The organism is Mucilaginibacter sp. P2_A5, from assembly GCF_056404995.1.
On sequence record NZ_JBFUCY010000028.1, the window covers coordinates 1 to 91,521 of the forward strand.

Here is a 91,521-nt window from a genome sequence, read left to right on the forward strand (position 1 = left end):
AAATTGCCTTTTGCCAATTACCTTTGTTGAAGCAAAGAGAGTATTCTAGCTGGGCCTTGGGCAATCATAAAAGGCAGGGACTAATACGGCACTTAGTTCTCAAAAACATAGGAGGTACGAAAGTTCACCCTGCCTTTTATAATAACGTTTTCCACAAAGTTTTTAGTTTTTAACACCCCCCAGACCCCCCATTTCAACAACAACAATATTTACTGATAAATTGTCTTTGTAAGACCAAAGGTAGGTACGCTTCATAAGTTCCGTACCTACGGCACGGAGCATTATTTTTCTATTTTTTCTACAAATGTTATACCCCTACGGGGTTGAATAGCTTAACTTAATAGCATTGGAGAGACCCTGACGGGGTACAGAAATTGTTAATAATTGCGAAGCCTTCAGTTATCATCGCTAAATTAATTTAGATGCGGCTTTGCCTTTGGCGTCCCCGCGGAGTCTCTCACACATTTGTAAACAGGATTTTATTACGCTTGTATGTTGCTATCAGGAATACAAGCTTTGAGAAATAAATTAGCAAATTCGGTTTTCGTGATTCTGATTTGCTTGATATACTCGTTTTTAACTTCGTCTCCCGAAATTAACGTGTTGTTAATTAAATTTAAACTTTCTAAATGTTCGAGGTACATTATAATGTGTTCTGGGAAAGCAAATTCTTGCAAATCAAATTCAATATCAGTTATACGGGGGTTAGAGAGAATGTTTTGATTGCCGTCATAGTCAAGTATACATTGATAGTCAATATTAATGATGTACTTTATTTTATGCAATAGAAATACTTCATCCGGGGAAAGTTGGTCAATTATATGCAAAAAAGCAGGATGTGCTTCGTTAATTCTTTCTTTATCTATTGCCCTCGTCAACAAATTGATATATAAGCTTGTTAAATAATTTTGTTCGTCTAAATATTTTAATCGGTCTATTATTGGCCCGCTTAAAGATGCGGGTGCCTCTATTTGGTTTTCTACTGGAACCGAATTTTTAATATTTTCAAAATATTTACTTAATCTGTCCTGATAGGATGCAAGTAATTGAAAAGGAGCGGTAAAAAGTCTCGCAGCTTTAATAAAATCAGTTAGCATTTTACCAGTCTCTTGGACAGGTTGAGATAGACCGTCATCGTAGATTTTTTTAACCGTTTCAGCACCTAATATGTTTGACATTTTTTCTAAATCCATTTTGAGTTTTTTTGCTCCGTGCCAATAAGGATAAGGTTTTCTTAACCGCAACATTCTCATTTAGGTCTAAAATAAAAATCAACTATTTCACATACAGGAGATACATCCCGCCACTGGTCACGGTACACAATCCCGAATCTGCTGTTCGATTTCCGTCCCCGCGGAGGGTCTCTCGCAGAGGACCGAGCGGTTGCACACAGGTCGTAATCCCGAAGCCGCGTTGATGCGAGATGATCGGTTACCTCAGGGTCCTCTGCCGAGAGACCCTGAGGGGACTGCGTGAGTGAATTTTCCATCCAAAACTGGCACACGCGTGTCCCATGTGCCCCACATGCAAATCACGATTTTGTTGGAAACCCTAACCCGCAATTCCCCATCCCCGTTAGCGATTGAAACGGATACCGGCCCGAGCCTAATGCCATGTGCGCGTATGAGTGTAAAGCGCGGGCCGCAGGCAACGGCAGGAAAAGAATCAAGAGATTAGAGTCAAGAATCAAGATGCACTCGATATTCTAATGAGATGCTTCGTGCCTAAGTATCAACGGGGGAGTCGTACTTTGCCCGTTCTTAGATTTATAGAAAATGTATATTTAGTTTCGTAAGCGGTTGAATTCTTTTAAAATCCTTATAGTTACAGGTGTATAGGTCTGTGCAATGTTTTTCGGCTATGGCGGTGTGCAGGCAGTCATTAAAGTCTTTAAATCCTATCGATAATGCCAATTCCATGGCCCTTTTAAATTCATCAAGACCATATTGAACGGGGGACGATGACATTAATTGGTTTAATTTTGTTGTAATAAACGAAGTTGGCTGATCAAGTTTGGCAAGTACAAATCCAAGTTCCTGGATGCTGAGCCAGGATATGAGAAGAGTTTGAGTTGTAACCATATCTTCTATCATATCATTTACCTTCAAATGTAAATTTGAATTTTGATTGACAAGTGAATGGGTCAATACATCTGTGTCGATATAATTCATCCTACTCGCCCCCAACCGGGTTGTGTGAATTATCAATTAATGTCCTGATATCCACATCCGGAGAAATTACGGGAGCTGCCTTGCGGTTGTCTTTTATCATTTGCAGTAAATTGCTGTTTACAGGGCTGGCCGATTTTTTTTGAGGACTGTCTACAGATTTTACAGTTATCTCGACTTCCTGCCCGGCAAACATTGTTTTCAGGGATTTCAGAAATGCCATGCTGATCTCCTGCGCCTTTAGTCTGTAAGTTGTTTGCATTGTTGCTGATATTACTGTTCAATCAAAAATACAGAATAATTGTGTAAATATAAACCCTGTCGCCTGTCGCCGCCTGTAAATCACGATTTTGTTGGAAGCCCTAACTCATAATTCCCGCATCCTCCCGTTAGCGATTGAAACGGATACCGGCCTGCGCCTAATGCCTTGTGCGCGTATGAGTGTAAAGCGCGGGCCGCAGGCAACGGCAGGAAAAGAGTCAAGATGTAAGAGTCAAGAATTAAGATGCATTCGATATTTTAAATGCTTCGCCCCTCAGTATCAACGGAGGGAGTGATGTAGTGGAAAGTTTTTTCAATATTGGTTGATATATCAACCAATATTTATACATTTGTATCATGAATCGTAAAGTTGAACATCCTGTCCCGCCTTCGCTGGTAGCACAAATAGGCGCCCTTTATCATAGGGTATATAAAGAATGTGACAAAATTTTCAGTGGACACAACTTTCCGCTTCAGATGGACCAGGTACCGGTTTTGATGGTGCTGTATTACTCAGGCGGGGCATCTCAAAAAACGATCAGTACAGACCTGGGGCGCGATAAAGCTTCAGTTAACAGAACGATATCAGTTTTACTCAAAAAAGATTTTGTGGAGGTAATCCCTGATACCGTTGATAAGCGCAAAACCTATGTAAAATTGACGGCAAGCGGCGACAGTGTGGCAAAACAGGCCGACGGTATCCTTGCGAAATTTGACGCGGTGCTATCTGCAGAACTAATAGAAGAGGAAAGAAAAGAATTTGACAAAACAATGCTGAAATTAATTGGTGTAGTTACCCCTTGCTAACGTAACTACCCTTTCATCCAACAAACATATCGACAAAAAATGAAAAGAAGCTTTTTTCTTATGGGCATGCTATTGCCTATACTCAGCTATTGCCAAAGCGCCGATAGCAGCAGTATGCACAAAAAATTAACTACTACAGCACCCCTGCTGGTTGGTGTCACAGTAACCAATAGTATAGCCCCGGTTGATGCCGGCGCAAATACCCTTACCATACAGCAACCTATTGTAGATGTGGGTTTACCTGTGTATAAAGATTTTTCGGCACCTCATCCTATTTTGATAAAAACAGGCGTCCGCTACCAGGGACTTTTTCTTTCGGGCGGGCAAAATATAGGCGGCAACCAATTTCATTCCATCACCATTCCCCTGCTGGTAAATTATTCGCTTTCGCGCAGCACCAGTATCAGTTTTGTGGGTTTGGCAACTGTTGGTTCCGACTTTAAGCAGAGTATCGGTGCCGAGGATATTCTGTACACTGCCGGTATACGGGTAGGCTTTCGCCAGGGCAAGTCTTTCAAATACGGCGTCACGCTTGTTTATACCAGCAACTATTCGGGTAAGTTTCTGTTGCCATTACCTGATATCGACTGGACGATTAGCAACAGGCTAAGCCTTACGGGCATTATACCTGCCAGGGCTTCTTTAAAGTATAAGCTGTCGGCAATGCAATCACTGGGTGTTACAGCGTCGCTCAACGGCAGCATGTACCGCCTGAACGGCGACGCAAAAGATCAATATATACATTTGAGGCAAAATAGTGCAGGACTCATTTACGACCTTAAACTTAGCAGGCGATGGAAATTGAACCTGGTTGCCGGCCATACTTTTTTGCAAAGGCTGGAAACATTTAATATGGATCAAAAAGTACCATTCGACGGATTCGGCAAATTAAACGACCGGGTAGCCAATGTAGCCTATCGTCAGAACTCATTTATATTCCAGGGCGGGCTTAGTTATGAGTTCTGAAAAAACTGATAATATAGGGTTGTTTGATGTAACTTTTTGTTCAGTGTTGTTCGGCAGAGACTTAGAGCAGCGGGGGGAGCAAATTCGTTAAAAGGTATCCCTAAAACTATTCTTTATCGACAATAATTGGCCTGTTGGTGACAACACGCAACATGGGGGAGTAGCGCTAATGAAAGCGGAATACTAAATACAAGCTTTTTTTATGAGTGTTAGAGTTTGAATTGCGATAGTAGCTATCATATCGCTTACGATATAGTTTTTATACCTTGCATTCATGCAGGCATCAAACAGCCACCGGTAATTACTTGAAACGGTTGCGATGTAAACATCTACCAATTCAATTTTTGCTTCGTGCTTACTTAATGAATTGTTGGTATTTACAAAAAAAGCGTGATAATAGGAGTTGAAATTTTTGTACGTTTTTCCATTTACTTCAAGTGGAAATAACTTGTGTTCCACAAGATGTATGCACGAGTAAAAGGCTGTGGTTACAACCCAATCATTATATTTATTACCAGGAAGTGCGTTTATGATTAAACATAACTCTTCGTTATGTTCAGCGTGCTTCAGCCTCATGTACCGGGGTAAATTTTATCTTAAATCCATCGCTCATTAAATCTTCGTCTAAAGCATCCGGGATACCATTCAAAAAAGAAAATTTTAAAGTATAAAAATCTGATTGGATTTCTTTTTCAAATTTTGCCAAAAAAACGTAGTTTTTTAAAAACAACCCGTTAATAAAATCTTCCTCTTTTACTAAAAGGATGGCTTTAAAAGAAAATAACGATCTGAATTTGAGATATGCGCCAAGAGGAATAAAGCCATTTTTTTCAACTTGATTTAGCGCTTCAATTATATTTTTTTGAGCTAATTCAAAATTTTCAGAAAATTGGTGTAAAGATAGCTTATCTTGCTGGGCCAGGCCATCGGCCTTACCTTTAAAATAGGCTTCAATAATGGCATCACAATCATAGTACAATGAAGTGTCGTTAGGTTTAACAACTTCCCATTGGCTTAATGATATACCTGTTACAGCTTCTGCTTTATTCATGTAGGATTTAAAGTACTACGCAAAGGTAATACAATTTGCATACCATATTATACTACAATAGTAATTATTAATCTGTTAACGCTGAATTCCGATGCTTGTATTGACTTTTTGTTTATGCGGATTTAGCTGCGTATCAAGGTAGCTGCAAACTAAAGGCATATGCGTTCGAAGTCGAAGACATTCGAACAACGGAACTCTACGGACAACGGATTCTTTAATTTCTTGTTTTGAAAGCTTTGCCATTTATCTCTTTCAGATAAATAGTTTGCTCTTTTATAGAATACCCAAAAACTGGAAAGTAAATTATTAGTTGGAAATTTTATTAATGTAATTGGATAGGTTATCCATATCAGCACCCATTAAACTCATTTCCCCCAAATTCGTTTTTATGATGTAATTAGACTCAAAACTGAGATGCCATTTGTTTGACTCGGTACTGAATAGTAAGGAAAAATTACCGCCGTTTGTTTCCCACTTGCGGTTGTCAGTTAATGTGAAATTACCAAATTCCTTTTTCGTGAAGTTAAACTTATAAGTGAAATTTCCGTTTATCGTGGTCATAGATTCACCTAATTCATTGACTGATGCTAAGAAGGAATCTTCTTTGCTTCTTAAAGAATACTCCACATCATAAATTGATGATAAGAACTCATACATTTTGGTAGCAGGTTTTGAAATGATGTTATTGATTCTAACATACTCCTTTCCGCTATCACAATAGGTTGTGATAGGATAAATCTTCTTTGTTCCATCAAACAGTTTTGTAATATAAAGTAGTGATGTCTCAAATTCAAATCTGAATTCAAACTGTCCATTATCCGAAGAAAACGGATTTGCCAATAGTTCTTTTGCTGTTAATGTCATAGCTTATTTTTTTGATTACATAAAGATAAGTACTATAACCTTCGCTTTTTGAGGTTTTGAGATTGGCGGGGTAATTGTAGTTTTTCCCAAAATCAAAACCGTTATTTAAACGCATTTAACGTTCGGTTTTGTCAAAAACGTGACCGGAAATAAATCTTTCCACACAACGTCGATTATTAACATCTAAAGGTGAAAAACTTAATAACCTCACTATCGCACATATATCTTGTTACCTAATCAAATCAAACTCACGATTCCCGCGTCTCCCGTTAGCGATTGAAACGGATACCGGCCCGCGCCTAAGGCCATGTGCGCGTATGAGTGTAAAGCGCGGGCCGCAGGCAACGGCAGGAAAAGAATCAAGAGTCAAGAATCAGGAACCAAGACAGGACTGCCTGGCTGTTCGGTGCGTAAGGGTGCAATAATTTCCTTCGCTTTCCGATGGTGAAAAAGTTCATTAATAGATGCTTCCTTCGTCAGCATGACAAGGGATATTAGCCTGCGAACAGCTACGGAATTTTTGGCTGGAACCGGGTAAATCAATTTCTCTGCAAATATCCTCGGATTTGTGCAATTAAAGTCTCCCCTTCCGGGGGAGATTTAGAGGGGGCTACTGCCCCGCCTTTTTCAAACTATCCGCCTTCGCCTTTTTGGCTTTGTCCTTAAAAAAACCTTTCAGGAAAAAGTTGTGTTGGGCGGCTTCCAGGTCGTCGTTTAGTTTGATGGAGCTTTGTTGGAGGTTGTCGAGGGTGGTTTGTACTTTAACGGCGGCTTTGGGGTCGTTTAGGAGTACGCCAAGGGCGTTGTCGGTACGGTTAAGTTTGTCGCTGGCTTTGTTCAGGTTGTTGGTGAGGGTGCTGGCGTTGTTTGCCGCTTGTTGCAGCTGGTTTACGGCCATGCGGATGTGGTTAAAGGTGGCCGTATCGGTCAGCATTTTATCTGCTAAACCGCCTTTGGTGTTTAGCTTATTGCTAAAGGTGTTTAACGACGCGGCCATTACCGCGGCGTTTTGCGTGGCTGTTTGCAGGTTTTTCATGGCGGCGCGCAGCTGCAGGGCCATGGTATTATCGGCCATCAGCGCGCCAATGGTGCCTTTGCCTTGTAAAATCTGGTGGCTAAGGGTTTTAAAGTCGCCGGTTATGGCCAGCAGGTTTTGGTTGTTGTCCTGCAGGGTTTTCAGAATATCATCTGTAGAGAGGAGTTTTTCGGCCTGTAGTACGTCGCCATCCTGTACTTCGGGGGCCTGGGGGCTGCCGCCGTCAATTACAATGATCTTGTTGCCTATTAGTCCATCGCTGCTTATTTTGGCCTGCGCGTTGCGGTGGATGTATTGCTGGGTTGCCTGGTCCACACTCATGGACACCCGCACCTGCGATGGTCCTTCAAAGCGCACGGAGCTGATGGTGCCCACCTTTACGCCCGAAAACCAAACGTTGTTGCCCTTTTTAAGCCCGGCCACATCGCTGAAGACCGAACTGAGCCTGATGTTTTTTACAAAGGCCTTTTGCTGGCCGCCAAGGGTAAAAATGCCAACGATAAACAATATGAGGCCGAGGCCTAGGAACAGGCCTACGGTGATTGCTTTTTTATTTTCTGATGCGTCCATAATAATGGTGTAATGTATCTTTTATTGGATAAAGTTATAGTCGTAAAACGGTTTAACCCGGCTGTCGTTGGTATCAAATACCTCGTCGAAACTGCCGGTGCGCTGAAACCGGCCGTCTAAAAGCATAGCAATGCGGTCGCCGGTTTGTTTGGCGCAGGTTAAATCATGTGTAATAATAATGGATGAAGTGTTGAAACGTTGCTGTACCTCGTTAATCAGGTCGTTAATCTCGATGCAGGTAATAGGGTCCAGGCCGGCGGTTGGCTCATCGTACAGCATAATTTCGGGGTTCAGGATAAGGGTACGGGCAATGCCGATGCGCTTACGCTGCCCGCCCGAAAGCTCGGACGGCATCTGGTTAATGGTTTGCGACAGGCCAACAGCATCCAGCACGGTTTCAACCGCGGTATCAATTTCATGGCGGCTAATGCCCCTGCGGTTGCGCACCAGCGGAAATTCGAGGTTTTTGCGCACCGTCATGCTATCATACAAAGCACTATTCTGGAACGAGAAACCAATGCGGATACGCAGTTCCTGTAGTTCCTTTTCGCTTATCTGGGCATAGTTATGGCCCAATACCGTGATATCGCCTTTATCGGGCGTTAATAGGCCGGATATGATTTTTATTAATACAGATTTGCCGGTACCCGAGCGGCCCAGTACCACCAGGTTTTCGCCCTGGTACAGGTCAAGGTCGATACCGCGGAGTACGTGGTAGTCTTCAAAGGCTTTTTCGAGCCCCCGGATGGTGATAACAGGGTTGTTATGGTCGGCGTTTACAATTTTCTTTTCCATGTTAAATCGATTAACGGAACCAGCTGGTTATCTGTACAATAATTACTTCTTCAATAAACACCAAAAACATGGCGGTAACTACCGCGCCGTTGGCGGCTTTGCCCACGCCCTCGGTACCTTTGCTGCTGTTGTAGCCCTGGTAGCAGCCCACAATGCCTATGGTAAACCCAAATACGACGGATTTGACAAGCGAGGCTACAAAATCGGTATACGTTAAGGGATCAAAAAACTCCTGTATAAAGGTGGTCCAGGTGGTGCCCTCGTTTTGGGCCACATTTAAATAACCGCCAAACATGGCTATAAAGCCGGTATAGGTAGATAGGATGGGGATGGTAAGCGTAGTGGCCAGTACCCGGGTGCACACCAGGTATTTAAAAGGTTTGGTGCCCGATACTTCCATGGCATCAATTTGCTCGGTTACCCGCATAGAGCCCAGTTCGGCCCCAATGCCCGAGCCTACCTTGCCCGATGCGATAAGCGCCGTAACCAATGGCGCCAGCGCCCGCATAATAGCTATAGATACCAGCGAAGGCAGCCATGATGTGGCCCCAAACTGTGATAGCGACGGGCGCGACTGCTTGGTAAATATAAGCCCCACAATAAAGCCGGTTACGGTAATAAGGGTGAAGGAGCGCACGCCAACCTCATAACACTGGCGCATAACCTCTTTAAGCTCGAACGGCGGCATAAAGGCCTCCCTGAAGAAGCGCAGGATAAACTGGTTTATGCGGTACAGGCTTATCAGGAAGTCGGTAATGCTTTGCTTAAACTTGTTTACCCTTTTGCGTATGGTAGGTTTGGTGCTTTGTGCGGTATCCATTATATAGTTATGAGTTCTAAGTCTTAAGTTATGAGTTTAAAGTCTTAGGTTCTGAGTACTAAGTCTTAAGTTCCGAGTCTTAAATTAAAAGTCTGCAAATGTCAGCTTCCGACTTTTCGGTTTTGGGCTTTCGACTTCGGACTTGAAACAGGTCAATTATAATGCCATCAATTACTATGACTATCCTTAATTTAATTTTAGCCTGAACGGGGTATATTTTATGAACTGACTCAAAAGGTTAAAAGTTAAAATTTGCCTGGTGCAAACCTAAAAGTTAAAATTTATATGAATGCAACAGGCGGTTAAAAAAAGCGTTATTTTTTTGTAATTTTTTTGGATATTTTTGTGGTTTTTGTTGAAACTAATTAGGTATTTGTGTGAATTAATTGAACATTTGTTAGAGGGTTTTGATGTATACCGGGCCATTTAATTCAGTTTTTGGACTGTTTTTTAACCGGTAACAATTTTTTGTTGTTGCGTCGGCTGGCGCAAATCCCAGGTAAATAAGGACTGAAAACTTATAAAGAGGTAAATTATTTGATATCCTGATGTTAAATATGTATCATTGGTTGCCTTTTTAAATCGGTTCAAGAATCATGATCACCAATAATGTAATGCGCGAGATTACGCCGCTAACCCCCAGCGACTGTTTTACCATTTTTTCGAGGGTTAAAAAGAAGTTTGATTTTCCGCTGCATTACCATGACGAGTATGAGTTGAATCTGATTATCAACGCCAAAGGCGCCAAGCGCGTTGTGGGGGGCCATATTGAGATGATAGAGGAGCTGGAGCTGGCGCTGATAGGCCCCAACCTGTACCATGCCTGGTTTACCCACCAATGCCAAAGCGAGGAGATTACCGAGGTAACTATCCAGTTTCATAAGGATTTGTTTGACGAAAAACTATTGAAACGCAACCAGTTAAGTTTTGTGAAAAGTATGCTGGAGCGGTCGCAGCGGGGTATCGTATTTTCGCCAGAGACTATCACGGCTTTACGCGACCGCATCCAGGGGTTGGATAAAAAGAGTGGCTTTGATTCGGTGCTGGAGCTGATGTCGATACTGCATGATCTGTCTATCTCGCGCAATATGAAGATGTTATCGGATCCCAGCTTCGCCAACGATAAATTTTATTACAACAGCCGCCGGATTGAAAAGGTGTTTGAGCACATGAATGTAAACTACAACAAGCAGGTAACCCTTGCCGAAGTAGCCAAAATAGCCAATATGCCCGAGGCCTCGTTCAGCAGGTTTATCAAAAAACGCACCGGTAAAACCTTCATTGACAGCCTGAACGAGATTCGCCTGGGCCATGCCTCCCGCATGCTGATAGACTCGACTGCCACCATAGCCGAGATAGCTTATAAATGCGGTTTTAACAATATCTCCAACTTTAACCGCATTTTTAAACGCAAAAAGCTGTGCATCCCAAAGGAGTTCAGGGAAACGTATACGGGGAACAGGGTGTTTATTTAATTTGAAAATTTGAGAATTTGAAGATTTGAAAATGGGGCATTTCCGGGGCTGGCGTACTATTGAAGAACAATGTTTTCGATATGAAAATTGTGACTCTTTTGGTGGTTATTATCGTTTCTGTAGAGGTGCGCATTAGATACTTGTCAACCGTTAAGAGTACCTCCGAACACCCCGCCGAGCACCTTAAGGTTACCGAAGCAACGTCCAACGAACCCCGAAAAGCATCCGAAAATGATTGGTTATTATATGCCGAAAAAAGCGATGATTTTGCAAGTTTTGTTGATAGGATATCGATAAATAAAATAATAGGTTAAAAAAGTATTATAAAAATAGCTTTTATAAACCCACTTTTGAATACGCCAATTAATAATTTGACGAGATTTTGAAAATCTTCAAATTTTCAAATCCTCAAATTTTCAAATTAAGAGAATGAAGCTCCACTTAGTAGATATCGCCATCATCGTTCTGTACCTGCTGAGCACCATTTTTATTGGTTTGTGGTATCGTAAAAAAGCCCGCGAAAACAAGGAAAGCTACATGCTTGGCGGCAAATCGCTGCCCTGGTATAAATTGGGTTTAAGCGATGCATCCGACATGTTTGATATCAGCGGTACCATGTGGATGGTGAGCCTGTGCTTTGTATACGGCATGAAAAGTATCTGGATCCCCTGGTTGTGGCCGGTATTTAACCAGGTGTTTTTGATGATGTACCTGTCGCGCTGGCTGCGCCGCTCCAACGCCGCCACCGGGGCCGAGTGGCTGGCTACCCGTTTTGGTAAAACCGGGCCGGGCGTACATGCTTCGCATTTGGTGGTTATAGCATTCGCGTTGTTAAGTTGCCTGGGTTTTTTGGCTTATGGGTTTATCGGGCTGGGCAAGTTTATCGAGATATTTATCCCCTGGGATTTGGTAAAAGGATATGTGCCGTTTAACGTTGCACCGCAATATGTGCCGCATTTGTATGGTATCGTATTCACGTTGTTTGCCATGTTTTATTCCATTTTGGGAGGCATGCACAGCATCGTTTTGGGCGATATGGTCAAGTACAGTGTGATGACGGTTGCCTGTATCTGGATTGGTTTTATCGCTGCCCATAAATTAGCCGGCCACAGCCTGAATGTACCGGATGGGTGGTTTAGCCCGTTTTTTGGCAAACACCTGGATTTGAATTGGTCGGGCATCGTTAACGAGGTAAATAAAAAGATAAACGACGACGGTTATTCGCTGTTCGCGTTGTTTTTTATGATGATGACCTTCAAGGGTTTTTTCGCCGCGCTGGCCGGGCCTGCACCTAATTATGATATGCAGAAGATACTGTCAACCCGCTCGCCCGAGGATGCCAGTAAAATGAGCGGTTTTGTAAGCATTATTTTGTTGCCCATCCGTTATTCGCTCATTGTAAGTTTAACCATCCTGGGTTTGCTGTATTACCGCGAAATGAACCTGGAGGATGCCACAGGGGGTATTGATTTTGAAAGGATTTTGCCCGCGGTTATCAATAATTTTTTACCCGTTGGCCTGGTAGGCCTGCTGTTGGCGGGCTTGTTAGGTGCCTTCATGAGTACATTCAGCGGTACTATGAACGCGGCACAGGCATATATTGTTAACGATATCTATCTTAAATATTTTAATCCTAAAGCATCCACCAAAAATATAATAACCATGAATTACCTGGTGGGTGTAACTGTGGTGGCAGTAGGGGTTATCCTCGGCTTTTTTGTGCGCGATGTAAACAGTGTGCTGCAATGGATAGTATCGGCCCTGTATGGCGGCTATGTGGCGTCCAACGTATTAAAATGGCATTGGTGGCGCTTCAATGCCAGCGGTTTTTTCTTCGGCATGCTGTCGGGCATTGTTTCGGCCATGGTGTTTTCGCTACTTATCCCGCCTGGCGGGTTATTGTACTGGTTCCCGTTGTTGTTTTTAATATCGCTGGCGGGCTCGGTTATCGGCTCTTACGCAACCGCGCCGACAGATATGGGCGTATTAACAGCCTTTTACAGCAATGTAAGGCCATGGGGGGCCTGGGGCCCGGTAAAAAAACTGGTAATGGCCGGTGATGATAGTTTTGTGCCCAACAAAAACTTTAAGCTCAATATGTTTAACGTGGTGATAGGTACCATAGGGCAATTATGCCTCACCATACTGCCTATGTACCTTATCCTCAACCAAAAGCTATCATTGGCGGTTACAGCGGGGTTGCTGGCCGTTATCATGCTGATACTGAAAAAAACCTGGTGGAATAAACTAAAAGATTATTGACAACATAATAGCTATGACCCCTGAATTTAAACAAAGGCTGGCCCTGCTGCAACAGGAGCAGCAACAACTCATAAACAAGCCAAACCAGGTAGCAGGTGCGGGCAACGGCGTTTTTAACCGGTATAAAAATCCGGTGTTAACCGCGGCGCACACTCCCATCAACTGGCGGTATGATCTTAACCCGGGGACTAATCCGTACCTGATGGAGCGCTTTGGCATCAACGCTGCATTCAATGCAGGCGCTATCAAATTCAACGGCAAATATGTGTTGGTGGTTAGGGTAGAAGGGGTAGACCGTAAGTCGTTTTTCGCCGTAGCCGAAAGTCCCGACGGCATCAGCAATTTTACTTTTTGGGATTATCCCATCAACCTGCCACAAACCGGCGAACCGGATACCAACGTTTACGATATGCGCCTAACCCTGCACCAGGACGGCTACATTTACGGCTTATTTTGCACCGAGCGTCGCGACCCCGAAGCGCCGGCCCATGATCAATCTATGGCCATCGCGGCCTGTGGCATCGCCCGTACTAAGGACCTGGTAAGCTGGGAGCGCCTGCCCGATTTGAAGACTAAATCGCCGCAACAGCGCAACGTGGTTTTGCACCCGGAGTTTGTGGATGACAAATATGCCCTGTATACCCGTCCTCAGGATGGTTTTATCAGCGCGGGTACCGGCGGCGGCATCGGCTTTGGCCTCACAGGCAGCATGGAAAACGCGGTAATCGACCAGGAAACCATCATCCACAATAAAAATTACCATACCGTTTACGAAGCCAAAAACGGCCAGGGCCCAACACCTATTAAAACCGCTAAAGGCTGGCTGCACCTGGCACATGGGGTACGCAATACTGCCGCCGGCCTGCGTTATGTACTGTACATGTTCATGACCGATTTGCATGACCTGACCAAAGTAGTGCACAAACCCGGAGGTTATTTTTTAGCGCCCGAAGGCGAGGAACGTATCGGCGATGTATCAAACGTGGTTTTTTGCAACGGCTGGATTGCCGATGAAGATGGTCCGGTGTATATTTACTATGCATCGTCGGATACCCGGATGCATGTGGCTACCACCACAGTTGATAAGCTGATTGACTACGTGGTGAATACTCCTGCAGATGGCTTTAAGTCGTCAACTTCGGTAGATGCGATTTATGGGATTATTGATAGGAATAAGGAGATCGCCCAATACAACGCATAACATTTGTAGTATTAGTTTAAGATAAAAAAGGCTAAGATACTCCGTAGGAGTTACCTGTTTGTAGCATATAAATAACAAAAAGTATTTTGCGTCGTAGGTGCCACCCCTGAATTTGCATAGCCGACAATTATATCGGCGATGGGTAGCCTTTACGAGGCAAATGATAATTTGGTTGGTATTTCTACAAACAGGTAGCTCCTGTCGGAGCAAGTCGCTGCTAAATAATGACGGATAGTACACCATCGCAACCAAGGCATCCATCGCATCTCCGCTCAAAAGAGGAGCTTGAAAAGATATTGCCTACTCTCCAGGCCGAGCTCGTCGCCCAACTACACAACATCATTGCCTACTGGCAAAAACACACGCCCGACGAAGCTTACGGCGGTTTTTTAGGCCAAATAGATAACGACAATAACGCTAATCCCGATGCACCTAAAGGTTCCGTATTAAACGCAAGGATACTGTGGAGCTTTTCGGCGGCTTATAACCTGCAACCCGAGAATGCAGCGTTGCAAATGGCGCACCGGGCTTATGAATACATCTGCCGGAATTTTATCGATCCGGAATTTGGCGGAGTATACTGGTCTGTTGACTATCGGGGCGAAAAACTGGATACAAAAAAACAGGTTTATGCCAGCGCCTTTACCATTTACGCGCTGAGTGAATACTATAGGGCGTCGGGCTTAAAGGAAGCCAGGGATCGGGCTATCAGCCTATATCATTTACTGGTTAAAAAAAGCTATGATGCTGATAAAACGGGCTACACGGAGGCCTTTGCCCGCGACTGGCAGCCCCTTGGCGACCAACGACTGAGCGCCAAAGATGCCAACGAAAAAAAGACCATGAACACCCATTTGCATGTATTGGAAGCTTACACCAACCTATACCGAATTTGGCCGGATAAGAAGCTGAGGATTCAGATTCAAACCTTGATAGGCAATTTTTTCGATCATTTTATCGACCCGGAAACCAATCACCTGGTATTGTTTTTTGATGAAGACTGGAACCGAAAATCGGATACCATATCGTACGGGCATGATATTGAGGCCACCTGGCTTTTGCTGGAAGCCGCCGAGGTAATAAATGATATTGAATGGGAAGAGGATATTGAAGAAATGTGCATACAGGTAGCCGATGCTACCATTGAGGGCTTGGATACGGATGGAGGGTTATGGTATGAATTTGAACCAACCGAAGATCACCTTGTTAAAGAAAAACATTGGTGGGTACAAGCCGAAGCGATGGTAGGTTTTTTTAACGCGTGGCAAATAAGCCGCGATCAAAAATATCTTGACATCGCCATAAAAACCTGGGCTTTTGTGAAGGATAAGATCCTCGATCATGAAAATGGGGAGTGGTTTTGGGGGATAAAAGCCGATGGCAGTATAATGCGCGGCGAAGATAAAGTTGGCCTGTGGAAATGCCCCTATCACAATAGCCGGGCTTGTATAGAGCTTATTAAACGAATTAACCATAGTACCATCATATGAAAATATATAAACAATTAACGGCCGTTGTACTGCTAAGTATTGGAGCTTACGGAAACTCGATAGCGCAAACCACAGATGCTGCGGCACCTGTCGCGATAGCAAAAGACGCCTCGGCAAATAAGGCTGGTAATTTGGCACCAACACCGCCTATGGGCTGGAATACCTGGAACACTTTCCAGACCAATATTGACGAACCCTTGCTGAAAGGCATGGTTGATGCCTATGTATCAACGGGCATGCGCGATGCAGGTTATAAGTATTTTGTGCTGGATGATGGCTGGATGACCATGGAACGCGACAAAAATGGCGACCTGGTGGCCGACCCTAAAAAGTTTCCGAACGGGATGAAAGCCTTTGCCGACTATGTACACTCTAAGGGGCTTAAGTTTGGTATTTACAACTGTGCAGGTAGCAAAACCTGCGCGGGTTACCCCGGCAGCCGCGGGCATGAATACCAGGATGCCCGTTTATATGCATCCTACGGTGTCGATTTTTTAAAGTACGATTGGTGTAATACCGATAGCCTGAATGCCCGCGAAGCTTACATCACCATGAGCCAGGCGCTAAAAGCATCGGGCCGGGAAATTACCTTCAGCCTTTGCGAATGGGGCAACCACCAGCCATGGCTTTGGGCAGGCGGCGTGGGCGAGCTTTACCGAACCACAGGCGATATCACCGCCAGTTTTGATACAGATAAACACCACGGCAACTGGACGGCACTAAGTGTAATGTCTATTTTAGATAAACAGCCCGCAATTGCCAAATATAACGGCCCCAACCATTGGAATGATCCCGACATGCTGGAAGTAGGCAATGGTATGAGCTTTAACGAGGATAAAGCACATTTCTCGCTTTGGTGTATGCTGGCCGCTCCATTAGCCGCCGGTAACGATTTACGTAAAATGTCGCCCCAAACACAGTCAATCCTGACTAATAAAGCAGCCATAGCTATTGACCAGGATGTATTGGGCATTGCCGCATCGCGCATTTACCAGGCCGATAGTTTAGAGGTTTGGGCAAAGCCACTGACTAATAATGAGGTTGCCATTTGCTTTTTAAACAGATCGACGTCTGTAAAACAGGTAACCTATAACTGGAACGATCACGCTATAAAGAACGAAGCCAATAACATCGATATAGATTTTGCAAAAGCATCGTACAAGCTGCACGATATCTGGGCGAATAAGGATATGGGAACTACTAAAAAAGAATTTAAGCAAACTTTAGCAGGGCATAGTGTGATTGTGGTGAGGCTGGCGAAGTTGTAGATGTGCAGTTTCAGATGTGCAGATTAACTTCGTTGAGGGCTTCGCCGTTTTAGATGATTGTGGGAACCAGGATTGCTATATTGTACACTGGCATTGGCTAATTTTGCTGTAACGGCGAATTAAGAAATTACAGGATTATAGCTTGCTTACACCTGGTGGCCTTGCTGGAAGATTTTACACTGGCAGCAAGGCCTGCACATGAATACCTGCATGATATTTGCCTGTGTAACAGGCATACGGGTGAAATATTTTACGATAAATTAGGCTACACTTATATTGAATTGATTAATCTTGTAAAGACGGAGGCCGAACTGGAAACCGACCTTGACAAATGGCTGTATGTTTTAAAACACCTTAGCCAAATGAATAAGATCCCGGCTTACCTGCGGAAACCCATATTTGAAAAATTATTCAGTATTGCAGAATATACTAATCTGACAAAGGAGGAAAAAGAGATGTACGATAGCAGCTTAAAATACAAGTGGGATAATAAAAATGTGTTGGATTATGCCGTGAACGAAGGTATAGAAAAAGGTAAACTTGAACAAGCTAAAGCAATTGCACGGGAACTTAAAAAAGAAGGCTTAGCAATCGAATTTATTGCAAAAACCACTAAACTTTCTATCGAAGAAATAGAAAAGCTTTAACACATTTATTTAATGGCTGCTTAAATACAAATAAGGGGCGTAGGGGAATTAAGCACCAATCATGCATTAAAATCTACGATCTCTTCAACACAATTACTCCAAGGATCCCGGCCAGCAACGAAGCTAATAAAATGCCATATTTAGCCTGGTCAACCATTTCAATATGACTAAATGCCAGGCCGGATATAAAAAGTGACATGGTAAAACCAACACCGGCCAGCAGGGCGACACCGGTCAATTGTTTCCAATTGGAGTTTGCAGGAAGCTGAGCTCCAAATTTTACCGTAAGCCAGGTGGCCGATAGTACACCAACGAATTTGCCGGCCACTAAACCAATCATCACGCCCATACTTACCGGGTTAAGCAGGGAAGAAAAGAAATTGCCGCCGATAATGATACCTGCATTTGCCAGCGCAAAAAGCGGCATCACCATAAAAGCAACCCAGGGATGTAAGCCATACTCTATTTTTTGCAAGGGTGTTTCGGCGTCGGCGCTTAGTTTTTTTATTTTTTCGATAGTATGGTGCTGTTCTGGTGTGGTAAGTGTGCTGTTATTGGGGATCTGCTGTTCAAAGTTGGCCAAAAGTTTCCGCAGGTTGCCGGCAAAACTTTGTTCGTTAATTCGGGTACGTGCAGGTATGGTAAAGGCAACCAACACACCGGCAATGGTAGCGTGCACGCCCGAAAGTAAAAAGGCCACCCATACCGCGAAGCCGATAACCAGGTAAAATATAATGCTGCGGATGCCCAGCTTATTGCCAGCCAAAAGTATGGTTAACAAGCAAACGCCTACGGTTAATGGCGCAAAATCGATATGCGAACTGTAAAATATAGCTATTACCAACACAGCGCCCAGGTCATCGGCTACGGCCAGGGCAGATAAAAATACCTTTACCGATGAAGGGATATGCTTGCCTGCAACAGATAACAAAGCCAGCGCGAAGGCAATATCCGTAGCCATTGGTATGCCCCAGCCATGTTCGGATGCTGCGCCTTTATTGATGACGAAATAGATGAGGGCAGGTACTATCATTCCACCTAAGGCGGCCACCATGGGCAATGATGCTTTTTTTAAGGTTGATAGTTCGCCGGCCATAAATTCCCGCTTCAGCTCCAGGCCAATTACAAAGAAAAAGATGGCCATCAGGCCGTCGTTTATCCACAGGTGTAGGGAATGATCAAGTACATGCGCGCCAAAACCAAGCGAAAACTTAATATCCCAAAGCTGGTGATAAGCATGCGCGAATGGAGAGTTTACCCAGATTATAGCCACCAGAACGCTGATGAAAAGCACAATACCACTGGTATGTTCCTGGTGTATGAACTTACTTGCCGGTTCGGTAATTTTATCTATGGGTAGTTTTGCTCTCATTAGTTTTACAGTATCAAGTAGTTAGTATCAAGTATCAAGACTTTGATGAAGTGTAATGTTAGAAATAATCGCTCCGAACCTATTTTTCGGCAACCCATATATCAAGGACGACACGTGTTGCTAATCTATCCTGCGGTGTCGAAACAATTTAAAAGTATAATCCCCAGTATCTTATAAAAAAGTCTTGATACTTGATACTAACTACTTGATACTCTCTTTCACGGTTTCCAAATGTTGTTGCTCTTATCCGAATCTACATCGTAAGTGGTACCTAATGTAATTTGCTTAATAGAGCCTTTGGCTACAAAGTTAAGTGTTGTTGTTTTGTTTCCCTTTGCCCAGGCTGCTATACTTGTTCCTACTGCTTGTTTGCTGCCATCAGCATAAAAAATCGTAAGGTGCACGGGTACTGCTTTGTTGCCAATGCTGGTAACGGTAACCGTATATTTTTGCGCCATATGCGTAACCTTGCTAATGGCCAGGTTGGGAATGCCGTTGTCAAAAAACCAGTTTTTCCAAAACCAGTTCATGTTAATACCGGCGCCGGTGTTCATGCAATTAAAAAAATCATAAGGCATGGGATGCTTGCCATGCCACAGGTTAATATAGTTGTGCAAGGCTTTGGTAAAAAGCTTGTCGCCCAGCATTTCTTTTACGTACAGGTAGCCAAAGCCTGGTTTTGGGTAATTGTCGGTAAAGCCCGCAATGCCGGTTAATGCGGGAGTAAGGGTCATGATAGGTACGTCCTGCTCGCTGCCTGCCGAGTTTTCGACGGCAGTGATGCCATACAGGTCGGTTATTTTAGGGTCAATGTCAGGGCTGATGAGCCATTCGCCAATGGTGGCCCAGCCCTCATCCATAAAAGCATACTTGGTTTCGTTAATACCCATGTAAAAAGGGAACATGGTATGGAAGATCTCGTGATCGGTCAGTTCTATCGCGTCTTCGCTTTGTTCCAACGGGTTGTCATTCACCATCATGGGGTATTCCATTTGGGCAAGGCCGTCAAAAACGGTTTCGTGCGGATAGGGGAAAGGCCATTTTGGAAACTTATAGCTCATGGACTCCACCGTTTTGCGGGCATAATCAACTACCGCGAAGTAATCCTTATGTGCCGGGTTAAATACAGCATCTACGCGGGTACGCCTGTTCGTTTTCGGGTCAACCACCAGGCTGCTGGCTTTCCATATATAATGGTTGCTGGTAGCAAAGGCCAGGTCGGTAACGCTGTCGGCTTCAAATTTCCAGGTGTTGGTAGCATTCTTTTTGGTGATATCGCCTGCGGCTACATCGGCTTCGGTAACAATATCTGTAACTTTATCGGCGCTGCCCGCGGTGGTTATCAGCTTTACATATTTAGGATTGTAAACCTCATCTGCATTTTTCAGGTTGCCGGTTGCCCAAACCTGGTAATCGCCCGGAACGGTAATTTCGGCATTGAAATGGCAAAAATCGTTGTAAAACTCCTGCGAACCGGTGTACGGAAAATCGTTCCATCCGTCAATGTCATCATAAACAGCTATCCGCGGAAAAAAGTAGGCAATAAAAAAAGCTCCGGGATCAACCTGCCCGCCGCGAATGTGCGAGGTTTTGTTGAGGGTGAATGCATAAGCAATATCTAAATGTACTTTTTGTTTTGGGCTGATAGGTTTAACACTTAACGACATATTGGTAGCATTAACGCGGCGTTTGGTACTATCAACAGGCTGATTATCCAAAGTGATCGACTTTATTTTAACACCGTCGCTTACATCATTTGGCGATATAGCCGCATCCCTTGGCGCCCCTTTTTGATATAGGTTGGGGTAAAGTTTAAAACCAAGCTTTTTAAGGGTATCGGGACTGTTATTGATATAATCGATACCAACCGTGCCACTAACTTCAAGCGTTTTAGGGGCGAAGTTTACTTTTATGGTATAGTCGGCAGTGTTTTGCCAGTAGTTTTTGCCTGGTGCGCCCCCGGTAGTGCGTGTGCCTTTGGTATATGTTTTTTGCAGGGTGGTATTTATAGGTAAGGTTATTTGTGCCGATGCCATTGTGCCGCCAAGGAGCAAAGCCAACGGGAGTAATTTTTTAAGGTTGATCATGAAGGCAGTTTATATCTATATTTGACGTAAATATAATAAACAGGAATATACCCCGGTTGGCGTAGCAGCTTTAATGCATAAATATTACATAACTTAAAACCATTTGTGCCCGTTTAAGTATTACCAATTATAACAAACATATGACCGCAGAAAAAATGATCATTATAACAGGTAAGCAGTACTTGGAGCTTAAAAAAAGTTTAGAGAGCGGTGAAGGCCTTACCTATAATATTGGCACCGATAAGCATCCCGAAATGGTGAAAATTACCAATATGTACATGGATACCGATCCGGATTTTACCCGTAACTCGGGGCAGTTTGCCAAAATGAGCGAAAGTTTGAATGTGCAGGTAAAGATGGAGTATTTGGCGGAGTAGGTTTTTAACGAATTCCTGCAAGTGGTTAAACTTGTTTCAAAATTTTACAATTCCAATTTCACTCTAATCCTGAGGTACGAAGGATCTATCAGCTGTGCATACCTGACAGAAAAGTTTGTGAGTAAATGCTTGGTACCTATCCATGACATGTTCGATTTTCCTGTCATCCTGAGTAAGTTTTATTTGCGCACAAATAATGGCATTGCAGATGACAAATTTTGGCATTGATAATCAGTTAGTTATAAATGTGTCAATGGCAGGTGCGAAGGATCTATCAGCTATCCATAACCGATAAAAGTTCGCGAATAGATGCTTCGTTCCTCAGCATGACAGTCTTTTATTTTTGTATGTCATTCTCCCTTCAGAATTTCGCGAAATTTTACCACTCAGGATGACAGTCGTTTATTTTTAAATGTCATTTCTCCTTCAGAGTACCCGGATTTTACCACTCAGCATGACATTCGAATAAGATCTTACTTAAGGCCCAATTCACTAAATCACTAATTCACCAATTCAATAATTAAAAATTACCATCCTCCCTTAAAACCCTCTGTCAGCGCGTGTTTATAGCCTTCCAAATCAAACGAATACAAATAAGGTGCTTTATGGGCGCCTCCTTTGCGGGGCTGTTCGGCACGGTTCAGGATGCCAAAGCCTAAAATCCGGCGCTGAAAGTTGCGGCGGTCCAGCTTTTTGTCCAGGATGGTTTCGTATAGTTTTTGCAGTTCGGGCATGGTAAACTCCTTGGGCATCAGGTTGTAACCAATGGGTTGATAGTTTAGCTGAAGGCGCAAGGTATCAAGGGCGGTTTTAAATATCAGTTCGTGATCAAGCTCCAATGACGGCATGTCATCCAGGTCGCGCCAGGTACATAATTCCGAAAATTTATCATGTTGTGGGTTAACTTCAAAAAAATCAACCAGCGCATAATATCCTATAGTCAAAAAACGGCCCGAAAACCAGTTTTGTTCCGGCGGCAGCATACTGCCATACATGTCATTATGAACTTTTGACCTGTCGGGATCGCCAAATACGTGAAATTGTTGCAGGAATATCTGGTCGAGGCCGGTACGCTCTTTTAAGATGCGGTTTGCGGCCATTTCAATGGGTTCTCGCTTAAGCACAAAGCCACCGGGCAGGTACCACTTTTCTTCCCCTATGTTTTTAAGCACGAGTATTTTCATCTGGCCTTCGTGAAAGCCAAAAACAACGCAATCAATAGAAATATGCTCGAGGTAATTTTTACGGGCCTCGTCGCTGTACTCAATAAGTTCTTCTTTGGTCAACATTTTTGCTATTCTACAAAAATACTTTGATTATTTAATTATAATAATTACAATTGTGTACTTTATACACAATCATTTTGTTGTTGTGTTATAGCCAATTATAAGCGATAATTTTTAATTAAATAGTTATGTAAGGGCTTAATCGCGCTTTTACCTATCCAAATTTGGTTAATCAATATCCCTACAACGTAAATTTAAAAAATGAACAAATATTTTTCAACTCAACTTATAGCCAGGGTTATTCCGCTTTGCTTGGTGATACTGCCATTTAATAAGGTATCGGCCCAAAACAAAACTGGGGACGCCAAAATGGATGTTTTTGTTAGTGGTTTAATGAAAAAAATGACCCTCGATGAAAAAATCGGCCAGCTTAACCTGGTTACCATCGGCGCGCCAACTACCGGGTCGGTAGTTAATAAAGGTGTTGAGGATAAAATTAAAAAAGGCGCTATTGGTGGCGTATTCGGCATCTGGGGCGTTACGCATACCAGGGAAGTACAGGAAGCTGCGGTAAAAAATTCCAGGCTACATATTCCGCTGATTTTTGGATTGGATGTTATACACGGGCACCGTACCATTTTCCCAATTCCTTTGGGTATGTCGGCCACATGGGACCTGGGCCTGATCAAACAATCGGCACATATTGCAGCCAAAGAGGCAACTGCCGAGGGCTTAAGCTGGGTGTTTTCGCCCATGGTTGATATAGCGCGCGATGCACGCTGGGGCCGCATTTCGGAAGGTGCGGGTGAAGACCCATGGTACGGCGGGCAGGTGGCCAAAGCAATGGTGCAGGGCTACCAGGGCGCCAGCCTGAAAAATGCCGATGCGGTTATGGCCTGCGTAAAGCACTTTGCCTTATATGGCGGCGCCGAAGCCGGCCGCGAATACAATACCGTTGATATGAGCCGTATCAGAATGTACCAGGATTACCTGCCGCCTTACAAAGCGGCCGTTGATGCAGGTGCCGGTAGCTTCATGAGCTCATTTAATACCGTTGATGGCGTACCCGCAACAGCTAACCAGTGGCTACTGACCGACTTGTTGCGCAAGCAATGGGGCTTTAAGGGCTTTGTAGTATCTGATTATACCGCCGTTAACGAATTAGAAGCACATGGCCTTGGCGATTTGCAAACGGTATCGGCCCTGGCATTAAAAGCCGGGTTGGATATGGATATGGTTGGCGAAGGTTTTTTAACTACGCTGAAAAAATCGCTACAGGAAAAAAAGATAACCCAGTTTGAAATTGACCAGGCTTGCCGCCGGGTGTTGGAGGCCAAATATAAATTGGGCTTGTTTGATAACCCTTATAAATCGATGGATGCCGCGCGCGAAAAAACGGATGTGATGTCTGATGCCAACCGTGCCGCGGCGCGGGAAATTTCCAAACATTCATTTGTATTGTTAAAAAACAATAACCAGACACTGCCGCTTAAAAAAACAGGGAGTATAGCGCTTGTTGGTCCGCTGGCCAATAACCAGCGCGATATGCTGGGCACCTGGATTTTGGCCGGCGAATGGCAAAAATCAATAAGTGTAATGCAGGGAATTAAAAATGTTGTTGGCGATGGTGTTACTATCAATTATGCCAAAGGATCAAACATTACCGAAGATGCTGAATTTATAAAACGCCTTAATTTTGGCCCCGGAATGGTTACTATTGATCCCAAACCTGCTGATGAACTTTTAAAAGAAGCTATTGATGCAGCCAATAAATCAGATGTGATTGTAGCGGTGGTAGGGGAGTCGCAAAGCATGTCGGGCGAATCATCCAGCCGGTCGGATATTGATATCCCGGAGCCACAAAAAAACATGTTGAAAGCTTTATCCAAATTGGGTAAGCCAATGGTTATTGTTTTGTTTAACGGCCGGCCGCTTACCTTAACCTGGGAAAACGAGCACGCCAGCGCTATATTGGATGTTTGGGCGCCCGGCACCGAAGCCGGTAATGCTATTGCTGATGTTTTATTTGGCCAATACAATCCTGCCGGAAAACTCACAGCTACTTTTCCGCGTAGCGTGGGGCAGATACCTATATATTATAACCACAAAAACACGGGCCGTCCGTACAGCAGCGGGCCAACCAAGTTTAAATCAAATTACCTGGATATTTCCAATGACCCGTTGTATCCTTTTGGATATGGGCTAAGCTATACAACTTTTGGATACAGCGATGTTAAATTGAGCAAAACCACGCTTAAGGGCAACGAAACGCTGACCGCTACGGTAACAGTAACCAATACCGGTAAATATGCGGGCGAGGAAGTTGTACAACTGTACATCAGCGACCCTGTTGCCAGTATCAGCCGGTCGGTTAAAGAGTTAAAAAATTTTAAGAAAGTAAACCTGCAGCCGGGCGAGGCTAAAGAGGTTAGTTTTGCCATAACACCCGAGCAACTGAAATTTTACAACAGCCGACTTAAATACGATTGGGAGCCGGGCAAATTTGTGGTTGAGATAGGTACAAACTCAAGCGATACCCACCCGGCATCAGTTTGGTGGAACAAATAAAAAGGCCCCATCTTTCTGAGTGAAATATATTTAAATAATATATAACATATGGCTGATGTTGATTAGTTATATAACTAATTCCATCTCCCTAAAAGCACCACGCATTTTAAAATCGTGGTGCTTTTTTGCTTATAAACAGATTTTTTTGACATTATTTGCCCGGATTTATAAATTAAGAAATGTGGGCGTAACATTTATTATTTTAATTATAAATGTTTGTATTACAGTTAAAATGTAGTAAAATAATAAATGTTGTAGTGACATTATTGCCAAACTATGATGATATTTTAACACTTAGGCATACCGGTTTTTGTAACATTAATATAGTGTCAATCCATAAAAAAAAATAAAGGTTTAAAGACTGTTGCAATGAAGATGAATGGATAGGGCCGGTATCGACAGCAAATTGTTATCAATGCGGTGGTTTTAACTTTGTAAAATTTTTAAAGAAGTTGGATTTTTGTTAATGATTTATTAATAAAATATTCACAATTTGTAATTTTAACGCCTTTTAGGGTTTATAAATAATTAATTTGTAAATCTTTATTTTTCACTTGTGTAAACAATACACTCTCTTTACATTAGATGCATAGCCAATATAAATTTCTGGAACGCCAGGAACCATGCAAATTCTGATAGTATTATAACATAGTTCACGTACACCTTAGTTTTTAAGGAGCGTGAAAATCGGGTAACGGGGATAAGTTAAATTTGTTACAGGAAGTACATATATGATAAGACTTTTACATTCCAACATTTTAAAATCTTCAAATTTTACCGGGTTGCATTTTGCAACCATGCCTCATGATTTTTTTGTTCTCACCAAAAAAACCATAAAAATGCACGTAATAATTCAACTGCAAACTTAAAAACACAAAAACAGTCCAAGATCTTAAATCAAATATATTAATCAACTAAATCTCAATCTCATGTTTAAAAGTTTACTCCTAAAAGGAAGATTCCTGGGCGTGCTACTATGCTGCTTAGTTTCTTCATTGGTAGTTACAGCCCAAACAAAGTACAAGGGTAAAGTTATCGGCAGCGATGACAAATTACCAATCATTGGAGCGTCGGTACGCATCCAGGGATCTACTACAGGCGCAGTAACTGATGTTAATGGTGAATTCACCCTTACATTAAGCCCGGGCCAAACGCTTGTGGTTTCGTACATTGGCTATCAAAGCCAGGAAGTTAAAATTGGTGCAAATACCAGCATCACAGTTACCCTTGTTGCAGGCAGCAATGCACTGAACGAGGTAGTGGTAACAGGTTACGGTTCGCAACGTAAAAAAGACATCACCGGTTCGGTGGCCGTTGTTAACGTTGCCAACTTAAAAACTGTACCAGGCGGCCAGGCAGCAGCATTATTGCAAGGCCAGGCGGCGGGTGTTACCGTTGTTAACAGTGGACAGCCCGGTTCGGGTAGTGCTGTGCGCGTACGCGGTATTACATCAATTGGTAACACAAACCCACTTTATGTAATTGACGGTGTACAAGGAAACTTCAATGACGTTAACGCCAATGACATCGAATCCATCCAGGTGTTAAAGGATGCTGGTTCTGCCGCTATATACGGTGTTCAGGGTTCAAACGGTGTGGTTGTAATTACCACTAAAAAAGGTAAGGCTGGCAAAGCAACTATTACCTACGATGCTTATTACGGTAGCCAAAAACCGCTAAAAGATGGTTTCAAATTAGCTGGTAGCCAGGAATATGCCGATGCACTCCAGAGATCAGTGGGTAGCGTACAATATCCAGGTACCGGCGGCGCAATATTGAAAGATTATATTACCCCAACTGCGGCCAATCAAGGTGATCCTAATACTGCACCTTCAACTTATAACATTAATAGCAACCAGATCACCAAAACCAATAAAGTTGGTACAGATTGGTTTCATGAAGTGTTTAAATCTGCACCAAGGACATTCCATAACATCACTGCAAGCGGTGGTAGCGAAAAATCAAGCTACTTAATGTCAGCAAATTATTTGAACGAGCAAGGTACATTACTTAATACTTATTTAAAACGTTATGCGTTACGTGTAAACACTAATTTCGCCATTGGCGATCATATTCGTATAGGCGAAAATGCTTACATGTTTTATAAGAGCAACCCGACGGTAGGTAACCTAAACGAGGGTAACGCTATATCTTATACTTATCGCCAGCCACCTGTTATCCCGGTTTATGATATTATGGGCAATTTTGCAGGAACAAAATCAGCAGGTTTAAGTAACTCTTCAAACCCCGTTGCTATAAGGACACGTGCAAAATCCAACCTTGGTAATGATTGGCAAATGGCAGGCAACGTGTTTGCAGAAGTTGATTTCCTGAAACACTTTATTGCCCGTACAAGTTTCGGTGGTACCTTTGATAATTATTACTACCATTTCTTTAATCCAACTGCTGTTGAAAATGCTGAAGGTAACACTAACCCCAACACCTATACAGAAGGTTCCGGTTATAACAGCCAATACCTTTGGACTAACACTATAACTTACAACCAAAGGTTTGGTAAGCATGATATCAAATTATTAGGTGGTATCGAGGCTAACAAAACAAACAACCGCGGTTTAGAAGCAGGTAGGGCAAATTACACAGTATCAACATCTCCGGATTATGTTGATTTGGATACAGGTGCCCCTAACACCCAGAGTAATAAAAACATCAATATTTACTATAGGTCACTTTACTCGCAGTTTGGTAAATTAGATTATTCTTACAATGATCGTTACTTGTTAAGCGCTACAATCCGTCGTGATGGTGCATCAGTTTTTTCTGCCGCTCATCGTTTCGGCGTGTTCCCTTCTGTGACCGGTGGTTGGAGGATCTCGCAAGAGTCGTTTATGAAAGATATCAGCTGGTTAAACGATTTGAAAATCCGCGGCGGTTGGGGTAAGTTAGGTTCTATCAGTAATATTGGTATAACAAACGCTACCAACCTATTTGCTGCAGGCCCAACAAATTCATATTATGACATCAGCGGAACTGGCGGCAGTGCGCAATTAGGTATTTATCGTTCTCAAATTGGTAACGCTTTGACTTCATGGGAACAGGATGTTGTTACTAATATAGGTTTTGATGCAACTTTGCTGAACAATAAATTAGAAATAGGGTTTGAGTTATACAAAAAAGATATCAAAGGGTTGCTTTTCAGACCTGATCTTTTAGATGCCCAAGGTGGTGCAAATCCAGCGTTTGTTAATGGTGGTAACATTAGCAACAAAGGTTTTGACTTTAATTTTACCTACCATGGTAATGTTGGTGCCGACTTTAAATTTGATATCACGGGTAACATAACTTCATATAAAAATAAGGTTATCAGCTTGCCAAGTGGTAAAAAATATTACGATGAGCCGAGTGCCGGTTCAACACGTATAGGTTCATTTACCAGGCTACAGCCCGGCCAGGCGCAAGGTGCGTTCTTTGGATATGTAGTAACAGGTTTAATAAAAGACCAGGCTGAAGCAGATGCATTAAAGGCAGCTGGTCAGAGCGGTGCTGAACCTGGCTTTTTCCACTATAAGGACGTTAACGGCGATGGTAAGATCAGTGATGCCGATAGGACTTTCTTTGGTAACCCTAACCCAGATTTCACCTATGGCTTAACAGTTAACGCAAACTTCAAAAACTTTGACTTTAATGCGTTCTTCTACGGTTCAAAAGGTAATGACAATATTAACTATGTAAAATATTGGACAGATTTTCCACAAGTGTTTAAAGGTAACGTTTCAAAAGGAATCCTGGCTAACTCATGGACACCCAGTAATCTTGGTGCTTCCATACCTAAGTTGAGTACAACAGCTAATTTTAGCAACACAGGAGTATTCAACTCTTATTACATGGAGAGCGGCTCGTACTTGAGGTTAAAAACATTAACATTGGGTTACAGCATTCCAAATTCACAAGTTAAACAATTAGGTATCTCCAGATTCCGTATCTATTTACAAGGTGGTAACTTATTCACTATAACAAAATACAAAGGTTTAGATCCTGAAATTCAGCCATCTGACCTGAATAACAACACCAACTTCGGCATTGATTTTGGTAACTATCCAGCCAATCAAAAAACTTATCTATTAGGTGTACAGGCTACGTTTTAACAATATTTTAATAGATTAAAATCATGAAAAAATTTCAATTAAAATTAATTATCCCATTGTGCTTACTGCTCATATGCTCAGTATACGCATGTAAGAAGAGCTTTTTGGACAAGCCGGCCCTGGGGCAGATAGACCCGCTATTACTGTCTAATAAGGCAGGGGTTGAAAGTTTATTAATAGGCGCTTATTCACAGCTTGATGGCTACGGTGGTAAGGGCACTGGCCAGTCAGCAGCTCCGTCAAACTGGATGTTTGGTAGTATTACCGGTGGTGATGCCTATAAAGGTTCAGATCCATCCGATGGCGCCAATGATCAAACACCTGTAGCGACCTTCACTTTAACCGCATCAAATCCTTTTATCATAGGTAAGTTTGCATCCTTGTATGATGGCGTTCAGCGTGCTAATGATGTTTTACGTGGCATCCCGAATGCTAAAGACCTTACTGCTGATGATATCAAAAGGATTTCTGCTGAGGCGAGGTTTTTAAGAGGTTATTTTTACTTCGAATTGCGTCGCAACTTCTTTATGGTTCCATACGTGGATGAGACGGTAGAACTTGTTGATGTACCAAAGGTGAAGAATGATAAGGATATTTATCCAATGATTGAAGCGGATTTTAAATTTGCTGCCGATAATCTTCCAGAAACTCAGCCGCAAAAAGCCCGCGCCAATAAATATGCTGCTATGGCTTACCAGGCAAAAGTATTTATGGCCGAATCTAAATATACCGAAGCGAAAGCGATATTAACTGTTTTGATGACTTCTGGTAAAACTGCCAGTGGGGCAACTTATGGTTTAAATGATAACTATCAATCAAACTTTACTCCAGAGGCTGGATTGAAAAATAGCAAGGAGTCAGTATTTGCTGTTCAGGCTTCAGTTAATGATGGTTCATTGGGTAACAATAGTAACCAGGGTGATAACCTTAATTTCCCGTACAATGGTGGTCCGGGTGGTTGCTGCGGTTTTTTCAACCCATCACAATGGTTGGCAAACTCGTATAAAACAGATGCAGTTACTGGCTTGCCGTTGTTAGATAATTTTAACTCCGGTAGCCCTGTTACCGATGTTACATACACTGGTTCATTAGATCCCCGTATTGATGTATCAATTGGCCGTAAAGGTATTCCTTATCTTGATTGGGGACCGCACCCAGGCGATGCCTGGATTCGTAACCCAGGATCTGACGGACACTTTAGCCCTAAGAAAAACGTTTATGCAAAAAGCGAAGTTGGGACTAATACAAGTACTGAAAACACCTGGACCTCTGCCTTAAGTACATCTAACAATGTTAACCTTATACGTTATGCCGATGTTGTTTTATGGGCTGCGGAGTGTGAAGTAGAAGTAGGATCATTATCCAAAGCTATGGAGTTAGTAAACATGGTGCGTAATCGCGCAGCTAATCCAATTGGTTTTGCTTATTTAAATTCACCTTATAGTGCTGGAACGGCAACGTATACAGTGCAATCTGTTGCTACAAGGGCAGCAAACTACAATGTTAAGCCATATACGTCATTCCCAGATCAAGCGTATGCCCGCAAGGCAGTTCGTTTTGAGCGCAAGTTGGAATTGGCTATGGAAGGCCACCGCTTTTTTGACTTACAAAGATGGGGTAGCGCTTATCAAACTGCCGAGATCAATGCATTTTTAACAAGTGATCAGGCGATTGATATTACCTTAAAGGGTGCTGTATTTACTCCGAATAAAAACGAGTACCGCCCTATTCCTCAGGCACAAATTGATATTGCCAATTCAAGTGGCCCTATCATTTACAAACAAAACCCTGGTTATTAATTTTTGATAACCGGTTCAATTATTCTAATTTAGGTGGAGATAATTGTCTCCACCTTTTTTTATAGCCTACTGTCCAAAATTCATGAAGTATACCTACATATTTATCAGCCTGCTTGTGTCTTTATCAGCATGTAAAAAGCCGGCTCTTTTTCAACAAATATCCTCATCAGAATCGGGCATTACTTTTAGCAATACTATTGTTGAAGATGATAAGATAAATCCCCTAACCAAGCTTAACCTTTACAATGGCGGCGGCGTGGGGATAGGCGATTTTAATAATGATGGCCTGCAGGATATTTATTTTGTTGCCAATACCCTATCAAACAAATTGTACCTTAATAAAGGCGATATGAAGTTTGAAGATGTAACCGCGAAAGCCGGCGTTGGCGGCAAAGGCGGCTGGGGCAGGGGAGTGGCAATTGTTGATATAAATAATGATGGCCTTGCGGATATTTATGTATGTAACACTTTATTAGACGATTCTGTTAAAAGGATTAACCTGCTTTATGTAAACCAGGGAGCAGGTAAGGACGGTACACCTGTTTTTAAAGAGATGGCTAAAGCGTATGGCTTAGACATTAACGTACACTCTACCATGGCCTCGTTTTTTGATTATGATAACGATGGCGACCTGGATATGTATGTTACCGTTAATGAAGCAATAGCCAGCGATAACCAAAGCGTGTTTAGGCCGGTAGTTAAAGATGGCAGTCATCGCAGTACAGGCAGGCTTTACCGCAACGATTGGAATGCTACCTTAAAACACCCGGTATTTACCAACGTATCTAAACAGGCCGGGATAACTATAGAGGGGTATGGCCATGCAGCCAGTATTGTTGATATAAACAAGGATGGATGGAAAGATATTTATGTTACCAATGATTTTTTACCCGACAACATTCTGTATGTTAATAATGGCGACGGCACTTTTACCGACAGATCAAAGGAGTACTTTAAGCACACGGCCTTCAGCGCGATGGGGCAGGATATTGAAGATGTAAACAACGACGGCCTGGCCGATGTTTTTGAGGTTGATATGAACCCCGAGGATAACTATCGTAAAAAGATGTTCATGCCCGCTAATAATTACCAGGTATTTCAAAATTTTGACCGCTATAAACAACAATACCAATATACACGCAATACACTGCAAATAAATAAAGGCCCGCGCCTGGGCCAGAATGATTCGATAGGCGCACCCATTTTTAGCGAAACAGCTTTTTTAAGCGGCGTTGGCCAAACCGACTGGAGCTGGGGGCCAATGCTTACCGATTTTGACAATGACGGTTTACGCGATTTAATTATAACCAATGGTTACCCCCGCGATGTTACCGATCATGATTTTATTACCTTCCGCGACAGGGCATTTGCAATTGCCTCTACCAAACAGATCCTTGACCAGATCCCTATTGTAAAAATACCCAACTATGCATTTAAAAATACCGATGGGCTACAATTTACCGATGTAACTAAAGACTGGGGCTTAGGCACACCATCATTTTCGAACGGGGCGGCTTACGCCGACCTGGACAACGACGGTGCGATGGACATGATCATCAATAATATTGACGATGAGGCTTTTATTTACCGAAATACAGCCCGCGACAAAAATAAAACCGATAACAACTACCTACACATACAGTTTAAAGGCGGCCCGCAAAACCTTGGCGGTATTGGGGCATTTGCCAATATTTATTACAACCATGGCAAACAGCAGGTATATGAAAATATCCCGTACCGCGGCTATTTGTCAACTATTCAGAATATAGCCCATTTTGGCTTGGGCAACGTTTCCCGGTTAGATTCGGTTGTAATCAGTTGGGATAATGGCAAAAAACAGGTACTTAAAAATGTAAAAGCCAACCAAACACTTAAAGTGAGCATGGCCGATGCCCGGGAGCCTTATTCGTTTAAACTGCCTGCGCAAAACAAAGGCGCGTTATTCCGCGAGATAACAAAATCGGCAGGCATTACCTATAAGCACCAGGAAAAAGACTACATCGATTTTAACGTTCAAAAGTTAATTCCACATAAATTATCACAGTACACGCCCGCGGTAGCAGTTGCCGATATAGACGGTAACGGTTTTGATGATATGGTAATAGGCGGCACAACCTTATATCCTGCACAACTGTTATTACAGCAAGCCAGCGGTAAATTTATTCAGCGCAATTTGTTACCGCATTCAACAACAAAAGTGCCCGCTATAAACCCAATGGATATGGGGGCATATTTGGCCCAGGTAGCCGGCTCTAAGGATGAGGGTTTGATCTTATTTGATGCCAATGGCGATGGTCGCCCTGATTTATATATTGCCAGCGGCGGCTATGAAACCCAACCAGGGTCGGTCAATTACCAGGATAGGTTTTACCTGAATGATGGTAAAGGTAATTTTAAACTGCAGCCGGATGCATTGCCCAAAAACCTCACCAGCAAATTGTGTGTTAAGGCTGTAGACTATAACCATGATGGCAAGCTTGACCTCTTTGTATCCGGCCGTGTTGATCCATGGAACTATCCGAAACCGGTATCGAGCTTTATTTTGCGTAACGATAGTAAAGACGGGGTTGTAAGGTTTACAGACGTATCATCAGCGGTTGCCCCGGCCCTAAAAAATATAGGCCTGGTATGCGATGCTACCTTTACCGATTTTAACAACGATGGCTGGCCCGATTTAATACTTACCGGCGAATGGATGCCGATTACCTTTTTGAAAAACGATAAAGGCGTATTTAAAAATGTAACCAACAACACCGGCATAGCCGATAAATTGGGCTGGTGGAATACTATTGCAGCAGGTGATTTTGATCATGATGGCGATATCGATTATATTGTTGGCAATACGGGTTTGAATACCTTTTATAAGGCATCAGACCAATACCCTATTTACATTACGGCTAAGGATTTTGATAAGAATGACAGTTATGACGCTTTTCCTTCCGTTTTTCTAAAAGATCAGGACGGCGTAAAAAAAGAGTTCCCGGCCTTTGGGCGCGATGATATTGTAAAGCAAATGATTAGCATGCGTATCAAATTCCAAAACTACCGTTCGTTTGCTGTGGCGCCTATGGATTCGATAATCACCCCAAAAATGCGCGAAGGCGCTATCAGGCTAAAAGTAAATTATCTGCAGTCGTGTTATTTGCGTAATGATGGCGGTGGTAAGTTTACCCTGATGCCTTTGCCAATTGATGCCCAGCAGTCTGAACTTTGCGGTATTGCTGTTGATGATTTTGATGGCGATGGTAACCTTGATGTGGCCTTAAGCGGGAATGATTATGGCACCGAGGTAGCAACAGGCCGCTACGATGCTTTTAACGGATTGGTACTTAAAGGAGATGGTAAAGGTGGTTTTAAACCTTTAAGCATTTTACAAAGCGGTTTATACATACCCGGCGATGGCAAAGGACTTGTTAAACTAAGAAGCGCCAAAGGAAATTACCTGCTCGCAGCAACCCAAAACCGCGACGACCTGAAGCTATTTGAGCTTAACCGGAGTGTTAAAACTGTTGCTTTGCAGCCATTGGATGCTTTTGCGGTTATAAAATATAAAAACGGAAAAATAGCCCGCCAGGAGTTTTATACCGGAAGTTCTTTCTTGTCGCAGTCAGGCAGATTCTTTAATATTGAAAGCAATATGGCGTCGGTAACTATAACCGACAGCTATGGCCATCAACGAACCGTACAGCTTAATTAATTATTTGTTTATGAGATGTTTTAAAATATTTTTAGCCGTTGCCTGCTTATTCCTGGTTTATAGCTGTGGGCAGAAAAAAACGACGCCTTTATTAAAAGATGCCGATGTGCTGCATAACAATGTTGACCAGTTAACGCAGGTTATTATTTATGATGTGTTTACGCCGCCTGTTGCAAGCCGGATTTACGGCTACACTACTTTGGCCGCTTACGAAGCCGGGCGTTATGGCGATACCAGTTACAATTCAATTGCAGCCCAGTTAAAGGGTTTTGGCAAACCGCCTGAGCCCAAAAAAGATTTAAAATACAATTTTACACTGGCCGCTACCAAGGCTTTTTTTACCGTAGCCCACAAAATAACCTTCTCGGTAGATACGCTGCAGAAATATGAGGATAAGGTGTACGCTATGTATAAGGATAATCTTGATGATTCTACCTATGCCCGCTCAATAGCTTTTGGCACCCAGGTAGGTAAATTTATCCTGAAACGCGCATCGGTTGATAACTACCCGCAAACCCGTGGTAAACCCCGCTTTTTGGGTAACGACGGCCCTGGCCAATGGCGCCCTACCGCCCCTGATTATCTTGATGGTGTTGAGTTTTGCTGGGGTACCATGCACACCTTTGCTGTTGATACATCAACGCAATTTAAATTACCGCCGCCACCCGCTTTCAGCGAAGATAAAAACAGTCCTTATTTTAAGCAGGTTGTTGAAGTGTATGAGTTAAGTAAACACATAACGCCCGAGCAAACTACTATTGCCCGCTTTTGGGATGATAACCCCTTTGTAATACAACACAACGGGCACATGATGTTTGCCAACAAAAAAATAACCCCCGGTGGCCACTGGATTGGTATTGCGGCTATTGCCTGTAAACAAACTCATGCCGATGCTGTAAAAACCGCCCAGGTTTATGCCCTTACCTCCATAGCATTGTTTGATGCTTTTATTTGCGGCTGGCAGGTTAAATATGAAACCAACTATATAAGGCCGGTTACGGTTATTAACGATAAAATAGACCATGATTGGCTGCCTATGCTGCAAACACCGCCATTCCCTGAGTATCCAAGCGGGCACAGTGATATCAGTGCCGCATCGGCAGTAATGCTTACCCATTTGTTTGGCGATAATTTTGCCTACCAGGATACCAGCGATTTGAAATATATAGGGATGCAACGCCATTTCGATTCGTTTTTAAAAGCATCTGCCGAAACATCAATAAGCCGTTTTTATGGCGGTATCCATTTCCGTAACAGCGTTGACCAGGGGGCTGTGCAAGGGCGGCAGGTTGGCGAATACATTTGGAAAAAACTTAAACTAAAAAAATAACGGTACTTAAAGTTTATATGAACTTCAAAAAAAAATACCTGGCTGCTGCTTACCTGCTTTTATTTATTGTTTTACTATCTGGTGTAACATTAATGTATGGCTGCAAGCCCAAAAATGAGGCTTACAAGCTAACAGGTAATGTTAAAATTGACGGCGAAAACCTGGTACAGCTCAAGTGTACCAGGTGCCATGCTTTAACTCCAATTAATGCCTTACCTAAAAATGTTTGGCTTAATCACGTACTGGTTGGCATGGCGCCTATGCTTAACGTATCGACCTATGGCAGCTCCTTTTTTAAAAGAGACCCGCGGGATACAACGGGCGCGAGTATTGCAGAATGGCTTACCATAGTCGATTATTATAAGAAATTTGCTCCTGATACTTTATTGCCGGCAAAAAAGCCGGTTCCTTTAGTTGAGGATTGGGCCGGTTTTACATTAAAAAAGCCGTCGCCGTTAAATTCAACCAGTTTTACTACTGCCATCGCGTTTAATGCCGCAACTAAAAAGTTATACAGCGCCGATGCGGTAAATGAAAAATTATACACATGGGATGCCAATTTAAAGATCGATTCAATAGCCTCATTACCCTCGGCAGGAGTTGATATTAGTTTTGATAAGGATGAGGCAGGAAATCATACCGGTTTTATTTCAGCCATAGGCAGAATGGCCCCCATTGATTTTCCAAACGGGAAAATAGTGAAGCTTAACCTGGATGCCAAAGATGTGAATGCTACGCAAACCTACATCGCGTCTGATTTACCCCGCCCCGTGCAAACCATTGTTGGCGACTTCAACAAAGACGGCCTTAACGATTTAATAGTTTGCGGCCAGGGCGATAAAAAAGGAGGGGTTTATTTATTAAAGCAAAACAAGGATAAAACCTATATACAGCAAACTATCCTGGATAAAGCAGGGTCGGTACAGGCTTTGAAAGGTGATTTTGATAACGATGGCTGGCCCGATGTGATGGTTTTAACCGGCATTGGCGATGAAGGGCTGTGGCTTTTAACAAACAACCAAAAAGGTGGTTTTACCACAAAGAAGCTGCTGACTTTCCCGCCTGCAAACAGTTCAACCAGTTTCCAGCTGGCCGATATAGACCACGACGGTAAACTTGACCTGGTTTATACCTGCGGATATAATTATCACGATTCGCGTATTTTAAAACCTTACCATGGCCTGTATATTTTTACAAATAGCGGCAACTGGAATTTTAAGCAAAAATATTTTTACCCGGTAAATGGCTGTACCAAAGCAATCGCTGCTGATTTTGATGGTGATGGCGATTTGGATATTGCCGCTATTGCTTTTTTTGCCGATATGCAGAACACACCACAGGAGGAGTTTATTTATTTTGAACAAAATAAGGCTTTTGATTTTAAACCACATGCCGTGCCTGTAAGTAAGTATGGCCGCTGGATGTGTATGGAAACAGCCGATTTAAACAACGATGGCCAGCTTGATATTATACTGGGAAATTATGCTAATGGATTTATGTTTATCCATGGTTTGCAACCGCAATGGGACCGTAATTTGCCGTTGATAGTACTGGAAAATCATATGAAGAAATAAGTTAGGCCGTAAAATTTATACTTTGGCCTTTAAGTCATCAACAAAGCCTTTAAAGGCAGCTTCAGAAAACCGGGATACGTGTAAATGACTAAAAAACCAAGGCACAGGTAAATATCGTCCGATTACTAAGCATTTTATTATTTGGCGCAAACTGGGACATGTATTCGCCAATCACTGTATTACACAATCCACCAAAAAGAGTCCTTGAAAACTGTATTTGTATCATTTGTATGATAAAATGATAAATAAGTACAATATCATCCTGCCGATTGTTAATTAGTTTTACCGTTGTTATTTATTGCCCGACGGATGTTTCCATGCCCATTCTCTGAATGGCCGCCCGTCATCCCGGTTAAAAAAACATTATGATGAAAAAAACTATTTATGCGGTATTTGGTGTTTTAGCAGCCTGCGTTTTGCCAACCTTTTTGGCGGCACAAACTGCGCCCGTAAAACAGGTTAAACTGGTTAACTTTGATCTGCAATCGTCGGCATTGGTTAACGCCACCGGCGCTGAGTTATCAAGCACTCAATATCATTCGCCCGTATACTGGTTCCCGGTTAAAGTGCCTTCAACTGTGTTAACGGGGTTGGTTGCCAATAAAATTTATCCGGACCCTTACCAGGGGCTAAATAATATGCTGATACCCGATGCCTCGGATCAGTTTAATAAAGAATATAACCTGGAGCAATATAGTCATTTGCCCAATGATCCCAATCCATGGAAAAAACCTTACTGGTACCGTACTACTTTTAAAGTTGCCGCAAATGATAAAGGCCGCCAGTTTCAGCTGATATTTAAGGGCATCAACTACCGCGCAGCGGTGTATTTAAACGGTAAACAGATTGCCGATAGCACGCAAATCGCCGGCATGTTTGCTGAGCACAACCTGGATGTAAGTAAAGCTATCAATGCCGGTGGCGAAAACGCGCTTGCCGTAAAAATTTACCCACTGGATTACGCAGGTTATCCCGCAAAAGAACAGTTGAAAGCCCTTGGTCCATTCTACGAAAATGGAGGCCCTACCGGCGATATTGGCAAAAATGTAACTATGCTTTGCTCTGCCGGCTGGGACTGGATTCCGCCGGTGCGCGATCGTAATATGGGGATCTGGCAGCCGGTTTTTCTGCGTACCACAGGCCCGGTAACGATAGGCAGGCCAAAACTGGTAACCAATTTGCCAAACCTGCCCGATACCAGCGTAGCCAAACTTTCCCTGAATTTAACATTATCAAACAATACCAATGTTGCCAATACCGGCAGGCTTACAATCAACATAAAGCCCGAAAACTTTGCCGGATTGCCTGTCCAGTTTACGCAAGCTGTATCGGTAGGTGCAAATTCTGGAAAAGCGGTTGAGTTAAATGCCGGTAAAATAAGCCAGTTAATTATCCATCAGCCTAAACTATGGTGGCCAAATGGTTATGGTAAGGCTAATCTATACCGTATCCGGTTGCAATATGCCGATGCCAAGGGGATCAGTGATGATACTACTTTTGTTTTTGGTGTGCGTACAGTATCATCAAAAGCCGAAAAAGTAAATGGCTTTGTACGCCGCCAGTTTTATGTAAATGGCAAGCTGGTACATTTAGTAGGTGGTGCCTGGGTGCCCGATATGATGGTGAACCGGGATTCGGCGCGGTATGATTACGAGATGCACCTGTGCCGCAATGCAAATGTAAATTTGGTGCGCATTTGGGGTGGGGGAGTTACAGAACCCGATGCTTTTTGGAATGCGGCCGATAAATATGGCCAGATGGTATGGTCGGATTTTTGGATTACCGGCGATACGCAAGGCGAGTTTAAAGGCTCGCCGGATTGGCCTTTGGAGGGCAACGTATTTACCAAAAATGTCCAGAGTACTATTTATCGTATCCGTAACCACCCAAGCCTGCTGGTTTGGACTGGCGGTAACGAAGGCCATGCCCGTAAAGAACTGTACGATAAAATGCGCAACGATATCATTGAACTGGACGGCACCCGTCCGTTTATCCCAAGTTCATCGGGTTTTGCCAAACTGCCCGAAGGCTGGAAAGGCTCGTGGCCGGATGATATGCCATCGGGAGTGTACAGTGGTGGCCCATATGCCTGGAAAGATCCTAAAGATTACTACAAACTGGCCGATGCCGGTAAAGATTGGGTGTTTAAGGATGAAACCGGCCTGCCATCACAACCGCCTTATACCACGCTGCCAAAAATAATTCCTAACCTTACCTGGGATAAAACTTTGCCTTTCCCCTTAAACAATACCTGGGGATATCATGACGCCGCCACCGGTGCAGGGCAGTATGATAAGTACTACGACGAAATGGTAAAACGCTATGGTGCACCCAGCAGCATCGTCAACTTTTCGGATAAGATGCAGTTCCTGAACTACATTGGCTACCAGGGTATTTTTGAGGCTGATGGTCACAAATTGAACGAAACCGGTGGTGTAATGCTCTGGAAACTGAATGCCGCGCTCCCAAGCGTGATATGGCAGATTTATGACTGGTACCTGGAGCCCAATGCAGGCTATTACAGCATGCAAAATGCCTGCGAGCCTGTTCATATTCAGTACAACTATGATAACTCAAGTGTGGCTATTATTAATCGTACGCACCACGCAACAGGTAATTTAACCGCTACTGCTGATATTTATGATATTAATAGCAGGCTCATCAGTTCAACCATAAATGCAAGTAAACATGTAGACCTTGAATCAAATGGAGTTAAAGAGGTTATGCAGTTAAAGGATGAACTTGCGGGTACGCAGGGTGTAAGTTTTATAATACTTAACCTGAAAAATGCTGCTGGTAAAACAATATCACACAACGCATACTGGCTATCAGCTACGGATGATTTCCGGTCGCTTAACGATATGAAACATGCACAGGTAAGCACTAAGGTATTAAAGGCTGAAAAGGGTGCAAGTGAAAGTAAATGGACAATACAGTTTACCAACAACTCCAACCAAATAGCCTTTTTTGTACGCCCGCAACTCATGAAAAACGGCGAAGAAATTATGCCAAGCTACTGGACAGGCAACTATTTTACCCTGGCCCCGCACGAAAGCATAACCGTATCGGTAACTGCACCGGCTGCCAAATTAGGCAACGTAACCCCAACCATATTGCTGGAAGGCTGGAACCTGGATAAACAAGAGATCAGGTTAGCTTCGAAGCAATAATAAATATTGCTTAAACGAAAACGCCCGGCTCAAAAAGTCAGGCGTTTTTGTTTTGATATCATTTGCATATCTGCAATCTGGTTACTTCCACATCAAACCGAAGGTTCCTGCTGGCTCAAGCAGTGGAAGCTACCCAATCCCCAGATAATATCTGTCGAGTCTATCCCCACAACCTCGCGGTCGGGGAAACATTGCTGGATGATTTGCAATGCCTTATCATCATTTGCCGAACGATACGTAGGTACTACCACCGCCGAGTTAGCAATATAGAAATTAGCGTATGATGCCGGTAAACGGGTGTCCTCGTAAATTACTTCATCGGGCATCGGTAATTCAACTACATTAAGTTGTTTACCGTTAAGCAAGCGCATGGTTTTAAGTGCTTCAAGGTTTTCTTGCAACAGGTGATAGTTATCGTCGTTTTTGTTTTCTTCAACTACGGTAACAACGGTATCTTCGTTTACAAAACGGGTAATATCGTCAATATGGCCATCGGTATCGTCGCCAACAATGCCATCACCCAACCATAAAATTTGTTCGGCACCGTAAAAATTACGCAGGTAGCTTTCAATCTGGTCCTGGTTTAAATTGGGGTTACGGTTTTTGTTGAGCAGGCAGGCGGTGGTAGTTAATATGGTACCCTTGCCATTAAAGTCGACGGATCCACCTTCCATCACAATTCCCGGGTTAAATACCGGCAAACCAAAGTGATTACCAATTTTTGTAGGGATTACATCATCCAGGTCAAACGGAGGATATTTACCTCCCCATGCGTTATAACCCCAATCAACAATAGCTTTTTGTTTAGTATCCGGGTTTATCAAAAATGCAGGCCCATGATCTCGGCACCAGGCATCGTTGGTAGCAAATTCAAATAGTTCAACTTTGCTCATATCTACCCCGGCATTTTGCAGTTGGAAAGCAACAGATGCTTTCATGCTTTCATCAACCACGTTTATGCGTACTAATTCGCCTTTGGTTAGGATTTTGATGAATTCGATATACGCTGGATAAACAAGATCGATTTTGCCTGGCCATGAGGCCTCTTTGTGAGGCCAGCTTAACCAGGTGGCGGTATGCGGTGCCCACTCAGCAGGAAAGACGAATCCCTGCGAAGCGGGATTTTGTATAATAGAGATTTTTTGGCTCATAATTGGTAATGCAAATAAATAATCCACTATGTCATTGCGAGCGTAGCGCGGCAACCTCGTCGCATGCAGGGCGGACATGCATAGCTACGAGATTGCCACGTCGTTCCTCCTCGCAATGACATAGAGGGAATTAATCTTCGTCTAATAAACGTTTTGTTATCGGTTGATATGAATCAATCCGTCTGTCACGCAAAAATGGCCAGTGGCTTCTATAATAATCGGATTTATCTAAATCCAATTCCTGAACAACAACTTCCTCTTCATCGTGTGATGTTTGATGAATGATAGCGCCGAATGGATTAGCGAAGAATGATCCGCCCCAGAATTTTACGCCGGCTTCTTCACCAACACGGTTAACACTTACAACGTGTACGCCGTTGGCTACCGCGTGCGAGCGCTGTATGGTTTGCCAGGCGTTGTATTGCTCCACATTGGTAGCTTCGTCCTGCGTGGTGGCCCAGCCAATAGCTGTAGGGTAAAACAATATATCGGCACCCATAAGCGCGGTGATGCGGGCAGCTTCGGGATACCATTGATCCCAGCAGATCAATACGCCTAAGCGGCCATATTTGGTATTAAATACCTTGTAACCCAGGTCGCCGGGGGTAAAGTAGAATTTCTCGTAAAAGCCCGGATCATCGGGGATGTGCATTTTGCGGTATTTGCCTAAGTAGCTGCCATCGGCATCCAAAACGGCGGTGGTATTATGATAAAGGCCCTGTGCGCGTTTTTCAAACAACGATGCAATAATTACCACGTTCAATTCGGCCGCAACTTTTGAAAGCTCATCTGTTGACGGGCCGGGAATGGCCTCGGCAAGCTTAAAGTTATCATAATCCTCTACATCGCAAAAATAAAGTGAGGTAAATAGCTCCTGTAAACAAACTATTTGCGCCCCTTTAGCAGCAGCTTCCCTTACTTTAACAATAGCCTTTTGCAAGTTCTGCTGCTTATTTGCAGTACAGCTCATTTGCACAATGCCAACTTTTACTTTACTCATATTGATAAAATTTGCGCAAAAATAACAATTGAATTTAGGATTGCACCGATTTATGTTATTGATTACACTGATTTGAATATTACCATTTTATTATGATTACATCAATGCTGTAGCCGATTACACCGGTTAATGGTATCGGCCTAAATTTTTGCAAAACATAATTGCTAATTTTTGTTAAATTATTGTCCCGATAGAGCCAAATAAAAAAATAACATAGCTTTGCACCAAAAATGGTAAGTGCCGTTAATTTGCTTCAACAATGACAAGTAAGGATTATTACGATATTTTAGGCATAGACCCCAGCGCTACATTAAATGAGATTAATGAAGCTTATCAAAAAATAAGTAACGGTAATGAAACCAACGCTTTAGCTGAAGAAGCTTATGAAGTATTAAGCGACACCGAAAAACGTAAGCAATACGACGAAAACTATATTGGCCCCTTTAATCCGGCCGAGACCTTTCCGTTAGAGGATTTGCAAACCATTACTTCCGAAAAGAAGCCCAAAACCCTTAAAGGAACGCTTTGGAACGTTACCAAGCTGATTTTAAAGATATGCGTTACAGGGGCTTTGCTTTATTACGTTTTTAGTAAAATCAAAATAGACCAGGTTAAAGAATTGCTGAGCCAATCAAACCCATGGTGGGCGCTGGCTGCTGTGGTATGTTTTTTTCTTTCAACCATTGTATCAGCTTCCAGGTTATTAAGTTTTTTCAGATCAATAGATTTACATATAGGCTGGCGATTTAATTTGCGTTTATACATGCTTGGTATGTTTTATAACTTGTTTTTACCAGGCGGCATCGGCGGCGATGGCTACAAAATATACCTGTTAAACAAAAACTATAAAATGCCCGCAAAAAAAGTTTTCTGGGCAATTTTGTTTGACAGGCTGAGCGGTTTTTGGGCAATTGGTTTAATTACCGCTGTACTTGTTGTTTTTCTTCCGCAGTTAAATATCAGTCCGTTGTTAACTGGGGCGGTGTTTTTAACTGCAACGGCGGTGTATTATTTTGTGGCCCACAAATTTTTTAAAGAGTATACCAGGTACTTTTTTGAGGCCCATTTAAAGGCGGTGGCTTTACAATCGTTGCAGTTAACTACAATTTTGTGCGTAATGATAGGTTTACATCACATCGGAAAATTTGCCCCTTATTTATCAGCTTTCCTGATGTCGTCCATGGCCGCGGTTATTCCTTTTAGCGTCGGCGGCCTGGGTTTCCGAGAGTTTATATTTAAGTGGGTGATAGTCGAGAAATTCCAGATGAATGGCGAACTGGCCGTGGTTTTAAGTTTGTCTTTTTATGTAACATCGGCCCTTATTTCATTACTCGGGGTTTATTACGTATTTCGTTCAGATAGATTAGAGAAAGATCTCCCTTCGGAGTAATGTTATAATTAATTGTAATTTACCATCGGCCTGTTTCATTAAAGGCAATCTTATTCGTTAATTTTACATTCTGTTATAAACCGTACCCAACGTACATGAGCCATTTTAATGATTTTAATAATCCGCAGGTTGCGGCATTGCCCGGTCATTTAAAACAATTTATAGTCGACCAACATTACGAGCATTACACGCCTATTGACCACGCGGTTTGGCGCTATGTAATGCGGCAAAATTATAGCTATCTTAAAGATGTAGCCTACTATCCCTACATCCCCGGTTTAACCAAAGCCGGGCTAACCATTGAGCGGATACCCAACCTGCAGGAAATGAACGATGCCCTGGCTAAAATAGGCTGGGGCGCGGTTACTGTTGATGGTTTTATACCGCCCGCCGCGTTTATGGAATACCAGGCCTACCGGGTGCTGGTTATAGCCGCGGATATCCGTCAATCAAGGCATATTGAATATACACCGGCGCCGGATATTATTCACGAATCGGCAGGGCATGCGCCAATTATTGCAGATAAGGACTATCATGAATACCTGAGTTATTTTGGCTCAATAGGAGCGAAGGCCATGTTTTCGGCGCAGGATTTTGAACTTTATGAAGCTATCCGGGCGCTATCAATACTAAAGGAAATGCCCGACGCCGACGAAGTGGAGATAGGCAGGGCTGATGAACTGGTTGCTTACCGGCAGGCAAATATGGGCCAGCCATCAGAAATGGCCCTGCTAAGCCGCCTGCATTGGTGGACGGTAGAGTACGGATTGATTGGTACATTAGAAAATCCAAAAATCTATGGCGCCGGCCTGCTCTCGTCTATCGGCGAAAGCGCCAGTTGTATGGGCGCCGGGGTCAAAAAACTTTGGTATACCATTGATGCGGTAAACTATAGTTATGACATCACCAAAACACAGCCGCAGCTTTTTGTAACGCCAACTTTCCAAAACCTGATAGATGTGCTGGAAGAGTTTGCCAATACCATGTCATTTCGCAGGGGCGGGACCTATGGTTTGGGTAAGGCTATCGAAAGCAAAAACACCTGCACCGTAGTTTATAGCTCGGGCTTGCAGGTATCTGGTACAGTTACCGAATTTAACGCAGATAAAGCCGGCGAACCATGTTTTATTAAAACCACCGGGCCTACTGCTTTGGCAGTCAATAATAAACAGCTTAAGGGGCATGGCAAAAACTATCATCATGACGGCTTTAGCTCGCCGGTTGGCAGGCTGAAAAACCTGGGCCCGATTGAAGATTTGAATATAGCGCAATTGGAAAGTGCCGGCATCAGCATAAACCAAAACGTGGTGCTGGATTTTGAAAGCGGTATTACTGTGAAAGGAAAAGTAAAAAACATCCTGGCACATGAAGAGAAAACGTGCCTCATTACTTTCACAGATTGTACGGTAACCGACCACGACGAAACTGTTTTGTTCGACCCATCTTGGGGCATTTATGATATGGCCGTTGGCCACCAGGTAACTTCGGTGTTTTGCGGTGCTGCCGATAAAGAAGCTTTTGAGGAGACTGTTTATAAATCAAGAACGGCAACCCATCATGTAGAATATGATTTTAAAAGCAAAGAGCTACATAAGCTTTACCAACAAGTTCGGGATTGCCGCCAAAAACAAGGTGATTATGGCTTTTTAGGAAATGTTTGGCTCAAGCTGCAAAAAGACCATCATGACGACTGGCTTTGTGCCCTGGAAATACTGGAACTTTTGGAGCATGAAGATATTGAGCCATTATTGGCATCTGATATCCGGAATTTCCTGCAACAAAAAGCAAAAGATCAGCCCGAACTAAAAAAACTGATTGACGATGGTTTTTACCTGATAGCGCACCCGGTTGAGCAAAAATTGGTATTTTAACAGAATATGTCTAACTTTAGAATATGACAACACTGATCATAAAGGTTGATGACGAAAGAACAGAATCTATCAAGAAGATCCTGAACGAAATTCCTTATGTCCGGAATGTTGTTGTTGACAGACAGTCGGCCCCATTAACTGAAGAGTTAAGCCAATATGAGCGCATAAAGAAGGTTTTGGATGAGGCAAAGGGCAAAAATCTGTTTGCCGACATCAAGGACCCGGTGGAATGGCAGCGGGAAATAAGGAAGGAATGGGATCGTGATATTTGATACCAATGTTTTGATTTATCTATCAAAACACGAATTAGATATCCAAAAAATACTCCAGGAAAACGCCGCTATATCCGTGATCACTAAAATAGAAGCTTTAGGTTATGCTTTCGCAAATAATGAGGAACATGATCTGCTTAAAGCCATTTGCAGCGAATTGGAGGTTATCCCGTTAACAGACACGATTTCAGAGGAAACCATCAAATTAAGAGCCCGCTATAAGAAGGTTAAATTGCCAGACGCCATCATTTATGCTACCGCTTTAGTACAAGGGGTGCCACTGCTTACCAACAATATCGCCGATTTTAAATCTCTTCATGGCAAGGTGCAATTAATTAATCCTTTCACGTTATAACTTACCCGGTTTAATAAAAAGTGCTATTTTAGGCCGACGGTAACTCGATTCTTGTAATCGCAACTTAGTAAAGGTTGCTGATTGCAGGAGGGGAAATGAGTTGGTCAAAGACTTACGAAGCTTTTAAAACTTCGTAAGTCTGGCCCAACAAGTCGCTATATATCAAAACGTCGCAATAGTATAAATATTAAATTCCCCCTTCAGGGGGTTAGGGGGCTATATGAACATCATTATAACAGGCGCCAGCAGCGGCGTAGGATTTGAAGCTGTAATTGAATTGATACTATCCGGTAAACATAAAGTAATTGCCCTGGCGCGTTCACAGGATAAGTTGGAGCGTTTGCTGGAAATTGCTCATGGCCTTAACCCCGATTGCCAGTTATACGCTCTTACGTTTGATATTGTACATGATGATTACGGAGGTCTGCTTCAGTTTATTGAAGCCAACTTTGATAACCGGGTTGATATTTTAATTAACAACGCTGGCGTACTTATTAATAAGCCCTTTGCAGAACTGCAGGAGACCGATTTCGTAGAAATGTTGCAAAGTAACTTTATAGGGCATGTGCGTATTATCCAGGCTTTATTGCCATTGGTGCCGGGTGGCGGCCATATTGTAAATATTGGCAGTATGGGCGGCTACCAGGGCAGCGCTAAGTTTCCTGGATTGGCGGCTTATTCGGCAAGTAAATCGGCCTTGCACACCTTAACCGAATGTTTGGCCCAGGAACTGACCGATCAGGATATTAAAGTGAATTGCCTGGCGTTAGGGTCGGCACAAACCGAGATGTTGGAGAAAGCTTTTCCGGGGTATCAATCGCCTGTTTTAGCCTTTGAAATGGGGAAATATGTGGCTGATTTCGCGCTTACCGGTCATCGTTTTTTTAACGGTAAAGTTTTGCCCGTTGCGGTAAGCACACCTTAAATTAATATTTGGTTATTATAAATATTTTATAACTTAGAGATAGTAAAATATGCCATAATAGCCTGCTATGGATACAAGACTCATATCCTTTTTTACCCATTCAAAAGATATATTTTTTGTGATGGATATGAGCGGTATAATATTGCACACCAACCCCTCTTTCCGGCACTTATTTGGGTATACCGAAACCGAGTTGCTTGGGATAAATATTGCCGAGATATGCCATCCGGCTGATAAGGAACGCAAGGAAGAATCAGTTGGCAGGTTGGCTGCAGATAAAAAATTAATAGGGTATCAAAGCCGGGTTAAAGCTAAGGATGGTTGTTATTACAGCGTTACCTGGTCTATCCTGCTGAATGACGATGACCTTATTTATTCAACGGGAAACCCGGTTGTAGGTGCCACTGCCAAATCTGATGCTGCAAGTGATGATATTGTGCGGCACACTATACAAAGCCTTAACGAAGGGTTTATTGTACTTGATGCCGCGTGGAATGTTTTAGCTTTCAATCCGGCTTTCCAGGCGATGACCAATTTGGATGCAAGCCAGATAAGATTATCCAACCTCATGAGCATCAAAAGCCTGGGTTTAACGCCCCGGGTAATTGATGAATTACAACGGTCATTAGCCAACAGGCAATCATTACAGGTACAATATTTAAATACATTTTCTAACTCGTGGTTGCGTGTAAATGTATATCCATACGGTAATCAATTAGCTGTTTTTATCAGGGATATTACCGAAATAATGATCCAGCAATGGGTTTTAACGCTGGAAAAAAAGGTGCTGGAGCTAAATACCACATCAAGGTACAGCCTTGCCCAAACAACCCAGGAATTACTGATGGGAATTGAAGGTATCTTTCCCGAAATGATCTGCTCGGTTTTGGAGGTTGATGATGAGCAGGATAAATTACATAACCTTGCTGCCCCACAGCTACCTAAAGATTATTGTGATGCAATTGAAAATCTTTCGGTGGGACCAACTGTTGGTTCGTGTGGTACGGCGGTTTTTCACCGCACGCAGGTTATTGTAAGCGATATCGAAAATGATCCCCTTTGGGCCGATTATGCGGGCCTGGCTAACCAGTTTGGATTAAAAGCATGCTGGTCTACCCCGGTTATCAGTTCAAAAGGGTCAAAAGTTTTAGCGGTGTTTGGCATTTATTATAACACTGTACGCGAGCCTAATGATAGCGAACTCCAATTGATTGGCCGTACTGTAAATATTTTGCGGGTTTTGATAGAAAGCAAAAGAAACGAAGAAAATATCCTGGATCAGAACAACAGGCTGCACTCCATTGCTAATATAAGTTCACACGAACTCAGGCGGCCGGTGGCTACCATCCTCGGCCTGGTCAATTTATTCGACAGGGATGATATGTTAAATCCTTTAAATAAAGAAATAGTTGCCCATCTTGATACCTCCGCCCGCGAACTGGACGAAGTGATCCACAATATTGTAGAAAAAACCGTTTATATGCGGGTTGGCGAGACTGAGAGGTATGGGGAAGAGGTAAAGGGAGGGATATAAAATTCATAGAGAATTAAATCCCTATCGGAATAGTAAACCAAAAACTGCTCCCTTTCCCGGGTTCGCTATAAACGCCTATCTGCCCTTCATGTTGTTTAATAATTTCGGCGCTAATGTACAGCCCCAGGCCCAGCCCGCCTGTTTGAAAGCCGGCAGTTTCTACCCGGTAATAGCGTTCAAAAATATGCTTTACTTCTTCAGGATGTATGCCGGGCCCTTTATCTGTTACCGTAACCCTGGCCATATTGTTTATCTTTTCAACTAACACAAGGATATCTTTTGACCGCGGGGCATATTTTACCGCGTTGTTTATAAAGTTTACCAGCACCTGGTCTATCTGGTGCTCGTCGGCAAATACTTCCAGTTCCAGATCGCCTGTTACTATTATTTTATATTCCTCTGCCAACCGTATTTCGCTGCTGCCGGCGCTTACTATTTTTGAAAGTACAAAGGCCGATTTGGTCAATTGCAGGCGATCCTGGTTTATTCTGCTTAAGTTCAACAGATCTTCAACAAGGGCTGTAATTTTATGCATACTCCTGCTCGATTGGGCTATCAGCTTAGGCAGCATGGGCGAAGTAGGGGTATTAGTTAACCGCTCCAATAATTGTAACGAACCTTTAAGGCTGGTCATCGGAGTTTTAAGTTCATGGCTGGCAATACTTATAAAGTCGTCTTTTTGTTGTTGCAGTTCCTTAAGCTGGTTTATCTCGGTGGCTGTACCAATCCACAGCTCAGTTTCGCCCTCTTCGTTTTTAACCGGCACCATCCTGGTTAAATGCCAGCGAAATTCGCCGTCGTTGCCTTTAATCCTGTTCTCGATGCCGCCACCATTACTTAAGCCCAATTGCATATCCCTGAATTTGTTAAGGGCTGCTTCCACATCGTCAGGATGCATCGCTTCTTTCCATCCATATCCTTTACTGGCTTCAAAATCAAGGCCGGTATAGTCGTACCATCTTTTGTTAAAAAAGGTTGCTTCGGCGTTGTTATTAACAGTCCATGCCATTTGCGATATGGTTTCAAACATCGTTCTGAAACGGGTTTCGCTATCGGTTAAAGCTTTGGTACGCCTTAAAATACGGTCTTCCAGTTCGGTGTTGAGTAGTTGCAAACTTTCGCGCGATTGTTCCAGCAGTTCATTTGATGTGTATAGCTGTTCGTTTGTAACGGCAAGCTCTTCGTTGGTACAAGCTAATTCTTCATTCACGGCGCGCAACTCTTCATTAAAGTTTTGCAGCTCATTATTGGCTTGGGCAAGCTCTTCGGCCATCGCCAGTTCTTTTTTCCTTGCTTCTGCTAAAGCCAGTTTGTTTAGCTCCTGCTCAGTCACATTTTTGGCCATGCTTAACAGGTATTCTACGTTGCCTTCACTGTCAAAAATCGGCGTAATTTCAGTTTGCGCCCAACCCTGAACCGGGGCCCCGCCGGGAACAGGGATTTCGAAATAAAGTAAGGGGAGTTTAACGTGTTTCTTTTGCTCTACCGCTTCAATAAGCCCGTTTTTTAGCAGGGTCAGTTGCTCTTCGCTGTTTTTGTCCCAGGGTTTAAAAACGTCGAAGGTGTCCTTGCCAATCATTTTGTCTGCCGGTATTGGGGTTGCTTTTATGCGTACCTCATTCATGGCTATTATAGTAAACCGCGGGATATTGGGCTTGATAATAGTCATGGGGAAACTAATCTGGTTAAATACAGTTTCAAACATAGATGCTTCTCCTGGATCCATACGGGTAGATATAATTGGACTCAAATATACTATTCAATATTCAAAGCCACTACGGGCCCGGCCTAAATACCCGCAATCGCTTAAAAAGAGAGGTAGCCCCTACGGGGCATAAAAACATTTAACATTTTGTTTCTACAAACAGGTAGCCTCTACGAGGCATGGTTTTCACAATTTCCTGTAGATCAATTATTCTGTTACCAGCAGGCGCTTACCACAATGCATTTAATGTAACTATAAATTACTCGTAAATGATATGCATGTGCCTTAGGCACTACCTGTTTGTAGAAATAGGCACCCATCGTCTTTTTGCCTCGTAGAGGCTACCCTAAACAATGTGTATCTAAAATTCCTTTATGCCCCGTAGGGGTTACCTATAAGCTATTATATGAGGTAAAAAAGTTTAAAACGCAAATTTAATGGCCTAAATACACCGCAATTTTTTATAGGATTGTACACAGCAACAAAGCTATTTCTGCAAAAAGTGATTTATTAGCGTAGAAATCACCGGGAAAAATCGGCAATTGCTGTACGGCAATGCCAGTAGTAATAGATACACCTGATATAATTGGCCTAAGCAGGAAACACCACAGGTTCCCCGCTTAGGCAACATTGAGTATGTAAACGCTGCTAAAATCAAACCGGATCACTTTTCATCGTCTTTATTCACAGGTGCTACAAACCAGCGGCCCGAAACCCTTTTTACTTCCTTTGCTTTCTCTTCGTCAATACAGGCATCGGGAGCTTGGGGGACTTCGGCCGCCTGGGGGTGGTTTGCGGCTTTTGCTCTTCAGCCTTTCGCGCCAACTTTTAAAAAGTCGTTTACCACAATTTCAGATATATAGCGTTTAACACCATCTTTATCCACGTAGTTGCGGTTGGCCAGTTTGCCTTCAATGGCTACTTCATCGCCTTTTTTTAGCAGGTCTTCGGCAAGTTTGGCAGCGGTGTTCCAAAATACCAGGTTATGCCAGGTGGTATCGGTTATTTTTTCGCCTTTGTCATTTTTATAACTTTCGTTGGTGGCCAGGGATACCCGCACCATTTTTTTGTTGCTGTCAAAAACTTTTACTTCGGGGTCCATACCTAAGTTGCCTACAAGGCGTACACTGTTTCTTAATGTGTTCATCGTTTTATTTTTTAATGTTACTGTTTGTTTTGATAACGATACAAAGGTGCAGCTACCCCGAAAATTTAACCGGATAATAACCGTTTACAGTCGATAGTATCCATTTGTAAGCGTTTGCAAACGGATAAATAATTACCTAACTTTATCACATGAACCAGGAAAGAAACTGTTTGGATTGCGGCGAACCCCTGCACGGCCGGGCCGATAAAAAATTCTGTAACGACCTATGCCGAAATAATTATAATAACCAGCTAAACAGCAGCAGCTATAACCTGGTGCGCAATATCAACAACATATTGCGCCGCAACCGCCGCATACTGGAAGAGCTAAACCCAACCGGCAAAACAAAAACCACCCGCAAAAAACTGGCAGCAAAAGGATTCGATTTTGACCACATCACCAGTATCTATCAAACCAAGACCGGATCAACCTATATGTTTTGCTACGAGTATGGATATTTGTTACTGGACGGGGATGAGGTGTTGTTGGTTAAAAGGGAAGGGGAGAGCGGTTAGCTATATGAAATTAACAATCAAAATTATACAGGTAGTTTTAATTATTTTATTAGGCTTTTGTCTTTTTATGTGGATGGTTTACCATGGTAGCGGACATAATATCCCTTTAGAAACAGATAGAGATTTTGAATACACCATCGGTATATTGATTAGTTTATTGATATTACTTTATGGGATAAAGTTTACGCTGAAGAATAAAGATTAAATTTATGTTCAAAATCCAACCATGGGCTTAAGTCTTTTCTTTTGCTGCCTCAAGATAAAATTCTGTCAATTCTTTAATTCTGAAAATTCTGATTCAGATAAATGTGTTAGGGATTGAAACGGATACCGGCCAATGTGGCTAAGGCCTGTGCAGTATGAGTGTAAAGCCCGGGCCGCAGGCAACACTATGAAAATAGTATCAAGTAGTAAGTATCAAGTATCAAGATTTTGAGAGGATTATTTGAAGATTTGAAAATGATTTTGTCTGAACCGGAATTTGTCGAATTATTAGAATTCTTTGAATTGAAATTCTGTTAATTCTTTAATTTGATAAATTCGGGTTCAGACAAACACACGGTTTAGAAAAATGCCCTGAAAAAATCCAAAATCCCAAATCCGATATCCCAAATCAAAAACATCCCAAATCAAAAATCTCAAATCTCATATCTCACATCTCATATCAAAATCCTATCTTTGCCCATGCAAGAAAAAATCCTCATTCTTGACTTTGGCTCGCAATTCACCCAACTTATAGCGCGCCGTGTCAGGGAGCTCAATATTTACTGTGAGATCCACCCCTTTAATCATTATCCCGAAATTGACAGCACTGTAAAAGGTATTATCCTTTCCGGTAGTCCTTATTCTGTAAGGCAGGAGGATGCTCCTCATTTTGATTTCGAGCAGTTTCACACTACACGCCCTATTTTAGGGGTTTGTTACGGGGCTCAGTATGTGGCACATTTCCATGGCGGCGAGGTATTGCCATCAAGCACCCGGGAGTATGGCCGTGCAAACCTTGAATACATTAACAGGGAAAATCCGCTGTTTAAAAATATACCCGAAAGCTCGCAGGTTTGGATGTCGCATGCTGATACCATATCAAGCATTGGCGATAACTTCGAGATTATTGCCAGTACCGATACTGTTAAAATTGCGGCTTACCAGGTAACCGGCACCCAAACTTATGGCATTCAGTTTCACCCCGAAGTAACCCATAGCATTGACGGCAAGCAGCTGCTGGAAAACTTTTTGGTTGATATCTGCGGCTGCCACCAGGACTGGACACCAGATTCGTTTATTGAAACTACCATTGCCGCTTTAAAAGAGAAGTTAGGTGATGATAAGGTAGTGTTAGGGTTATCGGGAGGTGTTGATTCATCGGTTGCAGCGGTGTTGCTGCACCATGCCATAGGTACCAATCTGCATTGCATATTTGTTGATAATGGCCTGTTGCGTAAGGACGAGTATGAGCAGGTGCTCGATTCGTACAAGCACATGGGCTTAAATATAAAAGGTATTGACGCCAAGCAACGCTTTTACGATGCACTGGCCGGCTTAAGCGATCCTGAAAAGAAACGGAAGGCTATTGGCCGGGTGTTTATTGAGGTATTTGATGATGCCGCACACGAGGTTAAAGATGTAAAATGGCTTGGCCAGGGTACTATTTATCCGGATATTATTGAGTCGGTTTCGGTTAAAGGGCCTTCGGCTACCATCAAATCGCACCATAACGTTGGCGGACTGCCCGATTTTATGAAACTAAAGGTGGTTGAACCTTTAAATACGCTGTTTAAAGACGAGGTAAGGCGTGTTGGCAAGGCATTGGGTATCGATCCTAATATTTTAGGCAGGCACCCTTTTCCGGGCCCGGGACTGGCTATCAGGATCTTGGGTGATGTAACGCCGCAAAAAGTTGCGATTTTACAGGAGGCCGATGCGATTTATATCAACAATTTACGGTCGTACGGTGTTTACGATAAAGTTTGGCAGGCGGGCGCTATATTTTTGCCGGTTCAGTCGGTAGGGGTGATGGGCGATGAGCGTACTTACGAGAACGTAATATGCCTGCGCGCTGTTGAATCGCTGGATGGAATGACCGCCGATTGGTGCCATTTACCGTACGATTTGCTGGCCAAGATCAGTAACGAGATCATTAACAACGTAAAAGGAATTAACCGGGTAGTATATGACATCAGTTCGAAACCACCTGCTACAATTGAGTGGGAATAAATGGTTACTGTTTTTTATAACGGCGCTGGTACTGGCTGCATGTTCGCCGAAGGTGCGGCAGGTAGCGCCCGTTAAAAAACCAACTGACACAGAAGCCGAAAAGCCAAAGGTTGCCGAAAAGCCACCCGTAAAGCCTGTAAGTACCAAGCCCTTAAACATAGCTATGGTATTGCCGTTGGGTTTAGATCATCTTAAACCCGGCGCCAGGTATACTTCGCCGGGCTTAACCAAGGCCAACATGAGCGTAGAGTATTACCAGGGTTTTAAATTGGCCCTGGACTCGCTTACAAGCAGCGGCGCCAATTTTAAACTCCGCCTGTACGATTCAAAAGACGAGGCCGCGCAGGCGCATAGCCTCGGCTTTAATCCCCTCATCAAAAACAGCGACCTGATTGTGGGCCCGGTTTTTCCTGACGGGATGAAAGTTTTTACCGCGGTGCTTAATACTAAATCGCCGGTTGTTTCACCGCTTTCGCCTGCATCTCCGGCCACCATCAACAGCAATAATTTAATTACAGTAATGCCCCCGTTAGAGTATCATGGATGGGGCGCGGCGCAGTACATTAACGATAAATTAAAGCCTAAAAAGATCTTTGTCCTGCGGTCGGGCTTTAGCCAGGAGCAGGATTATGTGCGCGGCTTTAAAAATGCCACGGATAGCCTGAGCAACAAAAGGGTTAAGGTTATCATCGTTACCATCTCAAAAGGCCAATTGGGCGGGCTGATACCGCAGCTGTCAAAAAAAGAACAAAACATATTTGTGGTAGCCGCTACCGACCAGGCATTTTTATCGGTTACATTAAAATCGCTGGATACTTTAAACAGGCATTATCCGGTAATGCTGTTTGGTCACCCCAGTTGGGAAAAGTTCGGTTTTTTAAAGATAGATATTTTGCAACGCCTTAAAACCCATATTACATCCGGCGACCAGGTTGATTATAAATCGGATGCCAGTATGGAGTTTGTGAGGGTTTATCACCGCGCTTACCATGTGGAGCCCACCGACTTTGCCATTAAAGGTTTTGACGAGGGAATGTACTTTGGCCAACAACTAATTGATAATAATTTTGCAGCATTGGATAAAGCAGATTTCACCGGCCTGCACAACCATTTCCACTTTATTAAAAAAAATGGGCTGGGTTGGGTAAATACCCACGTAAATGTGTTAATGTATGCTAACTTTGAGCTTAAACAGGTAGAATGAAGGCTATAAACCAGCTTAAAACGTTTCAGCGAATTATAGGGGAGTACCCGGTTGATACGCCCTTAAGTAAATTTTTACCCGGTTTTTACAGGCAAAACAAGCAAATGGGATCTACCGACAGGCGGGTAGCCAGTCGTTTGGTATATAGTTACTTCCGCCTGGGGCAGGCTTTGCCCAACCTGGCGACCGATGAACGTCTGATAGTTGCCGAATTTTTATGCAATACCCAAAGCAATTCGTTTTTACTGCACTTTAAGCCCGACTGGGCGGCTTGCGTCAATTTTACTATTGATGATAAGCTTACGCTGGTAAAAAGCGCCTACCCCGCATTTAAGCTGGAAGATGTATTTCCCTGGACATCGCAGATCTCGGCAGGCATTGACAAGGACGCATTCCTGAAATCATTTTTTTGCCAGCCGGATTTGTTTATCCGCGTACGTAATGGCTACGACCACCTGGTTAAAGCCGAACTGAACAAGGCCGGGGTTGTGTTTAAAGATGAAAGCAACGGCTGTTACGCTTTGCCTAACGGCACAAGGCTCGAAACTATCTTCGCAAAACAAAACTGGTTCGAGGTGCAGGACCTTTCCTCGCAGCAAACCGGCGATTTTTTCAGGCCACAACGCTGGGATAGCTGGTGGGATGCCTGCGCGGCGTCGGGCGGTAAATCACTATTGTTGCACGAGGACGAGCCCAACATTAAACTGGTGGTATCAGATATCCGCGAATCGGTATTAGCCAACCTGGATGAACGCTTCCAGTTAGCTGGACTAACCAAGTACCAAAAAAAGGTACTCGATCTTACTACCAACATCGATCAAACCCTGCACAATTACGAGTTTGACGGAATTATCCTTGATGCCCCCTGCAGCGGATCGGGCACCTGGGGCCGCACACCCGAGATGATAGCCCAGTTTATGCCTGCCAAAATTGAGTTTTTTCAGCGCCTGCAAAAAGGCATTGCCCAAAACGTGGTTAAATACCTAAAGCCCGGCAAACCGCTCATTTACATCACCTGCTCGGCCTTTAAGGGAGAGAATGAGGATGTTGTTGATTTCCTGGTAAAAGAATTAGGATTGAAACTGGAGGAAAGCAAGGTGCTGAAGGGGTATGAGCATAAAGCGGATACGATGTTTGTGGCGAGGCTTTTAGCAATTTGAAAATTTGAGGATTTGAAAATTTGAAAATGCCAGACCATCCTTAACCTGGTGGCATTCCAACTGTCGCGAGGTTAAAACTCGTGACAAAAGCTGGTTTCAGCTTTTAGCTGAACTGCGTAAGCTATAAGCTTACCCCGGTTTACCCGCGAGTTACGCTTCGCTAACCTCGCGGGAGTTGAGAAATTTGGCTATTTGGATTTAAATAAAAAAGCAGCGGCAATACCAGTACCTATCAACCCAATGGGTAAATAAATCTGCCCTGGTATCAAAATGGCAGATATAATAGCAAGCAAAATTCCAATTCCTATTTTTATTAAGGCAATGTTAAAAAAGGGCTTGTTCTCTTTAGTTACTTCGACTATTTGTTGTACTGTCAGATTTTTGATTACCTGTTTAATCATTTCCTCAGGTATGCCCTCTTTATCCATCCGCGCACGAATTACTTCATAGTCATAGCCCTGGTTAATGAGTCTTGATGCTAATAGATAGGCTTTCTTTTTTAATTCCTCGCTCATGGTAAACTTTCAATATGATTTTTGATGTGTTTTAGGGCTGTCGCTTTTCTTTTTACTTCTTCTTCAAAATCATCAACTATTTGAATATCACTAATTAACCACATAAAATTCTCCTCGCCCAGGTAGCCGGTTAAAGCAATACTAACGGCATTTTGTTGAATTTCACGGTTGCCATCAAGTTCGGTTATCTTAATGTCGATAGCAAAGGTTCCATCGTCAAAGTGATACAAAATATATTGCCAGGCGCTGGTATCAATTGTTATATTCATACCTCGTTCGTTTCTCATTTGCCAAATCCCATTCCATTCCTTAGGTGGTTTTGAGGGCAGAAAATGCCACCCCTTGCAAGCCGGGGCCAAAGCAATTGCTTGTTGGGTGAAAGTCAGCATGTCGATATCTAAATTGGGAGACAGCGCAAAAAATTGAGAGTTATTTTCCCATGGGCCAATCTCCCAGCTAACAGCACCAAGACGGTTCACCCGATCGTCCAACTGGTAAATAAGCGTTTGATTATTGTCATGATCTAAAAGGTCATCGGATATGGTTTTAAACCAATCCCAGAATTTGTTGATTTTGTTAGCATCAAATGTCATTTATGAGTAATGTAAAGTTTAAGCAAATCAAAAAACTCCCCCTTCAGGGGGCTGGGGGGCTAAAGATGCGTGTTCGCCCTAAACAACTTGATAGCTATCGCCAGCAAAATTATCCCGAACGATTTACGCAATATACTCAACCCAACCGGGCCCAAAAGCTTCTCTATCCACTTTACATTTTTAAGCACCAGGTAAACTACAATGGTGTTTAGTACAATGCCTACAATAATGTTTTGGGTTTGATACTGAGATTTTAAAGATAATAACGTAGTCATTGTTCCTGCGCCGGCTATCAGCGGGAAGGCTATAGGCACTATGGATGCGGAAAGGGGCACCTCTTCCTTAAAAAAGTCGACGCCTAATACCATTTCCATGGCGATGATAAAAATCACGAGAGAGCCTGCTATCGCGAAGGAGGAAATATCCAACCCGATAATGGCCAGTAGCTCATCACCTACAAACAAAAAAACAACCATTAAAACCAGCACGGCGATGCTTGCTTTTTCCGATTCGATGTGGCCTACGCGCTGGCGTACCTGGATAATTACCGGTATGGCGCCCAGGATATCGATAATGGCAAACAGGATCATGGTAACGGATAATATCTCTCTGAAAACTAATGGGTGCATGGCTTTAGGAATTTATGCTTTTGACTTTAACCGGAAACTGAGCAAAAATGCGAATAAAATATAGCAAGATGATAAAAAGAAAATACTATGTACCGATATTAATGCAGCGAAACCGGCGGTAACCGGCCCTAATGTTTGCCCTATGGAGGCATAAGATTGGTTAATGCCCAGGATTTTTCCCTGTTCGTTATGGTTTATATGATCGGCAATAATAGCGTTGATCATGGGGTTGCGTAACCCGTTAAACAGGCCATAGGCGCATATCCCGATAACAAACGTAAGGAACTCATTAGTAAGGCCGGTGATAAACATGGCCGCCATACATAACATGGTTGACAGCACCAGGATTGCGGATTTTGACGGGATCAATTTGGTGAGCAGTGGCACCGATAGTTGCATCACTATCCCGCTGATGCCAAAGCCCGCGTATAAAATACCTATCTGGGTGGGGGTTATCTTCAATACATCAACACTAAAGGTTTGAAAACCAATAATCATAGTGAACTGTGCCATGGTAAGCATAAAGCCCGTGAATACGGCTGTGCCGATAACAGGCCGCTTAAGGGTGGTAATTAATGCCGAAAGTTTAAAATTGGCTCTAATAGTTTTGTTTTGTGTTTCGGCAGGATTGGTTTCCTTCAGGAATAAAATAGTGCAAAGGGTACCTACAAACGCGATGCCCGCCGCAAAAAAGAAAGGTACCTGCGGCCCGAATTTATTGAGCAAGCCGCCTATTGCAGGCCCTATCACAAAACCAAAACCAAATGCCGAGCCAATGATGCCAAACTTTTTCGCCCTGTTTTTGGGTGTGGCCGTATCAGATACCATGGCCTGCGCTACTGATACGTTGCCGCCGGTTAACCCATCCAGGATGCGGGCCGAAAATAGCATGAAAATGTTGCCAGCCCAGGCAAACAGCAGAAAGGACAGGCAGGTGCCGGCCAGGCTGATGATTAGCAAAGGCTTGCGCCCATATTTATCAGACAAGGAACCTAAAACAGGCGTAGCAAAAAACTGAGCTACCGAAAACGAAGCCGTGAGTATGCCCAGCGTTTGGCCCGTAACTCCGTATTGCTTGCCGTAGGAATATAACACCGGCACAATAATGCCAAAGCCAAGCGAGTTGATAACGCAAACTAAAACCAATACCCAAAGGTTTTTATCCTTATCCATAATTGGCTATACCTTTAAGTATAAAAAGATAAGGTAACAAAAAAGGTTCTGACATTGCAGAACCTTTTTTGTTTGTATTGATATTGTTATCAGTTACTCAATAAATTTAGGATTGATAGGATCAACGGCGGCCTCAACTTTGCCATGCCTTACATGCGAACGTTTGATGCTGTAGCCAAAATACACAACAAAGCCTATCAGCAACCAAACAATAAGCCTTGCCCAGTTTTCCCAGCCTTCGCTGGCTATCATACACAAGCAAATGATTGCGCCCAGCGGACAAACCACCATATACCATGGCGTTTTAAACGGACGAACGATAGTTGGATCGGTCCTTCTTAAAATGAATATGCCCAAACATACCAGCACAAACGCAAACAAGGTACCAATGCTCACCATATCACCAACATATTTATCCGGAATAAAACCGGCAAACAACGACACGAAAATGAAGAACAACCATTGCGATTTGTAAGGGGTACGGTATTTTGGGTGTAGTTTTGAAAATACTTTAGGGATTAAACCATCGGTACTCATGGTATAAAATACGCGGGTTTGGCCCATCAGCATCACCAGGATAACCGAAGAAAAACCAGCCAGGATAGATACGGTAACAAATGATGCTAACCATCCATAGCCAGGCATAGCGGTTTTAATAGCGTAGCTCACAGATGCTTCTTTACCCTGGATCAGGAAGTCTTTATAAGATACCAGCCCGGTTAATACGTGCGAGAATAGGATATAAAGCGCTGTACAGATAACCAATGATATCAGGATACCTTTTGGCATATCGCGCTGCGGGTTTTTAGCTTCCTGCGCGGCGGTTGATACGGCATCAAAACCAATAAAAGCAAAAAATACCACACTTGCCCCGCGCAACACGCCAAGCCAGCCATGGTTAAAAGTATCGGCGTAATTAACTACACCAGCACTAACTTTTACAGTACCGGCATCAGCCGGTATAGTATAAGGCGTATGGAAGGCGGGATTAATAAAATGCCAGCCCAGGCCAATAATCATTAATACAATAGCTACTTTAACTACAACGATGATGTTATTTACCATTGCCGATTCGGCTGTACCACGAATTAATAACAGGGTAAGCAGGAAAAGGATGAGGATGGCAGGCAAATTTACAATACCTCTTGTGCCCAACTCGCTAACGTACATGCCGGCGGTGGTATTTGAGGTTTCCATAAACGAATGGGACCACGCGTAGGGAATATGTACATTAAAAAATGTGTGCAAAAACTCGTTAAAATACTGCGACCAGCCTATTGAAACCGTAGCCGCGCCCAAAGCGTATTCAAGCACCAAATCCCAGCCGATGATCCAGGCGATGAATTCGCCCATGGTAGCGTAAGAGTAAGTGTAAGCTGATCCTGCAATAGGGATCATACTGGCAAATTCTGCGTAGCATAAACCGGCCAATGCGCAACCCGCTGCCGCTATCAGAAATGAAATGGTAACAGCCGGACCGGCATGTTCGCCTGCTGCCGCTGCCGTTCGTACAAAGATACCGGCACCTATAATTGCGCCAATACCCAGTGCTATAAGCGATCCAACGCCTAAAGTTCTTTTAAGCGTTTTCTCCGTTTCTGCCGAAGCAGCCATCAATTGCGCAATAGGTTTTTTAATAAATAACTTCATGTTTAATTAGTAAGATCAGTCGTAAAAAAATTAAAAATTCACATTTCCCCAAACGTACTTAAATTTATTGAAAAGATAAAGAGCAGAATGTAACAATGGATGCGAATTAATAACCCAAATTATAGTTTGAAAATGAAGCGCTTACCTGTGAATGGTAAATCGTATGCCGGCACGTATTTAACAATAACAATACATCAAAATGGTAAAATGCTGATAACTATGGCTGATATTACGAACAAGGGCAAATGCATTCCCATATTTATTCCTGAATAGCCTATTATTTTAAGCTAAGCCACGTTAATTGTTATACATTGCCCTATGTTGCATTTTAGGGAAACAATTAAGCTTTTAGAAAGCTCTTCGTATTATTATGCCATTGCCATTGGTATGGATAATAAGTACACTTATGTTAGCCCTAACTACGACAAAAACTTTGGCCGCTTAGAAGATTCATTATTAGGAAAGCTTTTTCATGTAACCCTGCACCCAGATGATATTAACATTTGCCGCGAAGTTGGCGGGAGATGTTTTGAAAACCCGGAATTATTGTTGCCTGCTACACTACGCAAGCACGATGGTAAAGGAGGTTATGTTTTTACACAATGGGAGTTTAAAGCGTTATTTGATAATAATAACAACCCCGAAGGGATATTTTGTATTGGATATAATATAACAGAATTTGTTGACACCCGTACTGAATTAGGATTTGCCAAAACGGAAATTGAAAATAAAACCGATCAGTTGTACCAGATAGGGTTCCTGCAATCGCACGTTGTGCGGAAGCCGCTGGCCAATTTAATAGGTTTGGTAAATATGCTTATGACTATGACCGCCGACGAGGGTATTCAAGAGATAAACGCTATGCTTTTAAAGAGTGCCAATGAGTTGGATGCCGCAATAAAAAACATAGTTGATAAAACCTCTTAAATTTTCTCATTCAAAGCTATGCAACTTTTTTAGCGCCTTTAAGCTGTAAATTTTGGTTGCTGTTGTTTGCATGGTATCTACCTAATAAGACTGAAAACTCAAACCTTACTTAAGGTTCCCCCGGAGTTAATGGAGCGTGTTGCAGCATTGGGGCTAAGGATGGGTTTGGCTGAAGGCTGCCCTTTTGCATAACAGGTTTCAGTAAATTATTTGACGCGGCAATATTTATTGTTAAATTTACTTAATAAAAACAACAATAAAAGCTATGCTTACTTTAGTAAAACCCCAATATATTACCAATGAAGATGGTGAGAAAGTTTCGGTAATTATACCCCTAAGTGAGTACGAACGCATTGTGCAGGAACTTGAAGATATTGAAGACGTGCAGCTATTTGATGAAGCCAAAAAGAGCAGCGAGCCCCCGATGTCATTTGATGAGTATGTAAAACAGCGCCGGGCAAAGTAATGGCTGCTTACCAGATTTCCATTTCAAAACCAGCGCAAAAACAACTCGATAAATTACAGGATAGTACTGCTGATCGTATAATTGATGCAATATATCATCTGGCAGATGAACCACGCCCAATCGGTTGTAAGAAGCTAAAAGGCAGGGACGGTTATAGAATAAGAGTTGGCGATTACCGCATAATTTATGAGGTTTTCGACCATGTCCTGGTTATCGAAGTAGTTTCGTTGGGCCACAGAAAAGATATCTACAAGTCTTGATTAGGTTTCCTGCTTAAATTAGGGCCTTGTAGCCGGCGAGACACATCTATTCAAAATTATACATCTTTTTAAGCCCTTTTAGACTATAAACTTTTGTACTGATAACCTTCATCGTATCTGCCTGCATTACATTATTATCAAAAATGTATTTTTTTTCTTCCGACAATACGGTATCCCCTTTAACCTTACAATCAATATAGCCCGTCTGATCGTCGTAAGTGCCTAATTCCAGGCTGAAGTTTGCCGAATCGGTAAGGTAGGCGGTAGTGGACGTTTCAAACAAACCGGTGCGATAAATCTGGATGTACAGGTTACTGTCTTTAGCAATGGTGTATTTGAGCCTGTTTGGGCTTTTGCCGTTTTTGCAGGCGGTGAGGGCTAACAACACCAGGAAAAGTCTAAATGGCCTTTTCATCCTCAATAATTAGTCAGGCCAATAACGGCTCAATTGTTTGCACCATATTGTTATTGGTAATTTCTATGCCATCGTATAATTCTATGATTTTAAAATCATGCATCGTTAAGTATCGGACTAATAAATTCAGTTCGTCCAGCACTAATTTCTTATCCGAAAATCCGCGATGAACATTAATTGCCAGTGCATCATCGTCAAAACCTAATTCACCCGGAATAGGGAAAAATTCAATAATGCCAAGACCCATGCCGATGACATCTTTTGCTATTTTGCCCCAATCGGTCTTTTTGCTTTTAGCTAATATATTTATTATGGCCATATTAAATTAAAAAATCGATTGATACCTGGTTGTTTATATTGACATTATCCAACAATCGTAACAATTCGCTTTCAAAGGTTTGGGTTTTGGTAACAGTAATACCCTGGCCTCTGAAATCAAATGACAATAAAATATTAACCTTTGTGGGCGAATTTAATGAACACCATACAGTACGCCCCACAACGTATTGAATCATATGCTGAACTTTGGCCGGTGTAGTGACATCAAGGTTAAAAACCATAACAACTTTATTCTGGTCTTTTTTATAGCCTTCAACGGTAACAGGGGGCCAATCAAATTGATATGCCAATATGTTATCTGTCATTTTTTTAAGTTTAGCTAAGATAAATTTTTCCAAAGAAACTCTGGGCGCAAAAAAGCATTCTGTTAATTCTTTCCCGATGCCTGTGTCCTCACAGGCATCTTCCCGACAATTGGATTGCAGGGTTCAATCGATAATATTCGGAATAGCGGTCTGTGAGGACACGGAAAGCGGATATTTACGTATTTTTACAGGTGATGCTAACTTAAGTGTTAAATAAATTCCATCAATTAAATAGGTTAACACCTCATGAGCGAACCGATTATCTTTAACGAGACCGATTTTGAAGAGAATCTTTATGATTTTTTTACCTATATGAAATATAAAGGTGAACTTTTCACCGGGACAGTTATTATCGAAAATGATAAGTTGGATAATGTAGGTGAGACTAAGGAGATTGTAGAATTTAAAAACGGAAATGTACATGGCCGTTACCTGGAATATAATAAAAATGGTCAACTCTTCTACGACGGTTTTTATCAAGATGGCAAATGTTTATCTGAAAAGTACTGGGACTCTGATGGGCAGATTTCAAGAGATTGGGATTATGCTGTATCCGGGAAAGATTGGTATCCTGATGGTCAGCTTAAAGAACATTGGGATGGTAAAGACTCTTTCCTTTGGGATAAAGATGGCTTATTAGCCAGGAAAAACAATGAATGGTTTTATAAAAATGGGCAGCAGATGCATGAGCGTTTGGCGGATAATACAGAGCTGTTTTTTTCGCCAACAGGTGAGTTAGCCCTCAAACGGGAACAACTTAAACAACCAGAGTTTAATCCTGAATTTAACGTTACTTATCATGATCGGTTTTATTATTATGATAGTGTTTTTAGTCAATTTTATGAAGCGCTTTTTACTGATTTTTACCCGGACTTTTCTCATAATGAGTATTATAAGCCTGGTAGAATTCTTTTATTTTTTGGCTGGGTTGCTGCCGTTTATAGCGAGGATAGTATAAGGGGAAACTATTTTATTGATCGTTTGATGGAACATCCAACAAAGGAAACGAGCGCGCGCGCACATTATCTTAAGCGTCTTGCCTTAAAAAAGGAAAGCGGAAGTACAGAAATAACATACTGGCTTGAAAAGAGTCCCTGCAAAATTATAATAAAGTAATTTTGATATTAGCTTTTGATACCTACTATTACGAAAATAAGGCAAAAACCGTTTGCCTTAAGTTTGACGATTGGACGGCGGTTAGTCCTTTAGAAATATATTCAGAAGTACTTGAAGGTATAGAAGAGTATGTTCCCGGCGAATTTTTTAGACGTGAATTGCCTTGTATATTGAGTTTACTTGGTAAAATTGACCTAACGCGTATTGAAGCTATAGTTATCGACGGTTATGTTTATGTAGATGACGAAATGAAGCCTGGTTTAGGTTGGCACTTGTACAGCGCGTTACATCAAAAGGTTCCGGTAATTGGTGTTGCAAAATCCAATTTTAAGACCTTAAATAAATTAAAGACGGCATTGATAAGAGGAAATAGCATTAACCCGTTGTTTATCACTTCTGTTGGGGTAGATGGCGCCACAGCAATTGAAAAAATAAGTTCAATGGCAGGCACATACCGAATCCCCACATTACTCAAGGCATTAGATACATTAACTAAAACGCGGCAGGGTTTTTGGCCTGGATAACATCAGCCTCAGGCCGGTACGTTTTTTTATAAAAAAATTCTGTTAATTCTTAAATCCTGCTAATCCTGATTCAGACAAAGTGTTAGGGATAGTAGCGGATACCGGCCAACGTGGTTAAGGCCTGTGCAGTATGAGCGGATAGCCCGGCCGCAGGCAACACCCAAATTGAGTGCAAAAAATTAAAACAACAGGCAACTCATTTAAAGCCAGGTTTTTGACTTTCAAGGATTAAATACTTACTGACCAGCCTTTAAAGATAACAACGAACTAAATATCCACCCGATGGTTTTAATGCTTCTTGATTTGCCATCCACCTTTTGTAGTACCTCGGCCTGGCTGTTTACCAGGTATACTTTACTCCATTGTCCGTTTGTTTCTATCAAGCCCACCTCATAACCTTTTGTTAATTTTTTAAGGACAGGGGCATTGGTAGAAAATGAGTTTCTAAAATTAGTGCCATCGGTATTTACCACATAAATTCTGCCGGTGTTGTTTGACTGGCCGTATACATTTGTTTTAAACGTATCCCAGGGGAATGCTGGTCCGGGATCTGGCTTGCGCGCCGGGGAAATATCGTCATGGCCAACCGCTGTTATCAAATGATAGGTATCAAATAATACTTTACAAAGCTTGTATAGCGCCTGCAACTGGGCATCCGGAAAAATGCGCCAGTAATGGTTGCTTTTGCCCGTCCAAAACTTATGCTTATGATCAATTTTCATAAACTTATCGCCGTCGGTTGCGGGGTAAATTTTTACGCCGTCGTCTGTTACGCGTTTAAAAGTATTATCTGCCAGCTTTTCGGCAAAGCCAGGGTTTACAATTTCGATGCCGATGGCATGATAGTTAAAACTATCTACCCCATCCCAGGTGCTGGTACCCGCGTGATTTGCCCTGTGGTTAAAAGGGACCAGCTGCGTAATTGTGCCATCGATGTTCAATACAATATGTGCCGCAATCCTGTCGGGGTTCGAGTGGGTATCCATAAACCAGTTTATTGCCGACTGAGCGGTATCGGTGGCGGTATAATGAATTACCAGGTAATCGGGATCAATAGGGTCCCGGGCATTTCCTGATTTAGAAATTTTTATTTTTTCATCAGCAGAGTCGGCTTCTAACCAGTGATTTGTAATTTTCATATAGATGCAGGTAAGGTTTTACAATTGGTGGTGTATGGTTCAATAAAGGTAAACAGAATTAATAAAAGAAGGTAATTTCAAATCGCTTTTTAGATCTTTTTTATAATCGAGTATTAAGTCAACAGTACTAAGTCGTAAGTCTAAAGTTTTTTCTCTTTTGACTTAGAACTTAAGATTTCGGGCTAAAGAATATCCGTTAATTTACCAGGCACTTATTCGCCATATTTATAAAATAATTTTGCCCCGCTTATTATTAAACAAACTGATACTATTACGGGCATAAAATTTATGGAATCGCAGCGTATCATTGCAACTGTAACCTGTATTACCGAGATTTATCAAATAAAATTCAGTTGTTTTACAGCTAAACATAGCGATGCCCAACAGAGCGTTCAAAATTTATTATTTAAGCGAAACAGCGGTTACCGTTGAGTTTGGGCAACAAATTGCCGAAAACTTACTAAACGCGGTCAATAGCTTAAACCTGTTGCTTCATCAGCGGCCATTTCCGGGTTTTAATACAACGGTGCCGGCCTATTCCACTTTGACTGTTTTTTATGATCCCCTTGTTGTGAGCAAATCTGATTTACCGGGCTCAGGCTGCTTGGCCAAAGTATCGGGCTACCTGGGTGATTTAAATCTTCAAATGAAAACGACTAATTCGGTTAAAGGGGACACAGTTACCATCCCGGTATGTTATGGCGGCACTTTTGGTCCCGATTTAGCCGAGGTTGCCGATTTACACCAGATCAGCATAGCCGAGGTAATTAAGTTGCACAGTGCGGCCACTTATAAAGTTTACATGATAGGCTTTGTTCCCGGTTTTGCCTATTTAGGCGGGATGGATGAACGATTGGCAACGCCACGTAAAGCAACGCCACGAAAGTTGGTACCGGCCGGGGCTGTGGGCATGGCCGGGCAGCAAACAGGCGTATACCCATTGGATACACCAGGCGGCTGGCAAATCATTGGGCAAACACCCTTGAAAATGTTCGACCGTGACCGTGTGCAGCCATCGTTACTAAAGGCCGGTGATATGGTTGTTTTTAAAGCTATTGATATACAGGAGTTTAATAAATTATTAGCCGGGTAATATGCAAATCAAAATATTAAAACCCGGCTTAATGAGCACCATACAGGATTTGGGGCGTTACCAATATCTTTCGCAGGCGGTGCCGGTGTCGGGAGCTATGGATACATTATCGGCGCGCATAGCCAATAAAGCTGTGGGCAACCAGGACAATGCCGCCGTAATTGAATTTACTTATGCTGATGCGGAATTTGTTGCCGAAACCGACCTGCTGATTGCCTATGTTGGAGAGGGGGCTATATTTCAATTGGGCCAACAAATATTACCACCGGAGCGGCCTCTTTTTATCCCATCGGGGGTAAGCATAAAATTAATAAATAACCCATCGGGGAGCCGCACCTACCTGGCCATTGCCGGGGGCTGGGATGTGCCCGAAATTTTGGGAAGCAAAAGCACCTGCCTGGTCGCCGGGTTTGGCGGATTGGAAGGGCGGGCGTTAAAACGAGGAGATGTGCTTAAAAATGAGCAAAAATTAACGGGTAATGCGCAAATAATAGTAGAAAATTTCAAAGAAATACAAAAAAGTGTAAAAAAAAACCAGGTTTTTTACCTTCCATGGAGCATTCCCCGGCAAGCGCATTTACCGGCCGATGCTAAAACAATAAGGGTGGTGCCGGGGAACGAATTTGGCTGGTTTAATGGCCGCAGCATCGCCAATTTTTTGTCGGCACCTTACGTCATCGGCCGGCAAAGTAACCGGATGGGCTACCATTTAGAGGGCGCGGTGATGGAGCGTTTGAAACACCAGGAATTGTTAAGTACAGCCGTAACGCCCGGCACCATACAGGTTACCGGTAACGGCAGCATGGTGCTTTTAATGGCCGATTGCCAGACTACCGGAGGATATCCGCGAATAGCCCAGGTGGCCACGGTGGATATGCCTTTATGTGCCCAGCTTAAACCCGGCGACGCCATTTATTTTAAAGATATCACCCGGCGTGAAGCAGAAATGCTGTATATTGAACGTGAACAACAATTGCACCAGCTAACCATTGCTGTGCAAAACAAATTTTTATAAAATACTACCATGCAAAGCATTGACCTGAACTGCGATATGGGCGAAGCATTTGGCAACTACCCCATGCCCAACGACGAAACCCTGATGGACTACATTACATCGGCCAACATAGCCTGCGGCTTTCACGCGGGCGACCCGGAGGTAATGCAGCATACCGTGGGCATGGCGGTAAAGAAGGGCGTGGCCATTGGCGCGCACCCCGGCTTACCCGATTTGCAGGGTTTTGGCCGGCGCGAAATGAAGATCTCGGCAAATGAGGCCTACCAGATGACCTTGTACCAGGTAGGTGCCTTATCTGGCTTTGTGAAAGCAGCCTACGGGAAACTTCACCATGTAAAGGCACATGGGGCATTGTATAATATGGCCGCTAAAGATGTTAGCCTGGCCAAAGCCATTGCCGAAGCCGTGCACGATTTTGATCCCTCATTGATATTGTACGGGCTGGCCAACAGCGAAATGATTACCTGGGCCAAAAAACTGGGCCTGGCTACTGCATCCGAAGTATTTGCCGACCGTACTTACCAGGACGACGGTTCGCTTACCCCGCGTACCCAGAGCAACGCGCTGATTACCGACGAACAGCAATCTATTAGCCAGGTGCTGATGATGGTAAAACAACAGCAAGTGATATCGGCCAATAATAAAACCATCAGCCTTAAAGCCGAAACGCTATGCCTTCACGGCGATGGCGCGCATGCCGTTGAATTTGCCAAAAAGATAAACGAGAAACTGAAAGCCGAAGGCATAAGTATTAAAGCCCCGGCGCGTTAAATGAAAAAACAGCGCAACTGGAGTGTTTTAATGGGTGCTGCCTTCCTGATGGCATCGTCGGCTATTGGGCCGGGATTTTTGACGCAAACGGCTGTATTTACCGCGCAGCTGGGCGCCAGCTTCGGTTTTGTGATATTGCTTTCGGTGGTGCTGGATGCTATTGCCCAGCTAAACATCTGGCGCATTATTACTGTGGCCGGTAAACCTGCGCAGGATATTGCCAACCAGCTTTTGCCCGGCCTGGGTTACTTTATTTCGTTGCTGGTGTTTTTGGGTGGTATGGCGTTCAATATAGGCAATATTGCCGGGGCCGGGTTGGGTCTCAATGTGCTGTTTGGTGTAAGCGTAGGGCAGGGGGCCATCATGAGTGCCATCGTAGCTATCGGCATATTTATTTATAAAGAATCGGGCAAGGCTATGGATTTGTTTGCCAAATGCATGGGTTGCCTCAAAATAGCGCTGGCTTTATACGTGGCTTACATTAGTAACCCTCCGCTGGCCGAAGCGGCCATCCGGGCGGTAAACCCGACGCAGTTTAGCTTTACCGCGGTACTGACTATTGTTGGCGGCACAGTGGGGGGCTATATTACTTTTGCCGGGGCACACCGCTTATTGGATGCAAAGATCACCGGTCAGCAGAATTTGCCAGTGGTTAACCGGGGGGCTTTAAGCGCTATTGGGCTGGCATCACTTATGCGCTTGTTGTTATTTATAGCGGCTTTAGGTGTTATAACCGCGGGCGGCAAGCTCGATCCGGCTAATCCGGCGGCCTCGATATTTCAACTGGCTGCGGGGCAGGTGGGTTATAAACTTTTCGGGGTTATCATCTGGGCGGCCGGGATATCTTCGGTAGTGGGCTCGGCGTATACTTCGGTTTCGTTTATCAGGAGTTTTAGTCTGCTGATATTGAAATGGAACCGCGAGATTATTATCTGTTTCATCATGATATCCTGCTGTATTTTTTTGGCGATAGGCAAACCGGTGAAAATACTGTTGGTAGTAGGGGCCATCAACGGTTTTATATTGCCCATTGCCCTGGGCGTTATGCTGGTTGCGGCCTACCGGTCAAAAATCATTGCAACATATAAACAACCTTTATGGCTTACCATTTTAGGGGTGCTGGTAGTTGGCACCATGACCTGGATGAGCATTGGGGCGATAGGGCAGATGGTGGGGTGGTGAGTGAGTGAGTGAGTGAGTGAGTCAGTTGTGAGTTGTGAGTTGTGAGTAGTGAGTAAGCAGGTTGCAGTAACAAACCACCGGCGACAGTTACTAATGAACCAGTGAACCAATAAACCAACGAGGTTGACCCTTTTTTGAGCCAATCCGTTTCTTCATCATTTTATTGATGCTTATTTCTTTCTTAAATGATCTGGCAGGGGGTGCTTGTGCAAAAATTCTTTGGCTTTTGCAACTTGATCCAAAACAAACGGATCATTGGCATGACTCCTAACATCGTCGCTGACAATGGGCTTACCGTGTCCTTTTTCTGTAACTGTTGTTTTTTTAACTGAAGGCATAATAATTCCTTTCCTTATTCTATATAATCAAATTTAATGCTTTATTTCCTGCCTTTACTGAGGTGTTTACTTTTTTTGATGACCCAACTTACAACGATGCGCCCTCCGCTGTCCAAAGTCTCTGACTTCGGACGATTATGCCGATAGTCTCCGACTATCAAATGATAAGGTGAAACTTGCGCTTACAAAAAACGAGGTTGGCCTTTCTGAGCCAACCTCGTTTCTTTATCATTTTTATTGATGCTTATTTCTTTCTTAAATGATCTGGCAGGGGGTGCTTGCGTAAAAATTCTTTGGCTTCTTCAGCTTTTTTTACAAAGTAAGGATCATTGCTGCGGTCTTTAACCTTGTCGCTAATAATAGCATCGCCATAAAAACCTTTTTCGTCAATCACTTTCTTAATGGTTGGCATAATAACTCCTTTCTTTATTCTTATAACCAAATTTAACATTTTATTTCCTGACTTTACTGAGGTGTTTACTTTTTTTGATGCCCCAACTTACTGCGATGCGCCCTTTGCAGGTTGAAACAGGGCGTATACTTAGCATGCGGGCCACAAGCCGGGGACGCTTGCGGCAGCGGGGCTTAGAACTTAAGACTTTGGGCTAAAGACTCCCCTTCAATGGGTAACTCACCTACTATTTACCATTATTTACAAAGTTTACATTTTTATTTACAATCCAAATTCGTCGCACCGAAAAATGTCAAAGTAGATTTGCTGAATCAATTTTAACAGGATATGAAAAATAAAAGAAATGTTTTGTACAGCCTGGCTATTATGCTGGTTGGAGTAACTTATTTCCCCGTACAGGCTCAACAAAAAAATGGCACTCATCGCGCTGATTTTTCTGGCGAATGGAAATCCAAAGAGTCGATAAGTATGGGCGGAAATATTGTTTGCACATATGACGAGGGTGATCGTATGCTATCTAAAACAATGAAAATAACAGCGCAGGCAGATTTTATGACCATAGAAGTGCCAAACCCGTTTGCTGGCGCAGCGCCTGTTACAAGCCAGGAGAAACTGGCCTTCGACGGTAAAGCGAGCGAAATTAATCATGGCCGGGGAAGAGGAAAGAAGTTTATCGTAAAGTTGTCGGCCGATGGACAAACCATGACTGTTAACTCCATTATACACCTGATGATTGATCAAAAACAAGTATTTGTTAACGTAACAGAGGTTTGGAAGTTGAGCAATGACGGCAAGTCTATTTCTGTTCAGACCAATGCAAAATCAAACATATTCGACAGCGGGCGTTCCTGGAAGACCGTATTCGAAAAAGCCGGTTAGTATACAAAAAACTTGCGCTTTATTGGTGTTGTCACCATAGGTGTTCGGAAGACTTTTTAGTTCCTTTCAATGCTATTAAGTTAAGCTATTCAACCCCGTAGGGGTATAACATTTGTAGAAAAAAATAGAAAATAATGCTCCGTGCCGTAGGTACGGAACTTATGAAGCGTACCTACGGCACGCAAAAATGTTGATTTACAAGTGTCTACAAATGTTTTGCTCCGATGGAGCAACTTGTGAATTCCTTAACTTAATAGCATTGCCCAATTTTAGCGCAAGTCTTGTGCGTTTGGATGTGGGTGGCTGACTTGTGATATGGGGAACTTTTTTAGGACGAGACACTTCATAGAGGCAAAACTTTCAGACTAAGAAAGTCACAAGTCCGCCATCGCTCAATGTCCACAACACAAGACTTGCGCCAAGGAGGGGTTCCTGGAAAACCGTATTCGAAAAAGCCGGTTAGTATTCAAAAACTTGCGCTTTGTTGGTGTTGTCACCAATAAATTTCGGCATGCACACGGCTTTAGCTGCTGACTAAATGCTTTCTTAAGCGATTAACTTTGGCTTGTTGGAGACAACTTCAACAAGGGCGGAGCGAAGGGATGCTTGCTGTAGCCGAGTGGCACTCTAGTATTTATCTTGTATTCGTTTAGTAAGAAATTCTAAAAAATCGTCAGCATATTTAGTATGTTCTCCTGCAAACATTCGACATACTGGATATTCCCCATTATTATCAGCATGGTGTAAATCAAAATAAAAAAACTCCGCCCTGTCAGTTACTTGTATGAGTAATTGTGTCGGGTCAGTGATTTTATTTCTTCTATTTAGTTCATTTACATAAACAACATCACCTCCGATAACCTGATCAAAATCCATCTCATACACACTGAATATTTCTTCACCCAATATCTCTCCGCCGCCATAATTTTTTAACCACCAAACATATGACGGCGCAAAATCGACAGTTAAACGCTCCTGCGCCTTATTAACCCAAAAATCAGATGTCCCATCACCAAAATCAGCGAAATTTACAAATTCTCTGTTTTTATCAATTAATTGAACTATTGACTCGTAACTTTCCATTTTCTGCTAAAATTAAACATTATTACTTCGATAGATTTTTTTTATTTCATTAGCTCGATGTTCCCAATACTTCCCCGATTTTAGCGCAAGTCTTGTGGGTTTGGATGTGGGTGGCTGACTTGTGATATCCGGAACTTTTTTAGGACGAGACACTTCATAGAAGCAAAACTTTCAGACTAAGAAAGTCACAAGTCCGCCATCGCTCAATGTCCACAACACAAGACTTGCGCGAAGGAGGGAAACTTTTTAGGACGAGACACTTCATAGCGGCAAAACTTTCAGACTAAGAAAGTCACAAGTCCGCCATCGCTCAATGTCCACAACACAAGACTTGCGCCAAGGAGTGTAAAAATTGATAAACAAATTATAAACGTCACCTTATTTCGTAAGTTTTTGATTTGCATTGTTCGACCATAAAACTCCCCGTATCAACAACAGTATAGCATCCATCGCAATTGACTAGGCTTTGATCGGCGCGAGGCTGCCTGGTAGCTGTGAAATTGTAACGGCGACCGACAGAAATCAATCCGTTAAGGCATTTGGACTCGCCTGGCTTTAGATCAAAAGTCATTTCCGAATTATATGGATGCATCCCATCTGATAGGTTAGTATAATTAACCAACAAACTTAACGTGCTCTTCGATGAGTTTCTGAAGCAATAATCCCCAATGTGCTGACTTGAGCAATCACTGCCAACGGTTTGTGGATTGTTTCTTTGTTCATTTGAGTTTAGCGACCTATTAAAACCTTGATTTGTACTACTCGTATTGACTCCGAGTAGTTCGTTGATATCTTCATTTCTAAAGACATCGCCCTTAGTTGCCGCCAAAATATTACCATCAACGTCTAAGGCTTGTAATGTGATCTTAATATTTTGCGGCAAAACTGCGATTGTGCCTGTTATTAAAATATTTATATCAGACAGCTTTTTGAATTGCGTGAGTGTTGATTGATTGATAAATCCCTCTGTTCTAAGTTTATTCTCCTTTATAAGCGTGCTTAACAGGTTTCTGTTGGCTACCTGGAATTTGTCAGATAGGTTAATCGAGATATCTTCCGCAACATATTTTCCAATTGGTGATACGCCACCATCAAGATCAGTCAACTCCCAGACTGCCATTTTTAATGATTGATATTTGACGAGTTTTGCTCCTAGTTTGTCAGTTAGAAGTTGCAAGCTGGAATCAAACGATGCATTCGCGCCCTGAGCTTGTGCAAATGGAAGTTTACACGTCAACATCAATAACAAGGCAATAGTTATCTTCTTCATGAGGAATTAAAGTTTGTTTTTTATTATCTGATAAAATGCTTGCAACGCATCATCATTTGCTTCTGAAACAGTCCAGCCATTCCCGTGTATGGTATCGACGAAAGATTTTTCGATAGTTCCTGTTTTCAGGTTCACAAGATTAACAATGTAGCTAAGATCAGAAGTAAGCATATTTGCTTCGATTTGGTTAGTTCTGATTTTGACAGAATGGGTACCTATTAGAAGGTAATCGGCATATTTATTTAAATTAAGCTTATTGATATAATCAAGGTTGCCCATTCTTAGTTGTGTGCCTAATTCGTCAATGTAATAATATGTGGAAAAAAATGATGGCGTAGAGTGGTAGCCCTTTTCAAGGGCAATGCTATTGACTTTGAGGCTAGAGATTTCGTCCAGGCTGCCGTCTTCTAAGGTCAAATTAACAATTACATCTCTGGACTGAGGACTATTGATAAAATACTTGTTTGCAATATAATTTGCACCGGCATGAAAACCTTTAGTTCTCGTAGGTTTCTTTTTGTATTTATTGAGATGTTTTGAATGTACTATAGTGGCGGAATTAACTGGAATGAAGCCGAATACATGGTTTGGTAACATTACTTCATACCAGCCGTTTACTACGTCGTTAACTATGACTAAGCGACCACTTGCGTAATGCTCATTATTTAAAATATTGCTGTTTTCGAATGGCGCTTGTCTAACAAAGACCTCTTCATTAACTGTATAGATCGTACCAGGGATTTTTACCACAGTCCCATTTTCCAAAACAATTTTACCCCCATCGAGTAATTCGGCAAATTTTGTGAGTCGTCCATTTTTTATAATTCCTAAATCGCCAGATTCGATTAGTCTTACGCTACTGATCTCCTCGGCGACCGTTTCAGCGCTAATGACCCGGAGCATCCCCGTTCCTTCTATTTCAAGACCAGCAGTACCTAATTCAGCAACTTCTCCTAGCTCGAGCAAGGCCATACAGCTTGAAAGGAAAAAAATTAACACAAAAATTAAAATTATATTAAAATACTGTGATAAAGGTTTCATGGTTTAGTAATTATCTATTAATCAGATAAATATCCATTTATTTCTTTTTAATTCCAATAAATTATTCATTTATAATTCTTGCAATAGTGTTGAGCTTTACCGTTTCATAAGTTGTTTAAGCAATCCATAAAAAGCGATTGCTATGTATAAAGCATAATTGGTTACACCCCATAAAGAAGTCGCCTCATTCATTATTGGTTGGTACAAAGGAATTTCGCCAAGATTCGTTTGAGTAATAACGACGCTTTGTTATAATAATGAGGGTAAAGGGCAAAAAATTGAGGTTTTAGTAGAATCGGATATTAACCGTTTTTGGACGGAGTTTCAGATGTATCGGATTTGAATTTGCGGGTTATCACGCCAAAAGATGCCGCTTCCTTTATCTTAAAGGCATTGGACAACCCCAACAAGGGCGGGGAGACGTTCCAAAGTGCACTCTACGGACGGCTTGGGCTTCGAACAGATGTAATCCTTTAAATCTAACAAATCTATGTTCAGACAACACTGCGTTAGCGATCTAAACGAAACTTAAATCCCAACAACGATTGAGCGCGGTCAAGCATATGGGCATTTCATTTTCAAATTGCACTTGGGTAACACATTGACCAACATGCTTTGCCAATTGCACTTTTTTCTTGCCATTAAATATTCGTTTATCTTTTTCATTTCTTTGATCCAATTCCTCCTGTGTCTTTTTCCAAAGACCATGACTTTCGTCTCTAAAATTCGGATAATACTGCTCTAAGTCTCGTGCCGGAAGTTGAAACCATTGATTATTGTCCATTAGATGTCTATTGGTCGCAATGAAGTCTTTAACACCAGCGCGTGTTTTTTCACTTGGTTGGTCTAACAAAATCACAATCCTATCTTTGTAAATACTGATTGATAGTGGTGAAAAAGCTTTAGATATAGAATTTATTGTTCGTTCAATTTGATCTACGTCACCATCTGCTTTAATTATTTGAATTGGTGGTTTATCGGGATAAAAGCGCTCAATAACTCTGATTAAAAATTCATATTCAGCTACACCCTCAACGATTAGGAAATTTCGAGGGAGCAATAAGTCTGACGGACTACCACCTAATAATTCATATATAATATAGGGCTTCTGCCTATCTGTAGTTGCTTGAATTTCTGTTTTGCCATTGTGCTTTTCAGCCTTGAAGATAGTTTGGTTGTCTTCGTTATCGGCTACAAAAACCGAAGAGTGAGTGTTAATAAATACCTGATCATTATTTTGCGACAAGGAATATAAAACTGTCTTTAATTTCCTTTGGGCTGTTGGATGGAGATGCAATTCCGCCTCATCAATGAAAAACAGAAAAGTTTTTCCAGCTTCGTCACGGGCTTTCCTAAAATCCGCATAAGCCTGTATAATTGCAAGCATCAACGCCCTCTGCATACCATCACCCTTTTCTTCAGCTAATGTTTCAATTCCGTCATTAACAGTCGTATCAAAATTTTTCAATAAGTCATCGAAAACGGGGGCTGAAACCTCAAACTTTACCTTTGTGCAATCTGGGAATTGCTTTTCAAGATGTATCTGTACGCTATTGCCAACGTTTTCAAATTCCGCTTTTATCGCCGAGCCGTCGTCCTCAAATAACTCTTTAAATTTTCGTTGAAAGTCCTGATATTGCTCGTTTTCTTCAAGAATGATTGACAAGACACCGGACAGCATTATTCCTATAGGCGTACTCTTTGCATATTTTGCAACGCTTTCGTAGTATTGACGCGTATGTACATATTCAAACTTCGGCAAAAAGTCATTTAATGCAGCATCAAAGCCGGTGCCGGTATTAACTTCATTTCCCGCTACAAGCACTGTTCTGCTTTTTATTTCGCTTGAACGTGAAACGGTAACCTGGTCATTTCCATTAAGTACCTTTTCAATTTTGGTTTTATTAGCTTGGTTTCTCATGACTGCGGCACCTGCCAAAGCTTCAGAAAACTCAATTTCAATTACGATTTCTCTATCTACGTCTCTTTTATATTTTAAATCTTTTGGGTTTACCCCTTTCCCTGGTCCGTTAAAAAAATATTCGATAGCTTCAAAGAAATTTGTTTTACCACAATTATTTTGGCCTACAATTATATTGAAATCGGTTGCTGTAAATTCAGTCTGTTCGATAGAACGAAAGTTTTGAATTTTAATTCGGGAGATTTTCATGATTTTTATAGGTTTCTTCGGCTGGTCGAATTTAGATATAAATTAGTGTATAATAGATACACATATAAATAATACAAAGGATTTTCCAATAAGGCATCATGTAATTATAGGCAGCAGATACCCTCCGCTGTCCGATTCACCGACCTCGGATGACTATGCCTATCGTCTGTGACTATAGAATGATAAGGTTATAGATGGGTAATTGATAAACGAATAAAGTAATCGGGCAAAGGCGGTAATAATCCTGTAAATAAGAAACTATAGGCTTAATGGTTCGTCTGTTCTAACAGATTTTAAAGTTAGCCAAGAGAGGCTTAGCTTAGCCAAAATTTGCTAATGACTAAACGAATCGCCAACTTGAGGTCGCAATTTGCGACATCAAAACGGGGCGGCAGAAGAAAACTGCTGTATGTTTTTACAGAGCACGCTAAGGTTATAGATCGGCAATTACTTAATGTAATACAAAACTATTGTGCAAAGGCAGCAATAATTCTGTAGTCAGGAACTACAGGCATAGTTGTTCGAAGCCAGGAGATTTCGAACAGCGGGTATTGTTACCAACAAACCAATCAATGGTGGTCGTTATTATTATGGAATAATTCTTAATTTCACTTGAAAAAATATGATGACGCCAGCTGAAACCGAAGCCTTAAAAATTACAGCCAAAACTGCAGAGGGATTGCTTTCTCGATTACTTGGTCCCGTAGCTGATGTCTATGGGCAGATGATTGCCGCCAATAAGCAAGTGAGGCTTCTTGAAAATCAAATTAAAAATTTCAAGAAAGTTCAAAAAATAATTCAGGATAATGAAATTACTATAAAAGATGTTAACCTGAAAGTTCTGTTTCCTTATTTGAACGGCGTTGCTTTAGAAGAGGATGAAACTTTACAGGAGATGTGGGCTAACCTTTTTACTAATTATATTGATGCTTCAAAGAAACTCGTTGTCACAGTTTATCCAAGCGTGTTATCGCAATTGTCGAGCGACGATGTTGAAATAATAAAGTACATGATAGAGGGTAAAAAAAATTTACCAGTAGGCCGCTGGCTTCAGGTCGATCATGATTTTCAGCCCGAATCAATTGCCAACCTTGAGCGTTTGGGTATAATTGCGGAAGTTCCTAACCTTTCACAATATGATTCAGGTCCCGGACACCCTGCCATAGAGCAACTAGCCCCTGAAGAATATTTCTTAACCGATTTTGGCAGTCATTTTTATAATTCTTGCAAAAGATGATTTCACTAATCGTTCAATAATTAAGTTATCGGCTTTACGGAAGTTGGATCTACTAATGTAAGCGCAAAAGCTTATTGAAGTTCTTAGGGAAAGATTTTTGCCCCCTCCCCAGCTCCCGCAAGTACTTTTTGTGCTGCCGCCTCCAGACTTGTGTGCCCGCAAGCAAATTACGATTTTGCAGTAAACCCTCAACTTCACAATTTCCCCACCTCCGCGTTAGGGATATTAGCGGATACCTGCCTCGCGCCTAATGCCTTGTGCGCGTATGAGCGTTTAGCCCGGCCCGCTTCTACCAGCGGGAACGCCCGGTTTAGATATGAGATATTAGATTTGAGACTTAAAACAACAGGTGAAAGGTTAAAGGCGAAAGGCAAAAATTCTTCGCTGTCCGATTCTCCGAGTTCGAACCATTATGCCTATATTCTGCGGCTGTAGAATGATAAGGTTTTGATCAACCGTGTAGTCAGAGACTACATGCATAGTAGATCGAAGTCTCCGACTTCGATCAGCGGAGGTAATTATGAGGAAAATAATATTATTACAACTGTTTTTATTGGTAAGTTGTTCGATTTATAAAAAAGATGTACCGACAATAGCGTTACATCAAGTTAGATTTTCAATATCGCCATATATCGCAAAAAAGGAAGGTAAATATTATCTCATTTACCAGGTAGATACTACAGGCGAAAAAATATTAAACAGACTAATCATAGGAGAAAAAACAGTAAATAATAAATTCTATTATTTTTTTATTGGGAAATCAAGCTTTAGAGAGTACAATAACATGATCATAAGACCTTTTAAAGCAGATGCCTATAATATTTCTTTAATTGATGGAGGTTTATGTTTTTGGTTAAACCCGGATAATTCTGAAGTCAAGTTAAAAATCATATCTGAATAGAAATGGGTTGAAGTTTCGGTTGACAATATTTAACGCCGCTGTTCGAAGTCTGGAGACTTCGAACAGCGGTTTGTTCTTTTGACTTTCGACTCAAAACCCAAAACTCAAAACAACCAACCATATGAAATTATCTAAACTGATACTGTTTTTGTTGAGCTTAAATGTTGTGGTATATGCACAGCAACGTGTTAAACCTGTACCTGTTGAAACGGGGGTATCGTACGGGTTGGCGCAGTACAGGCATTCGGTAATCAGTAATGTGGAATATGACCTGTCGTTTTTGGTGCCTTTGAAACGGGCTGATGATATTGCCGGTGTGGCGCATATCGCATTTGATTTAAAAAATGCCGGCCAGCCGCTGCAAATTGATTTTAAGCAGGATGCGCAGCACATTAAAAATGTGCGGGTGGCCCAGGGGCAGGTAATCCCTTTTGAGGCGAAGGACGAACATATCATTATAGATACTAAATATTTAAGGGCCGGGCATAATGCTATCACGATTGATTTTATTGCCGGTAATGGATCGTTAAACCGTAATGATGATTATTTGTATGCCCTATTTGTGCCCGACCGGGCCCGTACCGTTTTCCCCTGTTTTGATCAGCCGGATTTGAAAGCTACTTTTAAATTAAGCCTGAGGGTGCCCAAGGAATGGAAAGCGTTGGCCAATGGCAGCGTAAAGGATGTAACTGATGAGGGCGACTTTAAGCATTATGTTTTTAATACCAGCGACAAATTGCCCACCTACCTGTTCTCTTTCACCGCGGGCGCGTATGCTGATGTAAGGCATATGATAGGCGGGCGCAGTGCCGAATTTTTGCACAGGGAAACAGATTCTACCCAGATCAGGTTAAGTGTCGATTCGATATTTAAAGCCCACCGGGATGCCATTAGCTTTTTAGAAAGCTGGACGGGCATACCTTACCCTTTTCAGAAAGTGGGCTTTGTGGCCATACCCGATTTTCAGTTCGGCGGCATGGAGCACCCGGGCGAGGTGCAATACAAGGCCTCGGGCTTGTTTTTGGATGAGGGGGCCACCAAAGATCAGTTCATCGCACGGTCTAATTTAATCTCGCACGAGACGGCGCACATGTGGTTTGGCGATATGGTGACCATGGAGTGGTTTAACGATGTGTGGATGAAGGAGGTGTTTGCCAACTTTATGGCCGATAAGGTGACCGAAAAACTAATGGGCGCCGAAACTTTTAACCTTAAATTTTTGCAGGACCATTACCCGGCCGCTTACGGAGTGGATAGGACGATGGGCGCCAACCCCATTCGCCAGCAGCTGGATAATTTGCAGGATGCGGGTTCGCTTTACGGCAATATTATTTACCACAAAGCCCCCATTATGATGCGCCAGCTGGAAAGCCTGATGGGGAAGGCCAATTTTCAGCAAGGCATCCGCGAGTACCTGAAAAAATATGCTTACGGCAACGCTACCTGGCCCCAGTTGATTGCCATCCTGAGCAAATACAGCACCGCCAACCTGTACACCTGGAACAAGGTTTGGGTAAGCCAGCCCGGCAGGCCGGTGTTTGATTATAAAGTGAGTTATAACGATGGTAAAATCGGCACTTTTAACATCAGCCAGCATCCTGAAGTTGGCGCGCCACGCATATGGCCGCAGGTATTTAATATCACGCTGGTGTATCCTGCTTACAGCAAAACCATCCCGGTGAATATGAACGCGCGGCAAATTGTACTAAAGGCAGCTGCCGGTTTGGCGAAGCCGCTGTTCATCTTATTTAATGCAGACGGCATGGGTTATGGACTGTTCCCGGCGGATAAGGTGATGACGGGCAGTTTATTCAATTTAGACAGCCCGCTGCAACGTGCTTCGGCTTATATTAACGGGTACGAGAATATGCTGGCCGGGCGTGCTTTTAAACCGGCTGAACTATTAAAGCTTTACCTGCACGGCATCAGTATCGAAAAAAATGAAATGAACCTGCGCCTGCTTACCGGCTATATTACCAGCATATTCTGGACCTTCACGCTGCCAAAAGACCGGCTGATTTTAAGCACGGAGCTGGAGCACACCCTATGGCAAGCCATGGAACAGCAAACAGCGCCGAATAACAAAAAAATACTGTTTGGCGCTTACCAAAACACCTGTTTAAGTGCCGAAGCTAAAAGCCGCATTTACCAGGTATGGCTAACCCAAAAGCCACCCACGGGCGTTAAACTGGCCGAGGATGATTATACGGGTATGGCGCTTTCCATCGCCCTTAAAAGCGACACTGTTACTTCGGTATTAAAGCAGCAGCAAGCCCGCATCAGCAATCCCGAACGCAAAAACAGGCTGGCTTTCCTGGCGCCCGCCCTCTCGCTGAATGTGCAGGAACGCGATGCCTTTTTTAACAGCCTGGCCGACCGAAAAAACAGGGCAAAAGAGGCCTGGGTTACCACAGGTTTAAGCTATTTAAATCACCCGTTAAGGCAAAGTACCTCCATCAAATACCTGCCCAAAAGTTTGGAACTGGTTGAAGATCTTCAGCGTACCGGCGATGTGTTCTTCCCGCAATCGTGGCTGGGGGCGGTGTTTGGTAGTTATCAGACTAAAGAGGCTTACCAAATTGTGCGCGATTTCCTGCAGCGGCATCCTGATTATAATCCTAAGTTGAGGGATAAGATATTGCAGGCTACTGATAATTTGTATCGGGCGCAGGGGATATTGGAGCGTTGATTTTAAATGGAGGTTTTAAGTTAAGGAATTACTAACGATTTAAATATTGAACACTGAATGTCCAATATCGAATAATGAAGGAAAAATTTCGGCGTTCGACATTCAAAATTCATTATTCGATATTATTTGCCCTTCTGTTTTTCTTAACTTATGGGCTAAGGCCCGTGCAGTATAAGCGGATAGCCCGGGCCGCAGGCAATACCCAAAATATTCAATTAACCGACTATGCTTATCCGATGAAAGTGCTATAAAGGAATGCCGGGGTGTTCCAAAATAACGCAGCGTTATAGTAGTTAAAATTTAACCAATGGCTAAATATATCTATTAGGTATCTGATTTTTAGATAGATGCGTGTTCCGCCTGTGTCGGGGTTGAAAAAATGTTAATGTATTGATAATCAATGCTAAAGTGTTCCAGTGCATTAAATTGCGTTCCGGGCGTTCCGGTGGAACACTTCAATAAAAAAGCCACTTGCTGAGGGTAGCTTTTTTATAAATATCCTGACAGGGGGATTATTCTTTGTCTGTCTCCTGCTGTCGGGGCCGCCGGCTTCAGATGGCCATGTCTATAGCCTGATCAGGCTATAGGCTAATAATAATTAAGTAATATTTTTGTTTGCGTTGCCGTTAAATGGATGCCGTTTATTATAATTGGCAATTATATCAATGTGTTAAAAATACACATATCAGTTACAACCAATTAAATGAAAAAAACACTTACTTTATTTGTATTGCTTATACTTTGTATTATAGTAAAAGCACAAACTATTGCCCACTTATCGGGCACCATAACCGACGAAAAAAGCCAGGGAATTGCCGGCGCTACGGTTTACCTGCTGAATACCAATTACCGTACTATTGCCGATAAGGACGGTAAATTCTCATTGAAAGATGTTACCTCGGGAAGTTATATCCTGCACATTAGCGCTGTTGGCTATGCAGCTAAAAGCCAGTCGATTATTTTAAGCGGCACTATGCGCCCAATCAGTTTTCAATTGAAGGATGCCAGTAACCAACTGGATGAAGTTACCGTAACGGCTCAAAAATACGAAGAGGACGCCCAAAAGGTACCTTTCAGCGTTACTACCTTATCGGCCAAACAAATAAAAGACTACCGGCTGTGGGATTTGAAAGACCTGACTGCCATAGCCCCCAACTTAAACTCCGGCAACTCCGGCGATGGCCGCAATGTTAGCGGTATCAGGGGGATAGTTACCACATCATATGACCCTGCCGTAGCTACTTATGTTGATGGTGTAAACCAATACGGGTTAGATACTTACATACCACAGTTGTTGGATGTGGATAGGATAGAGGTATTGCGCGGCCCGCAGGGTACCTTATACGGCCGTAATGCTACCGGCGGTGTTATCAATATCATTACCAAACAGCCATCAAACACCGTAAGCGGTTTTGCCGGGCTCGATTTTGGTAACTACGGACAGCAGCGTTTTACACTGGGCATAAAAGCACCGTTGATAAAAGATAAACTGTTTTTAGGCGTTGCCGGTGTTTATTCGGGCTTTAATGGTTTTTATACCAACACGTTTGATAACAGCCACTTCGATAAGCAACACTTTTTTTTAGGTAACTATTACCTTAAATTCCTGGCTACATCAAAACTGGCATTTACACTGAACGTTAAAAACTACAATAACCGTAATAACGGCGCTTTTACATTAGCTGGTTCGCCGGATGATGCGTTAAGCAACCCTTACCAGGTAAATCAGAACGCGAAGACCAAAATGATCGATAATACCTTCCATACCTCGCTGGCTATCAATTACTCGGGCAGCGATTTTAACTTTACCTCGCAGTCATCATACCAGGTAAATAACCGTTACTATACCAAACCTATTGATGGCGATTTTTCACCCATCGACGCGGTATCGGTAGTAAACAACTATGGTGGCGATTGGAATAAAGTACGTACAGGCATCCAGGAGTTTAGGTTTACTTCGCCTGCATCGTCAACCTCTAAATTAAAATGGACTGCAGGTGCCTACGGTTTTTACCACTACGCGCCCAACAAACAGGGTACTTATTTTGGCGCCGATGCCGCAGCCGTAGGCTCGCCGATAACCAATTTTACGAGTATCAATACCAATGTCGACAGGAATTTTGGCGTGGCTGTTTATGGGCAGGTAACCTATGTTGTTAGTCCGCAATTTGATATTACCGCAGGTTTGCGTTACGATCATGAACATAAAAAAGAAAGTGTGAAAGGCGAGTTTCAGCCCGATGGCGGCGACGCTATGGTTACCCGGTCGGATACTTCTTCATCAGCCAATTTTAAAGCATTTTCGCCAAAACTTAACCTGGCTTACCATTTATCGGCCAATAATAGCCTGTATGCAACTTACAGCCGCGGCTTTAGGGCCGGCGGTATCACCGAGCTGGGATCAGATCCATCATCACCACCACTATACACCTTTAAACCCGAGTACAGCAACAACTTCGAAGTTGGATCAAAAAACAACTTTTTTGATAATAAACTGCGTGCAAACCTGGCTTTGTTTTACACCCGTGTTACCGATGCGCAGGTGCCAACTTTAATATTGCCTGATGCTATTACCGTAACCAAAAACGCGGGCAAGCTAAGCAGTAAAGGCGTTGAAGTAGAGTTGAGCACTACACCATTAAAAGGCCTGGAAATTGAAAATAACTTTGGCTACACCCACGCCCGCTATACCGACCTGGCGGTTGGCAGTAACGGCGAAATAGTTAATTTAAAAGGCAACAAACAAATTTACACGCCTAAGTTTACCAATATGCTGGCATTGCAATATGGCTACGCGCTTGGCGGCCCACAAAAAGCAAGATTAGTAGCCCGTGGCGAATGGCGTTACCTTGGCGACCAGTACTTTGACCTGGCCAACAATATTGAACAAAAAGGCTACAGTAAATTCAATGCTAAAATTGGTGTCGACACTAAAAACTTTAGTTTGTTTTTATGGGAGAGCAACATAGGCAACAAAAAAGCTATTGACTATGCTTATGATTTTGGCGCTACACATTTAGGTAACCCACGGGTTTACGGGGTATCGGTTGCTGCCAATTTTTAGTATATACTTCGCCTTTATAAGGGTGAATAGTTGAATAAAAGGTGTAGCCTGCAACATGCATAGGTAGCAGCTTATGATATCGCACCAGCAAATTTCATCATGAAAACATTGGGGCCGCCGGGAACTTACCTTCCTGGCGGCTTTCGTTTTAATTGTTATTTTGATAATAGTTAAATAAATATTAGCTATGTATCTTTAACCCGCAATAACAACGTATTTTTTACCTATGAAAAAACTTATCGCAATTATAACAGCTGTCGTGCTATTAGGTACTGTTACCACTAAGCTTACTGCGCAAGCAAAAAACACCGGAAAATCGCTAAAAGTATGGCTATTGGATGGGGTAAACTTAAAAAGTAACCCTACCGACAAGAGCAAAACCCTCGCGAATATTCCTTATGGAACTATTGTAAAGCCCGTTAAATTAGCTGGAGACCCTAAAAAATTTACGGTAGATTTTAATACAGCTGCTTTAAAAGAGCCGTACAAGCTGAACGGCAAGTGGATAAAGGTGGAATTTGATGGCAGGCAAGGGTACATATTTGATGGCTATCTATCTGCCATGCCCGTTTTGGAAAAGGATGATCACGGCTTTGTAGAAACAGAAGATGCTTACCTGAAGCGCAATTACGGGGTTTTAAAAATCACAAAAAGGATACCCAAAAAAGGAGCCAAAGAAACAAGCATTTATTACAAAAACGGGGCAGTAACTACCGAGACCTATTTTGACGGATGCGCCGACCATAAACTGCTTTTAAAGAACATTAGTTTGGATGAAGCAATGCTTTTTGAAAAGGTATTACATAAAAATGCAGATGCTGCACAAGATATTAAGGTTGAAAAACAGCAGGGTGGTGGGGTGAAAATATCATCGTACGATTGTGATTGATATTGTTTAAATTCGATTTTATTTAAACCGGTCTAAACCGTTACCGCTCATGAAAAAATCTGCCCTGCTATTCGTGCTTTCATGCTTTGCCATGGTGCAACCAACCGTCGCACAGGTGGTAACCAAGTATGGCGACAATGTGAGTACGCTTGATGGTATCATGAAAGCCTATTATGATGTAGTAACTGTAAAAAAAGGCGAAAAGGTAAGCTACGAGCGTGACAGCCTGCTGCATATTGCCAATGCCCATGTAGGCTCGGGTTATATTGATAAGCAAGGCAAACAAAAGTTTAGTTATATGACGTTGAAAGAATATCACCGCCGGTCGGATGATATGCTTTCACGCGATGGTTTTGACGAAAGGGAAATCTCCCGTAAAGTAGAACACTTCGGCAGTATATATCATGTTTTCAGCACTTACGAATCGCGCAATGTTGCAGGTGGCCCGGTAATAGAGCGGGGCATCAACAGTATCGAACTATTTAACGATGGCACCCGCTTCTGGATCCTGGCTTGGTTTTTCGACGGCGAACGGAAAGACAACCCGATACCGAAGGAGTATTTGAAATAGTAGCAAGTAGTTAATATCGGGATTGGAAAGTCCGGAAGTTGGGGAGTCCGAAGCCTGAAAGTCGGGAAGTTAGTCCAATACTAATTTCCTGACTTTCCGGCATCCTAATTACTTTTCTTACTTCGCTGCTTCGCGACTTTTCTAACTTTCGGACTTTCCCGACTTTCGGACTTCCCGACTAATAACTACATTTGCACACTATGACAGCTACCGAAATACGCCAGGCTTTTCTTGATTTTTTTGTTTCAAAGGGACACGTTATTGTTCCTTCGGCACCAATAGTAATAAAAAACGACCCAGCTTTGATGTTCACCAACGCGGGGATGAACCAATTTAAAGAAGTTTTTTTGGGCGATGCTCCTGCTAAAGCCCCTCGCGTGGCCGATACCCAACGCTGCCTGCGTGTAAGCGGCAAGCATGATGATTTGGAAGAAGTAGGTATTGATACCTATCACCACACCATGTTCGAGATGCTGGGCAACTGGAGTTTTGGTGACTATTTTAAAAAAGAAGCCATCGCCTGGAGCTGGGAACTACTGACAGAGGTTTACAAACTACCTAAAGATCGTTTATACGTCACCTATTTTGAAGGAGATGAAAAAGAGGGTCTTCAAAGAGATACTGAAGCCTATGATCTCTGGAAAGCTTTAATTGACGAGAGTCATATTGTCCCTGGTAATAAAAAGGATAACTTTTGGGAAATGGGTGAAACAGGTCCGTGTGGCCCTTGTTCTGAAATTCATTACGATGGACGTCCCGACAGTGAGCGTATGGAAAAAGAAGGAGCATTATTGGTAAATGCTGATGATCCGCAAGTAATTGAGATCTGGAATAATGTATTCATGCAATACAATCGGATGTGGGGAGGTGTTAATGGAGGCCTTGCTGAATTCTCAGCGTCGGTAGATTTGGATTATATTAAGGAATGGAAAACAATTAATCTCTATCGATTTACCAAATTGGTGGAGCTACCGGCAAAGCATATAGATACTGGTATGGGCTTCGAACGTTTAGTCCGTGTGATCCAAGGTAAAACATCTAATTACGATACCGATATTTTCCAGCCATTAATCCAATTCATATCTAAAGAATCAGGTATTAGATATTTAAACGATCCTAATGATCCAAATCCAATCGTGGGTGGAATTATGGGGATGGTGCAGTCTGATATGTCAGATATCGCAATGAGAGTAATGGCTGATCATATACGTGCTATAAGCTTTGCCATTGTAGACGGACAATTGCCCTCCAATAATAAAGCAGGATACGTCATACGTCGGATACTAAGACGTGCAGTTAGGTATGGATATCAATATTTAGGGTTAAAAGAACCATTTCTAAATAAATTGGTACCGGAGTTGGCAACGCAATTTATTGGTGTTTTTGATGAATTAAATAAGCAAAAAGATTTTGTTCAGAAAGTGATATTAGAAGAAGAAGCATCATTTTTAAAGACATTGTCTTCCGGTATAAACAAGTTCAATGAATTAGTTTCAGATTTTACGATGTATAATAATGGAACTTTCATTATGGATCCGACTCTTGACACAAGAAGTACAGTTGAAGCGCATCAAAAATATTACAAATACATAGAAAATAGACAGATACCCGGTGAAATTGCGTTTCTCTTATCTGACACTTATGGATTTCCACTAGACTTGACGGAATTGATGGCCCGTGAGCAAGATTGGACTGTTGACGTGAAGGGATATGAGAAAGCCCTTCAAATTCAAAAAAACAGATCGCGAGGAGCCACTGCCATCGATACCGGCGATTGGATTACCCTCAAAGACGACGAGACCTCCATCTTTACCGGCTACGACGAAACCGAAACCATTTCCCACATTGTAAAATACCGCAAGGTAACCGCCAAAGGAAAAGAGCAATACCAAATCGTGCTGGATAAAACCCCATTCTACGCCGAAAGCGGTGGCCAGGTAGGGGATAAGGGCGAACTGGTTTTCCCGGATGGTACCATTATTTTGGTAACCGATACCAAAAAAGAAAACGGTTTAACCGTTCATTATGTAGATAACCTGCCCGAAGATATTGAGGATGCTTTAACCGCCATTGTCGACCCTGCTTTGCGGGGGCAAACCAATGCCAACCACTCTGCTACGCACCTGCTGCATGCCGCCATGAAACAGGTATTGGGTAGCCACGTAAACCAAAAAGGCTCATTGGTAAACAGCGATTACCTGAGGTTCGATTTTTCTCACTTCGCCAAAGTTACCGACGAGGAACTGGCGCAGATTGAAGCTATCGTAAACCAAAAAGTACGTCAGAACATCCCGCTGAAAGAAGAGCGCAGCGTACTGTACGCCGAAGCCATCACCAGCGGCGTAACCGCCCTGTTTGGCGAGAAATATGGCGAGTATGTACGCGTCATCACTTTCGAAGATGAGTTTAGCAAGGAGCTTTGCGGCGGTACCCACGTACAGGCTACCGGGCAGATAGGCTTCTTCAAAATAATTGCCGAAAGCGCCGTAGCAGCTGGCGTACGCCGCATTGAGGCCATTACCGGTGTTGCTGCCGAGGTGTTTATCACCAACCAAAGCCGAATGGTAGACCAGCTTAAAGATTTGCTTAAAAACCCTAAAGACCTCCCAAAAAGTATAGAAAGCCTGCTGGACGAAAATAGCAAGCTGAAAAAAGAGATAGAAAAAGCTATTCTCGAAAAATCATCAGGCTTAAAAAACGAACTGGCACAAAAAGCGGAGGCTGTTAATGGCATCAACTTCATTGCCCAAAAAGTAGCCCTGCCCAATGCCGAAGCCATTAAAAACCTGGCCTACCAGTTAAAAGATATTGTACCCAACCTGTTCCTGGTACTTGCCGCCGAGTTTGACGGCAAACCAAGCCTAACGGTTATGATAGCCGAAAACCTGGTAAAAGAAAAAGGCCTGCATGCCGGCAACATCGTAAAAGAACTCGCCAAAGAAGTAAAAGGCGGCGGCGGCGGCCAGCCATTTTTCGCAACCGCAGGCGGCAGCGATGTAAGCGGGCTGGATAATGCATTGATGAAAGCGAAGAGTTTTGTTGTATAATATTATAAACCATGTCATACGAGTGAGCACCGGCTCAGTTGGAGAAAATAGCAATTGACATGGTTGCAAATCGGGTAACCCGAGAGATAACGCTATTGCTGAACGCGTAAATGGCATCTTAAAGATGGAATTGCTAAAGCCGGTATTTACAGACCTGGATGCTGCAAGAAATGAGGTAACAAAGGCTATAAACATTTACAACTATCTAAGGCCACATAGTAGTATATCAATGCTTACACCAGCATTGGCTCATAGTATGATAATAAAACTTGTGCGAAACTGGAAGACTTATTTTCCGACAAGATCGGCAAAAGAGGTCATGGCTGATTAGTTGTCCACAAAAACGTTATCGTTTTTAAAAAGAAAAAAAGAAGCAAAAAAAGAAAAACGT

74 protein-coding genes and 2 pseudogenes are annotated in these 91,521 nt (G+C 42.7%); 45 read left to right on the forward strand and 31 right to left on the reverse strand.

The window, feature by feature from the left end; all coding sequences use genetic code 11:
- Positions 1-482: 482 nt before the first annotated feature.
- From AC1DXF_RS21860 to AC1DXF_RS21870, 3 genes are all read right to left on the reverse strand, one after another.
- Positions 483-1,193: an Abi-alpha family protein gene (locus AC1DXF_RS21860; RefSeq protein ID WP_477450828.1), complete on the reverse strand. Its 711-nt coding sequence runs from the start codon at positions 1,191-1,193 to the stop codon at positions 483-485.
- A gap of 573 nt (positions 1,194-1,766) precedes the next feature.
- Positions 1,767-2,171, reverse strand: coding sequence for a type II toxin-antitoxin system VapC family toxin (locus tag AC1DXF_RS21865; protein ID WP_477450829.1), 405 nt, complete (start codon positions 2,169-2,171; stop codon positions 1,767-1,769).
- Position 2,172: 1 nt separating this feature from the next.
- Complete coding sequence (locus tag AC1DXF_RS21870) at positions 2,173-2,430, reverse strand: hypothetical protein (RefSeq protein ID WP_477450830.1); 258 nt, start codon at positions 2,428-2,430, stop codon at positions 2,173-2,175.
- Between the two features lie 356 nt (positions 2,431-2,786).
- On the opposite strand from AC1DXF_RS21870, the gene AC1DXF_RS21875 reads away from it, so the two are divergent.
- A complete protein-coding gene (locus AC1DXF_RS21875) occupies positions 2,787-3,236 on the forward strand; it encodes a MarR family winged helix-turn-helix transcriptional regulator (RefSeq protein ID WP_477450831.1) in 450 nt (149 codons plus the stop codon).
- Positions 3,237-3,275: 39 nt separating this feature from the next.
- Positions 3,276-4,202, forward strand: coding sequence for a DUF6268 family outer membrane beta-barrel protein (locus AC1DXF_RS21880; protein ID WP_477450832.1), 927 nt, complete (start codon positions 3,276-3,278; stop codon positions 4,200-4,202).
- Between the two features lie 183 nt (positions 4,203-4,385).
- Here the strand turns inward: AC1DXF_RS21880 and AC1DXF_RS21885 are convergent, their stop codons facing one another.
- From AC1DXF_RS21885 to AC1DXF_RS21910, 6 genes are all read right to left on the reverse strand, one after another.
- Positions 4,386-4,661, reverse strand: coding sequence for a hypothetical protein (locus AC1DXF_RS21885; protein WP_477450833.1), 276 nt, complete (start codon positions 4,659-4,661; stop codon positions 4,386-4,388).
- A gap of 97 nt (positions 4,662-4,758) precedes the next feature.
- Positions 4,759-5,253: a hypothetical protein gene (locus AC1DXF_RS21890; RefSeq protein ID WP_477450834.1), complete on the reverse strand. Its 495-nt coding sequence runs from the start codon at positions 5,251-5,253 to the stop codon at positions 4,759-4,761.
- A 306-nt stretch (positions 5,254-5,559) separates the two neighbouring features.
- Positions 5,560-6,117, reverse strand: a complete 558-nt coding sequence (locus tag AC1DXF_RS21895) for a hypothetical protein (RefSeq protein ID WP_477450835.1) — start codon at positions 6,115-6,117, stop codon at positions 5,560-5,562.
- A gap of 610 nt (positions 6,118-6,727) precedes the next feature.
- On the reverse strand, positions 6,728-7,723 hold the full coding sequence (locus AC1DXF_RS21900) for an MlaD family protein (RefSeq protein WP_477450836.1): 996 nt from the start codon (positions 7,721-7,723) through the stop codon (positions 6,728-6,730).
- A gap of 21 nt (positions 7,724-7,744) precedes the next feature.
- Entirely contained in the window at positions 7,745-8,518 is a 774-nt protein-coding gene (locus AC1DXF_RS21905; RefSeq protein ID WP_477450837.1) for an ABC transporter ATP-binding protein, read from the reverse strand.
- A 10-nt stretch (positions 8,519-8,528) separates the two neighbouring features.
- Positions 8,529-9,338, reverse strand: a complete 810-nt coding sequence (locus AC1DXF_RS21910) for an MlaE family ABC transporter permease (protein ID WP_477450838.1) — start codon at positions 9,336-9,338, stop codon at positions 8,529-8,531.
- A gap of 596 nt (positions 9,339-9,934) precedes the next feature.
- On the opposite strand from AC1DXF_RS21910, the gene AC1DXF_RS21915 reads away from it, so the two are divergent.
- The 7 genes and pseudogenes from AC1DXF_RS21915 to AC1DXF_RS21945 form a co-directional block, all read left to right on the forward strand.
- Complete coding sequence (locus AC1DXF_RS21915) at positions 9,935-10,813, forward strand: AraC family transcriptional regulator (protein WP_477450839.1); 879 nt, start codon at positions 9,935-9,937, stop codon at positions 10,811-10,813.
- An 80-nt stretch (positions 10,814-10,893) separates the two neighbouring features.
- Positions 10,894-11,127: a hypothetical protein gene (locus AC1DXF_RS21920; RefSeq protein WP_477450840.1), complete on the forward strand. Its 234-nt coding sequence runs from the start codon at positions 10,894-10,896 to the stop codon at positions 11,125-11,127.
- Between the two features lie 115 nt (positions 11,128-11,242).
- On the forward strand, positions 11,243-13,075 hold the full coding sequence (locus AC1DXF_RS21925) for a sodium:solute symporter family protein (protein ID WP_477450841.1): 1,833 nt from the start codon (positions 11,243-11,245) through the stop codon (positions 13,073-13,075).
- Between the two features lie 13 nt (positions 13,076-13,088).
- On the forward strand, positions 13,089-14,276 hold the full coding sequence (locus AC1DXF_RS21930) for a glycoside hydrolase family 130 protein (RefSeq protein ID WP_477450842.1): 1,188 nt from the start codon (positions 13,089-13,091) through the stop codon (positions 14,274-14,276).
- A 224-nt stretch (positions 14,277-14,500) separates the two neighbouring features.
- Positions 14,501-15,766: an AGE family epimerase/isomerase gene (locus AC1DXF_RS21935; RefSeq protein ID WP_477450843.1), complete on the forward strand. Its 1,266-nt coding sequence runs from the start codon at positions 14,501-14,503 to the stop codon at positions 15,764-15,766.
- Positions 15,763-17,034, forward strand: a complete 1,272-nt coding sequence (locus tag AC1DXF_RS21940; RefSeq protein ID WP_477450844.1) for a glycoside hydrolase family 27 protein — start codon at positions 15,763-15,765, stop codon at positions 17,032-17,034. The genes AC1DXF_RS21935 and AC1DXF_RS21940 overlap by 4 nt, the downstream gene beginning before the upstream one ends.
- Positions 17,035-17,180: 146 nt before the next feature.
- Positions 17,181-17,681: pseudogene (locus AC1DXF_RS21945) on the forward strand (PD-(D/E)XK nuclease family transposase); the annotation flags it as partial.
- Between the two features lie 73 nt (positions 17,682-17,754).
- Here AC1DXF_RS21945 and nhaA read toward each other — a convergent pair.
- Positions 17,755-19,053, reverse strand: a complete 1,299-nt coding sequence (gene nhaA, locus AC1DXF_RS21950; protein ID WP_477450845.1) for a Na+/H+ antiporter NhaA — start codon at positions 19,051-19,053, stop codon at positions 17,755-17,757.
- Between the two features lie 218 nt (positions 19,054-19,271).
- Positions 19,272-21,140 (reverse strand): M1 family metallopeptidase, encoded by a 1,869-nt coding sequence (locus AC1DXF_RS21955; RefSeq protein WP_477450846.1) that lies wholly within the window; start codon positions 21,138-21,140, stop codon positions 19,272-19,274.
- Between the two features lie 140 nt (positions 21,141-21,280).
- Between AC1DXF_RS21955 and AC1DXF_RS21960 the strand changes: the two genes are divergently transcribed.
- Positions 21,281-21,517: a hypothetical protein gene (locus AC1DXF_RS21960; RefSeq protein ID WP_477450847.1), complete on the forward strand. Its 237-nt coding sequence runs from the start codon at positions 21,281-21,283 to the stop codon at positions 21,515-21,517.
- A gap of 527 nt (positions 21,518-22,044) precedes the next feature.
- Here AC1DXF_RS21960 and AC1DXF_RS21965 read toward each other — a convergent pair.
- Positions 22,045-22,806, reverse strand: coding sequence for an NUDIX hydrolase (locus AC1DXF_RS21965; RefSeq protein ID WP_477450848.1), 762 nt, complete (start codon positions 22,804-22,806; stop codon positions 22,045-22,047).
- 198 nt (positions 22,807-23,004) lie between these two features.
- Between AC1DXF_RS21965 and bglX the strand changes: the two genes are divergently transcribed.
- The 7 genes from bglX (at position 23,005) to AC1DXF_RS22000 (ending at position 40,984) form a co-directional block, all read left to right on the forward strand.
- Positions 23,005-25,311, forward strand: coding sequence for a beta-glucosidase BglX (gene bglX, locus AC1DXF_RS21970; RefSeq protein WP_477450849.1), 2,307 nt, complete (start codon positions 23,005-23,007; stop codon positions 25,309-25,311).
- Positions 25,312-26,240: 929 nt separating this feature from the next.
- A complete protein-coding gene (locus AC1DXF_RS21975; protein WP_477450850.1) occupies positions 26,241-29,414 on the forward strand; it encodes a SusC/RagA family TonB-linked outer membrane protein in 3,174 nt (1,057 codons plus the stop codon).
- Between the two features lie 23 nt (positions 29,415-29,437).
- Positions 29,438-31,213: a RagB/SusD family nutrient uptake outer membrane protein gene (locus AC1DXF_RS21980; protein ID WP_477450851.1), complete on the forward strand. Its 1,776-nt coding sequence runs from the start codon at positions 29,438-29,440 to the stop codon at positions 31,211-31,213.
- An 82-nt stretch (positions 31,214-31,295) separates the two neighbouring features.
- Entirely contained in the window at positions 31,296-34,910 is a 3,615-nt protein-coding gene (locus AC1DXF_RS21985) for a VCBS repeat-containing protein (protein ID WP_477450852.1), read from the forward strand.
- Positions 34,911-34,920: 10 nt separating this feature from the next.
- A complete protein-coding gene (locus AC1DXF_RS21990) occupies positions 34,921-36,240 on the forward strand; it encodes a vanadium-dependent haloperoxidase (RefSeq protein ID WP_477450853.1) in 1,320 nt (439 codons plus the stop codon).
- Positions 36,241-36,257: 17 nt separating this feature from the next.
- Positions 36,258-37,814, forward strand: a complete 1,557-nt coding sequence (locus tag AC1DXF_RS21995) for an FG-GAP repeat domain-containing protein (RefSeq protein WP_477450854.1) — start codon at positions 36,258-36,260, stop codon at positions 37,812-37,814.
- Positions 37,815-38,179: 365 nt separating this feature from the next.
- A complete protein-coding gene (locus tag AC1DXF_RS22000) occupies positions 38,180-40,984 on the forward strand; it encodes a glycoside hydrolase family 2 protein (RefSeq protein ID WP_477450855.1) in 2,805 nt (934 codons plus the stop codon).
- Between the two features lie 92 nt (positions 40,985-41,076).
- On the opposite strand, the gene AC1DXF_RS22005 is transcribed toward AC1DXF_RS22000, so the two are convergent.
- Both AC1DXF_RS22005 and AC1DXF_RS22010 read right to left on the reverse strand, forming a co-directional pair.
- Positions 41,077-42,135, reverse strand: coding sequence for an agmatine deiminase family protein (locus AC1DXF_RS22005; RefSeq protein ID WP_477450856.1), 1,059 nt, complete (start codon positions 42,133-42,135; stop codon positions 41,077-41,079).
- Positions 42,136-42,265: 130 nt separating this feature from the next.
- On the reverse strand, positions 42,266-43,135 hold the full coding sequence (locus tag AC1DXF_RS22010) for a carbon-nitrogen hydrolase (RefSeq protein WP_477450857.1): 870 nt from the start codon (positions 43,133-43,135) through the stop codon (positions 42,266-42,268).
- 259 nt (positions 43,136-43,394) lie between these two features.
- Here AC1DXF_RS22010 and AC1DXF_RS22015 point away from each other — a divergent pair, with 259 nt between their 5' ends.
- The 6 genes from AC1DXF_RS22015 (at position 43,395) to AC1DXF_RS22040 (ending at position 49,482) form a co-directional block, all read left to right on the forward strand.
- Entirely contained in the window at positions 43,395-44,525 is a 1,131-nt protein-coding gene (locus tag AC1DXF_RS22015; RefSeq protein ID WP_477450858.1) for a flippase-like domain-containing protein, read from the forward strand.
- A gap of 95 nt (positions 44,526-44,620) precedes the next feature.
- The gene (locus tag AC1DXF_RS22020; RefSeq protein WP_477450859.1) at positions 44,621-46,396 is read left to right on the forward strand and encodes an aromatic amino acid hydroxylase; all 1,776 of its coding nucleotides are present in this window, start codon (positions 44,621-44,623) and stop codon (positions 46,394-46,396) included.
- 23 nt (positions 46,397-46,419) lie between these two features.
- A complete protein-coding gene (locus tag AC1DXF_RS22025) occupies positions 46,420-46,668 on the forward strand; it encodes a hypothetical protein (protein WP_477450860.1) in 249 nt (82 codons plus the stop codon).
- A 10-nt stretch (positions 46,669-46,678) separates the two neighbouring features.
- Positions 46,679-47,023, forward strand: a complete 345-nt coding sequence (locus tag AC1DXF_RS22030; RefSeq protein WP_477450861.1) for a type II toxin-antitoxin system VapC family toxin — start codon at positions 46,679-46,681, stop codon at positions 47,021-47,023.
- A gap of 220 nt (positions 47,024-47,243) precedes the next feature.
- Positions 47,244-47,948 carry an SDR family NAD(P)-dependent oxidoreductase gene (locus AC1DXF_RS22035; protein WP_477450862.1) on the forward strand — a complete coding sequence of 235 codons (705 nt, stop codon included), beginning with the start codon at positions 47,244-47,246 and terminating at the stop codon, positions 47,946-47,948.
- Between the two features lie 67 nt (positions 47,949-48,015).
- A complete protein-coding gene (locus AC1DXF_RS22040; protein WP_477450863.1) occupies positions 48,016-49,482 on the forward strand; it encodes a PAS domain S-box protein in 1,467 nt (488 codons plus the stop codon).
- Positions 49,483-49,495: 13 nt separating this feature from the next.
- Here AC1DXF_RS22040 and AC1DXF_RS22045 read toward each other — a convergent pair whose 3' ends face one another.
- Together AC1DXF_RS22045 and AC1DXF_RS22050 are read right to left on the reverse strand one after the other, a co-directional pair.
- Positions 49,496-51,208, reverse strand: a complete 1,713-nt coding sequence (locus AC1DXF_RS22045) for an ATP-binding protein (RefSeq protein WP_477450864.1) — start codon at positions 51,206-51,208, stop codon at positions 49,496-49,498.
- A 787-nt stretch (positions 51,209-51,995) separates the two neighbouring features.
- Positions 51,996-52,334: a single-stranded DNA-binding protein gene (locus AC1DXF_RS22050; protein WP_477450865.1), complete on the reverse strand. Its 339-nt coding sequence runs from the start codon at positions 52,332-52,334 to the stop codon at positions 51,996-51,998.
- A 149-nt stretch (positions 52,335-52,483) separates the two neighbouring features.
- Here AC1DXF_RS22050 and AC1DXF_RS22055 point away from each other — a divergent pair, with 149 nt between their 5' ends.
- The 4 genes from AC1DXF_RS22055 (at position 52,484) to AC1DXF_RS22070 (ending at position 57,427) form a co-directional block, all read left to right on the forward strand.
- Positions 52,484-52,849 carry a hypothetical protein gene (locus AC1DXF_RS22055; protein ID WP_477450866.1) on the forward strand — a complete coding sequence of 122 codons (366 nt, stop codon included), beginning with the start codon at positions 52,484-52,486 and terminating at the stop codon, positions 52,847-52,849.
- Between the two features lie 684 nt (positions 52,850-53,533).
- Positions 53,534-55,063: a glutamine-hydrolyzing GMP synthase gene (guaA, locus tag AC1DXF_RS22060; protein ID WP_477450867.1), complete on the forward strand. Its 1,530-nt coding sequence runs from the start codon at positions 53,534-53,536 to the stop codon at positions 55,061-55,063.
- Positions 55,020-56,267 (forward strand): ABC transporter substrate-binding protein, encoded by a 1,248-nt coding sequence (locus tag AC1DXF_RS22065; RefSeq protein ID WP_477450868.1) that lies wholly within the window; start codon positions 55,020-55,022, stop codon positions 56,265-56,267. The genes guaA and AC1DXF_RS22065 overlap by 44 nt, the downstream gene beginning before the upstream one ends.
- Positions 56,264-57,427: an RsmB/NOP family class I SAM-dependent RNA methyltransferase gene (locus AC1DXF_RS22070; protein ID WP_477450869.1), complete on the forward strand. Its 1,164-nt coding sequence runs from the start codon at positions 56,264-56,266 to the stop codon at positions 57,425-57,427. The genes AC1DXF_RS22065 and AC1DXF_RS22070 overlap by 4 nt, the downstream gene beginning before the upstream one ends.
- Before the next feature lie 188 nt (positions 57,428-57,615).
- Here AC1DXF_RS22070 and AC1DXF_RS22075 read toward each other — a convergent pair whose 3' ends face one another.
- The 5 genes from AC1DXF_RS22075 to AC1DXF_RS22095 form a co-directional block, all read right to left on the reverse strand.
- The gene (locus AC1DXF_RS22075) at positions 57,616-57,942 is read right to left on the reverse strand and encodes a hypothetical protein (RefSeq protein WP_477450870.1); all 327 of its coding nucleotides are present in this window, start codon (positions 57,940-57,942) and stop codon (positions 57,616-57,618) included.
- Positions 57,939-58,535: a hypothetical protein gene (locus AC1DXF_RS22080; protein WP_477450871.1), complete on the reverse strand. Its 597-nt coding sequence runs from the start codon at positions 58,533-58,535 to the stop codon at positions 57,939-57,941. Before AC1DXF_RS22080 ends, AC1DXF_RS22075 begins: the two co-directional genes overlap by 4 nt.
- 59 nt (positions 58,536-58,594) lie before the next feature.
- Positions 58,595-59,164 carry a MarC family protein gene (locus AC1DXF_RS22085; RefSeq protein WP_477450872.1) on the reverse strand — a complete coding sequence of 190 codons (570 nt, stop codon included), beginning with the start codon at positions 59,162-59,164 and terminating at the stop codon, positions 58,595-58,597.
- Positions 59,165-59,176: 12 nt separating this feature from the next.
- Positions 59,177-60,337 carry an MFS transporter gene (locus tag AC1DXF_RS22090; RefSeq protein WP_477450873.1) on the reverse strand — a complete coding sequence of 387 codons (1,161 nt, stop codon included), beginning with the start codon at positions 60,335-60,337 and terminating at the stop codon, positions 59,177-59,179.
- A gap of 93 nt (positions 60,338-60,430) precedes the next feature.
- Positions 60,431-61,987: an amino acid permease gene (locus tag AC1DXF_RS22095; protein WP_477450874.1), complete on the reverse strand. Its 1,557-nt coding sequence runs from the start codon at positions 61,985-61,987 to the stop codon at positions 60,431-60,433.
- A 318-nt stretch (positions 61,988-62,305) separates the two neighbouring features.
- Here AC1DXF_RS22095 and AC1DXF_RS22100 point away from each other — a divergent pair, with 318 nt between their 5' ends.
- The 3 genes from AC1DXF_RS22100 (at position 62,306) to AC1DXF_RS22110 (ending at position 63,640) form a co-directional block, all read left to right on the forward strand.
- On the forward strand, positions 62,306-62,914 hold the full coding sequence (locus tag AC1DXF_RS22100) for a PAS domain S-box protein (protein ID WP_477450875.1): 609 nt from the start codon (positions 62,306-62,308) through the stop codon (positions 62,912-62,914).
- Between the two features lie 265 nt (positions 62,915-63,179).
- A complete protein-coding gene (locus AC1DXF_RS22105; protein ID WP_477450876.1) occupies positions 63,180-63,380 on the forward strand; it encodes a hypothetical protein in 201 nt (66 codons plus the stop codon).
- Complete coding sequence (locus AC1DXF_RS22110) at positions 63,380-63,640, forward strand: type II toxin-antitoxin system RelE family toxin (protein ID WP_477450877.1); 261 nt, start codon at positions 63,380-63,382, stop codon at positions 63,638-63,640. The genes AC1DXF_RS22105 and AC1DXF_RS22110 overlap by 1 nt, the downstream gene beginning before the upstream one ends.
- 46 nt (positions 63,641-63,686) lie before the next feature.
- On the opposite strand, the gene AC1DXF_RS22115 is transcribed toward AC1DXF_RS22110, so the two are convergent.
- Genes AC1DXF_RS22115 through AC1DXF_RS22125 form a run of 3 tightly spaced genes read right to left on the reverse strand, consistent with a single transcriptional unit; the run spans position 63,687 to position 64,699 of the window.
- The gene (locus AC1DXF_RS22115) at positions 63,687-64,055 is read right to left on the reverse strand and encodes a hypothetical protein (RefSeq protein ID WP_477450878.1); all 369 of its coding nucleotides are present in this window, start codon (positions 64,053-64,055) and stop codon (positions 63,687-63,689) included.
- Between the two features lie 13 nt (positions 64,056-64,068).
- Positions 64,069-64,374, reverse strand: coding sequence for a hypothetical protein (locus tag AC1DXF_RS22120; RefSeq protein ID WP_477450879.1), 306 nt, complete (start codon positions 64,372-64,374; stop codon positions 64,069-64,071).
- A 1-nt stretch (position 64,375) separates the two neighbouring features.
- Complete coding sequence (locus AC1DXF_RS22125; RefSeq protein WP_477450880.1) at positions 64,376-64,699, reverse strand: hypothetical protein; 324 nt, start codon at positions 64,697-64,699, stop codon at positions 64,376-64,378.
- 246 nt (positions 64,700-64,945) lie between these two features.
- On the opposite strand from AC1DXF_RS22125, the gene AC1DXF_RS22130 reads away from it, so the two are divergent.
- Together AC1DXF_RS22130 and AC1DXF_RS22135 are read left to right on the forward strand one after the other, a co-directional pair.
- Positions 64,946-65,815, forward strand: coding sequence for a hypothetical protein (locus AC1DXF_RS22130; protein WP_477450881.1), 870 nt, complete (start codon positions 64,946-64,948; stop codon positions 65,813-65,815).
- A 2-nt stretch (positions 65,816-65,817) separates the two neighbouring features.
- Positions 65,818-66,339: an endonuclease V gene (locus AC1DXF_RS22135; protein ID WP_477450882.1), complete on the forward strand. Its 522-nt coding sequence runs from the start codon at positions 65,818-65,820 to the stop codon at positions 66,337-66,339.
- Positions 66,340-66,575: 236 nt separating this feature from the next.
- Here the strand turns inward: AC1DXF_RS22135 and AC1DXF_RS22140 are convergent, their stop codons facing one another.
- A complete protein-coding gene (locus AC1DXF_RS22140) occupies positions 66,576-67,478 on the reverse strand; it encodes an N-acetylmuramoyl-L-alanine amidase (protein WP_477450883.1) in 903 nt (300 codons plus the stop codon).
- A gap of 376 nt (positions 67,479-67,854) precedes the next feature.
- Here AC1DXF_RS22140 and pxpB point away from each other — a divergent pair, with 376 nt between their 5' ends.
- The 4 genes from pxpB to AC1DXF_RS22160 are packed head-to-tail and all read left to right on the forward strand — an operon-like array spanning position 67,855 to position 71,539.
- Positions 67,855-68,571: a 5-oxoprolinase subunit PxpB gene (gene pxpB, locus AC1DXF_RS22145; RefSeq protein ID WP_477450884.1), complete on the forward strand. Its 717-nt coding sequence runs from the start codon at positions 67,855-67,857 to the stop codon at positions 68,569-68,571.
- Position 68,572: 1 nt separating this feature from the next.
- Positions 68,573-69,586 carry a 5-oxoprolinase subunit C family protein gene (locus AC1DXF_RS22150; protein ID WP_477450885.1) on the forward strand — a complete coding sequence of 338 codons (1,014 nt, stop codon included), beginning with the start codon at positions 68,573-68,575 and terminating at the stop codon, positions 69,584-69,586.
- A 9-nt stretch (positions 69,587-69,595) separates the two neighbouring features.
- Entirely contained in the window at positions 69,596-70,357 is a 762-nt protein-coding gene (pxpA, locus tag AC1DXF_RS22155) for a 5-oxoprolinase subunit PxpA (RefSeq protein WP_477450886.1), read from the forward strand.
- The gene (locus tag AC1DXF_RS22160) at positions 70,358-71,539 is read left to right on the forward strand and encodes an NRAMP family divalent metal transporter (RefSeq protein WP_477450887.1); all 1,182 of its coding nucleotides are present in this window, start codon (positions 70,358-70,360) and stop codon (positions 71,537-71,539) included. It abuts the gene before it with no gap.
- Positions 71,540-71,709: 170 nt separating this feature from the next.
- Here the strand turns inward: AC1DXF_RS22160 and AC1DXF_RS22165 are convergent, their stop codons facing one another.
- A complete protein-coding gene (locus tag AC1DXF_RS22165; protein ID WP_477450888.1) occupies positions 71,710-71,877 on the reverse strand; it encodes a hypothetical protein in 168 nt (55 codons plus the stop codon).
- Between the two features lie 244 nt (positions 71,878-72,121).
- A complete protein-coding gene (locus tag AC1DXF_RS22170) occupies positions 72,122-72,289 on the reverse strand; it encodes a hypothetical protein (RefSeq protein ID WP_477450889.1) in 168 nt (55 codons plus the stop codon).
- A 327-nt stretch (positions 72,290-72,616) separates the two neighbouring features.
- On the opposite strand from AC1DXF_RS22170, the gene AC1DXF_RS22175 reads away from it, so the two are divergent.
- Positions 72,617-73,168 (forward strand): hypothetical protein, encoded by a 552-nt coding sequence (locus AC1DXF_RS22175; RefSeq protein ID WP_477450890.1) that lies wholly within the window; start codon positions 72,617-72,619, stop codon positions 73,166-73,168.
- Positions 73,169-73,795: 627 nt separating this feature from the next.
- Here AC1DXF_RS22175 and AC1DXF_RS22180 read toward each other — a convergent pair.
- From AC1DXF_RS22180 to AC1DXF_RS22195, 4 genes are all read right to left on the reverse strand, one after another.
- Entirely contained in the window at positions 73,796-74,251 is a 456-nt protein-coding gene (locus tag AC1DXF_RS22180) for an SMI1/KNR4 family protein (RefSeq protein WP_477450891.1), read from the reverse strand.
- Positions 74,252-74,624: 373 nt separating this feature from the next.
- Positions 74,625-75,521, reverse strand: coding sequence for a CsgG/HfaB family protein (locus tag AC1DXF_RS22185; protein ID WP_477450892.1), 897 nt, complete (start codon positions 75,519-75,521; stop codon positions 74,625-74,627).
- A 6-nt stretch (positions 75,522-75,527) separates the two neighbouring features.
- Positions 75,528-76,562: a hypothetical protein gene (locus AC1DXF_RS22190; protein WP_477450893.1), complete on the reverse strand. Its 1,035-nt coding sequence runs from the start codon at positions 76,560-76,562 to the stop codon at positions 75,528-75,530.
- 517 nt (positions 76,563-77,079) lie between these two features.
- The gene (locus AC1DXF_RS22195) at positions 77,080-78,732 is read right to left on the reverse strand and encodes an ATP-dependent nuclease (RefSeq protein ID WP_477450894.1); all 1,653 of its coding nucleotides are present in this window, start codon (positions 78,730-78,732) and stop codon (positions 77,080-77,082) included.
- 622 nt (positions 78,733-79,354) lie between these two features.
- Here AC1DXF_RS22195 and AC1DXF_RS22200 point away from each other — a divergent pair.
- The 8 genes and pseudogenes from AC1DXF_RS22200 to AC1DXF_RS22235 form a co-directional block, all read left to right on the forward strand.
- Entirely contained in the window at positions 79,355-79,969 is a 615-nt protein-coding gene (locus AC1DXF_RS22200; RefSeq protein WP_477450895.1) for an Abi-alpha family protein, read from the forward strand.
- Between the two features lie 520 nt (positions 79,970-80,489).
- On the forward strand, positions 80,490-80,870 hold the full coding sequence (locus AC1DXF_RS22205; RefSeq protein WP_477450896.1) for a hypothetical protein: 381 nt from the start codon (positions 80,490-80,492) through the stop codon (positions 80,868-80,870).
- A gap of 121 nt (positions 80,871-80,991) precedes the next feature.
- On the forward strand, positions 80,992-83,559 hold the full coding sequence (locus tag AC1DXF_RS22210) for a M1 family aminopeptidase (RefSeq protein ID WP_477450897.1): 2,568 nt from the start codon (positions 80,992-80,994) through the stop codon (positions 83,557-83,559).
- 703 nt (positions 83,560-84,262) lie between these two features.
- Entirely contained in the window at positions 84,263-86,623 is a 2,361-nt protein-coding gene (locus AC1DXF_RS22215; protein WP_477450898.1) for a TonB-dependent receptor, read from the forward strand.
- Between the two features lie 226 nt (positions 86,624-86,849).
- Complete coding sequence (locus tag AC1DXF_RS22220; protein ID WP_477450899.1) at positions 86,850-87,512, forward strand: SH3 domain-containing protein; 663 nt, start codon at positions 86,850-86,852, stop codon at positions 87,510-87,512.
- 49 nt (positions 87,513-87,561) lie between these two features.
- Positions 87,562-88,083: a hypothetical protein gene (locus AC1DXF_RS22225; protein WP_477450900.1), complete on the forward strand. Its 522-nt coding sequence runs from the start codon at positions 87,562-87,564 to the stop codon at positions 88,081-88,083.
- Between the two features lie 200 nt (positions 88,084-88,283).
- The gene (alaS, locus tag AC1DXF_RS22230) at positions 88,284-91,130 is read left to right on the forward strand and encodes an alanine--tRNA ligase (RefSeq protein WP_477450901.1); all 2,847 of its coding nucleotides are present in this window, start codon (positions 88,284-88,286) and stop codon (positions 91,128-91,130) included.
- A gap of 79 nt (positions 91,131-91,209) precedes the next feature.
- Positions 91,210-91,461: pseudogene (locus AC1DXF_RS22235) on the forward strand (integrase core domain-containing protein); the annotation flags it as partial.
- Positions 91,462-91,521: the final 60 nt, after the last annotated feature.

Bases quoted from the DNA above. Each gene is read 5' to 3' on its own strand.
- AC1DXF_RS22130 (WP_477450881.1), top strand. From the start codon at position 64,946: ATGAGCGAACCGATTATCTTTAACGAGACCGATTTTGAAGAGAATCTT.
- AC1DXF_RS21935 (WP_477450843.1), top strand. From the start codon at position 14,501: ATGACGGATAGTACACCATCGCAACCAAGGCATCCATCGCATCTCCGC.
- AC1DXF_RS21940 (WP_477450844.1), top strand. From the start codon at position 15,763: ATGAAAATATATAAACAATTAACGGCCGTTGTACTGCTAAGTATTGGA.
- AC1DXF_RS22040 (WP_477450863.1), top strand. From the start codon at position 48,016: ATGGATACAAGACTCATATCCTTTTTTACCCATTCAAAAGATATATTT.
- AC1DXF_RS22180 (WP_477450891.1), bottom strand. From the start codon at position 74,251: ATGGAAAGTTACGAGTCAATAGTTCAATTAATTGATAAAAACAGAGAA.
- alaS (WP_477450901.1), top strand. From the start codon at position 88,284: ATGACAGCTACCGAAATACGCCAGGCTTTTCTTGATTTTTTTGTTTCA.
- AC1DXF_RS22170 (WP_477450889.1), bottom strand. From the start codon at position 72,289: ATGCCAACCATTAAGAAAGTGATTGACGAAAAAGGTTTTTATGGCGAT.
- AC1DXF_RS21955 (WP_477450846.1), bottom strand. From the start codon at position 21,140: ATGATCAACCTTAAAAAATTACTCCCGTTGGCTTTGCTCCTTGGCGGC.
- AC1DXF_RS21975 (WP_477450850.1), top strand. From the start codon at position 26,241: ATGTTTAAAAGTTTACTCCTAAAAGGAAGATTCCTGGGCGTGCTACTA.
- AC1DXF_RS22105 (WP_477450876.1), top strand. From the start codon at position 63,180: ATGCTTACTTTAGTAAAACCCCAATATATTACCAATGAAGATGGTGAG.
- bglX (WP_477450849.1), top strand. From the start codon at position 23,005: ATGAACAAATATTTTTCAACTCAACTTATAGCCAGGGTTATTCCGCTT.
- AC1DXF_RS21980 (WP_477450851.1), top strand. From the start codon at position 29,438: ATGAAAAAATTTCAATTAAAATTAATTATCCCATTGTGCTTACTGCTC.
- AC1DXF_RS21870 (WP_477450830.1), bottom strand. From the start codon at position 2,430: ATGCAAACAACTTACAGACTAAAGGCGCAGGAGATCAGCATGGCATTT.
- AC1DXF_RS22175 (WP_477450890.1), top strand. From the start codon at position 72,617: ATGAAAAATAAAAGAAATGTTTTGTACAGCCTGGCTATTATGCTGGTT.
- AC1DXF_RS22085 (WP_477450872.1), bottom strand. From the start codon at position 59,164: ATGCACCCATTAGTTTTCAGAGAGATATTATCCGTTACCATGATCCTG.
- AC1DXF_RS22080 (WP_477450871.1), bottom strand. From the start codon at position 58,535: ATGACATTTGATGCTAACAAAATCAACAAATTCTGGGATTGGTTTAAA.
- AC1DXF_RS22110 (WP_477450877.1), top strand. From the start codon at position 63,380: ATGGCTGCTTACCAGATTTCCATTTCAAAACCAGCGCAAAAACAACTC.
- AC1DXF_RS22215 (WP_477450898.1), top strand. From the start codon at position 84,263: ATGAAAAAAACACTTACTTTATTTGTATTGCTTATACTTTGTATTATA.
- AC1DXF_RS22025 (WP_477450860.1), top strand. From the start codon at position 46,420: ATGACAACACTGATCATAAAGGTTGATGACGAAAGAACAGAATCTATC.
- AC1DXF_RS22210 (WP_477450897.1), top strand. From the start codon at position 80,992: ATGAAATTATCTAAACTGATACTGTTTTTGTTGAGCTTAAATGTTGTG.
- pxpB (WP_477450884.1), top strand. From the start codon at position 67,855: ATGCCCAACAGAGCGTTCAAAATTTATTATTTAAGCGAAACAGCGGTT.
- AC1DXF_RS22100 (WP_477450875.1), top strand. From the start codon at position 62,306: ATGTTGCATTTTAGGGAAACAATTAAGCTTTTAGAAAGCTCTTCGTAT.
- AC1DXF_RS22005 (WP_477450856.1), bottom strand. From the start codon at position 42,135: ATGAGCCAAAAAATCTCTATTATACAAAATCCCGCTTCGCAGGGATTC.
- AC1DXF_RS21910 (WP_477450838.1), bottom strand. From the start codon at position 9,338: ATGGATACCGCACAAAGCACCAAACCTACCATACGCAAAAGGGTAAAC.
- AC1DXF_RS22045 (WP_477450864.1), bottom strand. From the start codon at position 51,208: ATGGATCCAGGAGAAGCATCTATGTTTGAAACTGTATTTAACCAGATT.
- AC1DXF_RS21860 (WP_477450828.1), bottom strand. From the start codon at position 1,193: ATGGATTTAGAAAAAATGTCAAACATATTAGGTGCTGAAACGGTTAAA.
- AC1DXF_RS21965 (WP_477450848.1), bottom strand. From the start codon at position 22,806: ATGTTGACCAAAGAAGAACTTATTGAGTACAGCGACGAGGCCCGTAAA.
- AC1DXF_RS21875 (WP_477450831.1), top strand. From the start codon at position 2,787: ATGAATCGTAAAGTTGAACATCCTGTCCCGCCTTCGCTGGTAGCACAA.
- AC1DXF_RS22140 (WP_477450883.1), bottom strand. From the start codon at position 67,478: ATGAAAATTACAAATCACTGGTTAGAAGCCGACTCTGCTGATGAAAAA.
- AC1DXF_RS21905 (WP_477450837.1), bottom strand. From the start codon at position 8,518: ATGGAAAAGAAAATTGTAAACGCCGACCATAACAACCCTGTTATCACC.
- AC1DXF_RS22165 (WP_477450888.1), bottom strand. From the start codon at position 71,877: ATGCCTTCAGTTAAAAAAACAACAGTTACAGAAAAAGGACACGGTAAG.
- AC1DXF_RS21995 (WP_477450854.1), top strand. From the start codon at position 36,258: ATGAACTTCAAAAAAAAATACCTGGCTGCTGCTTACCTGCTTTTATTT.
- AC1DXF_RS21920 (WP_477450840.1), top strand. From the start codon at position 10,894: ATGAAAATTGTGACTCTTTTGGTGGTTATTATCGTTTCTGTAGAGGTG.
- AC1DXF_RS22190 (WP_477450893.1), bottom strand. From the start codon at position 76,562: ATGAAACCTTTATCACAGTATTTTAATATAATTTTAATTTTTGTGTTA.
- pxpA (WP_477450886.1), top strand. From the start codon at position 69,596: ATGCAAAGCATTGACCTGAACTGCGATATGGGCGAAGCATTTGGCAAC.
- AC1DXF_RS22160 (WP_477450887.1), top strand. From the start codon at position 70,358: ATGAAAAAACAGCGCAACTGGAGTGTTTTAATGGGTGCTGCCTTCCTG.
- AC1DXF_RS21895 (WP_477450835.1), bottom strand. From the start codon at position 6,117: ATGACATTAACAGCAAAAGAACTATTGGCAAATCCGTTTTCTTCGGAT.
- AC1DXF_RS21930 (WP_477450842.1), top strand. From the start codon at position 13,089: ATGACCCCTGAATTTAAACAAAGGCTGGCCCTGCTGCAACAGGAGCAG.
- AC1DXF_RS22185 (WP_477450892.1), bottom strand. From the start codon at position 75,521: ATGAAGAAGATAACTATTGCCTTGTTATTGATGTTGACGTGTAAACTT.
- AC1DXF_RS22225 (WP_477450900.1), top strand. From the start codon at position 87,562: ATGAAAAAATCTGCCCTGCTATTCGTGCTTTCATGCTTTGCCATGGTG.
- AC1DXF_RS21865 (WP_477450829.1), bottom strand. From the start codon at position 2,171: ATGAATTATATCGACACAGATGTATTGACCCATTCACTTGTCAATCAA.
- AC1DXF_RS22125 (WP_477450880.1), bottom strand. From the start codon at position 64,699: ATGACAGATAACATATTGGCATATCAATTTGATTGGCCCCCTGTTACC.
- AC1DXF_RS22020 (WP_477450859.1), top strand. From the start codon at position 44,621: ATGAGCCATTTTAATGATTTTAATAATCCGCAGGTTGCGGCATTGCCC.
- AC1DXF_RS22075 (WP_477450870.1), bottom strand. From the start codon at position 57,942: ATGAGCGAGGAATTAAAAAAGAAAGCCTATCTATTAGCATCAAGACTC.
- AC1DXF_RS22150 (WP_477450885.1), top strand. From the start codon at position 68,573: ATGCAAATCAAAATATTAAAACCCGGCTTAATGAGCACCATACAGGAT.
- AC1DXF_RS22070 (WP_477450869.1), top strand. From the start codon at position 56,264: ATGAAGGCTATAAACCAGCTTAAAACGTTTCAGCGAATTATAGGGGAG.
- AC1DXF_RS21960 (WP_477450847.1), top strand. From the start codon at position 21,281: ATGACCGCAGAAAAAATGATCATTATAACAGGTAAGCAGTACTTGGAG.
- AC1DXF_RS21890 (WP_477450834.1), bottom strand. From the start codon at position 5,253: ATGAATAAAGCAGAAGCTGTAACAGGTATATCATTAAGCCAATGGGAA.
- AC1DXF_RS22115 (WP_477450878.1), bottom strand. From the start codon at position 64,055: ATGAAAAGGCCATTTAGACTTTTCCTGGTGTTGTTAGCCCTCACCGCC.
- guaA (WP_477450867.1), top strand. From the start codon at position 53,534: ATGCAAGAAAAAATCCTCATTCTTGACTTTGGCTCGCAATTCACCCAA.
- nhaA (WP_477450845.1), bottom strand. From the start codon at position 19,053: ATGAGAGCAAAACTACCCATAGATAAAATTACCGAACCGGCAAGTAAG.
- AC1DXF_RS21990 (WP_477450853.1), top strand. From the start codon at position 34,921: ATGAGATGTTTTAAAATATTTTTAGCCGTTGCCTGCTTATTCCTGGTT.
- AC1DXF_RS22015 (WP_477450858.1), top strand. From the start codon at position 43,395: ATGACAAGTAAGGATTATTACGATATTTTAGGCATAGACCCCAGCGCT.
- AC1DXF_RS22095 (WP_477450874.1), bottom strand. From the start codon at position 61,987: ATGAAGTTATTTATTAAAAAACCTATTGCGCAATTGATGGCTGCTTCG.
- AC1DXF_RS22065 (WP_477450868.1), top strand. From the start codon at position 55,020: ATGACATCAGTTCGAAACCACCTGCTACAATTGAGTGGGAATAAATGG.
- AC1DXF_RS22120 (WP_477450879.1), bottom strand. From the start codon at position 64,374: ATGGCCATAATAAATATATTAGCTAAAAGCAAAAAGACCGATTGGGGC.
- AC1DXF_RS22195 (WP_477450894.1), bottom strand. From the start codon at position 78,732: ATGAAAATCTCCCGAATTAAAATTCAAAACTTTCGTTCTATCGAACAG.
- AC1DXF_RS22055 (WP_477450866.1), top strand. From the start codon at position 52,484: ATGAACCAGGAAAGAAACTGTTTGGATTGCGGCGAACCCCTGCACGGC.
- AC1DXF_RS21900 (WP_477450836.1), bottom strand. From the start codon at position 7,723: ATGGACGCATCAGAAAATAAAAAAGCAATCACCGTAGGCCTGTTCCTA.
- AC1DXF_RS22090 (WP_477450873.1), bottom strand. From the start codon at position 60,337: ATGGATAAGGATAAAAACCTTTGGGTATTGGTTTTAGTTTGCGTTATC.
- AC1DXF_RS22200 (WP_477450895.1), top strand. From the start codon at position 79,355: ATGATGACGCCAGCTGAAACCGAAGCCTTAAAAATTACAGCCAAAACT.
- AC1DXF_RS22205 (WP_477450896.1), top strand. From the start codon at position 80,490: ATGAGGAAAATAATATTATTACAACTGTTTTTATTGGTAAGTTGTTCG.
- AC1DXF_RS22050 (WP_477450865.1), bottom strand. From the start codon at position 52,334: ATGAACACATTAAGAAACAGTGTACGCCTTGTAGGCAACTTAGGTATG.
- AC1DXF_RS21915 (WP_477450839.1), top strand. From the start codon at position 9,935: ATGATCACCAATAATGTAATGCGCGAGATTACGCCGCTAACCCCCAGC.
- AC1DXF_RS21925 (WP_477450841.1), top strand. From the start codon at position 11,243: ATGAAGCTCCACTTAGTAGATATCGCCATCATCGTTCTGTACCTGCTG.
- AC1DXF_RS22220 (WP_477450899.1), top strand. From the start codon at position 86,850: ATGAAAAAACTTATCGCAATTATAACAGCTGTCGTGCTATTAGGTACT.
- AC1DXF_RS21880 (WP_477450832.1), top strand. From the start codon at position 3,276: ATGAAAAGAAGCTTTTTTCTTATGGGCATGCTATTGCCTATACTCAGC.
- AC1DXF_RS22010 (WP_477450857.1), bottom strand. From the start codon at position 43,135: ATGAGTAAAGTAAAAGTTGGCATTGTGCAAATGAGCTGTACTGCAAAT.
- AC1DXF_RS22035 (WP_477450862.1), top strand. From the start codon at position 47,244: ATGAACATCATTATAACAGGCGCCAGCAGCGGCGTAGGATTTGAAGCT.
- AC1DXF_RS21985 (WP_477450852.1), top strand. From the start codon at position 31,296: ATGAAGTATACCTACATATTTATCAGCCTGCTTGTGTCTTTATCAGCA.
- AC1DXF_RS22000 (WP_477450855.1), top strand. From the start codon at position 38,180: ATGATGAAAAAAACTATTTATGCGGTATTTGGTGTTTTAGCAGCCTGC.